General features: G+C 61.9%; 98 protein-coding genes, 1 tRNA gene and 3 pseudogenes (2 of these 102 only partly in view). 55 read left to right on the plus strand and 47 right to left on the minus strand.

Annotated elements, in window-relative coordinates; genetic code table 11:
- A protein-coding gene (locus HS122_05615; GenBank protein ID MBE7537872.1) for an XRE family transcriptional regulator crosses the window boundary here: on the minus strand, positions 1-55 show its beginning. It extends 332 nt beyond the left edge of the window; only the first 55 of its 387 coding nucleotides appear in the window; its start codon is at positions 53-55; its stop codon lies off the left edge, out of view.
- Positions 56-86: 31 nt separating this feature from the next.
- A complete protein-coding gene (locus tag HS122_05620) occupies positions 87-470 on the minus strand; it encodes a type II toxin-antitoxin system RelE/ParE family toxin (GenBank protein MBE7537873.1) in 384 nt (127 codons plus the stop codon).
- A gap of 451 nt (positions 471-921) precedes the next feature.
- On the opposite strand from HS122_05620, the gene HS122_05625 reads away from it, so the two are divergent.
- Together HS122_05625 and HS122_05630 are read left to right on the plus strand one after the other, a co-directional pair.
- Positions 922-1,359, plus strand: a complete 438-nt coding sequence (locus HS122_05625; protein ID MBE7537874.1) for a nucleotidyltransferase domain-containing protein — start codon at positions 922-924, stop codon at positions 1,357-1,359.
- A complete protein-coding gene (locus HS122_05630; protein ID MBE7537875.1) occupies positions 1,352-1,795 on the plus strand; it encodes a DUF86 domain-containing protein in 444 nt (147 codons plus the stop codon). Before HS122_05625 ends, HS122_05630 begins: the two co-directional genes overlap by 8 nt.
- On the opposite strand, the gene HS122_05635 is transcribed toward HS122_05630, so the two are convergent.
- The 4 genes from HS122_05635 to HS122_05650 all read right to left on the minus strand — a co-directional run bounded on the left by HS122_05635 (position 1,726) and on the right by HS122_05650 (position 6,632).
- Positions 1,726-3,762 (minus strand): von Willebrand factor type A domain-containing protein, encoded by a 2,037-nt coding sequence (locus HS122_05635; protein MBE7537876.1) that lies wholly within the window; start codon positions 3,760-3,762, stop codon positions 1,726-1,728. The genes HS122_05630 and HS122_05635 overlap by 70 nt on opposite strands.
- A 24-nt stretch (positions 3,763-3,786) precedes the next feature.
- Entirely contained in the window at positions 3,787-4,323 is a 537-nt protein-coding gene (locus HS122_05640) for a sigma-70 family RNA polymerase sigma factor (protein ID MBE7537877.1), read from the minus strand.
- Between the two features lie 63 nt (positions 4,324-4,386).
- On the minus strand, positions 4,387-5,862 hold the full coding sequence (locus HS122_05645) for a neutral/alkaline non-lysosomal ceramidase N-terminal domain-containing protein (GenBank protein MBE7537878.1): 1,476 nt from the start codon (positions 5,860-5,862) through the stop codon (positions 4,387-4,389).
- A gap of 29 nt (positions 5,863-5,891) precedes the next feature.
- Entirely contained in the window at positions 5,892-6,632 is a 741-nt protein-coding gene (locus tag HS122_05650) for an RDD family protein (protein MBE7537879.1), read from the minus strand.
- A gap of 179 nt (positions 6,633-6,811) precedes the next feature.
- On the opposite strand from HS122_05650, the gene HS122_05655 reads away from it, so the two are divergent.
- The 5 genes from HS122_05655 to HS122_05675 all read left to right on the plus strand — a co-directional run bounded on the left by HS122_05655 (position 6,812) and on the right by HS122_05675 (position 12,429).
- Positions 6,812-8,446, plus strand: a complete 1,635-nt coding sequence (locus HS122_05655; protein MBE7537880.1) for a peptide ABC transporter substrate-binding protein — start codon at positions 6,812-6,814, stop codon at positions 8,444-8,446.
- Positions 8,447-8,497: 51 nt separating this feature from the next.
- Positions 8,498-8,965: a hypothetical protein gene (locus HS122_05660; GenBank protein ID MBE7537881.1), complete on the plus strand. Its 468-nt coding sequence runs from the start codon at positions 8,498-8,500 to the stop codon at positions 8,963-8,965.
- Positions 8,966-9,007: 42 nt separating this feature from the next.
- A complete protein-coding gene (locus HS122_05665) occupies positions 9,008-10,501 on the plus strand; it encodes a circularly permuted type 2 ATP-grasp protein (GenBank protein MBE7537882.1) in 1,494 nt (497 codons plus the stop codon).
- A gap of 23 nt (positions 10,502-10,524) precedes the next feature.
- The gene (locus tag HS122_05670) at positions 10,525-11,511 is read left to right on the plus strand and encodes an alpha-E domain-containing protein (protein ID MBE7537883.1); all 987 of its coding nucleotides are present in this window, start codon (positions 10,525-10,527) and stop codon (positions 11,509-11,511) included.
- A 90-nt stretch (positions 11,512-11,601) separates the two neighbouring features.
- Complete coding sequence (locus tag HS122_05675; protein MBE7537884.1) at positions 11,602-12,429, plus strand: DNA-binding protein; 828 nt, start codon at positions 11,602-11,604, stop codon at positions 12,427-12,429.
- Positions 12,430-12,549: 120 nt separating this feature from the next.
- Here the strand turns inward: HS122_05675 and HS122_05680 are convergent, their stop codons facing one another.
- Positions 12,550-13,605 carry a DUF481 domain-containing protein gene (locus HS122_05680; protein ID MBE7537885.1) on the minus strand — a complete coding sequence of 352 codons (1,056 nt, stop codon included), beginning with the start codon at positions 13,603-13,605 and terminating at the stop codon, positions 12,550-12,552.
- Positions 13,606-13,883: 278 nt separating this feature from the next.
- Between HS122_05680 and HS122_05685 the strand changes: the two genes are divergently transcribed.
- Entirely contained in the window at positions 13,884-14,798 is a 915-nt protein-coding gene (locus tag HS122_05685; GenBank protein MBE7537886.1) for a class I SAM-dependent methyltransferase, read from the plus strand.
- 27 nt (positions 14,799-14,825) lie between these two features.
- Positions 14,826-15,596 (plus strand): sugar isomerase domain-containing protein, encoded by a 771-nt coding sequence (locus tag HS122_05690; protein ID MBE7537887.1) that lies wholly within the window; start codon positions 14,826-14,828, stop codon positions 15,594-15,596.
- A 10-nt stretch (positions 15,597-15,606) separates the two neighbouring features.
- On the opposite strand, the gene HS122_05695 is transcribed toward HS122_05690, so the two are convergent.
- The gene (locus HS122_05695; GenBank protein ID MBE7537888.1) at positions 15,607-17,055 is read right to left on the minus strand and encodes a TIGR03663 family protein; all 1,449 of its coding nucleotides are present in this window, start codon (positions 17,053-17,055) and stop codon (positions 15,607-15,609) included.
- 127 nt (positions 17,056-17,182) lie between these two features.
- Entirely contained in the window at positions 17,183-18,058 is an 876-nt protein-coding gene (locus tag HS122_05700) for a sugar phosphate isomerase/epimerase (protein MBE7537889.1), read from the minus strand.
- A 135-nt stretch (positions 18,059-18,193) separates the two neighbouring features.
- On the opposite strand from HS122_05700, the gene HS122_05705 reads away from it, so the two are divergent.
- On the plus strand, positions 18,194-18,523 hold the full coding sequence (locus HS122_05705) for a pyrimidine/purine nucleoside phosphorylase (GenBank protein ID MBE7537890.1): 330 nt from the start codon (positions 18,194-18,196) through the stop codon (positions 18,521-18,523).
- Positions 18,524-18,674: 151 nt separating this feature from the next.
- On the opposite strand, the gene HS122_05710 is transcribed toward HS122_05705, so the two are convergent.
- The 4 genes and pseudogenes from HS122_05710 to HS122_05725 all read right to left on the minus strand — a co-directional run bounded on the left by HS122_05710 (position 18,675) and on the right by HS122_05725 (position 22,154).
- Positions 18,675-19,199 carry a DUF2726 domain-containing protein gene (locus HS122_05710; GenBank protein ID MBE7537891.1) on the minus strand — a complete coding sequence of 175 codons (525 nt, stop codon included), beginning with the start codon at positions 19,197-19,199 and terminating at the stop codon, positions 18,675-18,677.
- A gap of 161 nt (positions 19,200-19,360) precedes the next feature.
- Positions 19,361-20,137, minus strand: a complete 777-nt coding sequence (locus HS122_05715) for a response regulator transcription factor (protein MBE7537892.1) — start codon at positions 20,135-20,137, stop codon at positions 19,361-19,363.
- An 84-nt stretch (positions 20,138-20,221) separates the two neighbouring features.
- Positions 20,222-21,116: pseudogene (locus tag HS122_05720) on the minus strand (ATP-binding protein).
- Positions 21,117-21,839: 723 nt separating this feature from the next.
- Positions 21,840-22,154 (minus strand): annotated as a pseudogene (locus tag HS122_05725) (transposase).
- A gap of 75 nt (positions 22,155-22,229) precedes the next feature.
- Here HS122_05725 and HS122_05730 point away from each other — a divergent pair.
- Positions 22,230-22,775, plus strand: coding sequence for a hypothetical protein (locus HS122_05730; protein ID MBE7537893.1), 546 nt, complete (start codon positions 22,230-22,232; stop codon positions 22,773-22,775).
- Positions 22,776-23,103: 328 nt separating this feature from the next.
- Here HS122_05730 and HS122_05735 read toward each other — a convergent pair whose 3' ends face one another.
- Entirely contained in the window at positions 23,104-23,394 is a 291-nt protein-coding gene (locus HS122_05735) for a hypothetical protein (GenBank protein MBE7537894.1), read from the minus strand.
- A gap of 227 nt (positions 23,395-23,621) precedes the next feature.
- On the opposite strand from HS122_05735, the gene HS122_05740 reads away from it, so the two are divergent.
- The 4 genes from HS122_05740 to HS122_05755 all read left to right on the plus strand — a co-directional run bounded on the left by HS122_05740 (position 23,622) and on the right by HS122_05755 (position 25,487).
- Positions 23,622-24,152 carry a Mu transposase C-terminal domain-containing protein gene (locus tag HS122_05740; GenBank protein MBE7537895.1) on the plus strand — a complete coding sequence of 177 codons (531 nt, stop codon included), beginning with the start codon at positions 23,622-23,624 and terminating at the stop codon, positions 24,150-24,152.
- On the plus strand, positions 24,133-24,393 hold the full coding sequence (locus HS122_05745; GenBank protein MBE7537896.1) for a hypothetical protein: 261 nt from the start codon (positions 24,133-24,135) through the stop codon (positions 24,391-24,393). The genes HS122_05740 and HS122_05745 overlap by 20 nt, the downstream gene beginning before the upstream one ends.
- Positions 24,394-24,512: 119 nt before the next feature.
- Entirely contained in the window at positions 24,513-24,992 is a 480-nt protein-coding gene (locus tag HS122_05750) for a hypothetical protein (GenBank protein ID MBE7537897.1), read from the plus strand.
- A 6-nt stretch (positions 24,993-24,998) separates the two neighbouring features.
- Positions 24,999-25,487 (plus strand): hypothetical protein, encoded by a 489-nt coding sequence (locus HS122_05755; GenBank protein ID MBE7537898.1) that lies wholly within the window; start codon positions 24,999-25,001, stop codon positions 25,485-25,487.
- Between the two features lie 81 nt (positions 25,488-25,568).
- On the opposite strand, the gene HS122_05760 is transcribed toward HS122_05755, so the two are convergent.
- A complete protein-coding gene (locus HS122_05760) occupies positions 25,569-26,915 on the minus strand; it encodes a hypothetical protein (GenBank protein MBE7537899.1) in 1,347 nt (448 codons plus the stop codon).
- Positions 26,916-27,050: 135 nt separating this feature from the next.
- Positions 27,051-27,494, minus strand: coding sequence for a DUF1343 domain-containing protein (locus HS122_05765; protein MBE7537900.1), 444 nt, complete (start codon positions 27,492-27,494; stop codon positions 27,051-27,053).
- A gap of 480 nt (positions 27,495-27,974) precedes the next feature.
- Between HS122_05765 and HS122_05770 the strand changes: the two genes are divergently transcribed.
- Complete coding sequence (locus tag HS122_05770; GenBank protein MBE7537901.1) at positions 27,975-28,616, plus strand: hypothetical protein; 642 nt, start codon at positions 27,975-27,977, stop codon at positions 28,614-28,616.
- Positions 28,617-28,831: 215 nt separating this feature from the next.
- Here HS122_05770 and HS122_05775 read toward each other — a convergent pair whose 3' ends face one another.
- From HS122_05775 to HS122_05800, 6 genes are all read right to left on the minus strand, one after another.
- Positions 28,832-29,287 carry a PIN domain-containing protein gene (locus HS122_05775; GenBank protein ID MBE7537902.1) on the minus strand — a complete coding sequence of 152 codons (456 nt, stop codon included), beginning with the start codon at positions 29,285-29,287 and terminating at the stop codon, positions 28,832-28,834.
- A complete protein-coding gene (locus tag HS122_05780) occupies positions 29,268-29,552 on the minus strand; it encodes a hypothetical protein (protein MBE7537903.1) in 285 nt (94 codons plus the stop codon). Before HS122_05780 ends, HS122_05775 begins: the two co-directional genes overlap by 20 nt.
- Positions 29,553-29,835: 283 nt before the next feature.
- Positions 29,836-31,506: a hypothetical protein gene (locus tag HS122_05785; GenBank protein MBE7537904.1), complete on the minus strand. Its 1,671-nt coding sequence runs from the start codon at positions 31,504-31,506 to the stop codon at positions 29,836-29,838.
- A 373-nt stretch (positions 31,507-31,879) separates the two neighbouring features.
- Complete coding sequence (locus tag HS122_05790) at positions 31,880-32,278, minus strand: type II toxin-antitoxin system VapC family toxin (GenBank protein ID MBE7537905.1); 399 nt, start codon at positions 32,276-32,278, stop codon at positions 31,880-31,882.
- Positions 32,279-32,500, minus strand: coding sequence for a hypothetical protein (locus tag HS122_05795; protein MBE7537906.1), 222 nt, complete (start codon positions 32,498-32,500; stop codon positions 32,279-32,281).
- A gap of 159 nt (positions 32,501-32,659) precedes the next feature.
- Positions 32,660-34,636 carry a hypothetical protein gene (locus tag HS122_05800; protein MBE7537907.1) on the minus strand — a complete coding sequence of 659 codons (1,977 nt, stop codon included), beginning with the start codon at positions 34,634-34,636 and terminating at the stop codon, positions 32,660-32,662.
- 178 nt (positions 34,637-34,814) lie between these two features.
- On the opposite strand from HS122_05800, the gene HS122_05805 reads away from it, so the two are divergent.
- Together HS122_05805 and HS122_05810 are read left to right on the plus strand one after the other, a co-directional pair.
- Complete coding sequence (locus HS122_05805; protein MBE7537908.1) at positions 34,815-36,233, plus strand: replication-associated recombination protein A; 1,419 nt, start codon at positions 34,815-34,817, stop codon at positions 36,231-36,233.
- A gap of 124 nt (positions 36,234-36,357) precedes the next feature.
- Positions 36,358-36,810: a hypothetical protein gene (locus HS122_05810; GenBank protein ID MBE7537909.1), complete on the plus strand. Its 453-nt coding sequence runs from the start codon at positions 36,358-36,360 to the stop codon at positions 36,808-36,810.
- Between the two features lie 57 nt (positions 36,811-36,867).
- On the opposite strand, the gene HS122_05815 is transcribed toward HS122_05810, so the two are convergent.
- Positions 36,868-37,743: a transglutaminase family protein gene (locus tag HS122_05815; GenBank protein MBE7537910.1), complete on the minus strand. Its 876-nt coding sequence runs from the start codon at positions 37,741-37,743 to the stop codon at positions 36,868-36,870.
- Between the two features lie 127 nt (positions 37,744-37,870).
- Between HS122_05815 and ribB the strand changes: the two genes are divergently transcribed.
- The 4 genes and pseudogenes from ribB to ftsY all read left to right on the plus strand — a co-directional run bounded on the left by ribB (position 37,871) and on the right by ftsY (position 41,021).
- Positions 37,871-38,977 (plus strand): 3,4-dihydroxy-2-butanone-4-phosphate synthase, encoded by a 1,107-nt coding sequence (gene ribB, locus HS122_05820; GenBank protein MBE7537911.1) that lies wholly within the window; start codon positions 37,871-37,873, stop codon positions 38,975-38,977.
- A 132-nt stretch (positions 38,978-39,109) separates the two neighbouring features.
- Positions 39,110-39,583, plus strand: a complete 474-nt coding sequence (gene ribH, locus HS122_05825) for a 6,7-dimethyl-8-ribityllumazine synthase (GenBank protein MBE7537912.1) — start codon at positions 39,110-39,112, stop codon at positions 39,581-39,583.
- A gap of 34 nt (positions 39,584-39,617) precedes the next feature.
- Positions 39,618-40,064: a transcription antitermination factor NusB gene (nusB, locus tag HS122_05830; GenBank protein ID MBE7537913.1), complete on the plus strand. Its 447-nt coding sequence runs from the start codon at positions 39,618-39,620 to the stop codon at positions 40,062-40,064.
- 38 nt (positions 40,065-40,102) lie between these two features.
- Positions 40,103-41,021, plus strand: a pseudogene (ftsY, locus tag HS122_05835) (signal recognition particle-docking protein FtsY).
- A gap of 77 nt (positions 41,022-41,098) precedes the next feature.
- On the opposite strand, the gene HS122_05840 reads toward ftsY, so the two are convergent.
- The gene (locus tag HS122_05840) at positions 41,099-41,917 is read right to left on the minus strand and encodes an MOSC domain-containing protein (GenBank protein MBE7537914.1); all 819 of its coding nucleotides are present in this window, start codon (positions 41,915-41,917) and stop codon (positions 41,099-41,101) included.
- Positions 41,918-42,102: 185 nt separating this feature from the next.
- Here HS122_05840 and HS122_05845 point away from each other — a divergent pair, with 185 nt between their 5' ends.
- A complete protein-coding gene (locus HS122_05845) occupies positions 42,103-42,333 on the plus strand; it encodes a hypothetical protein (protein MBE7537915.1) in 231 nt (76 codons plus the stop codon).
- 325 nt (positions 42,334-42,658) lie between these two features.
- Here the strand turns inward: HS122_05845 and HS122_05850 are convergent, their stop codons facing one another.
- The 3 genes from HS122_05850 to HS122_05860 all read right to left on the minus strand — a co-directional run bounded on the left by HS122_05850 (position 42,659) and on the right by HS122_05860 (position 45,836).
- The gene (locus HS122_05850) at positions 42,659-42,817 is read right to left on the minus strand and encodes a hypothetical protein (protein MBE7537916.1); all 159 of its coding nucleotides are present in this window, start codon (positions 42,815-42,817) and stop codon (positions 42,659-42,661) included.
- A gap of 312 nt (positions 42,818-43,129) precedes the next feature.
- Positions 43,130-44,299 (minus strand): ISAs1 family transposase, encoded by a 1,170-nt coding sequence (locus tag HS122_05855; GenBank protein MBE7537917.1) that lies wholly within the window; start codon positions 44,297-44,299, stop codon positions 43,130-43,132.
- A 484-nt stretch (positions 44,300-44,783) separates the two neighbouring features.
- Positions 44,784-45,836 carry a LacI family DNA-binding transcriptional regulator gene (locus tag HS122_05860; protein ID MBE7537918.1) on the minus strand — a complete coding sequence of 351 codons (1,053 nt, stop codon included), beginning with the start codon at positions 45,834-45,836 and terminating at the stop codon, positions 44,784-44,786.
- Between the two features lie 338 nt (positions 45,837-46,174).
- On the opposite strand from HS122_05860, the gene HS122_05865 reads away from it, so the two are divergent.
- From HS122_05865 to HS122_05880, 4 genes are all read left to right on the plus strand, one after another.
- On the plus strand, positions 46,175-49,111 hold the full coding sequence (locus HS122_05865) for a TonB-dependent receptor (GenBank protein ID MBE7537919.1): 2,937 nt from the start codon (positions 46,175-46,177) through the stop codon (positions 49,109-49,111).
- A 28-nt stretch (positions 49,112-49,139) separates the two neighbouring features.
- Positions 49,140-51,170 (plus strand): SUMF1/EgtB/PvdO family nonheme iron enzyme, encoded by a 2,031-nt coding sequence (locus tag HS122_05870; GenBank protein MBE7537920.1) that lies wholly within the window; start codon positions 49,140-49,142, stop codon positions 51,168-51,170.
- Positions 51,171-51,204: 34 nt separating this feature from the next.
- Positions 51,205-52,650 carry an FAD-dependent oxidoreductase gene (locus HS122_05875; protein ID MBE7537921.1) on the plus strand — a complete coding sequence of 482 codons (1,446 nt, stop codon included), beginning with the start codon at positions 51,205-51,207 and terminating at the stop codon, positions 52,648-52,650.
- Between the two features lie 469 nt (positions 52,651-53,119).
- Positions 53,120-54,670: a sodium/solute symporter gene (locus HS122_05880; protein ID MBE7537922.1), complete on the plus strand. Its 1,551-nt coding sequence runs from the start codon at positions 53,120-53,122 to the stop codon at positions 54,668-54,670.
- Positions 54,671-54,992: 322 nt separating this feature from the next.
- On the opposite strand, the gene HS122_05885 is transcribed toward HS122_05880, so the two are convergent.
- The 3 genes from HS122_05885 to HS122_05895 all read right to left on the minus strand — a co-directional run bounded on the left by HS122_05885 (position 54,993) and on the right by HS122_05895 (position 63,362).
- A complete protein-coding gene (locus tag HS122_05885) occupies positions 54,993-59,264 on the minus strand; it encodes a HEAT repeat domain-containing protein (GenBank protein MBE7537923.1) in 4,272 nt (1,423 codons plus the stop codon).
- A gap of 91 nt (positions 59,265-59,355) precedes the next feature.
- The gene (locus HS122_05890; protein ID MBE7537924.1) at positions 59,356-60,330 is read right to left on the minus strand and encodes a quinone oxidoreductase; all 975 of its coding nucleotides are present in this window, start codon (positions 60,328-60,330) and stop codon (positions 59,356-59,358) included.
- Positions 60,331-60,425: 95 nt separating this feature from the next.
- Positions 60,426-63,362, minus strand: coding sequence for a hypothetical protein (locus HS122_05895; protein ID MBE7537925.1), 2,937 nt, complete (start codon positions 63,360-63,362; stop codon positions 60,426-60,428).
- A 139-nt stretch (positions 63,363-63,501) separates the two neighbouring features.
- Between HS122_05895 and modB the strand changes: the two genes are divergently transcribed.
- Together modB and HS122_05905 are read left to right on the plus strand one after the other, a co-directional pair.
- Positions 63,502-64,203 (plus strand): molybdate ABC transporter permease subunit, encoded by a 702-nt coding sequence (gene modB / locus HS122_05900; protein ID MBE7537926.1) that lies wholly within the window; start codon positions 63,502-63,504, stop codon positions 64,201-64,203.
- Positions 64,200-64,955, plus strand: coding sequence for an ATP-binding cassette domain-containing protein (locus tag HS122_05905; protein MBE7537927.1), 756 nt, complete (start codon positions 64,200-64,202; stop codon positions 64,953-64,955). Before modB ends, HS122_05905 begins: the two co-directional genes overlap by 4 nt.
- A gap of 45 nt (positions 64,956-65,000) precedes the next feature.
- Here the strand turns inward: HS122_05905 and HS122_05910 are convergent, their stop codons facing one another.
- Positions 65,001-66,086: a ribonucleotide-diphosphate reductase subunit beta gene (locus HS122_05910; protein ID MBE7537928.1), complete on the minus strand. Its 1,086-nt coding sequence runs from the start codon at positions 66,084-66,086 to the stop codon at positions 65,001-65,003.
- A 167-nt stretch (positions 66,087-66,253) separates the two neighbouring features.
- On the opposite strand from HS122_05910, the gene corA reads away from it, so the two are divergent.
- The 4 genes from corA (at position 66,254) to HS122_05930 (ending at position 71,966) form a co-directional block, all read left to right on the plus strand.
- Positions 66,254-67,222: a magnesium/cobalt transporter CorA gene (corA, locus tag HS122_05915; protein ID MBE7537929.1), complete on the plus strand. Its 969-nt coding sequence runs from the start codon at positions 66,254-66,256 to the stop codon at positions 67,220-67,222.
- A gap of 8 nt (positions 67,223-67,230) precedes the next feature.
- Complete coding sequence (locus HS122_05920) at positions 67,231-68,202, plus strand: magnesium transporter CorA family protein (protein MBE7537930.1); 972 nt, start codon at positions 67,231-67,233, stop codon at positions 68,200-68,202.
- A gap of 99 nt (positions 68,203-68,301) precedes the next feature.
- Positions 68,302-69,291: a DUF4159 domain-containing protein gene (locus tag HS122_05925; protein ID MBE7537931.1), complete on the plus strand. Its 990-nt coding sequence runs from the start codon at positions 68,302-68,304 to the stop codon at positions 69,289-69,291.
- A 113-nt stretch (positions 69,292-69,404) separates the two neighbouring features.
- Positions 69,405-71,966, plus strand: a complete 2,562-nt coding sequence (locus HS122_05930; GenBank protein MBE7537932.1) for a TonB-dependent receptor — start codon at positions 69,405-69,407, stop codon at positions 71,964-71,966.
- Positions 71,967-71,982: 16 nt separating this feature from the next.
- Here the strand turns inward: HS122_05930 and HS122_05935 are convergent, their stop codons facing one another.
- Positions 71,983-73,056: a LacI family DNA-binding transcriptional regulator gene (locus tag HS122_05935; GenBank protein MBE7537933.1), complete on the minus strand. Its 1,074-nt coding sequence runs from the start codon at positions 73,054-73,056 to the stop codon at positions 71,983-71,985.
- A 168-nt stretch (positions 73,057-73,224) separates the two neighbouring features.
- Between HS122_05935 and HS122_05940 the strand changes: the two genes are divergently transcribed.
- The 3 genes from HS122_05940 to HS122_05950 all read left to right on the plus strand — a co-directional run bounded on the left by HS122_05940 (position 73,225) and on the right by HS122_05950 (position 77,445).
- Positions 73,225-75,126, plus strand: a complete 1,902-nt coding sequence (locus HS122_05940) for an ABC transporter ATP-binding protein (protein ID MBE7537934.1) — start codon at positions 73,225-73,227, stop codon at positions 75,124-75,126.
- A 3-nt stretch (positions 75,127-75,129) separates the two neighbouring features.
- The gene (locus tag HS122_05945) at positions 75,130-77,055 is read left to right on the plus strand and encodes an ABC transporter ATP-binding protein (protein MBE7537935.1); all 1,926 of its coding nucleotides are present in this window, start codon (positions 75,130-75,132) and stop codon (positions 77,053-77,055) included.
- A gap of 129 nt (positions 77,056-77,184) precedes the next feature.
- Positions 77,185-77,445 carry a hypothetical protein gene (locus tag HS122_05950; protein MBE7537936.1) on the plus strand — a complete coding sequence of 87 codons (261 nt, stop codon included), beginning with the start codon at positions 77,185-77,187 and terminating at the stop codon, positions 77,443-77,445.
- A gap of 88 nt (positions 77,446-77,533) precedes the next feature.
- On the opposite strand, the gene HS122_05955 is transcribed toward HS122_05950, so the two are convergent.
- A complete protein-coding gene (locus tag HS122_05955) occupies positions 77,534-78,118 on the minus strand; it encodes a hypothetical protein (GenBank protein ID MBE7537937.1) in 585 nt (194 codons plus the stop codon).
- A 274-nt stretch (positions 78,119-78,392) separates the two neighbouring features.
- Here HS122_05955 and HS122_05960 point away from each other — a divergent pair, with 274 nt between their 5' ends.
- A complete protein-coding gene (locus HS122_05960; protein MBE7537938.1) occupies positions 78,393-78,875 on the plus strand; it encodes a PTS sugar transporter subunit IIA in 483 nt (160 codons plus the stop codon).
- Between the two features lie 105 nt (positions 78,876-78,980).
- On the opposite strand, the gene HS122_05965 is transcribed toward HS122_05960, so the two are convergent.
- The 4 genes from HS122_05965 to HS122_05980 form a co-directional block, all read right to left on the minus strand.
- Positions 78,981-79,184, minus strand: a complete 204-nt coding sequence (locus HS122_05965) for a SlyX family protein (GenBank protein MBE7537939.1) — start codon at positions 79,182-79,184, stop codon at positions 78,981-78,983.
- Positions 79,165-79,779 carry a response regulator gene (locus tag HS122_05970; protein ID MBE7537940.1) on the minus strand — a complete coding sequence of 205 codons (615 nt, stop codon included), beginning with the start codon at positions 79,777-79,779 and terminating at the stop codon, positions 79,165-79,167. Before HS122_05970 ends, HS122_05965 begins: the two co-directional genes overlap by 20 nt.
- Before the next feature lie 96 nt (positions 79,780-79,875).
- Complete coding sequence (locus HS122_05975; protein MBE7537941.1) at positions 79,876-82,089, minus strand: thioredoxin domain-containing protein; 2,214 nt, start codon at positions 82,087-82,089, stop codon at positions 79,876-79,878.
- Positions 82,090-82,156: 67 nt separating this feature from the next.
- Complete coding sequence (locus tag HS122_05980; GenBank protein MBE7537942.1) at positions 82,157-83,206, minus strand: deoxyhypusine synthase family protein; 1,050 nt, start codon at positions 83,204-83,206, stop codon at positions 82,157-82,159.
- A gap of 131 nt (positions 83,207-83,337) precedes the next feature.
- On the opposite strand from HS122_05980, the gene HS122_05985 reads away from it, so the two are divergent.
- Positions 83,338-84,252, plus strand: coding sequence for an EamA family transporter (locus HS122_05985; GenBank protein ID MBE7537943.1), 915 nt, complete (start codon positions 83,338-83,340; stop codon positions 84,250-84,252).
- A gap of 23 nt (positions 84,253-84,275) precedes the next feature.
- On the opposite strand, the gene HS122_05990 is transcribed toward HS122_05985, so the two are convergent.
- The 4 genes from HS122_05990 to HS122_06005 form a co-directional block, all read right to left on the minus strand.
- Entirely contained in the window at positions 84,276-84,413 is a 138-nt protein-coding gene (locus tag HS122_05990) for a hypothetical protein (GenBank protein MBE7537944.1), read from the minus strand.
- Between the two features lie 486 nt (positions 84,414-84,899).
- Positions 84,900-84,987, minus strand: a tRNA-Ser gene (locus HS122_05995).
- Positions 84,988-85,091: 104 nt separating this feature from the next.
- Entirely contained in the window at positions 85,092-85,664 is a 573-nt protein-coding gene (locus HS122_06000) for a methyltransferase domain-containing protein (protein MBE7537945.1), read from the minus strand.
- Positions 85,665-85,666: 2 nt separating this feature from the next.
- Entirely contained in the window at positions 85,667-86,590 is a 924-nt protein-coding gene (locus HS122_06005; protein ID MBE7537946.1) for a methyltransferase domain-containing protein, read from the minus strand.
- Between the two features lie 91 nt (positions 86,591-86,681).
- Between HS122_06005 and HS122_06010 the strand changes: the two genes are divergently transcribed.
- The 3 genes from HS122_06010 to HS122_06020 all read left to right on the plus strand — a co-directional run bounded on the left by HS122_06010 (position 86,682) and on the right by HS122_06020 (position 93,320).
- Entirely contained in the window at positions 86,682-88,784 is a 2,103-nt protein-coding gene (locus HS122_06010; GenBank protein MBE7537947.1) for a tetratricopeptide repeat protein, read from the plus strand.
- A gap of 376 nt (positions 88,785-89,160) precedes the next feature.
- Positions 89,161-91,542, plus strand: coding sequence for a tetratricopeptide repeat protein (locus tag HS122_06015; GenBank protein ID MBE7537948.1), 2,382 nt, complete (start codon positions 89,161-89,163; stop codon positions 91,540-91,542).
- Between the two features lie 11 nt (positions 91,543-91,553).
- Positions 91,554-93,320, plus strand: a complete 1,767-nt coding sequence (locus tag HS122_06020; GenBank protein MBE7537949.1) for a tetratricopeptide repeat protein — start codon at positions 91,554-91,556, stop codon at positions 93,318-93,320.
- A 49-nt stretch (positions 93,321-93,369) separates the two neighbouring features.
- Here the strand turns inward: HS122_06020 and HS122_06025 are convergent, their stop codons facing one another.
- Positions 93,370-94,779: a glycosyl hydrolase gene (locus tag HS122_06025; GenBank protein ID MBE7537950.1), complete on the minus strand. Its 1,410-nt coding sequence runs from the start codon at positions 94,777-94,779 to the stop codon at positions 93,370-93,372.
- 226 nt (positions 94,780-95,005) lie between these two features.
- On the opposite strand from HS122_06025, the gene pdxH reads away from it, so the two are divergent.
- The 4 genes from pdxH to HS122_06045 all read left to right on the plus strand — a co-directional run bounded on the left by pdxH (position 95,006) and on the right by HS122_06045 (position 98,779).
- Positions 95,006-95,647, plus strand: a complete 642-nt coding sequence (gene pdxH / locus HS122_06030; GenBank protein MBE7537951.1) for a pyridoxamine 5'-phosphate oxidase — start codon at positions 95,006-95,008, stop codon at positions 95,645-95,647.
- Positions 95,644-97,344 (plus strand): PAS domain S-box protein, encoded by a 1,701-nt coding sequence (locus HS122_06035; protein MBE7537952.1) that lies wholly within the window; start codon positions 95,644-95,646, stop codon positions 97,342-97,344. The genes pdxH and HS122_06035 overlap by 4 nt, the downstream gene beginning before the upstream one ends.
- 15 nt (positions 97,345-97,359) lie before the next feature.
- The gene (locus HS122_06040) at positions 97,360-97,896 is read left to right on the plus strand and encodes a hypothetical protein (GenBank protein MBE7537953.1); all 537 of its coding nucleotides are present in this window, start codon (positions 97,360-97,362) and stop codon (positions 97,894-97,896) included.
- Positions 97,897-98,044: 148 nt separating this feature from the next.
- Positions 98,045-98,779 (plus strand): lipoate--protein ligase family protein, encoded by a 735-nt coding sequence (locus HS122_06045; GenBank protein MBE7537954.1) that lies wholly within the window; start codon positions 98,045-98,047, stop codon positions 98,777-98,779.
- Between the two features lie 63 nt (positions 98,780-98,842).
- On the opposite strand, the gene HS122_06050 is transcribed toward HS122_06045, so the two are convergent.
- Complete coding sequence (locus tag HS122_06050; protein ID MBE7537955.1) at positions 98,843-99,763, minus strand: cytochrome c; 921 nt, start codon at positions 99,761-99,763, stop codon at positions 98,843-98,845.
- 258 nt (positions 99,764-100,021) lie between these two features.
- Between HS122_06050 and HS122_06055 the strand changes: the two genes are divergently transcribed.
- Entirely contained in the window at positions 100,022-101,272 is a 1,251-nt protein-coding gene (locus HS122_06055) for a redoxin domain-containing protein (protein ID MBE7537956.1), read from the plus strand.
- Between the two features lie 60 nt (positions 101,273-101,332).
- On the opposite strand, the gene HS122_06060 is transcribed toward HS122_06055, so the two are convergent.
- Positions 101,333-102,124, minus strand: coding sequence for a polysaccharide deacetylase family protein (locus tag HS122_06060; protein MBE7537957.1), 792 nt, complete (start codon positions 102,122-102,124; stop codon positions 101,333-101,335).
- 28 nt (positions 102,125-102,152) lie between these two features.
- Positions 102,153-102,887, minus strand: coding sequence for a phosphatase PAP2 family protein (locus HS122_06065; protein MBE7537958.1), 735 nt, complete (start codon positions 102,885-102,887; stop codon positions 102,153-102,155).
- Between the two features lie 130 nt (positions 102,888-103,017).
- Here HS122_06065 and HS122_06070 point away from each other — a divergent pair, with 130 nt between their 5' ends.
- The 4 genes from HS122_06070 to HS122_06085 are packed head-to-tail and all read left to right on the plus strand — an operon-like array spanning position 103,018 to position 108,360.
- Entirely contained in the window at positions 103,018-103,809 is a 792-nt protein-coding gene (locus HS122_06070) for a 1-acyl-sn-glycerol-3-phosphate acyltransferase (protein MBE7537959.1), read from the plus strand.
- 29 nt (positions 103,810-103,838) lie between these two features.
- Complete coding sequence (locus HS122_06075) at positions 103,839-104,639, plus strand: glycosyltransferase family 2 protein (protein MBE7537960.1); 801 nt, start codon at positions 103,839-103,841, stop codon at positions 104,637-104,639.
- Positions 104,636-106,987: an MMPL family transporter gene (locus tag HS122_06080; protein MBE7537961.1), complete on the plus strand. Its 2,352-nt coding sequence runs from the start codon at positions 104,636-104,638 to the stop codon at positions 106,985-106,987. The genes HS122_06075 and HS122_06080 overlap by 4 nt, the downstream gene beginning before the upstream one ends.
- Complete coding sequence (locus HS122_06085) at positions 106,984-108,360, plus strand: acyl--CoA ligase (protein ID MBE7537962.1); 1,377 nt, start codon at positions 106,984-106,986, stop codon at positions 108,358-108,360. Before HS122_06080 ends, HS122_06085 begins: the two co-directional genes overlap by 4 nt.
- Positions 108,361-108,410: 50 nt before the next feature.
- Here HS122_06085 and HS122_06090 read toward each other — a convergent pair whose 3' ends face one another.
- Positions 108,411-109,328: a hypothetical protein gene (locus HS122_06090; protein MBE7537963.1), complete on the minus strand. Its 918-nt coding sequence runs from the start codon at positions 109,326-109,328 to the stop codon at positions 108,411-108,413.
- 123 nt (positions 109,329-109,451) lie between these two features.
- Between HS122_06090 and HS122_06095 the strand changes: the two genes are divergently transcribed.
- From HS122_06095 to HS122_06105, 3 genes are read left to right on the plus strand one after another with little or no spacing between them, the layout of a single operon-like run.
- Positions 109,452-110,150 carry a FadR family transcriptional regulator gene (locus tag HS122_06095; protein ID MBE7537964.1) on the plus strand — a complete coding sequence of 233 codons (699 nt, stop codon included), beginning with the start codon at positions 109,452-109,454 and terminating at the stop codon, positions 110,148-110,150.
- Entirely contained in the window at positions 110,137-111,558 is a 1,422-nt protein-coding gene (locus tag HS122_06100; GenBank protein ID MBE7537965.1) for an FAD-binding protein, read from the plus strand. The genes HS122_06095 and HS122_06100 overlap by 14 nt, the downstream gene beginning before the upstream one ends.
- The gene (locus HS122_06105; protein ID MBE7537966.1) at positions 111,512-112,897 is read left to right on the plus strand and encodes a 4Fe-4S dicluster domain-containing protein; all 1,386 of its coding nucleotides are present in this window, start codon (positions 111,512-111,514) and stop codon (positions 112,895-112,897) included. The genes HS122_06100 and HS122_06105 overlap by 47 nt, the downstream gene beginning before the upstream one ends.
- A gap of 533 nt (positions 112,898-113,430) precedes the next feature.
- On the opposite strand, the gene HS122_06110 is transcribed toward HS122_06105, so the two are convergent.
- The gene (locus tag HS122_06110) at positions 113,431-113,568 is read right to left on the minus strand and encodes a hypothetical protein (protein ID MBE7537967.1); all 138 of its coding nucleotides are present in this window, start codon (positions 113,566-113,568) and stop codon (positions 113,431-113,433) included.
- A gap of 192 nt (positions 113,569-113,760) precedes the next feature.
- Here HS122_06110 and HS122_06115 point away from each other — a divergent pair, with 192 nt between their 5' ends.
- Together HS122_06115 and HS122_06120 are read left to right on the plus strand one after the other, a co-directional pair.
- A complete protein-coding gene (locus HS122_06115) occupies positions 113,761-115,005 on the plus strand; it encodes an ATP-binding protein (GenBank protein MBE7537968.1) in 1,245 nt (414 codons plus the stop codon).
- Between the two features lie 34 nt (positions 115,006-115,039).
- On the plus strand, positions 115,040-115,343 hold the start of the coding sequence (locus HS122_06120) for a hypothetical protein (protein ID MBE7537969.1). 539 nt of this gene lie beyond the right edge of the window; only the first 304 of its 843 coding nucleotides appear in the window; it begins with the start codon at positions 115,040-115,042; the stop codon falls past the right edge of the window.

A 115,343-nucleotide genomic window follows, 5' to 3' on the forward strand; every position in this document is an offset into this window, starting at 1 on the left:
CGGCGTCCAAGATCTCTGTGGCGCTGCGAATTTTTGACTGCTTGGTCTTGTTCATATCCGTATCCTCATGTGGGCACCGTTTCGCCCTAACTTTCTGTGCCGAGGTAAGTGTGTGCCTCGGGGTTCGCCAAAAACTTCTTCTTCCTTTCAATCGCTCGTTCAATTTCGACCACAGGCACCTCAGCCTCTTTGGTGAAACCGGAGGAGAGGACAGCGGCCATCCCACCGTGAAAGAAGTGGAGAATCCGGTAGTTCACGTGACCGAGTTTGAACCGGAGTTCGTAGATGCCATCGCGAAGCAAGTCGGCATGGGGTCTCCGCAGTTCGTGGCCGCAATCTTCGAGGAGCCTGATGACATCGCGTCCTTTCACGTGTGCCTTTGCGTTGGATTTGGCTAGTTCACGTAGCCAGTCCAAGACGGGGACATCGTTCTTCTTCTCCTGATACAAAATTACTCGGGTCTTGGGCATCCTTTCTTCGCATTATCGGTATCACTTAAAACCGATAATCTGGCAACAGGGAATATCGTAAAAAGGCGATAGTCCTAAGTGGTCTTTGGCGGACAGGGACAGCTTTTTCCTGATTGAAACCTTGCACTTGGCCGCAAGGCGTCAGGCGATCCCGGAATAAAGTTAGGAAACATTTAGGGCCTGTGAGTCAGGGCTGGACGCAACCAGCTCTGAATCGCTATCGTTTCCCTGACGGTCGCCGCTTTTGTCATAGAAACCAAAATTATGGAGACCGCTATTTGGCCGAAGCCAGGGAATCCTCCCGGTTTCGGCCATTATCATTTTACGTTATCGTATGCAGGTAAACATGCTATGAACTTTGGACAGGCTCTAAACATGACGCTATGTCTAATGGAAATAATTTCATAAGTATAGATTCGACTGAATTATCCTAAGCGCTTAGCTTTTTCCCATGAACCATGCGGCTTTCAGTCGTAAAGGGGGACGGGCTCGATCGCTCGCCAAGACCATCGCGAACCGGGCGAAGGCAAAGGCTTATTGGCAAGCCGTGCGTAGCGGAAAGGTTTCGAGGCCTCGCCGATTGCGAGTTCCTCCAGATCCAGAGGCGATCGCTCGGGTCCTGTCTGACTACTGCCGGAAAAACGGCATCACCCGGCTGGAAGTTTTTGGTTCGGCGGCTCGAGGCGACGCGAAACGAGGCAGCGACGTCGATCTGATCGCGACATTCGACACGAACCCAGGCCTGCGATTTTTCACGATGGAGGACGAAATGGCCGCAATCCTTGGCGCGCCGGTGCACCTGCTGACACGGGAGTCGGTCGAAGCGATGTCCAATCCCTATCGGCGGACATCCATACTTACGGATGCCCGGGAGATATTCCGTGCCTAGGACGTCACCCAAGACTTCTGACGCCCACCTGCATGACATGCTTGAGGCGGCGCGCCTGATTCATGCCTACACAGCCGGTGTCTTGTTTGAGGATTTCTGGCACAACAGCGAAAAGCGGGATGCCGTTGCGCTCCGCATCTCTCTCCTCGGCGAGTCAGCCCACAGGATCGACAAGACGACGGAAGCCGCACTGCCCGGCATCCCTTTCAGGAGCATTCGCGGCATGCGCAATCGCATTGCCCACGACTACGGTGCCGTGGACTTCAAGATTGTCTGGGAGGTCACGCAGACGGAGATCAAGCCGCTGATTGCAGCGTTGGAAGCCTACTTCAAGAACAGACCCCCTCCCGAACCCCCGCGCAGAAATCACCGGACGATCCGACCCGCGCGCGACACAAGGTCCAGGAATTCCATCCGATATCCCTCGGGATCCTGAGCCGCCCCTCGCCGGGCCCATTCGTCCACGCTTGTGAATGTTGCGCCGCCCCGAAAGTCGGAGTCCTTCAAAATCATGCCAAAGGAGGCAACCGCCGCAGCAAACTGAAAATCGGGCGACGCCTGCTCAAACGTTCTCCCGTCATCCATCAAATGAAAGTCCAGCGTCCGGCCAGCCCCACCAGCCTGGGGATCCGCATACTTCACGCTCACGGTCAGCATTTCCCCTTGTGTAGCTGGATTCTGGATACGCTCAACAGGCTTGAAGTACCTCAATGTCGGCGTCGGGACGTCTCCCGCCGATGCCGCTCCCGGGGGAATGACCTCGTAAAGCGCGGTCAGACTGTACCCGGCGCCGATCTCACTGGTTGCGGGCGCGTCACTCTCGAATGCCCGATGCCCGGCCGCACTCCCCTCATAGCCGATCAGCCGATATTGTGCCACCTGGGCCGGATTGAACTCCACCCGGATTCTCACATCCCGCGCGATTGTCACCAATGCATCGCAAACCGGGTCGACGGCATGCCGCGCGATCTCGCGAGGCGATTCCACATAGCCGAAGGTCCCCCGTCCCTTGTCCGCAAGACGCTCAAGCGTGCCATCCCTGTACCCGCCCATGCCAAATCCCAGCGCGGTGAAAAACACGCCCTCGCGAGCATTTTCCTCGACGAGGCGAATCAGTTCCACCCCGACCGTTGCGCCAAATTCAAAGTCGCCGTCCGTGCACAGCACCACCCGCGTCAGACCCGGCCCCGCCTGATTCGCCCTCGCAAGCTCATAGGCGAGACGGATGTCCGTCGCACTCTGGGCGGAGCCGGCCGGCTCGAGCTTATCAATCGCAGCGAGGATCTCCCCGCGGCGCGCTGCGGGCGTAGCGGGCAGCACGAGTCCCGACTCACCGGCGTAAGTCACGATCGCGATGCGGTCGTCGTCACGCAGACGCTCCAGCAGCCGGCGCAGCGTTTCCTTCACGAGCGGAAGTTTGCCGGGGGCATTCATCGACCCGGACACATCGATGAGAAAAACAAGGCTCGCAGCCCCGCGTTCCCGCGCACTCACCTCGCGGCCTTTCAAGGCCACGCGCACGAGACGGTGCTCCGGCGCCCAGGGAGCCGAGGCCACCTCAAGACTTGCGGCAAAAGGGGGCGCATCCTTTGTCGATCCGACCTTTGGCGGTGGTGGGTAGGCGTACGGGAAGTAATTGAGAAACTCCTCGATGCGCACGGCACTGGGCGGCGGCAGGCTCCCACCGTCAACGATGCGGCGGACATCGGCATAGCTCCCGGTGTCGACCCTGGCTGGAATCGTTGACAACGGCCGGCTGCTCACTGATGCAAAACCACCTTCGGTCGCAAATGAACGGGGCTTCATCGCGAGATCGGCCGCGGTGCCGGCCTGAATCCTCACCGAAGGCAGCGCCACCCGCTTTGCCGCTTCCGGCATGACCAGACGCTGCGGCATTTCGGCAAATCGCAGGCCGGCTCCAACTTCCGCTGCCACAGACTCGTCCTTCGACTGGGCTTCCGCAGCTGCATCGACGTTCCTTTCCGGCGGAGCATACAAGACCGTCATCGGCGCCGGCTTCTGACGGAATCGCGAATCGCCGGGCGGATGCATGGCCACCATGACCGCGAATCCTGCGGCGGCAGCCGTGGCAAAAACGTAATAGAGAGCGGGAAAGCTCAGGAGTTTTCCACGTCGAGGGCCCTTTGCCCCATCGTCCTGTCCCCCATCATCCGAAACCATCCCCACACTCGAAAACTGCGGCGCGGCAGAAAAATCCTCGTCGGCCAGCGCCTGCGTCAGTTCGCCACCCATGGCCTGAATCTCAGCCACCACGGCCTGCAGGGCGGGATCCGCGCGCACGGCCTTCTCCACGACCGCCAGCTCCGCACCCTCCAATTCGCCGAGCGCGTAGGCCGTCAGCCGGGGATCGTCGGACGAGATCAACTCTTTGGGCTCATTCATGGTGCTTCTTCAGATTCACGGACATCATCTCGGAGCGGCGGCAAACTCCCTGCGCAAACGCGTGACCGCCGTATGGATCAGGAATCCGACATTGCCCATGGACAGCGCAGTGATGCGGCTGATTTGTTTGTAGCTGAATCCATTCTGGAACCTGAGTCTCAGCAGCTCCTGCTGGCGCGCAGGCAGGCGGTCGAGCAGCTTGAGCAGCATCATCCGGGTCTCCTCCTTCTCCATCACCTCGCCCGGCCGCGGATCAGGCGCGCGAAGCTGTTCGGTTTCACCTGCTTCAAAATGCTTCATGCGGCCTTCCTTGCGCAGGATGTCCAGCGCCCGATGCCGGCAGACCGTGAACAACCACTCCGCCTCATGGTCAGCCACCGCCGCCGGATCCTGCCCCATGAGCTTGACGAAAGTGTCCTGCACGACATCGCGCGCCCGGTCGGCATCACCCAGCAGACGCGTTGCATAACGAAGCAGCGACGCCTGATGACGCGCCACCGCGATCTCAACGAAAGTTCCTGGGTGTTCATCGGGACGAAGCGAAGTCATGCTGACCTTCAGGGTATGCTACGTTCGAAACCAATGCTTCTTAGGAAAATTCCCTCCAGCACCGAAGCGGCTGGTTCAGCCACCTCCGGTCCGCCGGATCAACTCATGAACTTTCGACACGACCGTTTCCTCTGCCGCCGGTGTGAAGCGTCCGGGTAGATTGAGTATCCGGGTGTTCGCGCTGCCGCCTTCGTACCCACCCTCCCTGATGACACGCCCGCTGCCAAGATAGCCAAACACATCGTTCGAATAGCCTGCGACCCACACCGCTGCTTCACCCGCGAGCTCACGTTTTAGACGAAGGGAGTAGTCGACCACGGCCTCACCACCGAGCGCCACCAGGGTCAGATCATTCCCAAATCGCACAATGTGGACCGGACAGGCAAGCGGTGCCGGATCCTCCTTCCGATCGTGCAGACCTCTCAGTCTGACTGCCCGCTGAATGACCTCGGGAGGGAATCTCTCAGGAGCAAACGCATCAAGGTCCGCCAGTGCCGGCGGCTGATACGCAAGCAAGGCCTGACCATAGGCCACGCGAAGGCTGCCGGCAACAGGACGCGCCCGTGTGGCAAGCGCCGCATGCACGGCATTCGCAAGCGTGCGCCCGTGATCCCTTGCGAGATCCACCGGCTTTCTCCCGGGGACGCTTCCATGGCGGGGATACGGATTCTGATCCCCTCCGCATCCGGCGACAAACAGCGCAGTCACTCCTGGATAGGCGGCTTCAATGTCGAGCTGCGCATAACCCGCATAGTCAGCACTCAGCATGCTCCCGCTCAGCGTGGTGTTGTGGCAGGCATATCCAAACACGATCGCGCGCACTTTTCCATCAGCGTCACTCACTCTCAGAACCGGCACATCATGATCAACCGGACCATCGGGATTCGGATTGTTGGAAATTGAGCCATCGGCCTCAAGGCGGCGGCGATTCATGGCAAAGGCTGCGCGCGCATGAAAATAGTCCAGGCGCGCCGGGAAAGGCGCGGCCAGGCTTTGACCCACAAGGTCCACGATGGCCTCGCGCAGGAACACCTGATACGCATTCACAGCCTCGACATCCTGAGGCCTTGCCATCTTTCGGAACACCGGTTCAAGGATCATTCGCTCCGGTTCGACCTCAGGACCACTGTGCGTGTGCGAGGCGTTCAGCAGGATCTCATGCGGCTTCAACCCGAACCGCCTCTCCACCTCCGCCTCCACGAAAACCCGGAGCGCATGAGGCACGCGGATGAGATCCATGGTCACCAGCACAACACGGCCGTGATGCCCGTCGTCGATTGCAAGCGCCTTCGCTCTGACGTCGAGTTCGACCCCCGAAGACGGCGCGGTGCGGGCCGCGTATCCCGCCAGCCAGATCGGACCAGGCGGCGTGATGACTCGTGAGGCCACGCCCGCCCGCCAGTGCCCGGCTGCTCCCTCGCCAGCGCTGATAGCGCCGTTTGCAACAGGCGCAAAAAGCACCACAAAGATCATGAACAGGACAAGCGTGCAGGTATCTCGACTCCGAACTTCCAACGGGAAAGGAAAACGGGTCGATGGAAGCGGTGACATTGACAGGGTGTGTTTCACCTTCGCGCACGTCAGCCGCGCTTCACGACACGGGTGTCACAGATGAAATCATGAAGCGCGCGCTTTTCATCGTCGAACGCCGCAATCAGGTATCCCACAAACAGGAGGAGGCTGCTGAGCATCCGTCCGAAATAGCGTCCGATGATCCGCCCCACGGAAAGCGGGGAGCCATCGGCTCGTTCAATGCGTATGCCCACCGCAAGCTTGCCGGGAGTGGCGGCATATCGCCTCAGGAAGAAGATGTCGTAGGCGATCCCGAGAAGGGTTGTCACCAGTAGCATGACCGCCATCATTTGAAAAATGAACACCACCGAGCCGGGATCAGCGGATTCCGGGTGATCCCGCAGCTCGGCGAGACGACGGAGGCCGTCGGGGAATAGCGTTGCCTGCACCAGACTCCCAACAAGCTGCCCTCCAATTCCCAGAATGATCCCATCGATAACAACCGCCACGAATCGAATCCAAAACCCGGCGTATTGCCGACCGGCGACCCCACATGCTCGAATGAATTCAGGGGTGCTCACCACGGTTGACGCCGTCCGCGATTCACCGGGCGATAGGTTTGCAGCCGCCGGCAGCGCCGGCGGAACTGCCAGGGATGGCGCCAGTTCACTGTAGCGCCTCCAGTCCGGCATGCCCTGCTTCCACACAAGCGTGTCGTCGCGCACCCGACCGTTTGCGATGAGCTGGAAAAACTCCTCGTCGCTGACAGGTCCCTGTCTGTCTCCGGAATTGGCGTAGTACCACGGCATGTCCCCAGAAAGACGCATCCTGGTTTCCGGGCAAATCCGAACTGCTCCTCCTTCTGCGCACGCCATTCCCAGGCGCACGCCATTCATCCGCACGGTTCCTAGGTCTTTTCGGATCGTTTCCTGATCTTTCCCCGACAGCATGGTGGCGGCATTTCTCCCACCCGCTCGACAAAGTTCACATGACACATCTTCGCATCACTCCGCCGATTCTGCTCTCCGCCATTGCAGCCTTCATGGTGCTCGCTGGATCCGGCTGCACAAAGCGGGAAACCCAGGTGGAGGCGGGCCTGCGCACCCACACCCTGCACAAGGCGATCAGCGCGGAACCGCGCGATCTGGATCCCCATATTCTTGTCGCCTACAATGACATGACGGTCTGCCTCGCCTTGTTCGAGGGGCTCGTCGCCGTCGACGAAACAACATCCCATCCCGTACCGGCCTGCGCGGAACGATGGCAGGCCTCGCCAGACGGCCGCACCTGGACATTTTTTCTCAACAAGGATTTGAAGTGGTCGGACGGCCACCCTTTGACCGCGGAAGACTTCGTCTACTCCTTCCGCCGCGCATTGTCCCCACGCCTCGGCTCCGAATATGCGTACGTCCTTTTTCCGATCGAGGGCGCCGAGGCTTTCAACGCCGGAAAGACCGCCGACTCCTCCGCTCTCGGCATTCGCGCGATCGACGCACACACACTCGAAATCAAACTGGCCGCACCGACACCCACGCTGCTGGCCATACTGGGGCTTCCGGTCAGTTTTCCAGTCCCGCGCCACGTCATCGATCGACTCGGCGGCAGCGACGACCGGGCGAATCGCTGGACGCGTCCGCAGAACATCGTGTCGAACGGTCCCTTTCGCGTGACCGAATGGACGCCAAACAAGCGCATTGTCACCGTGCGCAACCCGTACTTCCGCGACAACGCATCCACACAATTGTCCTCGGTGATTTTCTATCCCTACGAGAGCGCCACCGCCCAGGAGGTCGCCTTTCGCGCCGGACAGGTGCACCTGACCAGCGAGATTCCGATCTCGAAGATCGCCTCCTACAAGTCCGGCCCGGACGCCTCAGCCCTCCGCCTCGACCCATTCCTTGAAACGGGATTCTTCAGGTTCAACGTCGATCGCGGTCCCCTCAAGGACCAGCGCGTTCGATCCGCACTCGCCCGCGCGCTCGATCGCAATGCTTTGGTTGAACGTGTCGCTCTTGCCGGCCAGCAACCCGCGCACAGCCTGGTCCCGCCCGACACCGCGGGATACACGTCCACGGCGGGGATTCCCGACGATTTCGACGGCGCGCGCAGGCTTCTTGCGGAGGCGGGATATCCCGGTGGAAAGAACTTTCCGGCGCTCGAGATCATGTCGTTCACCAATGAACTCAACCAGCGGCTGATGGAGGCGATCCAGCAGATGTGGAAGCGCGAGCTCGGCATAGGCGTCACACTCGTTCTGAAGGAGCAGCGCGTGTGGCTCGACGACGAACGCGAGAGAAACTATGCGATCTCCTGCGCGCGATGGATCGGCGACTACGTCGATCCCAGCACGTTTCTGGACATGTTCATTTCCAACAGCGGCAACAACGCCACCGGATGGAGCAGCCCGGACTACGACCGCCTCGTGCGCGGTGCCGCCTCCGAAACCGATGCCGCGCGCCGTTATGCGATGCTCCAGGAAGCCGAGGCCATCCTGCTCCGGGAGGCCCCGATCGCACCGCTCTATCACGGAACCCGGCCCTACCTCATCCATCCAGCGGTGAAGGGCTGGGAGCCGGCGCTCCTCGGGTTTCACCGCTACCAGCGCGTCTCGCTCCAGCCATAAACAGCCACACCACACTTGCCGTCAGTTTCTCCCCCCCGGTAGTCTTGCCCCATGCTTCATCGCACGCTCTCGCTGGGTCTGGCGCTGTGCTGCCTGGGTGTCCCCCTGACTGCGCGGGCTGTCGAAATCGTCCGCGTGTGGCCGGGCTTCCGTCCTGCGGAATCCTTTGAGACCATCGGCGAATTCTTCGGACGCGGGGAGTACACCGGAGGCCGCATCGTTCTTCGAACGCAGCCGGAGCATCGGAGCGGCTACTACTTCCTCACTCGAATCCGCGAGGCGGATGCCATCACTGGCGCGATCATGCGCGTTCAGCTCATTTTTCCGGAAAGCCCCGTCGCGAAATCATACGCACGTTCCGTTGACATCCCGCCAGGCCGTTCAGTTCTCAATTTCGGAATCACCGGCACCGACTGGCCCGGCGACAAGGTCAAGCCCGTGGCCTGGCGCGTGACGCTGCAGCGATCGGATGGCACCGAGATCGTGTCGGAGCAGAGCTTCCTCTGGGCGCAACCCTGAGCGGCGGATTCCACTGTCGTCGCCCGCAACCCGCCCCACTCCATGCCCGACCTCTTCGACACCTACGAGCTCGGCCGCTTCTATGACGAAATGTTTGTAAGCCCGGGCAATCCGAGGGTCCACTACCAGCGCCTGTTCGACCGTTTTGCCCGGCTCGACGGCATGAGCAGCCTGCTCGAGCGCCAGCGCACGGCCACGCAGACATTCATCAATCGCGGAGTCACATTCACGGTCTATTCCAACACGGAGGGCACCGAGAAGATTTTCCCGTTCGACCTGATACCACGCATCGTGCCCGCCCCCGAGTGGGCAAAGCTGGAGGCGGGGCTCACGCAGCGCATGCAGGCGCTGAACCTCTTTCTGAACGACATCTACGGCGGGCAGCGCATCCTCAGGGAAGGCGTGATCCCTCCTGAGATGGTGGAAACGTCAAAGCACTTTCGCCGTGAAATGGTCGGGCTTCCTGTGCCCCGCGGACTTCACGTTCACATCAACGGGACGGATCTCATCCGCGACGAGAACGGCGAATACCGGGTGCTGGAGGACAACCTGCGCACGCCCTCGGGCGTGAGTTATGTCCTGGAGAATCGTCAGGTGATGAAGCGGGTGTTTCCCAACCTGATCCGCGATTATCGCGTGCGTCCGGTGGAAACCTACGCGAGCGATCTCCTTGCCCTGCTCACACACCTCGCTCCCACGCATGTCCCGGAGCCCACCGTGGTGCTGCTGACTCCCGGCGTCTACAACTCAGCCTATTTCGAGCACGCGTTCCTCGCGCGCCAAATGGGCATTGAAATCGTCGAGGGCAGCGACCTCGTGGTTGAAAACGACCGTGTCTACATGCGCCGTTGCAGCGGGCTGTCACCGGTTCACGTGATCTATCGGCGCCTCGACGACGATTTTCTCGATCCGACGGTCTTTCGGAGGGACTCGCTGCTCGGGGTGCCCGGACTCGTGAACGCCTGCCGCAAGGGCAATGTCGCGCTCTGCAACCCGATCGGCACCGGCGTGGCCGACGACAAGGCCATGTACCACTACGTGCCTCGCATGATCCGGTTCTACCTCGGCCAGGAGCCGATTCTCCACAATGTGGAGACGTTCCTTTCATCCGACAGCAGGGACCTCACCTACATTCTGGAGAACCTCCCCAGGCTTGTGGTGAAAAGCGTGAACGAGGCGGGAGGCTATGGCATGCTGGTCGGCCCCCACAGCACGCAGTCCCAGATCGAGGAATTCCGGGCGAAGATCGTTGCCAATCCGCGCAACTTCATCGCCCAGCCCACCATTGGATTGTCGCGCTGTCCAAGTGTCTGCGACACCTCAATCGAGGGACGTCACATCGATCTCCGACCGTATATTCTCAATGGCGACACCATCAGGATCATGCCAGGGGGACTCACACGCGTCGCCCTGCGCAAGGGTTCACTCGTCGTGAATTCCTCCCAGGGCGGCGGATCGAAGGACACCTGGGTGCTCGCCACGGACGACGAGGCGCATGCGCCGCACGCCGGCGCTCCGGAAAAAATGATCGTGTAGTCAGCCGCCCATCACACCGCCCCATGCTATCCCGAGTCGCCAATCTGATCTACTGGATGGCCCGCCAGCTCGAGCGGGCCGAAAACACCGCGCGCATCGTCGACGTCAATTCCCAGCTCGTCATCGACCTTCAATCGCGGCAGGCGGCGGACGATCCGAAATCCTGGGAGCCGCTGGTTTACGTCTCCGGAAACGAGGAGACGTTCTTCGAACTCTATGGCAAACGCGCGTCCGAGCGCAGCGTCGTCGAGTTCATGCTGTTCGACCGGCGCAATCCGTCCTCGATTCTGTCATGCGTCAGCCACGCACGGGAGAACGCCCGCTGCGTGCGGGACCTCCTGGCCGCCGAAGTATGGGAGACGCTCAACACCTTTTATCTGAAGCTGAAGGACGACGATTTCGCGCGCTACGCCCAGCTCGGTTCGGCCGAATACCTAAACCGCGTGAAGGGGCGCATCCATCTCTTCAACGGTGTCGCCGATTCCATGCTGCCTCGAAGCAACGCATGGTGGTTCCTTCAGCTCGGACGTCACCTTGAACGGGCGGACAATACGTCGCGCATTCTCGACGTGAAATACTTCATGCTCCTGCCGGAGGTCTCCGCCGTCGGCACCGCCCTCGACATGGTCCAGTGGGGATCCGTGCTGCGCTCATGCTCCGCCTTCGAGGCTTTTCGTCGCAGCCGCCGCGGGCAGCTGAGCCTTGAACGGGTCGTCGACTACCTGTTGCGGGACGAGCTGTTTCCCCGCAGCACTCTCTATTCCGCGCTGGCGGCGAGTCACGCGCTGTCGCAAATCGTGGAGGGCGCACCTCACCTGCAGGGCAACCGCGCGGAGATCTTGATCGCGGCCTTGATCAATGAACTCAGGCGGACCGACACCCAGCAGATCATCACTGGCGGACTGCATGAGTTTCTGGATACCATCCAGGTCCGACTCAACGAGGTGCATGAGGCGATACAGCGGACTTTCATCGACTATCCCATCGATCGCGCGGAAGTGGTTGCCTGACCGATGCCACCACCCTCTTGTTCCGGCCCTTGGTCAGACTGGTTCGATCTTCCCGGATCGCTGCAATTGGATGCTCACACCCTCGCCGAGATGCTCGATGGCGGCCAGGCCTTCCGCTGGTTTCCCGGCAGGGAGACGGGCCAGTGGATCGGTCAATGGGAGAACCACCTGGTCACGCTTCGCACCGCCTCAACGGGATCCCTGCAATGGCGCACGCCGCTGGTGTGCGGAACACCGCTGTGCACCCGGAGGCGGGTCGAATCCTATCTCGGCCTTGATCGCGACTGGGATGCCCTCGTGGATGCGCTGCCATGGCGGAGTGACCCACACCTTGACCGCTGCCTGCGCGCATTTCCACGGTTGCGGATCCTTCGCCAGCCGCTCGGTGAAACGCTGCTGGGCTTTCTCTGCAGCGCCACCAAACAGATTGTCCAGATCAAGCAGATGATGGCGCTGCTCGCCCAGAGGCACGGCGCCGAAATTATTCCTGGAATTTTCCGCCTGCCCTCCTGGCAGGAGCTGGCTGAAGTGCCGGAGGAGGATCTGCGCTCCTGCCTGCTCGGCTTCCGGGCGCGACATATTCATCGGACTGCGACGTTCCTCGCGCAGAACCCCGGATGGCTTGAGACGACGGAAAAAGCGGAATACCCGGTCGCCAGAGAACGCCTTTGCCAGCTTCCCGGCGTTGGCGAAAAGGTCGCGGACTGCGTGCTGCTGTTCGGGGCGGGCCGCCTCGAGGCGTTTCCCGTCGACGTCTGGATCCTGCGCACGCTCGAACGACGCTACGGACTCAAGGGGTGGAAGCCGGCGCAGGCCGCTCAGTTTGGGCGCATCCATTTTGGCAAATACGCAGGTGTCGCCCAGCAGTACCTGTTCGCCTGGGAGCGCCGGCAGAAAGGCTCGAAGGCGGTATTGTAGCATTTGCCCGGATACACGATCGCCGGACGTGCCGTAAAAAGAAGGCAGCGAGGATCATCTCCTCGCTGCCGGAATGTTTTTTGCGGAGCACCCTTTGTCAGATGCCCGATGTAAAACGGTCTACTTCCAGTTCAACACCAGACGCGTGAAGTAGCTGGTATCCAGCTTCTCCAGTCCGCGGGGAGGCTGGCTCGTGTAGTCGTTCAGTATGCCGAGGCGAAGCTTCCAGGCGGGATTGGCAAGCGGCAGCTCAAGGTAGCTCTCGTGGATAAGGCGGTAGTTTCCAAAATCCTTGAAGCTCGGAACGTAAGAAACCCGGTTCACCAGGAGCGAATTGTCCATCTGGAGGCGATGATTGAGGCCGAAGTCAAGGCCGGCGTCCTTGACGTCCTCCGTCAGCTGATCGCCGTAACCTTCATACCGGAACGACACACCCGCGCGACCCGTCAGCGTCTGCTTCGCCTCCTTGATGAAATCGTAGCCAAGACCCGCTGCGGCAACATTGTACAAGTCAATGTCCTTGATGCGGTCGAAACCGCCTTCGTCGCGAACATACCATGACTTGCGACCTGAGAAGTTGTTCTGGTAGTCAACGCCTGCCTTGAACTGATCCGAGGACTTCGTGCCATCGCTTATCTGACGGTCGTAGGCGGAATAGAATTGGAGCGTGTCCTGCGCTCCGGCAAGAATCGCGCGAAAGCTGAAGGCCGTTCCAGTCTGCTCCTTGTTGCCGGTCTTGCCCGTGATGTCAGCGGCTGCCTCATAGCTCCAGGCACGCTGCAGCGCGACAATCGCCGGATCGGTGGCGCCCGGTGCCCAGGTTGCGGCGACCTTGTCGACCGTCGTGTTGATTGTTCCGTCCTTGCCGGAAATCTGCACACCACCGTCAGCGGTTGGCGTCAGCTTGCCTTCCAGCACCGTGCCTGCGGTTAGGCGAACATTCAACGGCTCATCCGTCGAAACGGAGGCAACCTGCGCCTGCTTGACCTTGACCGTGCCCGCGTAGGCCGTGTCCAGTGTGATTTCCGTGCCATCGATCTTGACGACCTTGCCAAGAAGGCGCGCGCCGCTTTTCGTTTCCACAACATCGGCATGCAATGCCGGTGCGAACAGCGCAGCGACGCCGAAACCCACGCTGAGTGCGTATGATAAACAAGTTAGCTTGGTTCTATTCATGGAGAAAGTAGACGTTGAAGTGGCAAACTATTGCAGTCAAATACCGTTTGGATTGCCGCGGATTTTGCCAAAGAGTAGGAGCCGGTCGATGGTGACTGACCTGCGAGCTCGACAAGGGTTTCCCGCATTCGTTGCGTCTTTGCTGTCAAAATTATCAAGTGAAACTATCGGCGACCTCGGAAGCCTCCCTCGAATCAATGTCCATAGACTTCCGCAACATCTTGAATATGGGCGACCTGTAGGATGCGTTTAACATCAGCCACGGGAGCCCTGGCATCATGCGAAATTCAGCCACCTACTCACCTCTATTAATCGCCAATCGCTGGAAGGACTACGCCGTTCTGGATGCCGGTTACGGGATGAAGCAGGAGAAGTGGGGGAATTACACGCTCGTCCGTCCCGATCCGCAGGTGATCTGGCCGCAGCACGGACAATCCAGGGAGGCAAAATGGGAGCAATGGGACGGCTTTTATCATCGCAGCGACAAGGGGGGTGGGCGCTGGGAGTTTCGTCGTCAGCTTCCCGAAGATTGGACGATCGAATACGACCCGCTGGGCCTCAAATTCAGGATCCATCCCACATCCTTCAAACACACCGGCCTCTTCCCCGAACAGGCGGTGAACTGGGATTGGTTCTCATCGCGGATCAAGGCGGCCAGGGCCGCCGGGCGCGAGGTGTCCGTCCTCAACCTTTTTGGCTACACGGGTGCAGCCACGGCCGCCGCTGCCGCCGCAGGAGCAAGCGTCTGCCACGTGGATGCCGCGGATGGCATGGTGAAGTGGGCCCGCGAAAACGCCACCCTCAGCGGCCTCGCAAACGCACCCATCCGCTACATTGTTGACGATTGCCTCAAGTTCGTCCGTCGCGAACAGAAGCGCGGCAGGCTTTACGATGCCATCATCATGGATCCCCCAACGTACGGTCGTGGAGCCGGCGGCGAAATGTGGCGGCTCGAGGACAGCCTCTGGGAATTGCTGAGCGAATGCCGCGCCGTTTTGCAGCCAAAACCGCTGTTCTTGCTGATCAACGCGTACACCGCCCGCCTGTCTCCAACCGTGGTCCTCAATCTCCTCGCCGAACTCATGCAGGGCCGCGGTGGATCGCTCACAGGGGGCGAAGTGGGACTGCCCATACAAAAGGACGGCAAGGTGCTGCCCTGCGGAATTTATGGACGCTGGGAGGCAGACGCATAGAATCTCCGCGCCGCTTGCCTCGATATCATGTCCTACTCCGAACGCTATTTCAACGAGGTGATGCAACGCCTCGACGTCGCCAGGAAATCCAATGCAGCGGCCATCAGGCAAATCGCGCCAGCGATCGGCCAATCAATCGCGGCCGGCGGCGTGCTTCATGTCTTCGGAAGCGGACACAGCGAAGTCATCGCCCGTGAAATCATCGGACGCGCCGGAGGGCTGGCCTGCGTCAGCGGCATTCTCGATCCCACCGGCGGCTTCATCGAAAACCTGGTGGGCTATGGATCGTCGCTGATCGCACGCCACGACCGCCAGTACCAGCTGCTGCCGGGCGAAACGATCATTGTCATTTCCAACTCGGGAAAAAACGTGTCGCCGATCGAGGTCGCCCTCTACGCGAAGGAAAAGAAACTCAATGTCGTGGGCCTGCTCTCGCTTGCCATGTCCCGGGCCGCAGCCACCGTTCATCCGGGAGGACGGCGCCTGCACGAGATCGCAGACCACATTCTTGACAATGGCGGAGTGCCGGGAGACACGCTCATTGACGTTCGTCCGCGGCAATTCACCGGAACTGCATCGGATTCGGTGTCCAGCCCGGAGCCGCTTCTGTCAGGTCCCACGTCCACCGTGATCGGCGCCATGCTGCTCAATCTCCTCATGCTCGAAGTCATAGAGTGGTTGCAGAAGAACGGCCACACGCCTCCTCTGCTGCGGAGCCAGAATCTGCCGGGCGCGATCGAATACAACCGCACGGTCGGCAAGCCCTACCAGCACCGCCTCAGCCGTCAGCTCGCCTGATTCCGCGCGGCTACTCCTCAGCCACGAGCGTGACCAGGACAAATCCGGGTCGGAGTCCAAGGTACCCCTGGCGGTATTTTCCCTTCAAGCGGTGCCTCACTTCCTCGGCATAGTCCGCCGAGACAAAAATCAAGGACCCGTCGCAATTCTCCGGAATTGTCGTCCAATACCCAACCTCGGGGCGCCGGCGGAGGTACCAGGGAAGCGGCCAGTATTCCTCGCTGATGACCTTGACCGCTCCCGGCGGCGCGCGCTCCGCAAGCGCCGGCACCTTCTTCACGTCGGGTCCGCTGTGAACATAGGCGAGCGGATTGCGCTCGTCCGCCGGATATCGGAAAACGGCTCGAAACGTCTGCCGCCCCAGCAGTCCAAGACACACGAGAAAAACCAGTGCTCCCGGCACCCGAGCAGGCCGCCACGCCATGACGCCGGCCAGCAGCCAGGCCGCAAGCATCGCCATCGGCGGAATGAAGTGAATGACAATCCACGGCGTCTTGTACGGTGTCACCGAAAGTATCGCCGCAATGATCACCAGGTAAACGGCTGCTCCGCGCGCGAAGCGGTTCGCAGAGAAGAGCGCCGCCACGCCACCGGTCACCGCAAGTCCAAGGAAAAGCGTTTGATCCCAAACCTGGCCACCGCGCCGCTGCCACCAAAAAAGGTCAGCATAGTACCACCACGGCTTGTCATGTCCCGCGCGCTCCGAGGCAACGCGCGTCATCATTTCCGAATAGGTCGCAAGAGCATCCTTCAGCCCCGCGGCATGCGTGAAGAAGGAGGAATAGAAACACACGAACACCACTGCAAACGCCCCGGCTCCCCAAGCCAGCAGCGCCGCCGAGCGTGGCCCTGGCCTGCCTTCATCATCCGATCCACCCGCACCGCGTTTCCGCACCAAAAGCCAGGCCACGACCGCGGCAAACACGAAGAAAGGCGCACTCGCCTTGGTCGCCTGCATGAGACCGAGAAACGCCCCGGTGGCCACCGCCCATCCCGCCGCGCGCACGCGCACTGTCCGGCAGGCGCAGATCCACGCCGCGAGACTGAACGTGACGAGCAGCGTTTCCTGAATGAAATACCGGCTGTAATACACCGACGCCGGAGCCATGGCCACCATGGCCGCCGCCATCACCGCCGCCCATTTCCCCAGAGGCGACGCAACCGCAGCCAGCAGCATCACCCCGGCAATTCCAAACAGCGCCGGAGTGACACGGACCGTCGTCTCGGTCAAAGCCGCCAGCGTCGTTTCTCCAGTCACCCAGGCCGGAATCAGCGCCGCATAGTACAGCGTGGGGCCATGATGATCGTGTGGATCGAAACGATACTCCCCCGTCTCAAGCAGCCGCCCCAGCTTCACGGCCTGGTTCGCCTCATCGGCATGCATCGGCCGCGCATCGAGGTCGACGAGCCGCAGCCATGCCGCAATCACAACGACCGCAGCCATCGCGACCCATGCCATGCACGATCGTGTCGAAAAGGCCCCGGCGCTCATCTTGCAGTGAGCAGGATCCGCAATGAAAAACGCGTCGAGCGCAAATGTGCCCGACGCGTCGGTGCGTCCCTCCAGTCGTTTCCGGAGGAGCCGGCTATTTCAGAGGCAGATTCCTCAGGTATTCGATGCTCTTCGGCACATTGCTGAGCGGCGCCAGCGTCTCGTCCTCAATGAAGAAATGCTTGATGCCGAGATTGACCGCCACACCAAGAAGCTTTGGCCAGTCAATTTCCCCCTGGCCCACCGCCACATTGTCGGTCGGCGGCGCCTTGCCGAGTATCTTGCCGCGCTGCGCTCCCCTGCGCATGTCCTTGACGTGCAGCGCCACCCAGCGGGTCGGATATTTCTTCAGCAGGCTGACGGGATCCACACCGGAATGATAGACCCAGAAGACATCCATCTCGAAAAACACGAGCTTCGGATCAGTCGCGTTGATGAGCACGTCAAACACCCAGTCAGCCCCCGGCGTCTCTGATTTGCGGAACTCAAACCCATGCGGATGATAGCCGAACTTGAGCCCCGCTTTCTTGAACGCCGCGCCCCAGGCATTGAACTTCTCCGCGGCTAGGCGGGCAGCCGCATCATCAAAATCGTCCTTATGCGGAATCGACGGCACAATCCCGTAGGTCACGCCCAGCTCTTTCAGATCGCGAATCGTGCCATCGAGGTCCTTCTCAAGCAGCGGCATACCCACATGAGCAGCCACGGGCTTGAGTCCGCGTTCATCGAGCAGTTTCTTGTAATCCGCGGCGGAAAGGCCGACTGTACCCGCCAGTTCCACCTCCTTCAGTCCCCACGACTTCACCAGATCGAGCGGCGGTATCGCGCCCTCCTTTGCTGTCATGGCACGCAGGCTGTAGAGCTGAATTCCGACATTGTCCCTGACCACCTTCGCCGTGTTGGCGGAAAAGGCGGCCGATGTTAAAATGACAGAGGACACAAGAGTGGAGGTCAGGATTCGGAGTAACATGGTAAGGCGACTATCCTGCGACCAGCCGCGGCGGGCAAGCCCCGAGTCGCGCCAGGATTGCAAGCCCGGCGCTTGCGTCCGCTCCCAAGGCGTTCACGGCTTGCCTCGCCTCCGCAGGGCGTGCATGCCGTTTGAATGGCAAGTTCCCTTCCCACACAGCTCGCAAACGTCACCGCCCACACCAAGGCCAACATCTATTTCGACGGCAGGGTCGTCAGCCACACCCTCATCCTTGCCGACGGAGCAAAGAAGACGTTGGGGCTCATTTATCCCGGTTCCTATCACTTCGGAACCGGCGCTCCGGAGCGCATGGAGATTGTCGCCGGCAAATGCCGCGTGACCCTCGATGGACAGAAGGCCGAAACAGAGCATGCCGCGGGTGCCACCTTCCTGGTTCCTGGAAAGAGCGGATTCGCCATAAGCGTGGACAGCGGCATCTGCGAATACATCTGCTCGTTCCTCTGATTTTCCGTCGACAGCGGAACTGCTATTACAGGCAGAATCAGCCGCGAAACCAAGGCCGGCTCAGGCGATCGCATGGCCGGAAAGGCAATTTCCCTCACCTGACAATCACGATCCTTCCAGCAGACTTCGATTGGCGCCACTGATCATGCCATCATGAGTGGGCAGCGTATTTCGAGAGAAGCGCAGCCAGCCTGCGCCGCAGTTCCGCAGCATCATAGTCCGGCTGGGCTGTCACCGTGAGGAACGCCAGTCCATTTCTGGCAAAGGCGTTCTCGACAAAGTAGCCCTGCTTTGCCGGTCCCTCCCCGCGTCGGGAATCCTCCCGAAACGCGATTCCGGCCAGTGGGGAGAAGTTCTCCGCCCGCACAAGGAGGAAATCCACACTCTGAGCGCGCAGTCGATCCGCCGATTCCCGCCGTCGCGTGGCATCCAGCCCCCGCCGAGGAGCGAAGATGTCCGCAAGCCTGACCTTCACCAGCACACCCACACCTGCAGGAAGCTGCGCTGCAAGGATTCCAAGGAAATGCCGCTCCGCGGGCGACAGCACCGAACCAAACAGTTCGCAGTCGGCCGAGGATCCCTTCTCTCCCGAATCCGGGGTCGAACGCACCTTCATCAGTGCGAGAAAAAAAGTGGCGGCACCCACTGCGACAATGATGAGAATGAGAACCTTCATGCGAGGGGGTCCCATTGAGCAGATCCAGCCGGCAAATATCGAGCCTGCGGAAAGTCCGATGAGGACTCCGCACTTGTTCAATCTGCAGGTCCCAAATCACTTCGCGCAGCACTTCGCCACGCTTCCGGCCCGCAAATCTGCGCCTACCAGCGGACTGTCACTCAGGAGCCTGCCTCGCTCACCAGCAGGGTCGCATCCTTGCTCATTTCGCCAACCATCGACCGTCGTGTAGCCAACTGGCGCTTGCGCGATTCAATTTGCGCCTTCAGCACATCGAAACTGGGTCGCGCGGTGCGTCCATCGGGAAGGATTCGAACAACACCCAGTTCCAGCGCGCGACGAAAGAGCATGTCCCTCGTCTGCACTCCCAGTTTTCGCATCAAGCGCTTGCGGTGCGAGTGCACACTCGAAGGTTCGATGCCCAGCCGCTCGCTCGCGATCTTGTCGTCACACCCATCTCCAATAACCGACAGGACCATGCGCTCCGTATCGGTCATCTGCGAGTAAAGGAGGTGGAGCGCTCCATCGCTGCTCAGGAGCAGTTCGTGAAACGTCGGACTCAGGTAGCGGCGACCCTGCGCCATGTGGGCGATCGCCAGGGCAAACCGTTCAGGTGCATCATGAACCGTGTCGAAAACCGAGATTCTTCGGAATTCACGGAGGAGCGCGAGCATCTGCGCGTCCTTTCGCAATGTGACCAGCAACAACCCACGCACCGCCGACGACTGGGCCATCGTGTAGATCAACGGCAAACCATCACCGTCATCGAAACTGAGCCCGGCAATCACAAGATCATAGGCATGTCGCGTCAGGCAATCGCGCGCCGCCCCTGAGGAAAAAACCGTCTCCGTCCGCGCACCCGGATAGAACTCGAGCACCGCATCCGCAAGAAACCGCGCGTAGAGGCAATCCCACTTGATGATCAATACGCGTTCCATGCGCATCAGTTGTTGCCATTATATGGCAACAATCCAGCTATTTCTATGGCACTTTCTGATTCTCCCGCCCCAATTCAGGGCACCTCATGCCTGTAGGCAAATGCGGGGAGGGATACCAAGGACTGTGAGCGACTGAGCGAACATCATGGATTTCTGGCGGATAAGAAGTCGATAGAGGAGGGAAAGGACGCCGATGGCGGGAAGCGCCATCGGCGGCGTGGATGGATCAGGAGGGATTCTTCTGGGCGGCGGTCCTTCCGCGCGGTAGGATTTTCCTTCGATGACAACGGTGTGAGCGTGGTGGAGGAGGCGATCGAGGATGGCGGAGGTGATGCCGGCGTCGTTGTTGAAGATCGTGGGCCAGCTCTTGTAGGCCTTGTTGGTGGTGACGATGATCGAGCCTCGCTCGTAGCGCTGGCTGATGATTTGGAAGAGGAGGTCGGCGCCAGCCTTGTCGAGGGAAGATAGCCGACCTCGTCGAGAACGAGCAGTTTTGGTGCGACGTACTTCTTGAGTTCAAGGGCAAGCCTGTGCGCCGCACGGGCTGCGAGCAGCGAGTTGATGGCGTCGACGGCCGTGGTGAAGAGCACGGCATGTCCTGCCCGGCAGGCTGCGTAACCGAGTGCGGAAGCCAGGTGTGTCTTTCCCAGGCCGACGCCGCCGCAGAAGACCGCGTTGGTGTGTTCCTCGATGAAGCGCAGTTCGAAAAGATGGCGCACCTGCGCCTCGTTGATCTGCCGGGGCCAGTCCCACTGGAACTGATCGAGGTTTTCTTCACGGGGAAACGAGCTGCCTTGATCCGGCGAAGGAGTGCGTGCTGCTGGCGATCGTGCGCCTCGGCCTCGACGATTCTGCGCAGGAACTGGGCATGGGACCAGCGCTGCTTTGCGGCGTCGGCGGTCAGCTCCTCGTGATGACGGCTCAGGTGGGAGAGCTTCAGATACGGAAGCTGGGATTCAAAGGTCATGGCGTTGCTCATGGGTGTAGGGGTCAGATCGGGTGCGGGCAGTTCCAGTTCGAGCGCTCCGGGAGCGCGGGTCAGATGCAAGGGGCCGGGCTCGGGCAGTCGCCGTGCGCGCTGTTCGAGGAGATTCACGATGTAGTCGCTGGAGTAGGCTCCGAGTTGGTGGGCGCTCTCGATGGCGTGCGCGAGGGCTTCGGCGCCGTAGGCGGGATCAGTTCGACGATGCGATGAAGGTGATGGCCGGCATTCATGCGCCGCTCCACAAGCGCACGATGATACGGTCCGGCTGCGGGAGTCAGTTCGAGGAATCGAATCAGCAGCCGCTGCCGGGCGCCGGATTTCCTCTGTGCCTCCAGTTGCGCGCATGATCGGGTTCTCGGCGTCCAGCCTCCGGCCGAAACGGCGGACATGCTCCGCGACCAGGCTCGTGCCGGCGTACAGCCGCACCAGTTCGCTGGAAAGCTGCGCGGTCAGCAGCTCCCGCATGTCTTGGAGGAACCGAGTAGCGGTTGGTGTCGATCGTGACGCGGAAGCGCCAGGAGGCGCGCACGGTGCGTGTCTGGACCGCGGCGTAGGGCTGGGGCTGAGCGCAAGCAGGTGCACGCGCTCCTCCGCCAGCCGGTCGAGCGGGCGGACCTTCGTTTCACCGTGCTCGCGCACGTTGGCCACCGTGTCGAGCCACAGCTTCACGGCCGGATTGAGTTCGGCAAACCGTGTGATCGCGCGGCCCGAAAGGAAACTCTTCTTCACATACGCGACGGCGCTCTCGACGATGCCCTTGGACTGCGGATGACCCGGCCCGCAGGCCTTGATCCGAAAGCCGTGGTGCCGGGCAAAATCGAGGTACTGCGGGTTGTACACCGGCTCGGTCCCGGGCGCGTGCGAAAGAACGGCCGTCTTGCAGTTGTCGACCATCACCTCCTGCGGCACGCCACCGAGCAGTTCGAACGCGCGCTGGTGGGCGCCGAGGAACCACTCCTGTCCCGCGTCACGGAGTTTCCTGAAGACGGGAGTGGATTTGGTCAGGGTGGGAGCGACAGTGGTCTGAAGGATCGGGTTTGGAGCGTGGCGGGGGTTGGGGTGAAGAGAGTGGCGTAAGAGGGAGAGGAGGGATTAAGAGGTTGGGGAATGCAGCGGATCCACCCCACGGCGCTGAGTCCTGAGCAATACATCGAGACGGAGGCCCATCGGCAGGTGCGTGGTGAAGGATTGTGTCCGCGGTGTGGAAAGGGTCGGTTGCAACGGCATGGATTTTACAGTCGTGGCGTGACAGGGGTGGCGGGGCAGGAGCTGCGGGTGCTGGTGGCACGATTCATCTGCGCAGCGTGCAGGGGTACGGTGAGCTACCTGCCGGGATTCGCGTTGTCGTACCGGCTGGTGCAGGTTTCGACGTTTGAAGCGTTTCTCGAGGGGGAGTTCTGGCGAAGGGAAGTGCAGCGGTGGCTGTCGGTGCTGGAGGACTATCGTCGGCGGATGCTTGGCTACGCGACGGAGCTTTGGCGGCGGGTGGGATGCGGCTTGGGCCGTGCACCTCCGGCGAGCAGCAGGGCGATGTGGCCCTGGCTGAAAGCGGCGTGCGGTGGATTGACCTCCGCCGCACGCCGACTGGTGGCCGAGTTCAGGACAACCCTGTTTCGGCAGTACCAGTGCCATCAGCCAGCGGGGGTGTGGTGAACACCACGGTTGGCCCGGAGAGACCGGGTTCGAACGTGAAGGGAGTAGCAGCCCACACAACGAAAATATCGCGATCGTGAACCGGAGCGGTGAAACGCTTTCGGGGTATGAAAATCACTCCTTCGGAAGAGGAATCACGGGAAGCGAGGGCGCTGGCGCGCTTCGCCGCCGTTCAGGCGGTGATGCAGGCGGTCCGGAACGGACTGCCGTTGATGCAGGCGGCGCAACAGGCCGCGCAGCAGGCCTGGGACGGGCGGCTGTATTCGGCCGCGACGATCGAGGACTGGTACTACGACTACAGGCACGGCCAGTTTGCCGCGCTGCACAGTCAAAGGCGTTGTGACCGGGGAAAATCGAAGGCGATGGATTCGGCCGCGGTGGAGGCGTTGTGCAGACTGAGGCGGGAGCATCCGGGCCTGACACTCAAAGCCCTGGCGGAGGAGTTGGTGCGGCAGGGGATCCTGGAGCGCGGCAGTGTGAGCGAAAGCACGCTGCGGAGGCGGCTGGTGGAGGCGGGATTGGACCGGCGCAGCGTGCGGGCCGGTTCGGGTCTTAGCGGGGGGCCGACGAAGGCCTTCGAACTGCCGCTGCCGAATCTATTGTGGATGGCCGACTGCATGCACGGGCCGACGCTGAGGACCGGGGGGAATGCAGGGGCGCAGCGCACGTATTTGTTCGCGCTGCTCGACGACTGCTCGCGGCTGTGCGTGCACGGGCAGTTTTACGAGCACGAACGCCTGGAGGGTTTCCGGATGCGCTGCGGCGGGCGCTCCAGACCCGCAGGCTGCCGGAGAAACTCTACACGGACAATGGAGCGGCGTTCCGCAGCCAGCATCTGGCGGTCGTGTGTGGAACCTCGGCATCCGCCTGATCCACGCGAAGCCGTACCACAGCTGGTCGAAGGGCAAGATCGAGCGGTTCTTTTCCACGGTGCAGACCCAGTTCCTCCCGCCGCTGGTGTTCACGCCGGTGCACTCCATCGACGAATTGAACCGGCGGTTCTGGCAGTGGCTGGAGAGCGGGTACCATCAACACGTGCACTCGGCCCTGGCCGGCGAGGCACCGGCGCAGCGCTTCGCACGGCTGGGCACGGCGTTGAGGCTGCTGGATGCGAACGCGCCACTCGACCGCTTGTTCTTCATGCGGGTGGAGCGGCGGGTGCGCAAGGATGCGACCTTCTCGCTGGAAGCGGGCCTTTGGGAGGTGGCGGCGCATCTGCGCGGGCAGCTCATCACGGTGCGTTTCGATCCGGTGAGCCTGGCCCGGGTGGAGGTCTGGCTGGGCGAGCGGTTCATCGGGCTGGCGGTGCGCTGTGACAAGCACCGCAACGCGAAAATCCCCTTCGTGACCAACGACTATGAGCGCGAAACCCACTGAAGCCCCGGCGCTGGACCTGGCGCTCAAGACGCTGTGGGGTGCCAGCCGATGGCCGGGGATGGCCGACGGCGGGGTGGTCCTTGCCCACCCCGCCTGGCAGGAGGCGTACCGACGACTCGACCAACTGGCCGTTGTGCGCGCCAGCGGTGTCCTTCACGGGCCCAATGGCGTGGGGAAAAGCACCCTGTTGCACCGCTGGAGCGAACGGTTGAGCCCCGCAGTATCGCTTCGGTGCGGATGACGCAGCGGGCGACTCGCGGCCAGCACGACTCCGCCATCTGCTGGCGCGTCACACCGGTGAAACTCGGTGGCCGGGAGCGAAGTACCGCAAGGCGACAACGTCGGCCTGCTGAGCGAACTGTGGCAGGTGGGGCTCCGGTGCGGCCGGTGCTCGTCATCGAGGAGGCGCAGGATCTGTCCGTGGCCGCACTGGAGGAACTGCGCCTGCTCACCTGCGCCCGCGCACCTCGACGCGGTCCCGCCGTTCTCCCTGATCCTCTGCGGGACGAGGATCTGCTCGGTCGCCTGGAACTGAATGTGAACCGCGCCCTGGTGTCGCGGCTGGGCTTCTGCCTTCATCTGGCCCCCTGGCCCGCGGAGAGTTTTTCCGAGTACCTGCACGAGCGCCTGGCCGAGGTCGGCATCCACTCCAGCCCCTTTGAGCCGGCCGCCGAAACCCTGCTGCTGCAATCGGGACAGGGGCTGCCGCGCACGCTCAACGCCCTTTTGCAGCGCGCCATGGAGCAGGCAGCCCTGGCGAACCGGCGCGTTGTCACCACCGCGGATGTCCAGTTCGCCCTCGATGCGCTGCCGTGGCTGGCGCGAATCCGTCCGTCGTGAGGCACCATGCAACCGGCCGACCCCACGTCCGTCGTGCCTGCCCTGCTCGAGGAAATCCGCCGCCGCTTCTATGCCCAAGCCGAAGCGCGCACCTTCCATCGCGACCGGCGCATGCTGCTTTACGCGCTGAGCTGGCCGGCGACCTGGCTGGAGCACCGCGCGCTCACGTGTGCCTCGGCCCGCTACACCACGCTGATCACCGACCGCCTCGACGACATCGCCGCGCACGGTGATCCCGCCCGTTACGGCCCATACTTTCCGGCGTATCTGCTCAAATGCGTCCAGGATTGGTTCCAGCATCACGGCGACGAACTCGACGCTGAACTCAAACACATCCGAAACGCCCTCGATCAAATCCTCGCCTCACCCTCGCTCGCCCTGACGGTCCGGCGGGACGCCCACCACCTCGCATTGCTCGCGGCCGCTCATCGGCTGCTCCACACCCAGCGCAGCCAACGCCAGCCCGCCGCCGACCGCCAGCTGTCGCTGTTTTGATCTCCGCCGCGATCAACGTGGCGTCACACCGCGTCGCTTTTCCATCACGTCACGCTCCACCCGGAGCACCCGCAAACAGCTCTACTCCCGTGCCGCATTTATCACGAAAAAACGTTCCTGAAACACCGTGACGCGGAACACCACTCCTGACCTTGACCCAGTGTAAACTCGACGTGCAGCCACCGGCTGTAACCGAGCACCAGCACAAAGAAACTCAATGCGCGCACGGTGCCGTCCACCTCGACCGCGCCAGAAGCTGCCCCAGTCGACCTGGGCGCACTGGCCGGGCGCAAACTTCAGCGTCAGGAACGCCTCCGTGCGGGGTGGACGTATCCGGCGAATGTACTCCTTCACGATCGAGTAGCTGCCCTCGTAGCCCTGCTCTTGAGCCTGCACCAAACCTGCATCGCGCTCAGCGGATGCGCCTCGATCAGCCGTGCGATCGCCGCGCGGGTACGGATCGAGCTTGGGCAGCGGGGTCTTTGCGCGCCGCGACTGCGCTCGTACTTTCCGCGCTTGAGATTTGCCGTCCTGACAGTCTGCCAATGCAGCCCGAGTGCGGCCGCAATCTGCGTCATGTTCATTCCGGACGCCGCCGCGGCCTTGATCTGGCAGTAGTGTTCGTAGCCGATCACGACGCCACCTCCAATCCGAGCACCTGATACAACGGTGCCTCGTAGAGCGATCACACCTGCATCGATGAGCTGGCGGCGCTTCACCGATCGACTCCTCACCCAGGGAAAGCAGGCGCGCGAGTGTGCGGTCGGCGTAGTAGCTCAGCCCGTGTTCGTCACCGACGGTGACGAGCACAAAATGCAGCGCCCACGCTGGTGCCGTTGCCTTCATCAGGTAGTTTCCGCGGACCAGTCGATGGTCCACCCAGCTAAACTGGTGAGGCACGCGCCGCACCCGGTTGATTGCAATCAAGTGTTTTTCCATAGGCGGGCCGCGGGATGTCCTTGCCCAATACGGCCCGGCCCCCGAGTGCAGCCGGCGCGTCATTTGTGCGATGTCGTCTTGTAAGACACTTCCGGTGAGATGCGCGATAAGCCCCACCATCACAGGGGTTTGCCTCGCCATGATGTCTTGTAAGACAAGTTCCTCGTCTTGTGGCGCAATACGCGTTCGCAGCAGGTTGTGAATCCAGGCGGTCTTGCAAGACAACTTTCGCGCCTGCGCCGCCGCTTCCAATACCCCGGATGCGCCGCCTGCCACGCCCGCGCTCGCGCCGCATTCTCCGGTCCGCAAAAGTAGTCCGCGTTCTGCCGACGACTCAGCCATCGACGCTGACTGTCGGCCTTGCGCGCCCTGCGACACGGCACCTTGCAGCAGTACCGCTGGCGCGCGATTGCGCACATCCGGAACGAAGAACTCCCGCAATGGCGGCACTTGCACGATCCCTTCGCATGCATCGCCGACCAGTTTCACCACCTTCACCCCGCTCGACGATCCCACCCTCACTCACTATCCACCACCCATCCAGCAGGAAGAAAAACCACCCATTCGAAGAACCTCCACCCGCCTCCACCAAGCAAGAAAATCGCCCCAAGAAGACGTGGATTCCTACCCGCCACAAAACCATGACTTCTCTCTCGCCGCTGACACGATACAGGGCACGCCATTCTGATAACACGCCTCGATCGCATGCTTCATCGTCACGCCATACGTGTACGATCGCACGCCGATGTCCTGGAGATCGATCACCAGCGCATCCAATCCCTGGAGCTGGGCCTGGGTCGGACGCCGATTCTGCCCATAAAGCGAATAGACCGGAAGCTTCGTACCCGCATCGGCAGCGTCGCCGAACTCGGCACTCGCCAGTTCCGTGCCATGAAGCCCGTGCTCCGGAGCAAATAATGCGACGAGTTGGACGCCACGGGCTCGGCGAAGAACATCGATGGTCGTTTCGCCGCGCCGATTGACCCCCGCAGCGTGTGTCAACAAGCCGATTCGTTTTCCCTTCACTGGCGCAAAGTCCTCCGCTTCCAGCACATCCACGCCGAGCATCACGGGAAATGTCAGATCGACCCGCATGGCCGATGCTGCGGAAGGCATCTCAAGATTGCGCGCGCCGGCGGGCTCAGCGACGACTGGATTTCTCCGGCAACCGACGGCCCATGGAAACACGACCAACAGCAAGCAGACCCAGTACAGCAGCATCGCCCTGAAACCGCATGCCTTGATGAATGAATCTCGCAATCCGTTGCTGCCAGATAGGTTACACATTCGTAATGCAGTCCGACATTAGAAGTGAATCATAAGTTACTTGGACATAGTATTTTACGCGCCCTGCTTAGGATTCCATGCGTGCGTGTTCTGTCGCGAAAACTTACAGAACACAACCCACGTGGACCGTGGGAAATTTACTGATCGTTTTGTAGGTGTTTTTCTACCATTTGCCACATAGGTGTTTATATAAGCGTAAAAAAAATATTCAAAAATTCTAGGCCCGTGGCTCGCGTTGCGCTCAAAAGAGAGCCTTCCAGCATGAATCTGTCTTCACGCGGCGCGGTCGCACTTGTCCTGATCCTCTGCTTGCGCGGAATCAATCTTTTCGCCGGTCCGATGCAAGGACCTGCGATCAAGTACAGCATTTACGATCGTGACCCGGACACGGGCAACGGGCCGATCAAGTTCCTTTCAGCGGGCGAAAAGTACGCCTCTGATTTTAACCTCTTGGAAAAGGGCTTCGATCCCTTGACGATGAAAATCACGGCGGCCCGCGTCACGTTTGCATTCGCCGATGACAATGGGGATCAGGGCAAGGAATATGCCAGCGTCTGGCTCGGCGCAAGCCTCTGGATGAATAACACTGAAGTTGATGGAAATCATAATAATGCCCCAGCCAACTACGATTACTACTATGAGGAATGGAACATCTCCAATTCCGCGGATCTGGCTTTCCTTACTTCACTCAACTCAGGTATCCTCTACTACAGTGTTGAGAGCACGAACCCCAGCGGCAGAACAGCCGGCGACTTCTACCTCAAGATTGCGCAGCTCGAAATCAACACCGAGTGCATCGTGAAGGCAGCGGAAGGCGGATCCACCGCCCTGCTCATGTTCGCCTCGATTCTGGGAATGGGTTGGCTTCAAAAGCGGCTCCGGCGGGGCACAATCCCCATCTGACGAAACGGAATTTGGTTTCTACTCAGCCGGGTGCGCCTGACACCCGGCTTTTTTGCGTCAATCTTGAATCCCCCTCCGTTGGAGATGACATGCTTTGTCATGCCCAGGGCACGCCCACAGCTCCTCAGCGCCGGCATGCGCCCCTGCCAGTGCCTTCACTCCATGCATTCCGTGCAATCTGTGGTTCTCCGTTCTCCGCGATCCGACTTCCGTGGTCAGCCGCGGGTGCCGAGCAGTCGGAGCCGAAGTCCGTGACGTTCGTAGGCTAGAAAATCCCCATCGAGTGTGACGAAATCCAGGCCTCCCGAAATGGCGAAAGCGGCGAGGTAGGCGTCCATCCAGACCTTCGGCGAGGCGGTGTCGCGGACCGCAAACCGGCTCCAAAGGTCAGCAAGGCCGTCCGGTTCACCGGCGAAGCTCACTTGGGGAAGATCAAGAAGTTCCTCCCATTTCTGCCAGGCCGCGGCGTTTGAAATCAGCTTGGCGCCGTAGGCAGATTGCAGAGTCAGGGAGGAAAGCTGACGGAGAAACGACTGCTGGGTGGCGCGGCAAAAAACAACGGGGGCTCCGTTGTCTGCCGATTCGAAGGCAGCCTTCGCCACCCCATGATGCGGGTGGCTCCCAAAAGCCAGTGCGATCCAGACGGATGAATCAAAGAGTGAGGCCGGCACGTTTCAGGTCCTCGTCCCCAATGATTTTCTGCTCCAAAGCAATCAACTCTTGAGTCGTCAGCCTGGCTGCCGGGGCACCGGGTTCGCATTCGAAAAGAGGCAGCTTCACGCTCCTTTTCCCCAATTGCGCTGAAGTCTTTTCTTCCGTTGCCAAACCGCGACGCAACGCCGCAGCAGCCACATCCTTCAATTTTCGACGCTCATGCACGCTGCGAAGCTTCAATTCGTGAACGAGAGCATCAGGCAGATCGAAAGTCGTCTTCACAGAGCCAGCAAACCAGCAAACCATCTTGCCGTCAAGCTGGCTGAAACTGATACGATTTTCACCTCTTGCGAATCTCCATGCAATATGAATTCAGCAAAAACCACTGATTATCATGAGGATAAGCCACCCCTTAAAGATGCCTCCACCGGAAACCGGACGGCCGGTGGCAAATGGGCACCGGTAAATATCCAGTCCGATTGAACCCGAGCAGCCCCGATCCGTGAGCACTGCTCTGCTCAGGGACAGCTTATATCACGGCTCCCAAGGCACGCGTAGCATTCGCTCATGTCCGGGGCGTACCCGGCTGGCAGAAACAGGAGGATGTGATGGTGGTATCCGCCCTCGACCAGGCCGCTTGGAACTTCGCCCTGATCGCCTGGGCGTCATCGAACTTTCGCTGCAGGATGAGGGATTCGCTCAGCCCAAAGAGAGACCAGCCATTGTTGGGCAGGCGGGCCAGGTCTTCACGATACACTCCTGCCGCTTCGGCATACCGTTCATGGGCCATCAAGGCGGCCCCCAGTGAATGCCGGACGGGAATGAGCCAGCCCGGCGGCTCATCGTACTTGAGTTTGTCCTCCTCGGCTATGGCAGCGCGAAGCTGGGCGAAGCCCTCCTCGGTTCGCTTTTTGCCAATCAGGATTTCGCCTTCGAGCATCGGGGTGACGATGGCCAGAACCGCCTGACAGGTGTTGTTGCCCGCGGCGATCTGTTCGGCCGGGACAGCCCTGGCCGCCTCGAGATAGAGCGACTGTTCCTTGCGCGCGGAGGCGACATCGCCCTTGGCGGCGAACGCGATTCCACGCGCGGCGTGCTGAAAAGCATGGGTGAATTTCTGCGAGGCGGGGTGATCGGGCTCGGCGAGCACGTCGTCCCACAATCCGAAACGGACCATGACCTCGAGCGGCATCGCCAGCCCGGCCTCCGCCACGACTTCGAAATCGCGCAGGAAATCCGCAGGGAGATCGCGGACCATCTCGCGGATGTGCCTGAGAGCGAGCTTCCGCTGTCCGGACATCATGGCCGCATAGGCCAGCATGTGCTGATTGTGCGCCACATACATGGGCAGTAGCCCGGTCGCCGGTCCCACGATCCTGCGGTAGGCCTGATCGGCAGCCACTGCGCTGACATTGGAATCGATCGCCTCCTGCCACCGTCCGACGCGGATGTAGATGTGCGACGGCATATGGACATTGTGTGCGAGGCCCGGCTGGAGCGTTAGAAGGCGGTCCGACGCAGCAAGCGCGCGCTCCGGATGGTGCGACGCTTCATTCGCATGGATGTAGAGGTGGTTCGCGAACGGATGATTCAAGTCGAGCCTCAGCACGGCCTCGAGCGTGGCGAGAATTTCCTCGGTGCCAGGCTGCGGTTCGCCGGCGGGAGTCCATTGATCCCACGGGCGGAGGTTCATCATCGCCTCGGCGAAAAGCGCGCCGGCATCGGCATTGTCGGGAAACCGCTTCCAGACATCGCGCATCGCGCGGGCATAGGCTTCGTCAAGCGGTCTTCGGTCATCGGGTTGCGGATCGGCGTAGCGGGTGGCCAGCGCCTCGATCAACGCCTTTTCGAAAGGCGTCGCCCCGGCGGCATGCCGGCGGGCAAGCTGGATCGCCTTCCAAGCTTGTTCGGCTGCCGGAGGCGGCACCGCGGGAAAGTTGATGTGCGGACCATGGGCGAACGCGACGCCCCAGTGCGCCATGGCGCAGGTCTCATCCAGGCGGACCGCCTCTTCAAACGATCGTATGGCCGCTCCGTGATTGAAGCCGAAGACCAGGCGAAGCCCCTGGTCGAAGTAGCGCTGGGCTTGAAGCGAACGCGTCGTGACACGCAGCGTATGCGCGCCGAGACCGTCGATAAGCGGAATGGATCCGGCGGCCTGTACGCGATGCAGGAGTGTCGCCTGACACGAAATCGCCACGGCGAGCCAGGAAAGAGGGAGGAGACGGGTGCTCATGAGCTTGAAACTCCAGGCAGGGGGTTGGGGGGAACGAATGATGGCCGCAGAAGTTGCGTGGGTCAAGGTCAGCGAGACAGGGTCTCTCATGGGCAGCGCGTATTCACGAAGGGAAGTGGCAGGAGGAGACGGCGGAGACGGCGCGTTGGTCATGGTTTTCAGCCATGGCGGCGGCGAAGTCAGTGGTGGTTTGATGAGGTTTTCTGCGCCAGTGGATGAGGGAATCCCTCGCTAATTGCGCAGTACGAAAAACCGCCGCCCAATCAAAAAGGCGCTGGCAAATACAATTACAGCTTCCTCTCCCGGTCATTGGAAGCAGGAGACTGGACGGACAACTTGATGCCGACATCTCCATTCCTTCCAGCACAACTTGTCACCACACGGTCGCGACGAGGGATGCGTCGATGATGTTTGCGTCCTTGGTGATCAGAGGTACCGAATGCACCTTTGCCGTGGCGGTGATAATGCGATCGAACTGATCCCCGTGCGGGAGGGCAAGCGCTGGCGCCATGATGGCAATTTCGAGGCTGATGGGCAGCACTGTGACATGATCGAGAATTCTGCGAAGAACTGCAGCCGCTGAACCAGCCTTGAAAGCAATTTTTCCAGAATGGAAAAGCAGTCCGATCTCCTGGAGGGACACGTCCGAAACCGCCAGTTGCTCATACGGCGTCACCGCGATCGCCCTTGCCGCCTTCGCGCCCAGCCGGTCCTCATCGACGGCCGCCCATAGACATGCGTGCGTATCGAGAATGTATTTCAATCGAGCCACTTATGCGGATGGGCTCCAGCAATCGTTGGCAAGGGTCGGCCTGGTCAGGTCTCCCCTGAAAAGCATCCTGCCCCTGGCGGCGCCCAAAAGCGTCTTTCGCGTCCTTGACGCGGTGAACAGGAACTCACCCTCCCTGTCCTTCACCCGAACGGTGCCGCCCTTTCTCGCCTGCGCCTTGAATGCTGCAAAATCCCTGAGGAATGTGCGGGTGTTCGTCGTCATGCTGCATCGATGTATGACAATGTCAATGTTGTCAAGCGCAGCCCGCGGCTGGAATCGAACCGGCGCTGAATGGCCATGCGCGACACCAGGTCACGACGGAGCGTGCCCCTCCAATGAGCGTTTTTCAGTGTGATCGCATGATCCTCTTGGCCCGGGTCGTCAGCGGTCCGGCAGGCGCTCGAAAAAGCCGATCGAGAGTTTCACATCATCCCCTCCGACGCGCGTCCAGGAGTAGTGTGACTGAATCCGTTCACGCAGGGGGGCGAAGCGCGCATTGCCGAGCGCATTGTCCCTCACCACCCACACAATGTAGCGCACCTGGTACTTCAGCAGCCACGCCAGGGGATCCTCCATCGTGCCGGCATAGAAGGCCTTGATGTCGGCGAAGCGCTCGCGGATCTCCGGAAAATCGCCGCGCCAGGTGGTTTCATGCCAGGGCCAGCCAAGCAGGCTTTGCTTGCGGGCAAAAAGCGTCACCGCGGGAGAACTCGTGTTGGTCATCTCCAGCCCGCTTTCAATCGTCACCCCGTCGGGTCGCGCACCCAGGATCGCAATCAGATCGGCGATGACCGGATCCTTCTGCGTCCAGCCCGCGCCGCTCAGATTCCCCACCGAACGTCGCTCGGTGTTCAGGTAGCGCCTGCCCAGATCGATCGCAAACACACAGGTCGGCAGCAGCAGGAGCATTGTCCCGTACCGGCAGATGCGCGACGCCGCGCCCAGGTTCAGCGGCCCAACCGTCAGCACGATCCCGGCATAGGCCCACGGCCACCACTTCAGCGTGGTGTTGAAGCGGCTCCACGCGCCTCCGTAGAGGTCATCATTGTACAGCAGTTCAGTGACCAGCAGGATCAGCGTCCAGGTTACGAACAGATAGGTGGAGAACGCCCGGCGCTCCTTGTTCCACCAGGAAAGCACAAGGATTCCCGCGACGGGCCAGAAGATCATGAGCCAGCCAGGCAGAGGCGTGCGATCGACCGGCTCCACCAGGCGGATGGCCGCGTATTTCGCCGAAGTGCCGAGCGCAAATCCACGCAAATGCGGATAGACAAGCAGAGCCGCCGCCAGCGCCCCAAGCACTCCGGGAAGCAGGCAGCTCCGCTCGCGCCGGATCGTGCGATAGACAAACCATCCGCCGACAAGCAGGACTTGAAGCGGATAGATCCAGGTGTTCGACACGAGCGAAAGCGGAATCGTCGCCGCGAGCACGGCATGCAGCGCGCCGCGCCGGCGCGGCGCGTTGTCAGTTTCAAGAACCGCAATGATCAGGCAGGCCATCGCGAGCAGGAGATGTCCGGCGAGCGGCGGATGGTAATCACCGTGCGCGATCACGAAGCTCAAGGGCTCGAGCGGAAGATCGCGCGGCTGCACCCCTGGCGTGGACATCAGTGACGACACCCATTTACCGAGACCGTTGAGTTTTCCGTCGGTCATCGCCACGCCGAGAAATCGCACGCTCGAGCTGTAGTAGGCGCTGCCGTTCACGAGAAATCGCACGCAAAGCGCAGCTCCGCTTCCGCCAAGTACCAGGGCCGCAACCGGAATCCAGCGCGTGCCGCGCGAGGGGCACAGGCGCGCCACCGTCGCAGCCATTGCTCCGACGATCAGCGACACAAGCACGCAATACCCGAGCAGGTAGCTCTGCCCCGGCCCGATGCCGATCACGCGTCCCATCAGAGCCGCGCAATAGTGCTGAAACGAATAGTAGAAATCTGCGCGGTACGGCCAGAGCCAGCGATCCGGCGCGGGCAGGCGGCCGCCCAGCATGTAACCGTCGATGAACGCGAGATTGGGCATGCGCTCCGACTCGAAATCGATGTCCGGAAAGGAGTACCGCCACATCAGGCAGTAGAGGAATCCCACAGCGAACATCGCCTCCACGCCCAGGTGTTCGATGACCACCGCACGATGCCGCCAGATCAGCCACAGCGACAGCACCGTGGTGATCGGAAGGATCGGCGGCGACGCTCCCAGCGCAAAGAAATGCTCGATGAAGAAGAGCGCGAGGCATGGAAAAACAACGCCCGCCACCCGCCCGATCGCGTAGTTGCCGAGAAGTCGCCAGCCAATCAATCCCGCACCCAGGAGATTCACCCAGATCAAGCCGACGGTCAGCGTCAGAAAGATGAGTTTCATGGTGGCGCGGGTGGGCGGACCCGATGACCGGGGAGGAAGGGTAACAACGGCACAGCGCAGCCAGCCTGTAGTCTCCCATGGGGATTTCACGTCCGAATTGGCGTCCTGGAGGGGAAATCCCAAGGAATCGTTTGAGTTGCACGGCGGCAGGCTTCAGCTCTCTTGTCACGATCTCCGCATGCCCGACCCTTCGCAGCCCGATCTTTTCGCCGAGGACCCTCCGCCTCCAGCAGGCGCGCCCCCGACCGGATCCCCGCCGGCGGAGCACCAGCCGCTGGCGGCGCGCATGCGTCCTCGATCGATTTCCGAGATCGTCGGCCAGGATCATCTGACCCGGCCCGGGAGCCTCCTCCCGCGGCTGATTGCGACCGATCGCTTCGGGTCCCTCATTTTTTACGGGCCTCCCGGCTGCGGAAAAACCAGCTTCGCCGAGGCGATCGCACGCGAAACGCGCAGCCGTTTCATCCGCATCAACGCCGTCATGTCAAACGTCGCCGAGCTGCGCGAAATCCTCGCCACCGCCCGCCGGCACCCCGAGGCGCGCACGCTGCTCTTCATCGACGAGCTTCACCGGTTCAACAAGTCGCAGCAGGACCTCCTCCTCCCCGACGTCGAGAACGGATCCGTTCGCCTGATCGGAGCCACGACCCACAATCCCGGCTTTTACATCAACCCTCCCCTGCTCTCGCGCAGCCACCTCTTCCGGCTCGAGCCGCTCTCAACTGAAGCTGTCGTCCAGGTTCTGCGGCTGGCGCTGGCCGATACGGAGCGCGGACTCGGCGGGCAGCGCGTGACAGCGGGCGACGCGCTTCTCAACGATCTCGCGGTCCTGTGCGACGGCGATCTGCGCCGGGCGCTCAATGCTCTCGAGGTCATCGTCTCGGGGCTGCCCGCGGACTCCGCGCTCGCGGCCACCGACATCGAGGTCTTTGCGCGGGAGCGGCGCATCCGCTATGACGCCGACGAAGATGAGCACTACGACACCATTTCCGCCTTCATCAAGAGCTGTCGCGGCGGTGATCCCGACGCCGCCATGTACTGGCTCGCAAAAATGCTGGCCGGCGGCGAGGACCCGCGCTTCATCGCGCGGCGACTCGTGATCCTCGCGAGCGAGGATGTCGGCCTCGCGGATCCGCAGGCGCTGCCATTGACCGTCGCCGCCCACCACGCCTGCGATTTTGTCGGTCTGCCCGAGGCGGAACTCACGCTCGCGCATGCGACGCTCTACATCGCGTGCGCCCCGAAGAGCAATTCCGCCACGATCGCCCTCGGCAAGGCACGAAGCCTCCTCGAAAAGGAACCCGTGCAGGCGGTTCCCGTCGCCCTGCGCGACAAGAGCGGCCAGGCCAGCAAACGCGCCGGTCACGGCAGGGACTACCGGTACTCCCACGACTATCCGGAGGCCATCTCCGGACAGGACTACCTCGAGAAACCCGTCGACATCTACACGCCCAAACCCGTGGCCTGGGAGGCGAAGATCGCCGAACGCCTGGCACGCTGGAAGACGCTGAAATCCGAACTTGCAGCCAGCGCTCAATGCACCATCCCTTCCCAAGCCCGATCCCGCGCCAGCAAGTCCGACGACACCCAAATCTAAAACTGCGTCGGCGCTGGCGAACAAATTCATTGAGGCGTTCACCCCAGTACGATTCAAAAACCTTTACCCGAACTTCACGCTGCAACCCTTGAGCCGCGTCGATTAGTAGCTAGATTTCCCGAGCATGAAGCTTAGTTCCCAAGTATTGAAGACCCTGCTGATGACGGCATCCATGTCGATGGTCGTGCCGATCCTCGCGCAATCGGCCCCCTCTCCGAAAGCAAAGGTGAACAAGAAGAGCCCGGAGCTCCCGGAACCGGAGGTCAAACTCCCCGGCATCGTTGTCGCCCACGGCGACGGCTGGCTCAGCCTTTCGCTTGAAAACGGCACCTTCCGCCTCGGGCTCTACGACTCGAAGAAGCAGCCGGTCGACATGCCATACGCACGGGCAACCGCGCGCTGGAACTCCACGCTTCGCACCAGCGAACAGCGCCTCGTCCTGAATCCCGCCGGCGACGGCAAATCCCTGAAGGGCAACAAGCCGGTGAAGCCGCCCTATGTCTTCAAGGTCTATCTGACACTGATGAACGCCGACGAAACCGTCGGGGGATCGTACGTGATCGACTTCAGGGACTGATTGACCGGCTGCGGGAGGCGCGGCCCGACGGGAGGGAGGAGTCGGACTCCGTCGCGTTCACACGCGCTGCATGACGACCGCGACGCTGAGATTCTCGGTGTGGGTCCCCTTGAAGACTCCCCTCGTCGGCGAGCAATCGAGGTAGTCCCGCCCCATCGCCACCCTGACATGCCGCTCCTCCGCGACGCAGTTGTTCGTGGGGTCGAGCGGCCACCAGTATCCACCGGGCAGATACACCTCCACCCAGGCGTGGCTCTCGCTGGCGCCGATGAGCCTGGGCGATCCGTTTGTCTCCGAGGCCCTGCGCTGGGATTCGGTTTCAATGTAGCCGGTCACATAACGCGCCGGAATCTCGGCCGACCGCAGGATCGCGATCATCAACTGCGCGAAATCCTGGCAGACCCCCGCCCTGAGCTTCAGCAGCTCCACTGAGGTCGTGTCGACGCGCGTCGCGCCCGGCTGATACCGGAACGTCTCCTTGATCCAGGCATTGAGCCTGAGCAGCGCCGGTCCAAGGGGATCCCGCGCCTTCAACATTTCGTTCGCAAGCGCATTGATCTCCGCAGAAAGCGCGATCGCCGGAGAAGGCATGAGAAATTCAAAAAGGCCCAGTTTCTCGGCCCGGTAAATCTGCGCGGCCTCCGAAATGCTGACAGCCAGCGCATGGTCCGGCGGGGCGCAGGGCATCGTCTCCACGTCGCTGATACTCTCCAGGAGCAGCTCCTCATGGCGCTGGACGATCGAGAACGTCTCGACCTGGTTGCCAAAGTAATCCGCGTACGTGTGAATGTTGCACGCCGGCTGCGTTGAAAAACTCCGGGCATTCAGGCGCTGGTGCGCATCATTGGCCGGGGTCAGCCGCGCCTCCATGAACGATTCCGACGCCGCCCCCGCATAGCGGTAGCGCGTGCGATGGCTGATTCGAAAACGCATGGGTGCGGAGATCAAATCAGCCGCGTGTCCCCTGGCAAGATTGGGGTTCTCCGGGCCCGCTTGCCCGCCTGCGCCCGGCCGCCCGCAGCGGGTTGACACGATTTTGCGCGTTCATGATCCTCCGGCCATGAGTCTCACGGCCACGTCATCGTCCTTTGACAGCGTTGAATCCGCCATTCAGGACATCGCCCAGGGCAAGCTCGTGATCGTCACCGACGACGAGGACCGAGAGAACGAGGGCGACCTGATCATGGCGGCGTCCAAGGCCACGCCACAGACGGTCAACATGCTCATCCGCTACTGCAGCGGCATTGTCTGTGTTCCGATGCTCGAGCACCAGTTGAAGCGCCTCGGGCTCGGGCCGATGGTCGCACGGAACCGGGAATCGCACCGCACGGACTTCACCGTGAGCGTCGATGCCGCCGAGGGCATTTCGACCGGCATCAGCGCCTATGACCGCACGCAGACGATCCTGGTCCTCGCCGGTGAGCATTCGCGGCCGGAACAACTGGTGCAGCCCGGGCACGTTTTTCCGCTTCGTGCGCGGCCGGGCGGCGTGCTTGAGCGCGCGGGCCACACCGAGGCGGCCGTCGATCTTTCGATTCTCGCCGGGCTTCATCCCAGCGGCGTCCTGTGCGAACTCGTGAACGATGACGGCACCGTGCAGCGCCTGCCGGAACTGATCGAGTTCAAGCACCGCTTCGGTCTGAAGATGATCTCGATCGCGGCGCTCATCGAGCACCGCGCCCGACGCGACCAACTGGTCGAGCGCGTGGCCAGCAGCCCGTTCCAGTCATCGTACGGAGACTTCACCCTCCATGTTTTTCGCAGTCGCCTGGATGGCCGGCACCATCTGGCCTTTGTCATGGGTGCACCCGGTCCGGAGCCCACGCTGGTCCGAGTCCACAGCACAAACATCCTCAGCGATGTTTTCCAGGGCAGGGGCATGCACAGTCATCGCTCGCTTGAGTCCGCACTGGAGGCCGTGGCCAGGGCCGGCAAGGGAGTCATTCTCTACATGGAGCCGGCAAATGCGGGCGACCTCCTTGTCAAGCGGCTCGGCGCGAAACCTGACGAGCCGCACCCACCCATGAGCTTCCGCGACTACGGCATTGGCGCGCAGATCCTGGCGGCGATCGGATTGCGCCAAATCCGCCTGATGACAAACAATCCGCGAAAGGTGGTGGGGCTCGATGGATACGGCCTCGAGATTGTCGAGCAGATCCAAGTCTAGGCGCGACGCAGGACGCGCTGTTTGAAGGAGCAAGCTGCATGATCGGGCGACGGGCCCGTGCGAAGAGCCAGCACCTTGCATCCGGTTTGGTTTGCACCCCGCCGCACCAGCGTTCCCACTAAACGGTTCATGATGAGTCTCGATTCAGCTCCCGCATCCTCCGTGGACGCCTCCCGTCTCGCATTCGGGATCGCGGCCGCGCGCTTCAATCCGAGGCTGGTGGACGCCCTGCTTGAGCGCGCGCACGCCGAGCTGCTTCGCGCCGGAGTCCGGACGGCCCGGATTCGTGTCGAGCGCGTGCCGGGCTCGCACGAGGTTCCCTACGCCGCGCAGGCTCTCGCGCTGGCCAAAGGCGTCGACTGCGTCATCGCGCTGGGTGTTCTCATCGGCGGGGACACCAATCACCACGAACTGGTGGGGGAGAGTGTCTCCCACGCACTCCAGCAGGTCGCGCTGCAGACACGCGTGCCGGTGATCAACGGCGTCATTGTCGCCGACACCCTGCGGCAGGCGGAGGCGCGCACGATCGGAAAAATCAACCGCGGCGTGGAGTTCGCCCACGCCGCGCTGGAAATGGCCGCGCTCCGCCGACGCCTGTCCCGCTAAACCGGCCGGGACTCCCCTCGTTCTTTTCCTCTCAATGAGCAAAGCCCATTTCGCCCAACGCCGTGACGGCCGGACAGCCGCACTCCAGTACCTGTTCGCGTGGAGCATGAATCCTCCGCTGAACCTTGCCGAGGACCTCCGTGTTTTCTTCGAGGGAAAGGACAAGCCGCGCGAGCACTACGCCTTCGGGGAGGAATTGATCCATGGAACCATCCAGCATCTCGCGGAGATCGACGGCTACATCCGCTCGCTCGCGCACAACTGGGAGTTCGACCGCATAGCAAAGATCGACCTCACCATCCTGCGCCTCGCGATCTTCGAGATGAAGTTCCGCACCGACATCCCGCCCGTCGTCTCGATCAACGAGGCCATCGATCTCTCCAAGGAATTCTCCAACGCCGACGCCAAGCGCTTCATCAACGGCATCCTGGACCGGCTGAAGGGGCAGCTCGGACGCGACGCCCGCAAGGCCGGAGCCTGACAAGCCTCCCCGGCCCTCCCGCACCCTCAGCCGCCGCCATGCTCGGTCTCTTCAGGAAATTCAAGGAAGGTCTCTCGAAGACCGTCGCCTCGATCACGGAAAAAACCCGGGGGTTGTTCTCGGGACACAAGATCGACGCCTCGTCCCTGGACAATCTGGAGGAGGCTCTTTACACCGCCGACTTCGGAGTCGCCACCACCGAGGAAATCCTCTCGGAGATCAAGTCCGCGTACAAAAAGGACAAGGACCTTCGCGGGCAGGAGGCCGCGCGGATCGGAGCGACCGTTCTCGAGCGCGTGCTCGCCGGCAGCGAAGGCAGGCTTCAACGCGCCGCAACATCGCCGACCACGATCGTGATGATCGGCGTGAACGGTTCCGGAAAAACAACCACCTCCGCCAAGCTGGCGTGGAAACTGAAGCAGGAGGGGGGGACCGTCACGCTCGCGCCTGCGACACGTTCGAGCCGCCGCGGTTGAACAGCTCAGGACCTGGTCGCAGCGCCTCGACCTCGAGCTGGTCGCGAGCCACACGGGTGCCGATGCCGCCGCCGTCGCCTTCGACGCCTGGCAGGCCGCGCGCGCGCGCAATCGCGACTATCTCATCGTCGACACGGCAGGCCGTCTGCACACGAAGAGCAACCTCATGGAGGAGCTCGCAAAAATCCGGCGCGTCCTCCAGCGGCACGACCCCACGGCCCCCCACCACAGCTGGCTGGTGGTCGACGGCTCGCTGGGAAGCAATTCAATCGAGCAGGCGAAGGTTTTCCACAAGGCATTCGGCCTCACCGGCCTCGTTGTCACCAAACTCGACGGCACCAGCCGCGGCGGTGCCATCGTCGGCATCTGGCGCGAACTGAAGCTGCCCATTTATTTTCTCGGACTCGGCGAGCAGGCGGAGGATCTCCAGGTTTTCGAGATCGAAAGCTACGCCCGCGCGGTGTTTGGCATGGAACCCTGAGAATCGAGCGGCGACGGACAGGCTTCAGCCCCGGCAATCAGCCTGGAATGCGCCTCCTGCGCGCGCGCTGCGGGAAATTAAATCACGTTGAGCACATCACCGACGCGCAGTGTGCCGCCCTTGGTTTCGTGGATCAGGTTCTGCGCGAAGATCACCTGCGTCGAATCCCTTGGATTGCGACGAAAGGTCGCCAGCGTGGCCAGCGGCTCCCTGCCCCGTTCACCCGTGAGCTGATCGGTTGTTGTCATGATGCAGCGCACGCTGGGGCCGCCGGCACGAAAAACGATCTGCCCGATCTTGAATCTCGCCCAGCCATCCTCGGCAAAGGCGTCGCACCCGGAGACCACCAGGTTCGCACGAAAGCGGTCCATCGGCACCGGCTTCCCGCCCGCGGCGGTGATGCGGGCGTTGAGACTCGCAAGCGAAGCCTCGCTCAGAATCAGGAACGGAAACGCATCCGCAAACCCCACCAGGTCCCCTGCGCGCGCAACGCCTTCCCTGGACACCGGTCGGTTGAACGCCGGACCGATTCTCACCAGACCGCACGCCCGCTCCAGCACCTGCGACAGCCATGCCGCCGCCGTCGCGCCACAATCCTCCGCCTGCAGTCCCTCGCTGCGCCAGATGCTGACCGTGCGAACCGGCGCAGCGTCCTCCTTCAATGGCACGCGAATGCCGCCGTGGCCCTCCGCGGAAAGCGTCAGGTGCGTCGCATCGAGAGCTGTCGACACCCGTGCCATTTGCGGCAGCACGCGCTGCGTCAGGAACTTTCCATCGGAATCGACGACCAGAAACCGCCGGTCGCCCACCAGCCCCAAGGCGTCCACCGAAGCGGTTTGAACGGAAACACCGCGCAGTGACTTGACCGGATGGATGTGAAGCTCCTCCAGATGCATGAGAGGCAGGATCGTCCCGTCAGCCAATGCACGTACACACGCGCGGTCGAGCGATTTTCCAAGTTTCATGCCGCCACAATGAGCCACAGCATCAACGAGATGCACAAGCAGCGAAGAAAATTTTTTCCGCCTTCCGTAACTTTTCCGGAAGCGGCGTGTTATCTCGGCAACTCAATCAATAGCATATGAACGCTTCAAAGTTCTCACTGTTCCTCGTCGCGATCGCCCTTCTGGGCATCGGTTTCAATCTTGCAGGTGTCCTGCTCGGTTTCTTCTCGCCCCTGGCTTTCGGCGCCCTCGTCATCTCCCTGTCCCTGCTTGTCGCCGTGCGCGACTATTCGTCGCAGCGACCTGGCCTCGCGCTTGCAGACACGACTGTCCGCACTCCGCGCGCCCGCCTGCCGCTCGCCGCCTGATCATTGGCGTCTGGCCGCATGCGTCATTGCCTTGAGGCAACCGAGACAATCATCGACAGAAGCCGCGGCGACTAAGCGTGTCGCCGCGCTCACTGGGCTGGTCCTGAACCCTTCTTAAGCAGAGCATCAAATCGCTTCAATGCATCTTGTAGACCCCCGATCATTGCGCAGTCGATCTCGACGTAGCCCGCCTGATCGGTAATCACGAACCGAGGAATAGACAGACTCGCTGCCAAAACACTTGAGATGCACAAACGATTGAGCAACATGTGGCATATCGTGTCAAACCTGCGACGCGAGGGACGAGGCGATCCCCAGCGCGTATTCACGAAGGGAAGTGGCAGGAGGTGACGGTGGAGACGGCGCGTTGGTCATGGTTTTCAGCCATGGCGGCGATGAAGTCAGTGGTGGTTTGATGAGGTTTTCTGCGCCAGTGGATGAACAGGCTGTTTGCCCAGCGGTTGAAGATGGCGTGGATGCGCACGGCCCTGCGTGTGCGCAGGCGGCAGGTGTCGTCATGGCGTGAGACGTCGAGGCGTGCATGCAGTCCGTTCTCGATGCCCCAGTGCTGGATATTGGCCTTGAGCCAGTGGGCCGCAGGGCAGTTGGGCCAGTGGACGACTGGTGATCAGAGTCACCGTCTCGGATGGCTTGAGGGTGCGGTGCCGGTGGAGCCGGGCGGCTTGTGCAAGCAGGGGAAAACCGGCGGCTTCCCCGTCAAACTCGCGAGCGACAAGGGTGCGGGTGACCGGCTGGCCTTTCTCCATTGTGGTGCAGCGCACCGCCATCGGATCGTTCAGCGGGGAGAAAAAGGGGGGGAGGGATCGGGCACCGCCGCCTGCACCGTCGCGGCGAGCTGGGGCTGGTTGCCTTTGACGGTCATCAGGTAGTCGCCGCCGTGTTCGAGCACGATCTGGCGGGCGGTCTCCGCCTGGGTGTGCAGCGCATCGATGCTGACAAGCCGCCCGTCGAGTTCGAGCCTCGAGCACAGGGTGCGCACGGCGGGTATCTCATTGGTTTTTTCAGCCACCACCTCGGTGCCCAGGAAGTGAAGGCTGGGCACGGTGACCGCGGTGACCACATTGAGTCCGCCGCTGTGCCTGGGCACCTTGCCATCGAGCACGACGATCTGCCCACTGGGCGGTGCTCCCCGCACCTGCGACTGGTGCGCGAGCAGCACCGCCTCAATCTGCTCCTCGCTCACGCGGGCGAACATCCGGCTGAATGTCGGCTGACTGGGAGCCGGATAGCCGCTCCCGGAAATGCGCCTCACACCAAGCGCGCCGCGCTGGCGCGAGGAGAGCCGGCGTGCAAACGCCGCCAGATCCTTCTGTCCCCGGGGCGCTCCGGCAAGATAGGCGCACGCGGTCAGCCCCAGCAGCGCAAAGAGCGGATACCGGCCCACACGCTGCCGGTACTCAGGCACCGCACGAAAGTGCTCCGAGAGCGACTTGAGTGCCGCGGCCTTGAGCGTGCTGCGCACCGGCACCCTGGCCTCGACCGCCGCCAGCGAGGGCTTCAGGTGCTCGGCCTGAAGGCTGCGGCGCGCGTTTCTGACCAGTTCACACACAAAAAGCCGCTTGGGCCGGTTGTGGTTTTCGTAGTAGTCGCGCCGTGTGCGTCCGTGCCCCTTGGTAAGCCCCAGCTCCGTCCAACCCGAGGCCCGGTAGACGCTGCCTTGGAAACGCTCGGGATCCACAAAGGTCTCCACCACGAGCACCGGATGAGCGTAGCGCGCCTGCCAGTCCTCGCCAAGCCTTGCCAGTATCCGGCTGAGCACCACGGAACCCAGATTGGGCACGCTGCGTCCGGGCAATATCAGGAAGCGCACGTTGTTGGCCACCAGCGCCAGCCTCCTCCTTCTCTGCTCATCGCTCCATCCAATCCACTGCTCTCGCGCCCGCAGGTGCTGCGCGGCCGCCGCGAATATCAGCACCGCCACCCACTCACCCTGCGCATCGCTCACCGCGTAATGAATCTGCGCGCTGAGGCGATCCCCTACTGCCGTACATATTGTGAACCCAACATTGGCAGCACCGCACCGCTCTCATGATGTGCAACTCGATCTCTCGCCAGAAAAATTCAAATTGCTTCATCACGGAAACGAAGATGAAGACTGCGACACGCTGCGTGCTCGCCTGCATTCCCATGATTGTCTCTACTGGAGGGACTTTTGGAACAGGGAGCAAGTTCAGAGTGTGAGGGATTCCATTGCGAGACAGATTGACCGGGTCGGTTTTTTCTCTGGACGATGCTGTGGTTGCAGGTCGCGAAGTGAGGCGCGCCATGAGCAATCCTCCAGGTCAGCGCGATCCAGAATTGCGACATTTTGTCTTCGGTCCACGTATGCTTGATTTCTTCGCATGCTTTCTGGGCTGTAGCCTGGGTCCGCAAGCCCGGGTGTCGGATGGTGGCTTGCAGTCATCCCACAGCTGGTGCCGCATTCGCAATTAGAACTCCGATTTGTCTCCGGTGGATCTCCGGAGGTTGGTTTGCACGGGAAGAAGAATGTGCTCGGCCTTGCGCCCTGGATTGCACAGCCGGGCCATGAGCAGGCGGTTCACCTCCTTTCCGATACGGGACCGAGGGACACCTACGCAGGAGAGCGGTGGATCGTAAAACGCTGAAACTTCATGATCGCCAGCGCCAATGACGGCGATGTCGTCCGGGATGCGCAGCTTGGCTCGCTTGATGGCATGGTAGGCGCCGAGTGCCATGCGGTCGGTCACCGCGTAGAGGGCATCGATCCGCTTGCCGGTCGAGAGAAAACGGGACATGGCCTTGAATGCGCCGAGTTCGGTGAGTTCGTCGGCGGCGATGACATGAGCTGTTTCCCCTAGTAGAGCGGCGCTGTTAGCGACGAAGCTGTCGACGCGGATAAGAGTGGTCTGGGTCAACGGATCTCCGTGCAGCACCGCAAGGCGGGAGCGCTTCTTCCCACGGACAAACACCTCGGCCGCCAGGGCACCCGCCCGAGGGTCTTCGAGGACTGACGTATAACTCGGAATCGTACGGTTCACCATGATGACGGGGTAGGTCAGGTGTGTCCTGGCGAGGTACATGTCATCCTCAGGCGTGGTGTTCGCGATGATAGCGGCGTTGAAACGATCGCCCGTGAGCAGGCCCGGGAGGTCACGCAGCCTGCCTGGGGAGAACATCTCAATCATTAACGAAAATGCACCGGGCTCGTCATCTGCGACGGCGTGCCGCAGTGTATGCATGAACTGATTGGCTACATTGAAAGGTGAACCATAGCTTGTCACAAAGGCGACGATAGGACGGTCGCCGCCACCCACGCGGCGCAGGCGGCGTGCGCCGATATTGGGCAGATAGCCCAGCTTCGCGGCTACCGCGCGAACTTTCTCCACCGTAATCAGCGAGATGCGCCGTTTGACATGTCGGTTGCTCAGCACGGCGGATACCGAGCCAACCGATACGCCCGCCTCGTTTGCAACATTCTGCAGCGTGACATTGCCCGGCAGCTGACGTTTTCCGGACTTCATGAGCTGTTGCGAGAGGATTGGAAATCCACAGCGAGCATCGTTCCTCCGAATATTGTGCTCGCAGCGTGCAGCGTCCTCAAGCCCAAAGCCCGCGTCGCCTTGGACTGGACTGATATGCGGCGATCTGATGTTGACTGGGCCGAGATGGCTCTGCCCACGCAGAATGTTCGGGTGTTTTCAGAGAGAAGATTTTATGCGGAGAACACGAAGAAGAATCATTATTTCCGCGGCCATGACGAAACAATATTGACATATTCTCAAATTTGCACAAACGTTTGTGCAATTGAGCTCGACTGTGAGTTCAGTTGGTCCCACGATAACTCTACCTCCCCTACGTTATGAACTCCACCCCCATGCATCCGGTAGCGCGCCTGCGCCTCCTTCTCTTATTCGTTGTTTCCTTTGGCTCTCTCCTACTCGCGCTGCCCTCGGCCGTAGCCCAAGTCGTTGCGTACGGAACGATTTCCGGTGAAGTCCGACGCGAGGGAACCGGCGCATTTCTTGAAGGCGCCGAGGTCGACATTGTGGGCACAAACCTTCACACGCTCACATCACGCGCGGGCAAGTTTCAGCTGACTTCTGTTCCCTTAGGCCCGCAAGTCCTCCGGATCAGCTATTCGGGCCTTGATGAGGTGCGTGTGAAAGTAGATGCGAATGATCGAACACCGATAGTTGTTCGCATGGATTCGAAGGTCTATGACCTCGAAGCCATGACCATCACTACGGTCAAGGAGGGCAATGCCGCCTCGCTGGTGCGCCAGCGCACGGCCGCCAACATCCAGAATGTGGTTTCGATGGACGCTTTCGGCAACGTGGCCGACGGCAACATTGGCAACATGATTCAACGTCTGCCCGGCGTCGCGGCAAACAAGGAAGCGGGCGACATTGTCGGCGTTGGTGTGCGCGGACTGGCGCCCGAAACCGTTTCCGTATCGATGGACGGCATGCGTGTCGCCTCGGCTGTTGCGGGTTTCTCCCCACAGGGTCGCCGCGCTGCGCTGATCGACAAGATTCCCTCCGACTTCATCAAGGAGATCGTTCTGACCAAGGCCTCGACCCCCGACATGTGGGGCGATGCGCTCGGCGGTACCGTCGACCTCATAACGAAGTCTGCGTTCGACTTCAGCGAACGCGTCGTGACGTATCGCGCCGGCGCGACGCTCAACACCTACCGTCGCACCAATCGCTGGGGTCCGACCGGCGCATTGACCTATCTCGATACATGGGGTGCGCAGCGCAAGATTGGCATCTCATTCACGGGAAGCTACACGGAGACCATGAACAACCGCGACCGTGTGCAGACCAATCGGCCTTCCGCCACCGATGCCCGCAGCACTTCGGCCCGCACCCTTGATGATACCAATGAGCGTTTCCGCTGGGGACTTGGCGGCAAGGTCGAATACTGTGCGAGCGATACACTTAGGCTGCAGCTGGACGTCAATTACAGCCGCTTCGACTATGACCTCACACGGTTCGACTACCAGGCATCTTCCTTCAATAACAACATCGCGGACTACTCGGTGGTCAGCCGCGCCGCAATCGAGGCCGGTGCCACGCCGCGGACATCCTCCAAAGCGGTGGCCAGCATCGCCCCCAGCTTCACCAGCACTTACACCGAGATCCTGAATGCGAACTACTACGCGCAGGGTTTTATCGCACATCAGACGTTCGAGCAGCATCGTATCACAGGCTCGGTAACCAAGGAGTGGGATCGCGCAAAGCTCAAGGTCGCGGTGGTGCACAACCCTGCCTATATGACCAGCATACCGGAGTCCTTCACTGCCCGCCTCAACAACATCGGCGTGGGCGTGGACATGACCAATCGCGATCGTCCTGTATATCGCCAGTTGTTCGGTGTTTCAACCGCCTTTGGCACGGATTTCTCGAAGTATCTCGGCGAATATGCGGTCAACCCGGACCGGACCGACGACCAGGTTGACACCGTGGTTGCTGACCTCACTTATGAACTCCTGCGCGGCGATCGCTCGGTCACGCTCAAGGCGGGGGGCGCGCTACGCCGGCAGGATCACACGACGGCGACATGGCGGCAGACTTGGAACTACGTCGGCGCCGACGGGGTGCGCGGCTTGAATCCCGTCACCGGCATCAACGACGATCGCATCGCGCAGTTTGTCGAGTCCCGTCCTGGCTACGGATTGTTCAACGGGCTCTATGAGTCCCGTGACCGGATCAACTACTTCGCGGTGAGGGACTATTTCAAGGCCAACCCGATGCACTTCGTGAAGGTCCGCGACACGCGCCCTATTCCAGACGAAATTCAAGAGGATGTGGCGGCGGGATACATCATGGCCACTGTCAAAGCAGGAAAATTCACCCTGGTCGGCGGCGTGCGCCAAGAGAAGACGGACCTCGACACGCTGGCGCCATTTACCGATCCGACCAAACCCGATCAGAAGACCATCCGTGTTCGAGGCACCTACGACAAGCTATTCCCCAGCATTCATCTTCGGTTCGAGCCGATCCGCAGGCTTGTGCTGCGAGCCAGTTGGTCCACCGGCAGCACCCGTCCGGAGTACAGCTCAATCGTGCCAACCACTACGGTCACAAATCTGACCGGCGGCCTCGGAACGGTAAGGCAAGGTAATTCCGAACTGCGACCCAACTTCAGCGACAACTACGATCTCGGCGTCGAGTACTATTTTGAGCCCGCCAGCATCATTTCCGTCGGTGCATTCCGCAAAGATATCAAGGACTATATCGCCAGTTTCACGACCATCATCGGCACAGGCCCCGACAACGGATTCAACGGCAACTACGCCGGCTACGATCTCGTGACCTCGACCAATCTCGGCTCAGCCAAGATCGAGGGTTTTGAGTTCAACTATCAGCAGCAGCTTCGCATGCTGCCGGCGCCGTTCGACAGCCTCAGTGTGCTGGGCAACTACACGAGGCTCACGACGGAGGGGAGCTATGATTTCGGGGTGGCCCAGCTTGCGCTCTTCGTGCCCGAGACCGCCAACTTCGGCCTCGGCTACACTTGGCGCGGTTTCCAAGTACGCGGCGTATACACCTACAAGAGCGCTTTCGTTAACACGGTGAACAGCAATACGCCGGCGCTTTCGGTCTACGTCTCCAGCGATCCCACGTTCGATTTAAACATCCAGTATCAGTGGAAACCGACGGTGAACTTCTTCCTCGATTACGTGAATGTCTTCAACAAGTCGCCTTCATGGTATACTATTCATGGGGACCGGCGGCAGATGTCGGAAATCTATGGCGCACGCTTGAGCGTCGGCATCAGCGGACGTTTCTAAGCGGATCCCTCGCGATCCCACCGAAGTCATGATCACCAAACGTCTGTTCCTTGCTTTCGCGGTGATCGGATGCTCCACGGAACTCGCGAACGCAGCCGACTTTGTCAACTCTGTTGGCCAGCGCATGGTGCAGCTCATGCCCGGCACCTTCCTGATGGGCAGCCGGCAGGGAGATCGCGATGAGGAAACACTGCACTATGTGACGATCTCGCGGGAGTTTCACCTCGGCGCGACCGAGGTCACCAACCGCCAATACGAGGAGTTCGACCCCGCGCATCGCAAACTGCGCGGCAAGCTCGGCTTCTCCACGGCGGATGACGAGGCAGTGGTGTTTGTGAACTGGGTGGACGCAACTGCGTACTGCGCCTGGCTCGCAAAGAAAGAGGGTAAGTCCTACCGGCTGCCGACGGAGGCGGAGTGGGAATATGCGTGTCGTGCCGGAACCACCACCGAATTCAACACCGGCGCCGAGTTCCCAGTAGAACAGCAGAATAACCAAATACTGAGTTGGTATCCGGATCCCGCCCGCTCGGACGGTGAGCTTGAGAACGTGCGTTCGCTGCATGTGGGCCAGTATCCGGCGAATGCCTGGGGACTGCATGACATGCACGGCAATGTCGAGGAGTGGTGTTCCGACTGGTACGGGCCCTACATCGCAGGAGCGCAGAAGGATCCAGTCGGACTCAGCGACGGTGAATTCCGCGTCACGCGCGGCGGTGCCCACTCGATGGAGCTACCTTACCTGCGCTCCGCCAACCGTGCTGGCACCATCCCGCAAGATCGGACGTGGGTGATCGGATTTCGCCTAGCCATGGGACCGACGTCCGCCACGCCGCCGCTTCCGCCGATGGCACCTGAGCTATATGCGCAAAACGTTGATCAAAGGCACCGGACAATCATGCCGCGTTCGGTTGATACGGCAAAACCCTTGTTCCGCGGACCTCGCACCTACGTGAGAGTTACCCCGACGCCGCGTGGACCCTTCTTCAAGCACAATCATGTTCCCTCGCTGACCGAGCTTCCGAACGGTGATCTGCTGGCCATCTGGTATACCACGAATCGCGAAAAAACACGGGAACTGCACTATGTTGCGAGCCGCCTGCGGTACGGTGCGGCGGAATGGGAACCGGCTTCCGAGTCGTTTTTCTCACCACCCGACCGCAACGCCCATGCTGGCGTCGTCTGGTGGGACGGCGTGGATACGATCTGGCATTTCAACGGACTTAGCGTGGGCGGCACCTGGGGCAGCTTGGCACTCGTTGCCCGCACCTCGCGCGACAATGGCGTCACGTGGACCAAGTCGCACTTCATAAATGCCGAGCACGGCTCTCGGCGCATGCTTGTCGCTTCCGTCGTCCACACTAGGAGTGGTGCGATCGTTCTGAGCGCCGACGTTCCGGGCAGGAAGAAGCCTGCCGGCGATGGTGGCTGCGCGGTTTGGGTTAGCACCGACGGCGGCAAGACCTTCAATGACCCGGGTGCCGGCCGGCCCGACCCCGAGTTCGTGCCGGGCAAGACGGGCGCTTGGATTGCAGGCATCCATGCGCCGATCGCGGAAACTGCGGACGGAAGGGGCATCGTTTCATTCGGCCGTCGCGATCAGAACCCTGACAACCTGCTGCGTAGCGTCAGCTACGATCTGGGCAAGACTTGGGAATACAGTAGCAGTTTGATTGAGGCACTTGGCTCCGGCCAGCGACCAACGATCCTGCGGTTGCAGGACGGCAGCCTGTTTCTCGCCTCCTTCACCACGGGGATGGAACTGAACGACATTGCTGGCAAGACACGCATCGTGAAGGGGCTCTACGCTGCGCTTTCGTTCGACGATGGTGTCACATGGCCCTATCGCCGGCTCGTCACCGATGATCAGACGCCGCGTACGTTTGATGGCGGCGCTTGGACCGGCAAATTCGAGATGGGACCGGAGACCGCCGAGCCGAAAGGCTACATTGCCAGCATCCAAAGCCGAGACGGCACGATTCATCTCATCAGCAGTGCGCTGCACTACGAATTCAACGCAGCCTGGATTCGAGAGAAAATGCCCGCGGCCACTCCTTGATTTCATTTTTTCATCATTTCCGTCATCGTATTCCATGTCTGCTTCCAGTCCTACTTCTCATTCCGCTCCCAATTCTCGAGCGCGCGTCATCGTCGCGGGTGCCGGGCCGTCCGGCATCGTCGCTGCCATCGCCGCAGCGCGGGAAGGAGCGCAAACCACCCTGCTTGAGCAGAACGGCTTTGTCGGGGGCGTCGCCGGCATGGGTCTCGGCCTTCAGGGCTTCTACGACACCTCGGCCCGTCGCGTTATCGGTGGCATCCCTTGGGAATTCGTGCGCCGCATGATCGACCGCGGCCTGTGCGTGATCATGCGCAACGACGACGATCCCAAGGACCCTTTCTACCTCTCGCGCTATATCCGCTTCAATCCCGAGCTCTTCAAACGCACCGCCACGGAAATGCTGCTCGAAGCCGGCGTGAACATGGTTGTACGCAGCATGGTCACGAACATCGTTCGCGAGGGCAGTCGCGTCACTGGCGTGGTTGTGGAGAACAAGTCCGGTTCGTCGCAGCTCTCTGCCGACTGCCTTGTAGACTGCACCGGCGACGGGGACCTTGCAGCTCGGGCGGGTGCCCAACACGAGATAGGCAGTCGTGGCGACGGCGTGTTGCAGCCAATGACGATGCTTTTCTTCCTTTCGCATGTGAACGTGCCGCGGGCCGAGCAACACGGCGTGCTCAAACGGCAGCCTTGGAACGTCGTTGAGCCGAAGCGTCTAATCGGTAAGATCAACAGCTACCGGCTCAATCTCATGCCTTGGGTCGGACAGTTGTCTCAAGCTATTCCTGAGGTGCCTCGCATCACGGGCACAAATTTCCACGACTACGGCAATGGCATCTTCCACACTGGAAATTTCATCCATATCAGCCATTTAGATGGATCGAACGGCGACCAGCTCGCCAAGGCCGAGACAATTGGCCGCACTGTCGTGTGGCGTCTCGTCGAGTTCCTGCAGCGGAACGTACCGGGGTTCGAGAACGTCAACCTCGTGCAGATCGCTACACACGTTGGTGTGCGCGAGACGCGCCGTATTCATGGTCACTATTATCTGACCGTCGAAGACGCGCGGAAGGCGCGCCAGTTTGCGGACAACGTCGCGCAGTGCGGTAACCTCATGGACATCCATGACAATCACGCATCGGACTACGTGAGCCTAGCCTCTGGCACGCAAATCGATGGCGGGCTAAGTTTCGGCATGCCCTATCGCTGCCTCGTGCCCCAAGGGGTGGATGCGCTTCTTATGGCGGGACGTTGCGTATCGGGCAGCCGCGAGGCCCAATCATCCTTCCGCGTGATGGGCACCTGCATGGCCATGGGGCAGGCGGCTGGTACCGCGGCGGCGCTGACGGCCCTGGCAGGGACCGTGCCGCGCCTCATTGATCCGCAGGCGCTGCGCGCGCGCCTCGTCGAGGTGGATGCCATGGTTGACAGCCCCGGCATACCCGCATTCGCCGCAGCCGAAGATGCACGGATAAATTGAAGAATGTTGGCCACGGCTGAGATGAAAGACCGTCTATCACCCGCATGGCGCATTCACCGCCCAATGTCTCCCAGTCGGCGGGACCGGCGCTTGGACCGTGGCACCCTCGCCGCAAACGTCAATTTCGAGCGAATCCATGGAGTGGCGCGGAGTCCTCGCGCTTGGCAGCACTGATGGGTTTCTCCTTTTCGCTCCCGAAGAGCGCAAGAAGGCAGTCTCGATCATTGCCAAATTCGCCGCCGAAATGTCAGCTATCGAGAATGACTCTGATATCCGTCCGGAGGCCGCGATTGAATTGGGGCGCTCCGCGGCGCACTATCGCGCGGCTGCGAGAGCTTTTCCAGCGCTGGAAACTTGACTCTCCGCTCGTTGGATCTTGAGGCCTGTTTCGGCACCGAACCATAGCTCCCTTGATTTTCGCGGTCCCCGAAACAGTCCGCCCGACGGGATATTCTAAGAAACTTCCGGCATGCGCGCCATCGACCTTATCGTCATCTTCGGCTATTTCACCGCGATTCTTGGAGTGGGCCTCTGGTTTTCCCGGCAAAATAGCAGCACGGACCGCTATTTCCTAGGCAATCGCAATTTTCCTGGCTGGGCAGTAGGCCTGAGCTTCATCGGCTCGACCATCAGTTCGGTAACTTTCATCGCATACCCGGCAGATAGTTTCCGCACTGCTTGGGTGCGCCTCGCACCCTCGTTTGCGTATCCGCTCGTGGTGGCGGTCGCCGCCTTCCTGTTCATCCCGTTGTTTCGCTCGGGTTCTGCACGGTCGGCCTATCACTATCTATCCCTGCGATTTGGTCCGTCGATCGCGGCCTATGCGGCCATGATTTATCTCACGGCACAACTAGTGCGCGCCTCTGCGATCCTCTATCTGCTGTCGGTACTCCTGCACACACTCACATCGTACTCCGTGCCAGTTTGCATCCTGATTGCCGCAGGCACCACCGCATTTTACACAGTCAAGGGCGGTTTCGAAGCGGTAGTGTGGACAGACGTCACGCAGGTGATAGTTCTCATCGTTGGAGCCATCGCATGTATCGTGACGATTGCCTTGGCGCTGCCTGGCGGATTGGGTCAGGTCCTTCGGGAAGCGATGGCGGCTGGAAAGCTGTCGTTCGAGGATTTGAATCGGACGACGGGCCAGCTCGAGCCGCTCTCAAATGGCCTCTCTTTGAAAAACATAACTTTGCCGATGCTCGTGCTGGTGGGCATGTCGCAATTTGTCGCTGGCCAGCTCGATCAAGATACGGTGCAACGTTGGTGTTCCGCAAAGTCCACACGCGAAGCGCGAAAATCGATGTTTGTGCTTGGTTTCGGAGCGCTGCCTGTGTGGACGACCTTCATGTTCATTGGCACCTGCCTATGGGTCTATTTCCAACACTTTCCGTCCGCGGAATCGATGGAGATTTCCAGTGGATTGCGGAAGGCGGAGGACATCCTGCCGCACTTCATCATGACGGCTCTACCGCCCGGGTTGTGCGGTCTGGTAGTCTCTGCTGCACTAGCGGCCGCGATGGGATCGCTTAGCAGCAGTATCAACAGCGCAAGCATGGTGTGGGTGTGCGATATTTATCGTGCCCACTTGTATCGCGACGGCAACGATGCGCACTACGTGCGCATGGGACGCTGGGCTTCGATGTCCTTCGCGCTGATTATGGCATGCGGCGCTTGGGCGGTGGCGCGATGGAGTTCCCGGACGATCGTAGATCTTTCCTTCATGCTGCTATCACTCGTGGGTGGCGGTATTTCCGGCGCTTTTCTTTTTGGTCTTCTCACGCGCCGCGGTGACGCGCGTGCGGTGTTGTGCGGCGTGGTCGCCACAATGGCGTTCACCGGCTATTCCATCGTCTCGCAGTGGGGCTTGGTCGAAGAGATATTCCACCCCTATTACACGTCGATCCTGAGTAACGTGACGATGTTCGTAACCTGCTGGCTCGCCTCTTGCGTATTCCACACCCCAAACCGCCCGCTCACGAACCTCACTGTGTGGGATCGCACGCCAGCGAAAGACTAAGCCAACCCAACTTGCGCAACTGGAGGTCGAAAATGAGGTTTTTCGGGAGCATGTGATATCCAAGGTACTGATACATCGTGACCGCATCCTGAAACGTGCGAGTAGTGACGACCAACCCACTTCAAGAATTTCATCGTTTTGATAGTATTTCCGTGGTGCCGTCGCATCCGCGAAAGAGTCGCCTGTCATTTTGAGATTTGAGACAATTTCTAATTTTCACGGGTCTATTTCACTGCCGCTCGGGTCGACCTGCCCGCTACCCACTGAAAAGAACGAAGGACCAATCCAGAGCATCACTCGTCGTCCGATTGTGCCGGGCAGGCTATTGAAGGACAAAGCTTGCCGTCTCAGAACTCAGGCGAATTGCCGGAAGATCGAGGGGGTCGGTTTCCAGCACGAGGACGTTCACTCCCGGTCTGGCCACGACGCTCAATGTCTTGCCGAGATTCACCCGCCTGCCATTCAACCAGCCGCCAGCCGATTCGCCCGAGAGTGCAAAGGTCATATTGCCTCCCTGGGGTGAATCAAAACGCGTCGAAACGAAGAAACCACGGTTGTTTCCACGCGTGGGAAAGGCAGTCTCGAGTTCGTAGACGGGCAGCGTTCCATCCGCAAGAGACACGATCTGCACCCAGTCCTTGAGCGTGTAGTCGCCCTCCACGACCCGCTGGATGCCGAGGTGCTCGTTTGCCGCGCTAACCAGGTACGCTCTCCAAATTCGGGCGACGCCACCCTTGCCGGCGTCAAAGTCACCAGGCTTTCCGAGCGCTGACAGAAACGCGTAGATGTCCAGCCGCTCCTCCGGCAGAAGCGAATCCCTCCACCCCGCAGGCATGAGCGAACCGATGTTGGTGCGCCTGACAATCTGCGCCGTTGGGATGGAGAATTCCTCATTGGTCGCCGTGCGCAACAGCACCTCCGTCGCTGTCTCCCGTGCAATCATGCCCATCAGCTCCTGCCCATCGCGCTTGGTGATCGAGACGGCATGGTACCCTTCCTTCACCTTCGCGGCCGGAGCAAGCAACGATTCGACAACATAGTCCCCGGGGGCGCTCGCGCCAATGCTCGTGAGATCCGGTCCAATGTGCCCGCCCGCTCCTCCAATGGCATGGCAGGACATGCAGGCGAGATCCGGTCGCCGATAGAGCCGTTCGCCCCGATGGGGATCGCCCTTCGCTGCGGCCTCTCTCGCCAGCTCCTGAAAACGCTCGGGGGTCAGCGGCTCCGAGGACGCACTGAGGCCCGAGGCCCTGGCAAGCAAATCGGCCAGCTCCGGATAGCGGCCGCCCTCCCGCGATGGACGGAGACCCGCTTTCGCGACATCGACGGGAAGCGTCGCCGATGCCAGCAACGCCGGCAGAGCCTTTCCAACACCCTTGATGCCAAGCAGCGCACGCCACAACGCTTCGGACTGCGCCGGATCCCGAGTCTCCGCAAGCACGGTCACAATCCGCCCAGAAACCGATTTGAAATCAACGGTAGCGAGCGCCACAACCGCGTCACGACGGACATCAAGCGACGACTGCGGACCCGCCAGCGCCCGCAGCGCGGCAAGAGCCTCGTCGTCTCCTATTTCACGCAAGGCTGTCATCGCCGCATCGCGCTCGGATGAATCACCCTTTGCCGCCCGTTCCTGCAACGCGGCTGTTGCGGATCCCGCCTTCCACGCGCCGAGAACCCGTATCGCCGCCACGCGAATTTTTTCCGATGGAGACTGAATCATTGCCATGGCGGGCTCCGCCGACGTCGAGGGCATCAAGGACCGCAGGCGCGTCGCGCTGAGGAGGGCATCCATCCCGCGCAAAACCGCAGACTCAGGAAGTTTCGAATCAACGATGCGCGCGTAAAGCTTGTCCAACTCCGCCACGCCTCCCGCAGCTCCTATCAATTCAAACCAGGATCCGGAGCCATCCAGCGGAACAACTCCCCTTGAAATCAGATTGCCGAGGACCCTCGTCGCGTCCACCGGTTCGATCGCCTTCAGCGCAAACTCAAGCTGCGCCTCGCGCCCCTCGGATTTCCATTTCCCGCTCAGCACCGCATCCAGCCAGGGCTTCGACAGATCGTTGATCGACTGCCAGATCGCGTACTCGAGAAACTCATCCGTGGGCCTGTCGATCGCGGAAAGCACCAGTTCGGCCGCCCGGGCAGTGCCGCGCGTCCCGAGGGCTAGAACCGCTTCGAGCCGGACACGGGGATGTTCATCCGCCACACGGTTCGCAAGAATGCCGATGTCCATTCCCACAGGCAGCGCACGCACCGCCGCGCCGCGCACTCGCGAATCCCCGGATTCCGTCAGCTCCTTCACAAGAGCGGGGGGAATGCTGTCAAACACCTGGTAAATTCGCAGCGCGTGCAGCTTCGCGATGTCTGATTGCTGCGCCGCAGTCCACCGATCCAGCGCTGGCAGCACCTTCTCGGCGCCATGGTCACGCAGCAGTCGCGTCGCCTGGGCCTGTTCGTAGCCGCTGTTGGATGTCAGCCTGTTGAGCAGTTCCGCCACTGAAAGCCGGCCAAGATCGGCCTTCACAAGCGGTCTTGATCCCTTCGGCGCTATTCTCCAGATGCGCCCGTTTGACTTGTCGCGCCGGGGATCCCGGAAATCGACCTCGCCGTGCTGAATGATGGGATTGCTCCAGTCAGCCACATAGAGCGCACCATCCGGACCGATGCGCAGGTCGATCGGCCTGAAGGAATCTCCCGTTGCGCGCACGAAATCCGGCATTTCCTGGGTGACAAAACCCGCGCCGTTTTCCGAATATCTGAATCGGACCAGGCGATGGGCGCGGAAATCCGCCGTCACAAGATCACCCTGCCAGTCCGCGGGAAACAACGGGCTGCGCATGATCTCGGCGCCGCAAAACTTCGGGTATTGTCCGAGGCTGATCGACGGAGCCTGACGCCTTGCCGGAGCCAGCGTGCGAAATGTCACCCGAGGAAACGCCCAACTGACCCCCTGAAAGCCCGCTCCGTCCGTGACGAACGAATCGCCATAGTTGTCAAACGCGTGCCCCCACGGATTGATCCAGCCTCGATAGACAACCTCCATGCGCGCGTTGCGCGGATCAAAGCGGAACATGCCACCCGCCTTGAGCCGAACCACGCCGGTGGGTGTCTCCGCGTTGGTGCGGGTGTACACCGATTGATTCATGTAGAGGCGTCCATCCGCGCCCCACCGGAGCGTGTGCAGATTGTGATGAGTGTCCTCCGTGCCAAATCCGCTCAGGACCACCTGCCGCTCATCGGCCCGGCCATCGCCGTCGTTGTCTCGGAAATGTATCAGCTCGGTGCTCTGGGCGACATACGCGCCGCCATCACCGACCTCGATGCCAGTCGGAATGAGCAGGCCGCCGGCAAATTCCGTCGACTTGTCGGCACGCCCGGCGCCCTTCGAATCTTCAAGGATGATGATCTTGTCGTTCGTTGCCTGGCCCGGCTCGATCTGCGGATAGAGTTCCGAGGTGGCGATCCAAAGCCGGCCCTTCTCGTCAAAGTTCATCTGCACCGGCTTGTGCAGCATCGGGCTCTCCGCCCAGAGCGTCACGTCGAGGTCGCTGGCGACACTCAAATCCGGCAGAGGCTGCAGCGGGGCCTGCGGTATGGGCTTGGGTGGATTCGCGACGAGATCCGCGGAAACCACAGCACCCGGCCTGCGGAGTTGAGCAATGCGGGCTTCCTCCGCCGCGATGAGCGGACGAAACTGCTCGATCTCCACGGCGTTTCGGCCCTGCTCATGTTTTCTGAAACCGAAGATATAGACGTAGTTGGCGGGCCGCGATGCGTAGAAGAACCAGTCATTCTTGCGCAGGATCGACTGGCGCAGGGCACTCATCACCGGTGAATCCTCCCGCCACGCACCGCGGGCGCTGGATCCGAAAAGCGACTCCTCAATCATTCCCGCAAGCGTGTGATATCCGGCGTCCGTGGGATGGATTCCATTGAACGTGATCGGGCGTCCGGTCCGAAGGCGGGTTTGTTCCTGAAGCGGAACGAACCGGAGCTTCCGGGAAGCGCCAATCTCCGCGAGCACCTCGGAATAGGCGCTGATCTGACGATTGTGCGCCGCAGGGTCCGGCCAGGGCGTGCCGAGTGCCTCGTGCGAAATCGGAGCAAGCAGCACGATGCGAATCCCGGGTGACACGCGTTCAAGGGTGTCGATCAGACGGTTCATCTGTTCGCGAAAAGCCGGCAGTCCCTCCTCCCCCGAGAATGAACTCGCCATGCCATAGTCCAGAAACGCAACGGTCGGCTTTGCCTCTTCAATCTGCCGCACGAGCTGGCGCCAGCCCTCGTCGGGAGGCTCCCTTCCCGCCTGAATCAGGCTCAGGCTTGCGCGCGACCCACCTGCAGGCGTGTCGCCATTCCATCCCAAATTTCGAAATGTGACGGATCGATCCGGAAACTGGGTCGTCAGCATCAGCTCAATCCAGCCAGCCTCCTGTTCGCCCTCGATCAGACGGTCTCCTATGAAGACCACGCGGTCGCCGTCCCTGAGCTCAAAGGGTGCCTCCGCCGCCTGGCACACAGAGGCGAAAATCAAGCCGAGGATTGAGACGATTGCGACAGGAACGCTGCGAGCTCGAGAATAGGTCATGGTGGTGCCTCGCCAGCAAACGCGAGGTCCGCCAATGAAGCATCGGCGCTGTGTCGAACGCAACCACGGCCTCCGAAAAATTCCGCGTCCACTATTTCCCGGGCAGAAGCAGGACTTTCCCGGTCGTGACGCGTCCTTCCAAGGCGCGATGCGCATCCGCGGCTTTCGACAGTTGAAACGTCGCACCCACGCGCACCTTCAGCACCGACTGCTCCACCCATGCAAACAGATCGTTCGCCCGCGCTCGTGTCTCCTCGGCGGACAGCGTGTAATGGGCCAGCGTCGGTCGGGTCATGAACAGGGATCCCTTTCTCGACAGAAGCAAGGGCTCGAAGGCAGGCACGGGCCCGCTGGAATTGCCGAATGTCACAAACATGCCCCGCGGCCGGAGGCACGCCAGGCTTCCTTCAAAGGTGTCCCTGCCAACCGAATCATAAACAACGTCTACTCCATGTCCGGCGGTGAAGGCGCGGGAGGCCTCCACGAAACCCTCCTTCGTATAGATGCAGACGGCACCCGCCCCCGCCTGCCGGGCGAGTTCAGCCTTTTCCTCCGTGCCCACGGTGGCGATCACCCGTGCCCCGCGCAGCCGGGCGATCTGAATCAGAAGCAACCCAACTCCGCCGGCGCCCGCATGGATCAGCGCGGTGTCGCCCCGCTTCAACGGAAACGTGTCGCAGGCCAGGTAGTGCGCCGTCATTCCCTGAAGCATCAGCGCCGCGGCGGTTTCAAGTGCGACAGGTGGCGGCACAGGCACGGTGTGCGCGGCCGGCGACAACGCCTCCGCAGCATACGCTCCCTTGGCGCTGGCCGACGCCACGCGGTCTCCAACCCGGAATTCTGTCACACCGGCTCCGATGGCTGTCACGATTCCCGCCGCTTCCATCCCCGGAACAAAGGGCAGCTTCACCGGATAGAGCCCGCTGCGATGATAGGTGTCGATGAAGTTGACCCCCGCAGCCGCCACGGAAAAACGAATCTCACCGGCCGCGGGTGCAGGCACCGGCACGTCGTCGACGATCAACTTGTCCGGGCCGCCTGTTGCATGGATGCGAATTGAAAGCATGGCAGAGTCTGATCGGAACGCGCGACCGTCGGTTTCCTTCCGCAGCGCAATGACCGGTCGTTCAGGGCGCTGCGTATCAAGGATACAACGTCAAATCACGGCGTGGGCGGAATGATGACCGACGACGTGACATCGACCCCATTCCGCTCAAGCCGCCCCTGGTTCGCCTGGGCGGACATGAGGAATCCATCGGAGCGCTGCCCCGGGTTCATCTTGATTGCGGTCGCCCCGCCAATTTCTATGGCGCGGCCATTGGATTGAAGAAGGTTTCCGCCAGTGATGAGAATATTGGTCCCCACGGTGCCGGTCACCAGCTTTGGCGATGCATTGTCGTGGGCGTCGATGTCATACAGATTGAGCGGTCCGGCAATATTCACCCCCGGCGCGTACAATCCGACATTTCCCGACGAGCCAAAGAAACTGACGTTTCCAACTCGCACACCAGCGAACTGCCCCGTCGGGCTGATGATGTTCACCAGCGCGAGATCTGCAAAACCGTCGTAGGTGACGCCAGGTTTCAGCACCAGGACATTGCCCGTCGCCGCTCCAACGCTGTACACGCCGAAGTTCGTCGTGGAATCGGCGCCGGAGATGGTCACCGTGGCATGGCCCTTCATGTAGCTGACGGACGGCTGATTGTAGTTCACCGCCACCGCCGGACCCGAGGGATTCGTCAGCGTGACCGTAAGGACTCCGGCTCCGGAGAACTCCAGCTGCACGATGTCATCCGTCAGATCCACGTAGGAAATGCGTGCGATCTGGCCCGGATCCGCAGTGATTGATGCCGCCGCTCCCGTCAGGAGGAACTGGTCATAGACGTTCCCGGTCGCCGGGTGAACGATATCCGCAGTGTGCAGGATCGCGGTGCCGGCGGGACGCTGCGTCGGGGTCATGGACAGCGTGGCCGGATTCGTGACGACCGTGCTGCCATTGGACGTCACCGCCAGGGTGTAGCTGCCGACGTTCACAGGCTGCACGCCAGGGATCGAATACGATGAAGCCGTTGCGCCGGAAATCGGCACGCCGTTCAGCCTCCATTGATACGTGACCGCAAGCGCGCCAGGATTGTTGATGGTCGCTGTGAAAGAGGCGCCCGATCCCTGGATCACGGAAAGCGAACTGGGGTGCGTGGCGATGCTGACAGGCGTGACCGGGTTCACCGTGAGCGTCGCCGCTGAACTCGTCAGTGTGGAACCGTTGGACGTCACCGCGACCGTGTAGCTGCCGACATGCGATGGCTGCGCCGAGGGGATCGTGTAGGTTGACCCCGTGGCTCCGGATATCGGAGTGCCGTTGAAACTCCACTGGTAGGTGACCGTCAATCCGCTGGGGTTGTTGATGCCCACCGAAAAGGATGCGCTCGCCCCCTGGCTCACTGTCTGCGCTGCGGGCTGGGTTGCGATGCTCACCGGAGTCACCGGACCTCCGCCCCCGGAACCGATGCTGGTTTCGGTGGTCGGGAGGGTCTCAAACGTCAGCGTTGTGCCAGTGACAAGCGAAGGATTGATCGACGTTGCGGTCACCGTCACATCCGCAAGGGAGAAAGTGACGTCCGTCGCGGTCAGTCCGGGATTGCTGACGGTGGGCGTTGCGTCCGTGAAGAGCTCCGTGCTGACACTCGCGCCGAAGTCATCCTTGAATGCCACAGCCTCGATCGAGTGATCCGTACTGTTGAAGAACGAGGCCACAACGTCGTCGCTGTCATAGTCGGGAGAAACCATCACCAGGCTCATGTTGTTCTTGTATTTCTTCCACTTGATGTTGCTCAGCGTCAGATCCGACAAACCCGCATAGACCGGGCGGACTGTGTCGGCCGCTGTTCCCGACGCGAGTCCCAGCCAGATCCGGCTCCCTTCAAACTGGGGCGCGAGGACATTGATTGTGCCAAAGGAAATCTGCGTTTGCGCCTCAATCGCACCGCTGGAACTCATGACGCCAAGAACAGCGTCGATGGCAGGGTTGCTCGATCCCTGCACCGCCGTCATTGCACCCGTGAGAAGCACTCTCTCATTCGCCAATTCACCTCCCGCCGCGATCGACGCGATCCGGTCACCGCTGCCGCCGCTGATTCGTTTGCTCCAGATGACGGCACCCGCCGAAGTCACCTTTGCAACGATTGTCCCGGGGCTTGCAGTGCCGCCCAAGGCGGGCAGTTCGACTCCGGAGAAATAGAGATTCGTCGTGGTCGCCGACGGAAGCGCATAGAAAATGGCGTTGTTGGTGGAGCGTTTTGCCCACGACACCGCGCCCGTCGAGGTGAGCTTGATGATTGTGGTTTCATAGCCAATCGAAAACGTCATCAGATTCAACTGCATGCGCAGGACGTGCACCAGCAGCGAGCCGTCGGTCAGCGGCAGTCCATACACGACGGGGTTCGTGTTCTGTGCCGTTGTAGTAAAACCGGGCGCCGTCAGCGACCGGCCCCACGCGAGGCTGCCATCGTTGTTGAAGGCCAGCACTTCGACGGAGATGTCCAGATCGCGCACCACAAAAATACGGTTGACCGTCGAGCCCGGAATGACCGTCGTCCGCGCTGCTTCGGTTGTCATTTTTCTCTGGAATATGGGCGCGCCCCCGGCCTTCGCGTAAAGGCCAAACGTTGTTTCCGTCGGCGTGGTCTGCTTCGCGAAAAACTGACTGGCATCGGCGGCGGACAGGACGGTCACGCCCAGCTGCAGCGGCGACAGCCGGGTGACGGTGTTGCCCGCAGAATCAAATTCCAGCAGCCCGCCAATGGTCGTGTTGTTCTGCCCATTCACGTTGGGCATGGAGTAGTAACCCGCACGATTGTAGTGAGGCATGACCGTGCCACTGTCCCAGACGGCATAATTGCTGTCGCGCGCGGTGATGCGTTTCGGAAACGCGGCCGTGGTCGCCGCCGTATTGGGCGCCGCAGTGGCACCCGTGGGAAGCGGCAGTGCCGCACTTGCGGTCCCGGCTGCGCAGAGCCCCAGACCAAGACAGGCAAAACGAATTGCCACACTTCCAAGCAACCGGCTCCGCCCAAGAAATTTCGTTGGAGTAATCTTCATGGTAAAATGGATTGGCCACGATGCTTTATCAGGCATTCTGCGGCGAGTGTGAAATCATTCATCGGAAGCGATTGGCACGGTCGATGTTCGCCCGGAGAGCCCGGCGAAGCGGCGCTCGCGGAAAGGCACTGGCATGAACATGGATGATACACTTCGGGTGACTTTGTTCAGCCTCGGCGTCGCGGCACTGGGCACCCTGCTGATACTGCCTGGAGGAATCGCACTGGGATGGCTTCTTGCGCGCAAGCGCTGGCCGGGAAAGACGTTGGTGGAGACACTGGTCGCCCTTCCCCTGGTGATGCCGCCAGTCGCAACGGGACTGGTCCTTCTCAAGCTGCTCGGTCGCAGGGGCCCGATTGGCGAATTCCTGGACGCCATCGGTCTGGAAATTGTGTTCACCTGGAAGGCAGTCGTGATCGCCGCCGCGGTGATGGCCCTGCCCCTGCTCGTCAGAAACGCACGGGTCGCCTTCGAGGATGTGCCCGCCCGCTTTGAACAGGTCGCTCGAACCATGGGCGCCGGCCCCTGGCGCGTTTTCTTCACAATCTCCCTCCCCCTTGCCTCGCGGGGACTTTGCGCCGGGGGAGTCCTGGCATTCGCCCGTGCGCTGGGAGAGTTCGGGGCCACCGCCATGGTGGCGGGATTCATCCCTGGAAGGACGGTGACGCTCTCGCTGGGGATCTATCACCAGGTGCAAATGGGCCGTGACACCGATGCTTTCATCCTTCTCGCCATGTCCGCTTCACTGGCATTTTCAGCGGTGCTTCTCAGCGAACTGCTCATGCACAAGCGCCGCTCCACGCGCGAGAGAATCCAGTCATCGAAAGCCGCGTCTTCATGAGGCTCAAGTTCTCCTCGCTCAATTGGAACGCAGATGCGTTTTCACTCGACCTTTCACTGGAGGTTGAAGGTCGTGCAATCGGCCTCTTCGGCAATTCCGGAGCGGGCAAGACAACGTTGATCGAACTCATCGCCGGCGTGCGCCGCCCGGATGCCGGTTCAATCGCCCTCGATGGTGTCACGCTTTGCGACAAGATGGCCGGAATTTTCGTACCACCAGAATCGCGGGACGTGGGCTACGTGCCCCAGGATGGAGCGCTTTTCCCCCATCTCAACGTCCGCTCCAACCTCAACTATGGCGTTCGCAGCCGGGCACGCGGGGGGATCGCTGAAGCTGATGGAACGGAAAAACTTCCCATCACGCTTGAGTCCATTGTCGAACGGCTCGACATCGCCTCCCTTCTCGAGCGTGAGGTGACCCACCTTTCCGGCGGAGAGCGTCAGCGTGTCGCCCTCGCCCGCGCCCTGCTTGCCTCCCCCCGGCTGCTGCTGCTCGATGAACCGCTCAGCAGTCTCGACGCCGGGCACAAAGCCGCGGTCTTTCCACTGCTGAAACGCATACGCGATGAGTTCGGAGTGCCGCTGGTGTACGTGAGTCACGCACCCGAGGACTTCTTCGCACTCTGCGACCAGGTTGTCGTGCTGTCGGACGGCCGCTGCCGTTCCGTTGGCGCTCCAGGGGAAATCTTCTCCACGCGGCCGGCAATTGGCTACGAGCTGGTCCGGTCAACCGACCTCTGCAAGCTGAAGTGAGTCGCCGCGGGAACGCAGTCGCGTTCTCCCGCATCAGGCCGCCGCCTACAGATCGTCGTCGTGCGCCCCCTCAAGGGACGAGGCCTTCTGGTATTCGGTCACACGGCCCTCAAAGAAGTTCTGCTCCTTCTTGATGTCCATCATCTCCGCAAGCCAGGGCAGCGGGTTCTTCACGCCAGGTGAAAGCAGACCCAGGCCCACCCCTTCCAGCCGGCGGTCCGCGATGTAATCAATGTACTGCAGGAACTCGTCGACGGCGAGCCCCACCGCATTGACCGGCAGGCAGTCGCGGATGAACTCCTTCTCCAGCTGCACGGCCTCCGCCATCGTCGCGCGCAGCTCCTCCTTGAACTCCGGAGTCCAGATGTCGCGGTTCTCCTCGACAAGATCCATGAAGAGATTGCGGAAGACCTCGATGTGATTGCTCTCGTCGCGCAGCGTGTAGCGGAACATCTGGCCGATTCCCGGAAACTTGTTCTGCCGGTAGAGCGAAAGGATCATGCCGAACAGTCCGTAGAACTGGGTGCCCTCCATGCACTGCCCGAATACAAAGATGTTCCTGGCAAGCAGCCGCTTGTTCTCCAGAAGGGTGAGGTCGAGGTCGCGGCGCAGCTTCCGGGAAATGCGCGTCACGAACTCGTTCTTTTTCACAATGGTCTGAACATCCTCGAACATCGCCTCGCATTCATGGGGATTGATGCCAAGCGACGAAATCATGTAGAGCAGCGAGTCGGCGTGAATGTTCTCCTCGTGCGCGTGGCGCCCGAGCACCAGCTTCAGTTCCGGCGCCGTGACCAGCTCGCGCACGACGTGCTGGATGTTGTCGCCCACGATCCCCTCGGCCGCCGAGAAATAGCCGATGCCCATGCGGATGATCCAGCGCTCGATGTCCGAAACCATCTTCGCATCCCGCCACTGCTCGATGTCCTTGCCCATCGGGATGTCCTCCGGCTCCCAATGGTTCGCCTTCATCTTCCGGTAGAGGTCGTAGGCCCACTGGTACTTCAGGGGCAGGAGATTGAAGGTCATCGTGTCGCGGCCGTTGATGACGCGCTTGGCGGCGAAGGCCTCCTCGGCCTTGGCCTGATCGAGGACGAACGACTTGTTGCCAACAATGAAGGTCTTGTGCATCGGAAATGAGGCGGTTTTTCGACGTGAAGTTGAGGCACAGCCAAAACGGAATTCCCAGTCTTTTTCTCGCTTCACCCGCCGGATGATGAAGATTCTTCACCACCGGCCTGCGAGGCAGGCAGAAGGCTTGCCACCTTCAGTGAGCCGGGCAGCATCGCCCGCCGAGCATGATTCGATCCTTCGTTTTCAGCGACGGAAAGCTTGTGGGGCGCGACCTTGAGTCCGAAGCCCTTCGGCTGGTGCGGGCCGACAAGGGGCTCCTGCTGTGGGTTGACCTGGTCAACCCCACCGACGAGGAGGTCCATGAAATCCTCGAGGGCGTCTTCCAGTTCCATCCGCTTGCAATCGAGGACTGCCGGACGCCCAGTTCCCTGCCCAAGGCGGAGGACTATGACGACTACCTGTTCGTCGTGACCCACGCGGTCGACTTCACCCGCTCGGAAAAGTTCAACACCACGGAACTCAACCTGTTTCTCGGAAAGGACTTTCTGGTCACCTACCACGCCCCCTCGGTCAAATCCATCGAGACTGTCGTGGACCGCTGCGTCCGGACCACCGGCTCAGTCGCCCGCGGGCCGGACCGGCTGGCGCACCTCATCATCGATGCGCTGGTCGACAACTACCAGCCCACGACCGAGGAACTGCGGGCGGAGCTGGAGTCGATCGAGGAATCCGTCCTCAGCAGCTCGGATTCCGGCCTGACCACCCAGCTCATGGAGGTTCGCGGCGAAATCGCGCACCTCCGCCAGATCGTGAGACCGCAGCGCGACATGATCTCCCGGCTGGCCCGCGGCGAGTCCAAGATGATCCGTTCGGTGATGCTGCCGTATTTCAGGGACCTGCGCGACAACCTGATCCGCATCGATGAGACCGCGGCCTCGTTCGCCGACCAACTGCTGATTTCCTTCGACCTTTACCTTAACAAATCGTCCTTCCAGGCCAATGAAGGCATCAAGGCCCTTACGGCGCTGACGGCCGTCAGTCTGCCGGGCATCATCATTGGCACCTGGTACGGGATGAACTTTGAACACATGCCGGAACTGACCTCACCCTACGGCTACCCGGGGGTGACGGCGGCAACCGCCATCTGCACGTTCCTGATGTGGCGGTGGTGCAAACGAAAACGCTGGATCTAGCCTCCGCCATGGTCACCACGCTTGTCTACAGGGACAACAAGATCGTTGCGCAGGACCCGCCGGTCGAATCGCTCGGCACGCTGCGGTGCGAACCCGGCGTCCTGCTCTGGGTCGATCTTTCGGCGCCCACCCAGGAGGAAACGCGGCTGATTCTGGAATCGGCCTTCGCGATCCACCCGCTCGCCATTGAGGACTGCGTCATTGACACCCCGTTTCCGAAACTCGAGGAGTTCGACGACTACCTCTACCTGGTGATGCACGCGGTCGACTACACGCAGACCGAGGAGTTCACGACCACCGAGCTGAATTTCTTTCTCGGAAAGAATTTCCTCCTGACCTTCCACAAGCAGCCGTTGCGACCGGTCCAGGCCGCCCTGGAGCGATACCAGAAGAACCCATCGACCCTCGTCCGCGGGCCCGATCGTTTTGCGCACGTCATTCTCGACCTCATGGTCGAGGCGTACAAGCCCGCGATGGACGCACTGCACGAGGAGCTCGACAAGGTGGAGCGCGGCGTGCTCCAGGGCGCGCCGGCGGGCGAGCTCTTTCCGCTCGTCATTTCGCTGCGGAAGAAATTCTCCGCGCTGCGCCAGATCGTGCGCCCGCAGCGGGAGATCGTCAGCACGCTCTCGGACGGAAAACTCAAGTTGATCCGGAGCGTCATGGTCCCGTACCTCCGCGACCTGACCGAGGATCTCTCGCGCATCGAGTCGCAGGCCAACGCCTGGGCCGAGCAGCTCATCCTTTCATTCCGCGTCTATCTCAACCGCTCCAGCCACGAGGCCAACGAAGGGATCCGCGTGCTGAACGGCATCACCGCACTCACCATCCCCGTCCTGATTCTCAGCGGCTGGTACGGCATGAACTTCACGAACATGCGTGAACTGGGATGGAAACACGGCTACGCCGGAGCAACGGCACTGGTCCTCATAGGCACCATCGCGATGCTTCGTTTCATGCGAAAGCGAAAGTGGCTTTGAAGTCACGCGGGACGGGACGGAAAGAATGATGGAAACATGACGTGCGGCCTCTCCCGAAGGCGTTTGCGCTGGGGTGAAAACTCCGTCGACTATCGAGCCATGCGAATTCGCCGAACCCTGGATCCAGGACTCCGACGCCGCCTGCTGGCATTCGCGGCCGCAGCCTGTTTCCTTGCCATGGCATCGGCGCAGGGGCAGGGGCAGCCGCGCGTTGATTTTCCCCGGATGGGCGGGCCCTATCCCGGCGACCGGTCAGGCACGCGGATCTGGATTGAGGGAGGCGGATGGGTGGATGAAGCCACCGTCAGGACCGCGCGTGAAACAGCCTCGCACAGCACGGGCACGCCCGACTGGCGGAATCCGCGCGAGTTCAGCCGGGACGTCTTCACGTTTGCGCGGGCCATCTTTCGCTCCGAAAGGCGTGTGCCGCGGCGCGGACCCGTGTTCGGGTGGTTTGTCGACTATCCGGATGCGGATCTCAATCTGTCCTACCGCCTGCAGCAACTGACCTCGATGAAGGTGGATCCTGATGGACGGGTCCTGCATCTCACCGATCCCGATCTGCCCGACTATCCCCTGATCTACATGGTGCACACCGAGGACATGCTCCTGCAGGAGGAGGAGGTTTCGGCCCTGCGCAACTACCTGCAGGCGGGCGGGGTCCTGCTCGCATCGGACTACTGGGGCACGGACGCCTGGAACAATTTCTCCGCGGAGATGCGGCGCGTGCTTCCGGGAAAGGCCTGGGCGGACATTCCCATGGATCATCCCGTGTTCAAGTGCATCTACAGGATTTCGGGGCCGATGAACGAGCTTCAGATTCCCACGCTTCAGTACTGGGTGCGCAGTCACGACCCAGCGAACCCCAATTCACGCATCACGGTGGACCGCGGCGTCGGCTCGGAAAACGTCGCGGTCAAGGCGCTGCTCGACGACCGCGGGCGCATCATGGTCCTTTCCATCCACAACTCCGACATCAGCGACGGCTGGGAGCGCGAGGGGGAAAATGCGGACTACTTTCGTGAACTGTCTGAAAAACGGGCCTACCCCCTGGCGATCAACCTGATCTTCTACCTGATGACCCACTGAACCGCGGGGATTCAGAAACTAGCGGTGAAATTGGGCTTGGCATTGCCCGTTGATTGATATTTATCAATCAACACCCGTGCCATTCCAGGCCGGAATCAATCGGATCCTCCCCTATGAACCTCCCCTCCGCCCAATCGCTGCGTGTCCTGGCACGGCTGCTTGTCGTCACAGGATTTATTACTATCAACCTCCTTCGAGGCCAGATTCGATCCGGGCCGGTCACCGATGACGCCGACACGATTGAGCTCTCGCCATTTCAGGTCAGCACCACCTCCGACTCCGGCTATCGGGCCGGCAACTCCGTCTCGGCCACCCGGATCGACACGCCGATCAAGGACCTTCCCTTCTCAATCAGCGCATTCACCGAGCAGTTCATCGAGGACATCGGCGCCCATGAGCTTCTCGACGTTGTCAGTTTCGCCCCTGGAGTGACCAGCGGTGCGAAGGAGTTCACGCAAGGAACCAATCGCTTTTCGATTCGCGGCTTTGACGGCGATGTCACCCCGCAGCGCAACGGCTTCGTCGGCAACCGCTATGTCGATTCAGGCAACGTTCAGCGCGTCGAGGTCGTGAAGGGTCCGGCATCGCTGCTTTACGGACAGATCACGCCTGGAGGAACGGTCAACTACATCACCAAACGCGCGGAGAGAAGGAATTTCACCCGTGTGAAGGGTGAGATCGGCACGGATCACTTCTGGCGCGCCGACCTGGACATCAACCGCACGTTTGCGGACGGACGGGTCAGCGGACGCCTGATCGGCGCCTACGAGAACAGGCTCGCATGGGCTGATCCGAGTGGCGGCGACTCCCGGCTGATGGCAGGCAGCATCGAGCTGGCGCCGACCCGGTCGGTTTCATTGTTCGTGGAGTTCGAGAGCTACCGCCGTTACGAGACTCCGCTCATAAGCATGAAGCCCAATCTCGCGGTCGCCGGTTTCACCACCGCAAACGCCGCGAACTATCCGGTGCTGGCCGACCGGGCGCGTGCGCAGGCGTATGTGGACGTCGGCAACCTCAATCTCGGCTTTCTCAACTACGCGCCGCTGCCGAAGAACTTCAACTATGTCGGCCGGAATGACTATCGTCACTCCAGATTTGATTCCATCAACGCGGAGTTGAACGTGGAGTTCAGCCGGAACTGGCGCGCGCGGGCCAACTTTGGCTGGAATGACTTCAAGCTCAGCAACAAACTGACCGGCCTCGCCGAATTCACCGTCACTCCCGCCGCCGCCTACATTGCCACGGCCGGCAGGAGCCGGTTTACGTTCCGTGATGAACTCGAGAATGACCCCCGGTCGGTGCTTGCCGATCCCTCAAAAACCGCATCAGCGCTTCTGACGCGGCGCAAGCGCCTGGAGGAGTCAATGGGTGACTCCCACTCCTATCAGGTGGAGCTCGCTGGGCGCATCGATGCGGGCGCGGTGACCCTGAAGCCGCTTTTCGGCGCCTATCTCAGCAAGGTCGGCACGGGCAGTTTTCGCAGGGAAAGCACGGTTTCCCCACCGGCCGGCCTGGCCAATGCCCAGACCGCGCCCAACCAGCATTTTCAGCCATGGAACTACAACGATCGCTCCACCTGGATCAACACGGACGACTATGACGTAAATGCGATTCCCGGCATCAACTCATTCAACGACTCCGATGGCGAGGAAAGCGCGCTCTACGGCGTGGTGACGGCGAGCATGCTGGACGAGCGGCTGATCCTCATTGGCGGCGCACGGTACAACGAGACGTGGACAATCAACACCAACAAGCTGCCGACGACGACCACGCCTCCGGGTGAGGCGGTGAAGGGCAGCAAGTTTGAGGCGACAAAAACCACGCCGCAGTTTGGCGCGGGTTACAAGCTCCGCCGGGACCTGCTGCTCTTCGCCAGCTACTCCGAGTCGTTCTTCATCGAAGACCGCAGCCTCACGTCCTTCAACCCAGCCTACAATCCCGCACTTCCCTCCGGCCCCAGCAATCGCGTCACGATCACCGAGCCCGCGGTGCCGACGACCGGCAGGGGATATGAGTTCGGCGTGAAGACGGACTTCCTCAACGGACGCGTCTCCTCAACGATCTCGCTCTTCCACCTGGAACGGAAAAACCGCATCCTTCGTTTCCGTGAAACGGCCCCGGATGGAACGTTCCCGACCATAACGCGGCAGGGGACGGTTGATCGGAGCGAGGGTGTTGAAGTCGAGGTGACCTGGTCGCCTTTGGACAACTGGCAGGTGTTCGCGACGCTGAGCCTGATGGACGTCAAGACCATCAAGGGCACGTTCCCGTCGATCAACGTCTACTCAACTGATCCTGCGGTGCAGGCTGCCTATGTTGCGGCGTACAATGAGGCCAAGGCGCTTATTCTCAATGCCGTGCCTGAAGGATCCGCGGAGAATCTGGCGACACTCTGGACGCGCTACGATTTCAAGAATGGACCGCTGCAGAACTGGTGGGTGGCCGGAGGTTTTGTCCACACGGGCAGGAAAGCGCAGCGAACCGCGAATCCGACTCTCTTCATCGATGCGAGCACGATCTTCGATCTTACCGTCGGCTACAACTGGAAGGCCGACGGGCTCAACTGGTCGGGTGCCCTCGCCTGGAAAAACATTGCAGACAAGGAATACTTCAACGCCAACCAGTCGCGCGGGCAGCCCGGACGCGTGATCCTGAGCATCTCGACGAAGTTCTGATCATCATTCAGCGGGATCAGGACTTCGCGGAAACTGACGCGACGCTTCCAACCGGCCCGCTGGTCTCTCCCAGAAAGAGCGTGGAAGCCAGGGTCAGATCAAGATAGCTGCCTTCCTCGTTTTCCTGGGTGTCAAGCATCAGGCGGGCGGCTGACCGGCCGAGGGACTCGGCGTCGCAGCCCGCCGCCGTGAGTGTCGGGCTTTCCTCGTGCGCGAGCGAGGAATAGTCGGCGGCCGCGATGCTGACGTCGCCAGGCACCTCATATCCTTCGCGTTTGAACGTCATGACCGCACCGCGTGCCATCTGCTGGTTGTAGGTGATGAATGCGGTCGGGAAGTCCCTGCGCCTCCTGAACGGCAGGAGCAGGTACACCGCATCGACGCCCTCGGCGCGGTCGCCCTGCTTCTGCTGGATGTCGTAGCGTGCATTGGCCTTGAGTCCCGCCGCCTGAATGGCGTTGAGATAGGCCTGGTGGCGCGCCTCGTGACGACCGAGCCCTGCGTTGCCGCCGATCCATCCGATTCGCTGGTGGCCAAGCTCGACAAGGTGCCTGACCAATGAGGATATCGCCTGCGGCTCGTTTCCGAGCACGGAATGGCAGAGGCCCGGATGCCTTGCGGACACGGCGACGATGCGCGTGGAGAATTGACGGATCTGCTGGAGAAATCCCTCATTGACCTGGCCCAGGAGCGTCACGCCCTTGATCGAATGGCCGGCGGGAAAAAACTGGCGCAGGCGGGGCTCCGCAAGGGTGTCTTCGGAGCCGAGAAACACGGTTGCGTACCCTTTTTCGGCGAGCGCCGTGTGCAGGCCGTGGAGCACATGGCTGAAGTAGCTGCCCTGGGTGTGGAGATTGAGTCCGGAGCGCAGAACGAAACCCACCTGGCGGCGCGCCGTTTCGATCGGGGACTGATTCAGCTTCATTCCCTTCGGCGTGTAGCCAAGGTTGAACGCGTGATCCCAGATGCGCTGGTAGGTCTCCGGGCTGATGTTCTCACGCCGCCCATTGAGCACCATCGAAACGAGACCCTGGGAAACGCCGAGGTCCTTTGCCAGCTTGGTCTGTGAAATCCGGGTCGCGCGCCCCATCGGTTTTCATTTTTCACACGGTGATCGCAAACTCAATCAAGTATTCGAAGCCAAAGGATTTTTGAACCGGGGCCGGACGCCGCATCGTGTGGTCCCCCTGCGGACAAGCCCGGAGGCCGGAAAATTGTTCGTGCTCTTGGCCCGGCCGAACCTAGCGTGATCGCGCATATGCAGGATGCATCGCCTCCCGAAGCGCCATCGGATCAGCCCTCCAACTGGGCGCTGATACGCCGCTTGTGGGGACTCGCGTGGCGATACCGCGCCCGATGCTTCCAGGTTCTCTCCCTCCAGCTGGTTCTTCTGACGCTGGGACTGAGCGGACTGGGTCTGACGGGGCTCGGGATCGACTACATCCGCTATGTGATTGCGCGCGATCACCCGGCTGAGGGAGTGCCGGCGGCTGCGTTTCCCCACGCAAGATTCGGCCTGCAACTGTCGCAGTCGATGTCACCGCTCCTGGTGATTCTCATGGTTGCGGGATGCATTCTGGCCTTCGCGATGGTGCGCGCCTTCCTCAACTACACCTACACTGTCGCGATCAACCGCCTCGTGCAGCAGCGCCTGGTCGTCGATCTTCGATCCGAGATATACGACAAGCTTCAGCGACTGAGCTTCCGCTTCTTCGACGCCAACACCACCGGCTCGATCATCACGCGTGTCACGGGTGATGTCCAGAGTGTGCGCATGTTCGTGGACCAGGTGCTCATTCAGAGCCTGATCATGCTGATTTCACTCACCGTCTACATCGTCTACATGTCGAGCCTGCACGTGAGGCTCACACTCGCCTGTCTGGCGACGACGCCGATCCTGTGGCTGATGTCCATGTCCTTTTCGCGCAAGATCCAGCCCGCATACGCGAAGAATCGCACACTCGTCGAAAAAATGGTGCAAACCCTGGCGGAAAGCGTTCAGGGGATTCAGGTGACAAAGGGCTTCGGGCGGGAGGCGGAGGATCGCGCCCGTTTCGAGGCCGCAAACCAAGCGGTGCTGGAGCAGCAGCACAGCATCTTCTGGCGGGTGAGCCTGTTCTCCCCTGCGGTCGGATTGCTGACGCGCGTGAACATGATCGTCCTGCTGGGGTATGGCGGCTGGCTGGTGATCGACGGCCAGTTGCCGCTGGGCACCGGACTCATCGTCTTTGCCGGCCTGCTGGAGCAGTTCTCCGGCCAGGTGAACCAGGTGGCCAATGTCGTGAACAGCGTTCAGCAGTCGCTGATCGGCGCGCGCCGCGTGTTTGAGATACTGGATGCATCGGTTGATGTGACTGACCGGCCCGGCGCCATTGCACGGCCAAAGCTCGCGGGCGGGGTGCGGTTTGAGAACGTGACCTTCGCCTACAATGGCATAGAGCCCGTGCTGCGCGGTGTAAGCCTCGATGTGAAGGCCGGCCAGTGCGTGGCCATCCTGGGGGCGACGGGGGCCGGGAAGAGCGTGCTGATGAGCCTCATTCCGCGATTCTGGGATCCCAGTTCCGGCAGGGTCCTCATCGATGGAATCGACGTGCGCGATCTCCGCGTGGACGATTTGCGGCGCAACATCGGCCTGGTGTTCCAGGAAAGCTTCCTCTTCTCAAACACCATCGCGTCCAACATCGCCTTCGGACATCCCGGGGCGACGCAGGCGCAGATCGAAAAGGCGGCGCGCATTGCGGCGGCACATGAGTTCATCATGAATCTGCCGAATGGATACGAAACCGTCCTCGGCGAGAGCGGAAAGAGCCTCTCGGGAGGACAGCGGCAGAGGCTCGCCATCGCCCGTGCGGTGCTGCTCGAGCCGTCGATTCTGCTGCTCGACGATCCGACTGCAGCCATCGACAGCGAGACGGAGCACGAGATCTTTGAGGCGCTTGACCGCGCCATCGCCGGCCGTACCACGTTCATCGTCGCCCACCGGCTGAGCACCCTGAGGCGCGCGGATTTCATCATCGTGATGGAAAACGGCCGGATCGTGCAGCAGGGCACGCACGATGAGCTCATGCGTGTGTCCGGTCCTTACCGTCGCGTGGCAAACCTTCAGCTCCTGGATGGGCGCGAACTCCAGCAGCAAACCCTGGCACAGTCGAGGATCTGACCCATGCGACGCTCCAGCCTGAAGCCCGTCGACACGAGTCCGCAGTCACCGATTCAGCCGGGAAAGCCGCTGTCATTGATTCAGCGCGTGCGGGAAAGCGATGATGACGAGGATCAGTTCCGCCCGCTGGAGTGGAGCCTGATCCGCCGGCTCCTGCATTACACGCGGCCTGTGAAGCGGAAGATGGCGACGCTGGCGGTAATGACGATAATCCGCTCAGCGCAGCTTCCAGCGCTGCCATGGCTTGTGTCGGTGGCGATTGGAAGAATCGGACAGGGCTCGATAACACTGGCTGACTCGTCCGGCCTGGTGTCAGCCCTGGTGGCGTACGGGGTGCTGGCGCTGTCCACCGACTTCATATTTCACTTCCGCCAGCGTCTGGCGCTCGAGGTGGGCGAGACGGTTGTCAATGGCCTGCGCTCCGAGATTTTTTCGAAGGTGCAGCGTCAGCCGATGAGTTTCTTCAATCGCGTGAAGCTCGGGAGGATTCTCAGTCGTGTCACCAGTGACGTGGAATCCCTGCGCGTCGGTATTCAGGACGTGCTCTTCGTCTCGCTGATCCAGGTCGGACAGATGCTGTTCACCGCCGTGATCATGGCCTGGTGCGACTGGGTGCTGTTCCTGGTGGTTGTCGCCATGGCCCCGATACTGTGGTCCATCAACCGGCGGTTCCATCTCCGGCTGAGCCGGCTTTCCCGCGCGTCGCACGAGAGCTTCAGCCGAGTCACCGCAACGCTTGCGGAGTCGGTCAACGGCATCCGGGTGACGCAGGGTTTCGTGCGACAGGAGACGAACTCCGGGCTATTCAGGAATCTTCTTGCCGATCACTCCCGCTACAACATCGCGCTCGCGCAGACGTCGGCGCGGCTGATTCCGCTGCTTGAACTCAACAGCCAGTTCTTCATCGCGATACTGCTTCTTCTCGGGGGATGGCGGACATTCCATGGGTACATGGGAATCCAGGACCTCATCCAGTTTTTCTTCATGGCGAACTACTTTTTCTCGCCCATCCAGACGATTGGAACCCAGTTCAACCAGGCGCTGGTGGCGATGGCCGGGGCGGAGCGGGTCTTCCGGCTCGTGGATTCGCCGCCGGACTGGACGGATGCGGACGATGCCGTGCCTCTGGCTGATCCGCGGCGCGCCGCCGAAGCGGACGGGACGCATCCCGGTTCCGCGAAGGCATGGGGAGCGCGGGTCGAGTTCAGAAGCGTGATGTTCGGCTACACGCCTGAGCGGCGCGTGCTGCATGACATCAACTTCGTGGCCGAGCCCGGACAGACGATCGCGCTTGTGGGGCACACCGGAAGCGGCAAGAGCTCGATCATCAGCCTCGTCGCGAAATTCTACCTGCCCACGGCGGGGGAGGTCCTGATTGACGGCAGGGAGATTCGCACGCTGACGAGTCAGTCGCTGCATCACCAGATGGGCATGGTGCAGCAGCAGAACTTTCTGTTCAGCGGCACGGTGATCGACAACATCCGCCTTGCAAAGCCCGACGCGACGGACGAGGAGGTCAGGGCCGCGGCTGCGAGTCTCGACTGTCTGGACATCCTCGAGGCGCTTCCCCAGGGCCTGCACACGGAGGTGGGCGAGCGGGGTGCCGGACTTTCAGTCGGGCAGCGTCAACTGGTGTGCTTCACCCGCGCGTTTCTTGCGGATCCGCGGATCCTGATCCTTGACGAAGCCACCAGCTCAATCGACGCCGTCACGGAGGCGCGCCTGCAGAAGGCCCTCCTCGCGCTGCTCGTCGGACGCACGAGCTTCGTCGTGGCGCATCGCCTGAGCACCATTCGCAGTGCGGATCTGGTGCTCGTTCTTGATCAGGGCCGCATCATTGAAAGAGGTCGCCATCAGGACCTCATGGCGCAAAAGGGTCATTACGCGGCGCTGTACGAGCAGTTCGTGCGGGTTGACGACCCCTCCTGAGGCAAAGCGCCGCGGACGTCAACCCCCCGAAACGCTGACTTGCAAAACTTTTCTCCTCTGAAAACCGGCGAAACGCCGATGAGAAAGTCATTGCTTTCCCTCTGACCGGGTCTATTGCTCAAAACCGATATGGCTAAACGCAAACCCAACGCTGCCTTCCTGAAACCGGTTCAGCCCGATGACGCTCTCGCGGCGGTTGTCGGCTCGAAACCGTTGCCTCGCACAGAACTCACCAAAAAACTCTGGGACTATATCAAGAAAAATGGCCTCCAGGACAAAAAGGTGAGGACTCAAATCAATGCTGACGACAAACTCAAAGCCGTGTTCAACGGCAAGAAGTCCGTCAGCATGTTTGAAATGACGAAACTCGTCTCGGGACACCTGAAGTAAGCGACATCAAATTCGTTCTTTCCAAACCGCCCTTGGAGACTGGGGCGGTTTTTTTTGCGTCAGTGTCCGCAGGGAAAGCAGGGACAACTCAATCCGTCGTGCCGACAAATCTGACCTTCGGCCGGGAATTGATGCCCTCGATCTCGAGGAAGAAACTTCCAAACGTGCCGGGTTTGACCTTCACGAGACGAGGACGATGATCGGGAGGCGAGACATAGGTCCCGCTCACGACCTGCCACTTCTGGCCGTTGCCAAGCACAAGGACCGTGCCTTCACGCCAGCCCGCGAAGGTTCCGGTCAACTCAGTCTCAAGCGTCTCATACTCGATCGTGGTGCCCGGGGTCAGCTTGATTCTGCGAAGCCAGCTCTTGCCGGAAACCTCCGGTGAAGCTGGCGGGCGATGGCTCTCACTCCGTGACTGGGATGCGAGCGCCGCCGATTCACCGCCCACAGGCGCAGGACGGGCCTGTGATCTTTCGCGGCTCTCCGACTTGAAGGCCTGCACCAAGGCATCCAGACGTGATCGTTCTGCTGCCGTCAGCTTTTCGAGCCCGGCCGAGGTGAAGTCCTCCGGTGAAAGCCGGCTGCTAAACGAGTCCTTGGGAGCCGCGCCGAGCGAGGCGGTGGCCGCGATGCCGGCGACAAACAGGCGGACCTTCGTCAAGTTGTTCACAGGTCGATGATCGGACGAAAATTTTTCGGCCGAAAGCAGAAAAGCGACCGGGGCTTCACGGCTTCAGAGCCTGGGGATTGAAATGCATCGGCGCACATGCGCCCGCCCGTTTCACGATTCTTTTCCACCGGCAAATCCGACATGCACCTGAAGTTCCTGGCCGATGGCACGATTTTATTCCCCATCCGAAACTCCGCGCTTGCCAATGAAAATGACGGAAGGTCAATTGGTCCGACCGTTTTGCGCAAAACTCACCTTGTAGTACCTTAGCCGCATGGCCGGTCGACTCACATCCCTCCTGCATCCGTCGCGAATCTCCCTGAACATTCAGGCCTCAAAACGCACGGTTGCGATACACGAGGTGGCCCGTTTGCTGGAGGGCTTTCCGGCGGTCACGAATTTTCAGGGCTTCTACAACGAGCTGCTCGCCCGCGAGCGGCTCGATACCACGTATCTGGGCAATGAGATAGCCCTGCCACATGCCCGCACGGAACATGTGCAATCGATAGTGATGTCCGTCGGGCGGAGCGACAACGGGGTGCTCTTCGAGAACTGCAACCAGAACGTCAGGCTGCTTTTTGTCCTGGGTACTCCGAAGTCGAACCCCGGCGACTATCTCCTGGTTGTCAGCGCGCTGTGCCGGATGCTGAAGGAGCCGGGCAATCGCGAGGCGCTTATTCGCGCGGCCACGCCCGAGGATTTCATCGAGGCCATCCGGGCTGCCGAGTCACGCGTGCAGACCCCTGCGGGTGTTTGAATTGTCGGGTGTTTGCGGGCCCCTGCCTGGTGAAGACCGCTGCATGTTCGGCGCGGCCGCCGGCATTTGCGGATGACAGCTCGCTCGATCTCAATCGGCAGCGCCTCAATAGTGCGGTGGAGTTTCCCGCGCGGGGAAATTTTCGCCATCACTGACTGCAGACTGCAGCCGATCGCGCAACGATGACGATTCCCGACGAAGCCGATCAATCTCCTCGTGCAGCGCCAGCATGGCCTTGTCCTGGGCGGCGACGTGTTTCTCGAGCCAGGCGATGCGCTCCTCCAGGCGATCAACGCGTTCGGGTGACATTGGGTCCGGAATTCCCCCGGGCATTCCGGGTTTTCAGCTTCTGGAGTTCAGGGGCGATCACGCGCGCATAACAATCCGGGCAGACGGAGTGGCTGAACTCCGATCCGGTCCGCGCATTGATATAGGTCTCGATCTGCTGCCAGTAGTTGCTGTCATCGCGCACCTTCTTGCAGTAGGAACAGATCGGAAGGAAAGCCTCGAGTTGCCGCACCTGAGTGGTGAAACGCAGGATGCGCTCAGCCACCCGCAACCGCATCCACAATTCCGTCAGATTGATGGGTTTTGTGAGGAAGTCGTCGACGCCAGCCTCAGTCGCCTCCCGCTGGTTGATCTCATCGGCTGAGTGAGCCGTGAGCAGGATGAAGTAGGTGTATTCAACATTCGTCCGCGAGCGGATCCGCCGCACCAGTTGAAGGCCGTCCATCTGTGGCATCGTCCAGTCGCTGACCACGACCCGCGGTGGCTCCGGATCGCCGAGCAGGGGCAATGCCTCCTCACCGTGGGCTGCCTCCACGATCTCATGACCGAGTTTTTGCAGCGCTTGAACCAGGATTTTGCGGGACGTGGTGTCGTCCTCAACAGCGAGAACCTTCATTCTGTTCTTCCGGATTTTGCGGGCACATCGATCGCAGGCGAGCAAAACTCCGTAACTGCAAACCCTCCGTCCACCCCGCCTCGCCGCCGTCTTGCGTCAAGCGTCAAGCAGAGCAGCGAGTTCGTTGCCGCTGGTGACGGGCGCACGGCACGCAAAATTTTCGCAAACGTAGGCGGATGCGCGGCCATCCTGCGGCGCCATCCCGGCCATCCACGGCGCGCGCTCCGCCAGCCAGCGCTGCCCCTCTGCGCCATCCGCTGCGAGCACAATCATCGGTGGTCCAAGCGGACCCGGCAGCACGCCGGCGAGGGCTTGAAAGTCGGATGATCCAGGGGTGCCGGCGATGACGACATGACGTGGCGAAGCCAGAGCCCGCTCGACGGCAACCAGGAGACAGGGCAGCGCCTGAGGGTGCTGAGTCCAGCGCGCCTGGAAGGCATCAATCACCCGGAGAGCGCGATCGCGAAGTTCATCATTGTTCAGCGCACAGGCGAGTCGCAGCAAATTGCTGGCGGCGACGGAGCTGGCTGTCGGTTCCGCACCGTCATAGTCGTCCTTTATTCGAAGGACGAGATGCGGATCATCCCGAGGAGCCGAGAAATATCCACCGTGTGCGTCGTCCCAGAAAATCTCATCCTGAGTGCGCTGCAGTGCTTCGGCCCACTGCAGCCAGCGGATTTCGAAGCATGCCTCATACAAGTCGAGCAATCCGGAGATCAGGAAGGCGTAATCCTCCGCAAAGCCGTGGCTCGCGCTTCGGCGCTCCCGGAACGCACGGAACAGGACACACTCCGCAGGATCGTACAGGTTCGACTGGATGAAAGCCGCCGCCGAGCGTGCCGCATCGAGGTAGGGCGTGGGACTTTCGGAAGCGGTGCCGTTCAATGCGCGGGCGGCGGTGTTTCGTTCAAGGGCGACATGGGCGCGTGCGAATGCCGAGATGGCCAGACCGTTCCAAGCCGTGACAATCTTGTCGTCCAGATGCGGACGTGGGCGCCGTGCACGCTCGACACGCAACTTTTCCAGCACTGACCGCAGTCGCTGATCAAGCGTTTCCGGAGTGAATCCAAGGTTCTTCGCCGTGCTGGAAAGCGACTGCTGCTGTGCAAGAATGTTCTTCCCACCGAACTCGTGATGGGGATCGAGTGCAGGCGGAACGTTGCCAGAGGCTTCAACGCCGAAATGGGCTGTGAGCAGCGCGGCATCCTCAGCGCCCGCGACCGCATTCAACTGCCCGGAGGTCCAGACGTAGAAGGCTCCCTCGGCATGCTCTGGATTGTCTCTGGAGATCTGGCTGTCGGCGTCCTCGGCTGAAAAGAAGGCGCCACCTGCATGGCGAAGGTCGCGCAGGAGGTAGTCGAGGGCATCGCGGGCGAGCCAGCCGTACCGTTCGTCACCGGTCGCCTGGCGGGCCTCGAGGTAGTTGCCGGCGATCTGCGCCTGATCATGGAGCATTTTCTCAAAATGCGGCACGAACCAGCGTTCATCGACCGAGTAGCGATGAAATCCACCGCCGACGTGATCATGGATGCCGCCGCGCGCCATGCATTGCAGCGTGTGGGTTGCCATTCGCACCGCTTCGGAGCCCGTTTCCGAACGCGGACCCTGGACCGCCGCACAACGAAAAAGGAACGTGAGAACCGAGGCTCTGGGAAACTTCGGCGCACCGCCGAACCCCCCGTGCTCGGGATCAAAGTTCTCATAAAAATAACTGAAGGCGCGTTCAAAGGATTCCTGAGCTGTGGCGAGCAGATCCTTGCCGCCGGAGGCGGAACCTGCCGGCGGGCCGGCAGGAGCAGTGGCGGCATGCTCCTGAAGCAGGTCAATCGCCCGCACTCCTTCCGCGATGAATTTTCCGCGCGTGTCACTGTCGGCCCAGCCGTTTGCGACCGCTCGCAGGATCGTGGAAAATCCGGGGAGCCCCGCGCGATCTTCGGGAGGGAAATAAGTCCCGCCGAAAAACGGCTTCAGATCCGGGGTCAGCCATGCGCTGAGCGGCCAGCCGCCGCGCCCGGTGCGCGCCTGGACATAGGCCATGTACACGCGATCGACATCGGGCCGCTCCTCGCGATCCACCTTGATGGACACGAAGGATGCGTTCAGCAGGTCGGCCGTCCCCTGGCTTTCGAAGGACTCATGGGCCATCACATGACACCAGTGGCAGGTCGAATAGCCGATGCTCAGGAAGATGGGCTTGTTCTCCGAGCGCGCCCTCGCAAAGGCCTCATCGCCCCACTCCATCCAATCGACCGGATTTCCGGCATGCTGCCGCAGGTACGGGGACAGCGCAGTGGCGAGGCGGTTGGACACGGTGCAGAAGGGGCGGCTTTCGGGATGTCAGCGCCCCCAGGTGAATCGGCTCGGTTCCACGCCTGGGCTACTGGCCGAGGACCCAGGAGAAAATCAAGGGAGCCACAATCGTGGCGTCGCTCTCGATGATGTACTTCGGCGTTTTCGCACCGAGTTTTCCCCAGGTGATCTTTTCGTTGGGAACCGCGCCGGAGTAGCTGCCATAGCTGGTGGTGGAGTCGCTGATCTGAGCGAAGTACCCCCAGAGCGGCACACCGGTGCGCTGAAGATCCTGATGAAGCATCGGCACGACGCAGATTGGAAAATCGCCGGCAATGCCGCCGCCGATCTGGAAGAATCCGATCGAGCCTTCGCCGTTGCGAAGGGTTTTCGCTGTCTTCGTGTACCATTCCGCCAGCCAGGTCATGTACTCGATGCCCGTGCGCACCGTGTGCACGTTCTTTACGTCGCCGCTGATCACGTGACCGGCGTACATGTTTCCAAGTGTGGCGTCCTCCCAGCCGGGAACAATGATGGGCAGGTTCTTCTCCGACGCTGCGAGCAGCCACGAATTCTTCGGATCGATCTGGTAGCTCTTCCTCAGTTTGCCCGAGCGAAGGATCTTGTACATGAACTCATGCGGAAACCAGCGCTCGCCGGCGCGGTCGGCGGCGACCCATTCCTCAAGAACCACTTTTTCGATGCGACGCATCGCCTCCTGCTCCGGAATGCAGGTGTCGGTGACGCGATTCATGTGACGCTCGAGGAGGGCCTGCTCGTCCTCGGAGGTCAGGTGCCGGTAGTGCGGCACGCGCTCATAGTAGTCGTGCGCCACGAGATTGAAGACGTCCTCCTCGAGATTGGCGCCCGTGCAGACGATGGCGTGCACCTTGTCCCTGCGGATCATCTCGGCGAGCGAAATGCCAAGCTCGGCGGTGGACATCGCGCCTGCGAGGGTCACCAGCATCCTGCCGCCCGCCTTGAGGTGCGCCTCGTAGCCTTTCGCCGCATCAACCAGCGCGGCTGCGTTGAAATGGCGGTAATTCAGGGCGATGAATTTGGAGATGGGGCCCTTCGATCTGGCGAGGGCCGCGTTGATGTCCTCGGGTCGTTTCCTGGTGCTGCGTTTTGCCGTCATAAAGCGCCGCAGCCTTGGTTTGCGCGGGGGGATTCGCCACAAAAAACGCTCGGTTCCTCCCCGGGGATGCGGAATTGAAGCGCTTTTCGGCCAGGAGAATAGTCAACTGCTGTGAATAGACCCGAATCGACATGTTCGCGGCATTCCTCACGACGATCTTCTTTTCACTGTCCTCGATTTTTGCCAATCGAAGCATCCGGGTGGTCGGGGCGACCCATGCGAATCTGGGCCGCCTGATGGTCGCGGCGGCCGTGCTTGGGCTCTATGCACACACGCTCGGACACGGACTTGAAGGCAACGCCACACCCTGGCTCCTGATCAGCGGCGTCATCGGCATGGGACTCGGCGACATCGCGGCCTTTGGTGCGTTTCCGATCTTGGGCTCGCGGCTGACGGCACTCGTGACCCAGTGCCTGGCGGCCCCGATCGCCGCGGGCGTAGAGTACCTGTGGCTCGGCACGACGCTCACGGGGATTCAGGTTCTGTGGAGCACGGTGATTCTGGGCGGAGTTGGTTTTGCATTGATGCCGTCGCGGCGCAATCCCCCCCGGGTCAAGGTGAAGCCGATCGGTTTTCTCTGGGGCTTTTTTTCCGCAGCCGGGCAGGGAGTTGGCGCGGTTCTCAGCCGCAAGGCCAGTGAGGTCGCAAATTCCAGCGGGCAGACCCTTGATGGCATTACTGGAGCCTATCAGCGCATCCTCGGAGGACTTGTGATCGCCCTTCTCTTTTTTCTGATCCGGGCAGTCATCAAGAGGGCGTTTGGTGGAAAGAGTCAGGAACCGGCGCTGCCTCGATCAGTCGATCGGCCCTGGTATGCATTTCTCTGGATTCCCGCCAATGCGCTGTCCGGCGCGGTCATCGGAGTAAGTTGCTACCAGTGGGCGCTCTTCACGACCAGCAGCGGACTCGTTCTTCCCATTGTCGCAACAACGCCCCTGGTGATCATTCCGCTCTCGTATTGGATTGAGCGGGAAACGCCCACCCTTCGCTCGATCATCGGCGCCGCGATTGCGGTCACCGGTGCGGTGGCGCTCACGCAGGTGTAGGGCGGCTTCGCCAATTGGCGCGACTAGAAATCCGCGAACAAGCCTTCCGGGGAGGCGAACGGAATCCGGTAGGTGGAGAAATCGCGCGTGTCTGTGGCGGCCACCAACGGGCCGGTATCAACCAGCACGACGCGCTTTAAGGCGATTTCGGATGGTTTCATGCGTGCTTTCTGAACGATGCGGACGACGCACAACGCCGAACAGGTGTTCCAAGTCGGCGAACGGGCGCTCTGGCTTGCCGGTGGCACGGGCGAAGACATACATTGTTTCGCCCGACTTCACCTTGATGGTTTCGCCTCAGTCGGCGGCGGCACGCGCGGCACGGAAATTCCGCTGAAAGTCTGTCAGGGTTGTTTCCATGCCCAATCAGATTGTCTGACTGATAGCGGACGTCAAGCGGGAGCCAGTGGTCGGCAGGCGGGCGCGGACGGTTCACAAGCCGGCCGAGGACAGCCTCCGCGCGAGTCCGGAAGTTCTTGCGGAAGCGTTTGCCAACGATGCGCGCGCAGAGTTCAAACACGATTTTCGCGGAGGAATTCGTGAACTCCGAAATGAAACAAGGATTTTCCGACTCTATGATCCATTGGGCCGGTCGATGTCCAAATAGCTTGTCGGAAACCTTAACTCGCTCTTTTAGAGCGAGATAATGGCGGAGAGGGAGGGATTCGAACCCTCGGTAGGTTGCCCTACACACGCTTTCCAAGCGTGCGCATTAGACCACTCTGCCACCTCTCCTGGTGGCCCTCGCGCCCGCGTCAGGCGCTGAGGGGTTTGAGACGCTGCTCATCCGAGAATGTCCGGTCAACGGAAAACCTTTCCACCACATGCCGGCGGAAACCTCACTTTACCGCCTCCAGATTGAGGCTCATCAGCGTGCCGTGGGTCTTGTCGAGGTGCGGCAGATAAGCCTGCGAATAGTCGTCGACCTGCGCGTGCTCTGTCGTCCTCCAATCCCAGCGCCTCACCTCGCGAAATCCAACGGAAAGCAGCTCCCGCGTCAGAAGCGGTTCGTCAAAGACCATCCTGTGATAATCATACTCGTCGCGCTGCCCTCCCACGATCAATCCCACCAGGCCCGTCAACCCGTCCTTCAATCCCTGCTCATGGTAGAGCTTCGCGCAGGCGGCAAAATCGGGCACGGCGAGGCGCAGCACGCCCCCGCGCTCGAGCACTCGAAACCACTCCACCAGCACCGCACGATACTCTTTCCGCGAGAAATGCTCGAGCACGTGCGCGGCATAAATCAGTTCAACCGAATCGCTCGCAATCGAGGGAAGCCGTTCGACGCGCGAAACCAGATCGATGTGCGGCAAGGGGAGGATGTCGACATGGTAGAACCCAGGTATGTATTTCCGGCCGCACCCCAAATGCAGCTTCCTCGGCCCAACCCCCGGTGCAGGCGTGGCGGGCACACTCACACTTCCCCTTCCAGCCAGCTTCCCGGTCGCGAAAATCCAGCGGTTTCCGTCAACGCATCCGTCCTGGTCTTCACTCCGCAGGCCAGAAGGCGCCCGTTAAATCGTTGAAAGAGCTCGACGCGTTCCTGCGCATATCCCGCGTCCACCAACCAGCGGCCAAGGGCCTCGCCATTCGGCGCAAACCAGTTCCATCCCTTTTCCAGTGTACCCGAATAGCCGCAGAGGCCCGTCCCTTCTGCTTCGCCATTGTGCGCCTTCGTCTCGACCACCAGCCGGCCGCCCACCTTGAGATAGGCAAAACAGATCCGCAAAAACAAGACAGGGTCGGTCACGTGATAGATCACACCGCTGCAATAAATCACGTCGAAACGCTGTTTCCACTCCGGGCGGTCCGCATAGAGGCTGTCGGTGGTGATGTTCGCGGGTATGCCCAGGAGCTTGCAGAGCCCCGACGCCGACTCCGCCGACCGTCGATGTTCCTCCATCGCTTCCACGTCCGCGCCCAAACCGCGCAGCAGCAGCAAATCGCCGCCCGACCAGCAGCCAATGTCGAGAACACGTTTGCCCCGCAGGTCCGACGGGATGAATCCCCGTTCGATCGATTCAGTGCCAATCTCAACATGACGCGGCCCCATGGCACCGGTTCGCACGCATCCCCCGCCCCAATCGTAGTCGTGCCCCCAGACAAAAAAGTCGCGAAACGCCTGCGATGACGCCGCATGCCAGAAATTTGCCGGCGGCGAATCATCCGGAAAACGTTTCAGAAGTTCCTGATGAATCGCCCGACGCTGCTCCGACGAAGAGGGCAGAACCGACTCCAAGGCCTGCCGGACGCATCTTTCCGCCAATGCGCGCTCCACTTTGACCGCAGCGGAAGCAAAGGCATGGGCCGTTTCATATCGGGCGCGATCCAACGTCATGGTCGCAAGCGAGTGTCCGCAATTTCGCCCCAAAGCAAGCCTATCCAAAGACCATTTGCCATGTCGCCGTATCGCCCCAACGCTCGACAAAGTGACTCAGGCAGAAATCAACACCCGCTTGCAGCAGGCGATGGACCTGCACCAGCAGGGTCGCCTGCCGGAAGCCGAACGCGTGTACCGCGAGGTTCTGACGCACCAGCCCCGCAATGCGGCAGGCTTGCACCTTTTGGGCGTGCTGGCCCTGCAGGCTGGCAAACCGACCGACGCCGCGCGCTTGATTCGCTCCGCCCTGCAGATCGATCCCACCGAAGCCGCCGCATGGAGCAATTGCGGCGAAGCGCTGCGTGCACTCCATCAATACGCCGAGGCTGAAGCCTGCTACCGCGAGGCCGTGAGGCGCGCTCCAGACAATGCCTCATTTTGGAGCAACCTGAGCATCGCGCTTCACTACCTGGATCGTATGCCGGAAGCCGAGAGCGCCTTGCGACGCTCCCTCGCACTTCAGCCCCAGAACACCAAGGCCTGGTGCAATCTCGGCAATGTGCTGAGGGTTCAGATGCGTTTCGCCGAGGCCGGTGAAGCTCTGCGGCAGGCGCTCACACTGCAACCCGCCATGCCTGAGGCATGGAACAGCCTGGGAGCGTTGCTGCGCGATCAGAAACGCATCGAAGAAGCTGAACGCAGTTTCCGCAGGGCCATCGAAATCAATCCACGCTTTGCGGAGGCCTTCAGCAATCTGGGTTCCCTGCTCAAGGAGACGGGTCGTCTGAGCGAGGCGGAATCGATGTACCGGCAGTCGCTGGCACTGGCTCCCCACATCGCCGAAACGCACAGCGGGCTCGCTTCGACCCAGCGGGAGGCGGGACTGAACGATCTGGCATGCAAGGGTTATCAGGATGCCCTGCGGCTCAGCCCGCGCACGATTCGCTACCTGAGCAATCTGCTTTTCACGCAGGCCGCCAATGCCACCGCTCCCGACCCCGCGCATTTCGCCAACGCGCAGGCCTGGGGCAGGGCCTCCATGCGTCCTCCACTCTGCCAGGGACCGGTGGCCAGCGTCGTCAGCCGGCCCCTGCGCATCGGCTACCTCTCCGCCGATTTCAAGCACCACGCCATCGCGCGTTTCGTCGAATCGCTCTTCTCAGCCCACGATCGGAACCGCGTCCAGGTCTTCGCCTACTCCAACGTCAAACATCCCGACGCGACAACCGAAAGCATCCAGTCCCGCGTCGACCACTGGCACGTCGTTGCAGCCCTGACCGACGAGGCCGCCGCGCGGCTCATCCACAGTCATCAGCTCGATCTCCTCATCGACCTGAACGCGCATACGCGCGACTCGCGCATTGGCATTCTTGGGTACAAGCCCGCTCCGATACAGGCCACATACCTCGGCTATTTTGCAACGACGGGACTGCCTGCAGTCGATTACTGGATCACGGACTCCATCCTTCATCCGGAATCCACCAAGGAGCTCGCCGTCGAGCAACTGTGGCGCCTGCCCCGCTGCTGGATTGCCTATGGCCCGCCCTCGGATTCGCCCGAAGTCGGAATACCGGCGACGCCGGGCCTGACCTTCGGTTCATACAACCACCTCTCAAAGATTGGCGAGTCCACACTGGATCTCTGGAGTTCGGTGCTGCGCGCGGTCCCTGATTCCCGCCTCCTTCTGAAAACGCGACACCTCGGCGATCCTGGAATCCAGGAACGTGTGCGCGCCTCCTTCCGCTCCCGGGGCATCGACGCGGGCCGGCTCGATTTCGCCGGGCACACGCCGGGTCTTGGTGATCACCTGCGCGGGTATCACAACCTCGATATCGCGCTGGATCCGCATCCCTACAACGGAGGCACCACAACGTGCGACGCCCTCTGGATGGGCGTGCCTGTTCTCACCCTGACCGGCGCGACCATGCCCGCACGCATGTCGACGTCGATGCTGACCTCCGTCGGCCTGCCGGACTGGATCGCGGACTCACCCGCGGATTTTGTGTCGCGCGCCGTCGCTCACGCCACCGCATGGCAGGCGCTATCACCCCGGGAAAAACTCGATCGCCGCCGTGCCATCCGCGCGCAAGCTGCTGCGAGTCCGCTGTTCGATGCGCGCGATCTCGCCCGCGCCCTCGAAAGCGCCTTTGAAGGCATGCTTGGGAAGCGGGCATCCAGCGACGCCCGTGTGCAACCGGTCGGGGTTGGATGAAGAGCGCCAAACACTTGTCGGCACCCCTCGGCCGGAGGAACATGCATCCCCCCACCGCTGGACGGGCAGGCATCTCCCGTCCGCTATTTGTCAGCATCCTTCCGCTGGAGAAGCATGCATCCCCCCCTCCGCTGGAGGGGCATGCTTTGTCATGCCCAGGGTTCGCCCGTCGCGCCACAACGCCGGTGCCTATTCCCATCGACCCATTCCACCTATTCCTCTCCGCGTGCTCCGCGGCTCCGCGTGAAATTCTTCCGACGCTGTTTTGCGACGCACGTCCCCAGGGCACGACGGAGCGTGCCCCTCCAAGAGCGGGTGAAAGGCGGCGCTTGATCCTCCCAAGGCACCGACTTGCAGGCATTTCTTCACACGGGCAATGAACCTGGATCCCGCGCTTCAAAAGGCCGTCAATAACCACCGGGAGGGACGGCTCGACGCGGCGGAGGCGGGTTACCGCGACTGGTTGATCGGCCACGCGCACGACGCCTTCGTGCTGCATCAGCTCGGCATCATCTGCCTGCAAAGATCACGTCCCGAACAGGCGCTGCCCTTCCTCGAGTCGGCTGCGGCCGGCAATGCCACCAATGCCACGGTTTTCCAGCACTGGGGCGACGCCCTGAGCGGTCTGCAACGCCACGCTGAAGCCGAAAGGCTCTATCGTCGCGGTCTCACCATCGACGCCCGGCACCTCACCTTGCGGATCCATCTGGGAAACGCACTTCGAGCCCAGGGCCGACTGCCCGAAGCCGAAAATGCCTACCGCGAGGTGCTGTCCCACGACCCCGCACTCGCCCGCGCACACTGCAATCTCGGGCTGGTCCTGGCTGATCAGGGGAGATTCTCCGAGGCCTCCGCTTCGTTCCAGCAGGCCCTCGCCCGTGGAGACACCTCCTTGGAAACTGTCCTCGGCGCAGCCCAGGCTTTTCTCGAATCGGGCGGCTTCAGTCAGTGCGAGACGCTGCTGCACGGTGCACTCAAGCGCACCCCCCACGACGCACGCCTCCTCAGCGTGCTCGGCGAATCCCTGCGCCGCCGCCAGGCGTTGGATGAGGCTGAATCCGTTCTGAGACAGGCCGTCTCCAGCCAACCCGTCCCACTCGCCGCCTGGCACAATCTGGGCAAGCTTCTCATCGATCGCAGTCGTCCGCACGAGGCGGAACGGATTTTTCGCCAACTGCTCGCCGCTGCGCCGCAACACCCCGAAGTGCAGCTCGGCCTGGCCGTCTCGTTGATCGCGCAGCGCCAGCGCACCGAGGCCGAATCGATCCTTCGCGCGCTGACCAGCAGCCATCCCAGGCACGTCAAGGGCTGGGTTTGCCTCTCACGCACCCTGCTCACCCGGGCGCCGTCCGAGGCCCTTTCCTTTGCCAAACGCGCCATCGGACTTGCACCGGATGACAATGACGCCGCCGCCGTTCTGGCGGAGGCCCAAGCGCAAAACGGCGATGCCGAAAGCGCCCTCGTCGTGCAGCGAAGCATCCTGGCAAAACCCAATCCTGATCCACAGATGGTCAGCAGCCTGCTCGCCATGGCGGGCTACGCCGGATCGCTCACCGCGGGTGAATACCTCGCCATCGCACGACAATGGAGTGCGTCCCTTCCGCGCACCCGGCCCTCCACCCCGCTTCCCGTTCCGGATCGTGCGCGGCCTCTCAAGGTTGGCTATGTTTCCGCGGACTTTCGCGACCACGCCGTCGTCTCCTTCTTTGAGCCCATCCTCGAAGCGCATGCCCGGCAGTCCCTGGATGTCTCCGTCTACGCCAGCGTGCCGGCGCCGGATGCAGTGACCCAGCGTCTCAAATCACGGCTTCCATCCGATCGCTGGCACTTCATCCACTCCTTGTCCGACTCCGCCGCCGCGGAATTGATTCGCAGCCACCGGATCGATGTTCTCATCGACCTCGGCGGACACACACGCGGCAACCGCCTCGGAGCGCTAGCCCAGCGCGCCGCACCCGTGCAGGCCTGCTACCTTGGATACTATGCGACAACCGGACTCGCCGAAATGGACTACTGGATCGGTGATGAAACCATTCTGCCTCCATCGCTCGACTCCTGTTACCCGGAAAGGCTCTGGCGGCTCCCGCGATGCTGGCTGTCGTATCAGCCTCCCGCGAAATGTCCGGAGCCCGCGAGATGCGACGACGGTCACACGTTGACATTCGGGAGCTTCAACAACCGCCAGAAAATTTCCCCCCGCACACTGGATCTCTGGAGTCTGGTGCTGCGGGAAATCCCTGATTCGCGTCTCATCGTGAAAACCGCCGGGCTGGAGGAAGCCGGGCAGTGCGACCAACTGGCGGAGGCCTTCTCCAGCCGGGGAGTCGACCCCCGGCGCATCGTCCTCCGCGCACCCGCCCCGGACCGGCACACGCATCTTCAGCAATACCAGGAAGTCGACATCGCACTCGACACAACGCCATTCACCGGAGGAACCACGACGGCTGAAAGTCTGTGGATGGGCGTGCCGGTGCTGACCCTGCTGGGTGACACCATGCCGGGAAGGATGTCCGCCTCATTTCTACGCACGGTGGGATTGAATGACTGGATTGCGGAAACTGAGGACGCGTTTGTCCGCCTCGCCCGGATGCAGGTGGACCGCATGCGCTCCCGGGGAGTCGACGAACGCTCGCGCACCCGACATGCTCTGCGCTCCATGGTCGCTGCAAGTCCGCTCTGCGACGCAAACGAGCTCGCCCGTCTTCTTGCTGAAGCCTATGGCTCGATGCGTGACGCATTTTTCAGCAGAAATTCCTGACAGACGCCTCAATGACACCGTTTGAATCAAGTCTTAGGATTGCGATTCAGGAGCATCAGGCAGGGCGTCATGATGTGGCGTTCAAGCTCTATCGCGACCTCCTCTCCGCCTCGCCGGGAGATCCGCTCGCCAATGCGCAAATGGGCCTGCTGCTGCACCAGCACGGAGCCCACGCACAGGCGATCGAACATTTTGACACATCGTTGAAGGCGAACGAGGCGCAATCCGGTGTCTGGACGAATCGCGGCGAGGCCGCCCGTTCGCTGGACCGGCTTGCCGACGCCGAAGCCTGCTTCCGCCGCGCCCTGCAGTACAAGCCCGACTGCGCGATCACCCACAACAATCTCGGGCTTGTCCTCTATAGACGCGGCAGACTCAGCGAGGCGGAAGCCGCCTACCGGCAGTCGATCGCCATTTCTCCGGAAAGGGCCAAAACCTGGGCGAACCTCGCCAATGTGCTGCGCGACTGGATGCGGTTTGACGAATCGGAGGATGCCTTGCGCAAGGCGATCGAACTCGAGCCGGGCGAGAACATATCCCGCAGCAACCTGATTTTTCTCCTCGGTTACCGCTCGCAGGAGGCGCCCGGGGAAATTTATGCGGAGGCGCGCCAGTTCAGGGTGCCGGCCACCGCAGATCCCGCAGCTCCCGTCGCGCGCCCGCTGTCAGGCGGCCGCCGCCTGCGCATAGGCTACCTCTCGCCCGACTTCCGCGCACACTCCGTGGCGACCTTCATTGAGCCCGTCCTGGCCGGGCACGACACGCGCCGCGTCGAGGTGATCTGCTACGCAAATGTCGCCCGGCCCGATCCGGTGACGGACCGTTTGCGTTCACGCATGCCCGCGTGGCATTCGATCTACACCCTCAACGACACGGCGGCCACCACTCTGATTCGCAGCCACCAGCTTGACGTGCTTGTGGATCTGGCCGGCCACACCGCGGGAAATCGCCTCGGGATCTTTTCCCGGCGCGCTGCACCCGTTCAGGCATGCTACCTCGGTTTCTTTGCGACGACTGGACTGCGCGCCATGGACTACTGGATCACGGACAACGTCCTGCACCCGCCCGACTATCAGGACCTGTTCGTGGAGCAGCTCTGGCGCCTTCCCCGCTGCTGGCTGGCGTACCAGCCTCCGGCGGAGGCGCCGGAACCCGATGTCTCGACGACGGCTGACGCCGTTGTTTTCGGATCTTTCAATCAGATCCTGAAAGTCACGAACACCACGGTTGGGTTGTGGAGCACCGTGCTTCGCCGGATTCCAGGATCGAGGCTCGTGCTGAAGTCGTGGAGTCTGCGTGACAACGAATCCCGCGACCGCATCACGCGCCTCTTTGCCGAGCACCAAGTGGCGCCTGAAAGGATCGAAATGCTTCCCGCGTTCCCCAGTCGCGCGGAACACCTGGCTGCCTATCGCCGCATCGACATCGCCTTGGATACATTTCCTTACACCGGCGGCACCACCACCTGCGAGGCGCTTTGGATGGGCGTGCCCGTCGTCACGCTGGCGGGTGGCACCATGCCTGCCCGCATGTCGACATCGATTCTGACCGCAGCGGGCTTCCCCGCCTGGTGTGCGCAGTCGCCCGAGGAGTTCGCGGACATCGCAGTTCGCCTCGCCGCCGAGCGTCGCTCGCGCGATCACGATGCGTGCCTCGATTCTCGCCGGAAACTGCGCAACGCCGTGGCACACTCCAGCCTTTGTGACGGAACGGCCCTGGCACAAGGGTTGGAAGAGGCGTACACGCGCATGGTGGAGGAATGCCTCCAGCGCCAATAGCGGAAGGCGGCACCATTTCCTGCTGCCGGATCCAGGGATGCCAGCCGGTTCAAAAGAACGTGTAGTACTTGCCCTCCGCCAGCCGCTTGAGCAGCAGCGCCAGTTCCAACGCGTGGTAGTCGCCCCACATTGAAGACTCGCCGCACGGCACCTTCCGGCCCTTCGGAACGTAGTCCCAGCCATTCGGACGATGATAGACGCTGTGCAGCAGCAGTCCCTGATGCTTCGGATTCACCGACAGGTAGGGCTCGTCGAAAAGCGTGTCGGCCACGGTCAGACCGGCCTGCAGGTAGCGGCGACCGGCAGCCTTCTCGCCATTGCCGCCGAGCCAGAGGCCAAGGCGAATGAACCCCTGCGCCGCAATCGCCGCAGCTGAACTGTCGACGGGCTCGTGCTCATTGAAGGGATCAGCGGGACGAGCCGCAAAGTTGCCGAGCCGGTGGGTGTTCAACGCCGAACTGTCCCAGTAGGGCACGCCGTCACTCGCCGAGTAGCCGTCAATGTAGTAATCCGAGCTGGCGCGCGCGGTTTCCAGAAAGACATTCGTCACAGCCCGCCGGCCGCCCATCGCATCCAGCGAGGTGCCGGGAACGGTGTCGAGAAACTCAAGCTGTTCGGCAAAACCGCAGATGATCCACGCCGCGCCGCGCGTCCAGGTTGTGAACGGGGAATAACCCTGCTGGCTCGACGGACAGCGGTACTGGCCGTCGTTGCGGTTGAAGATGGACTCGTGCGCCACACGGCCCCGGATGTCATAGCTGTCCCTCCCCCGGCCAAAGAACACATTGAATCTCGCGGTAGTCGCCGCGTGCTCGATCGCCCGATGCAGCAGGTTGATCGGCTTGTCGCCCTCCCCCATCAGCGCATGCCCCAGTTGGTGGGCGACCACGAGCGATCGCATGGAGCGGATCGTATCGGCAAAAAGCGACTGCGGTCCGTTGAAGGAGTAGATGTAGCCGCTCGGGGCGACACCCGCGCCGCCAACCGGCGACCAGGGGGCCTTGTAGCTCGTGGGTACATGGCGTGCGGCCTGCACGGCGCCGGAAACCTTCAGGGCCAGCTCGCAGAAATTCAATTCGTCACGATTCTCGGGGATGCGACCTTCGAGCTGCAGTCGGCGCAGGTTCCCATAGGTCGAGACATTGTTGAATCCATGGTCGTGCACACCGACGTGGGATACATGGGACGCCATGAGCTTGACCGTCTTTTCCCGGCCCAGCTTGAGGAAACTCTCGTCGCCCGTGGCGTCGTACTGCAGAAACGCCATGCCGAACTGGAAGCCCTGCGTCCACTCCGTCCATCCGCGCGACGTGTATCCGCCCTTGACCGTGAAAACGGGCGTGCCCTTGGCGGGATCCCAGGTTGCATCGATCGACCGGATCTTTTTTCCGGCGAGGTCGAAGACGCGCGCGACCTTTCGCTGCAATGACCGGGGTGTAAGCTTCAGATTGATTTTCATGGGCGTGGGAGATTGAGCCACAACGCTGCAACCTGCCCTCGCGCGAAACAAGGTCGAAACCGCTTGAGGACGGATTAGTGCTGATTCCTGGCGGCTTTGTCGCGGTGGCTCCCTTTCCGCACCCGACCGGGAGAGCGCGGTTGCATGGGCTGCATGCCTGGGGGTTTTGCGGCGCCGGATCATTTTCTCCGTGCGCTCCCGTTGCGGTTCACTACGGTTTGCGGCGATGTCACTCGCCGATCTCAGAAGGGATTACAGTCTGGCCGGGCTGTCAGAACAGGATCTCGCCAAGGATCCCTTCCGACAATTTGACGCGTGGTTCCAGGAGGCTGAGGCGGCGCGCATTCCCGAGCCGAACGCCACCGTGCTGGCGACGTCGACCCGTGACGGCCGCCCTTCAACACGCACTGTCCTGCTCAAGGGAATCGACGGGCGGGGGTTCGTATTTTTCTCCAACTACGAGAGCCGCAAGGGCCGCGAGCTCGAGGCCAATCCATTTGCCTCGCTAACATTTCCCTGGATCGCGATGGAGCGACAGGTGATTGTCGAGGGCGCGATCGTCAGGGTGAGTCGGGAGGAGAGCGCCGCCTACTTCCATTCGCGTCCTCGGGCCAGTCAGCTCGGAGCCTGGGTTTCCCATCAGAGCAGCGTTGTTCCAAACAGGGAGACGTTGGAATCAAGCATGAAGGCGCTCGAGGAAAAGTACGCTGGTGCGGAAGTTCCCCTGCCGCCCTACTGGGGCGGATACCGCCTGCTGCCGGATTCGGTTGAATTCTGGCAGGGGCGCCGCAGCCGGCTGCACGACCGCCTGCGCTATCGCCGCGAAAAGGCGGGCGGGGACTGGATCGTCGAGCGGCTGTCACCATGAAGCTGCCCGCGAGCGAAAGCCAAGCGCTCCACGCAGAAAACAGGAATGACGCCGCCTCGCGGCGTTCAAGGCCGACGCCGGCATCCCCGCGCCGAAAACGCGCATCAGCCTCCTCCCGCCCAGCCGCCAGGCGCCCACCGCCCACGCTCCTGGCGACCGCGCTCCAGGCGCTGCCCGAAGGCGTGCTGATCGCTCCGGCACGCTGGCGCCGCTCCGGACTTCCGATCGCGTTCGCCAACGCGCGCATTTGCTCAATGACGGGATATTCCGAGGCGGAGCTGACGACGCGCACGCATGACTTCCTTCACGTCGACAAGGCCGAGCTCGTCCGGCAGCGCCGGTGGTTTCGCTCCGCACGCCCCGGAAGCACGTATTCAGCGGAGGGATACCTGACACGCCGCGACGGCTCCACGCTCTTTGCCGCATGGCTGCTGAGCCCCCTCTGCAACCGGCGTGGCCGGGTCACGCATGTCGTCGCAAGCTACCGGGACGTCACCGAAAAACGCCGCCTTGAGGAGGCGCTCGGACACGCGCAGCGCATCGACACCGTCAGCCGGCTCGCGGGGGGCGTCGCACACGACTTCAACAATCTGCTGTCGGTGATAAACGGCTATTCCGAGATCCTTGCGGATCGTTTCACCGACGACGAACACACCCGGAGGACCATCTCGGAGATTCATTCGGCGGGACAGAAAGCCGCAAAGCTCACGCGGCAGCTGCTCGCGTTCAGTCGGCGCCAGACTCTCGAGCCGCAGGTGATCAGCCTCAACGATGTCATCCAGGCGAACAGCGATCTTTTCGGACGGCTGCTGCGCCCGTATCACCAGCTCAATCTGTCGCTTTCACCTGACACCCGGAACGTGCGCGTGGATCCCACCGCCATCCAGCAGGTGCTGCTCAACCTGACGCTGAACGCCCGGGATGCGCTTTCGCCGGGAGGCCAGGTCACGATCAGCACGTCCAGAAGGCCCATGAAGACGGGTCTGACCACCAGGCGCGTCGACATTCCCCCCGGCCACTACACGCTGCTGTCCGTGAGCGACAGCGGGAACGGCATGGACGAGGAGGTCCAGGCGCATCTCTTCGAGCCGTTCTTCACGACCAAGCCCCAGGGTGAGGGCACGGGGCTCGGTCTTGCCCTGGTCTACGGTGTGGTGCAGCAGAACAAGGGGCACATAGCGGTCCACAGCGCGCCGGGAATCGGCACCACGTTCGACATCTATCTGCCGGAGGTCAATGAACCGGCGGGCCCGCGGCCGGCGGTGCTGTCGACACTTCCAACGACGGGCGGGAGGGAGTCGGTCCTGATCGTCGAAGGCGACAATGTGCTTAGAAAGATGATCGCGGGCATACTGACATCGGAGGGATATGTCGTCATCGACTCCGCAACAGCCAACGAAATCCTGCCCGTCGGCGCAGCGCGCGAGCCTGCCACTGAGCTCGTCATCCTGGACAGCCGGCTGCCCGGAGCCGAGGCGCTCGTGCGCCGGCTGGCGGCCGCAAATTCCGCGCTTCGCCTGCTGGCCACGGGTGATCACGATCCGCCGACTCCCCTGTCATGGGTTGACCAGACCGCGCAGGCCCACCTGGTCAAACCCTTTACGTTGAGCACGCTTCTGAAGGTGATCCGGGCGCTGCTTGACCGCGAGCTCGGCAGCGTGGCCGCGGTGCAGGTGGAAACGGAACCCTTTCTCTGATCGATCCCGCCTGTCATGCTCTACCTGATCCGACACGCGCATGCCGTCCCGGCATCGGAGGATCCGCTTCGCCCCCTCAGCCTCGCAGGCGTTCAGGAATGCGCATTGCTGGTGCGTTTTTTTGCCGAAAATCACCAGCTTCTTCCAACTCAGATCTGGCACAGCCCCCATGCACGCTCGCGCGAAACGGCAGACCGTCTCGCCGCAGGGTTGAATCAGGATTCCGCGCGCGTTGAGATCCCGGGGATTCTCGGCGATGATGATCCCAGGGTGCTCTTGGCACGCGTCAACGATCTGCCGCCCGGATCTGAAATCGCAGTGGTCGGACACGACCCCCACCTGACCCGCCTTGCGTCACTGCTGATCCGCGGCCGGTCGAAACCCGCGCTCATGGATCTCAAGAAGGGGTCGGTGCTTGCTCTTGAAAAGACTGAAACACGTCACAAGAAGTCGGGACAACCCCGCTGGATGGTCTGCTGGTACATGACACCAGGACTGTTGAAAGTCCCGCAAGGCGCAGCGACCCCGCCCAAGGCAAAACCGGCGGCCTGATCCCCTGTTTCAGCCCCGCTTCAGCCTTTGCAGGCGCTCACCCGCGGTCCGTCGCGAAGTGGAGGGCATGGTGCGCGAGCTTCTCCGATTGCAGCGCGGTCGCGAGCCGCAAAATCGCTTTGCGCCGCATGGGGCGGTTTCGTCTCGTATGAGTGTGCCGCCCTCATTCCACCTCCTGCCCTCCCGCCTCGGCGGCGCTGCGGAAAACATGGCGATCGATTTTCTCCTGCTCCAGCGATACCCGGACTCATCCCAGGCCCGCTTTCGACACTATGGCTGGCACCGTCCGGCCCGCACATTCGGTTACAGCCAGAAGTTCGCCTTCATCCGCGACCAACTCGCGTCAGATTCCGCTCCCACGGAAATCTGCCGGCGCTTCACAGGCGGCGGCCTCGTCGACCATCGCGAAGACTGGACCTACGCGCTGGTGATCCCCCGGGGACACCCCATCGAGGCGGGACGGGCCGTAGATTGCTACCGCGACGTGCACGAGGCGCTTGCAGCGGCGATGAGAGAACTCGGACAGCCCGCGGAAACCAAAAAGCCAGGCGAATCATCCGCCCCGTCCTCCGGGCAGGCAGCCGCCGGCGTCTGCTTCAGTCAGGCGGAATACCACGACGTCATTGTCCCCGGTTCCGGCGTCAAGATCGCCGGCGCAGCGCAAAAACGAAACAAACACGGCTTGATCCTCCAAGGCTCGATCTGGCGCCCGTCAGCAGGCAAGATCCGGAACTGGGAGGATTTCCTCGCCGGCTTCGTCGAAAGACTTGGGCGGTTGGTTCAGGCCGCGCCTGAGGAGACGCCATGGCCCGACTTCAACGACAATGAAGTCGAGCAGTTGACCGCGACCTACACCTCGGACGAATGGAATCAGCAGCGCTGATGTCCACAATGGAAGGCTCTGCGTTTCATCGCAGCGCTTTCCAGGTCCGCGTAATGCAGGCCGTTACTTTTTGGCGCTCAACACCGCCGGCACGCTCTTGATGTACTTGTAGAGCGCTGTCAGTTCGAGATCAGTCATCTGTCCGAACGCCGCAGGCATGACCGGACTCAAGGGATGCCCGTCGGGAAGGGTTCTCGACCGAAGCACATGCATGAAGTCGGCGGGGGATGCCTGTGCCATGAACAGACCTGGCGCCGGCGTGAGATTGGGGGCGAGCGGCCAGTCGGGCGGAGCTCCGGGGATTTTTCCCCCAGCCAGGTTGGTGCCATGGCATCCCGTGCAGCTTGCGCTGAGATACCTGCCGTACTCCGCGGTCGCCTCCGCCGCCACGGCCACCGGACGTTTGGCATCGTGGTCGATGCGGGCGGCGTCGATCTTCATTTCACCCAAGGCAATCAGCACCTTCATCAGCGGACCCGGTTTCACCGGACCACTCGCCCGATCGACCGCCGGTAGCGTCTTCAGAAATGCAATCAGTGCGCCAAGGTCCTCATCGCTGAGCACGCTGTATTCAAACGACGGCATCAGGAGGAGCGGGCGTCCATTGCCCGCGACGCCATGCCGGATGGCTCGCACGTAGTCCAAGTCGCCGAAATTGGTGGGAAGCCCGCCCTTGCCACGCGTCAGGTTGGGACCGGAAAGATGCCCAACCACCGAATCATTGATGACCACTGCGCCGGCGAAATCCTTGCCATGGCAGTCCGTGCAGCCGCGCGTGTTCGCCAGGTGACGCCCTCGCTCGACTGTTGCGGCATCATTGCGCACCACGACGGAGGGCACGGTCAGCGTGTAGGTGCGCGTGAGGCGCGTATGGGCGACAGTGAACGCAACAAGCACGGCCAAACCCGCCAATACAATCAATGCAGCAACTCCGAGGAGGAGGGTCCGGACAATTTTTCCGGAGGAGGAACGCGGGATTTTCATGGAAAAGAGAATCGCCACCACAGGCCACTGGATGGCCGATGGGAGCCCGCACGCTGCCTGGCATGACATTACCTTTCAATGATTTATTTCATTTGGCTGAATCCTGCGAAAAGCCGGTGGCATCCGGCGTGCCGTGAATTCAGACGAGCCTGGATGCCGCCTGGCGATGTCCGCACGCCTGCCGACACTTGCGCGATTGCTCCGATGCGCTCATGTTGGCCGCCTGCCCACGCCTTGCAAAACCCCTCCCGGAGCGCCATGAAGTTTCTCCTCCCCATCGTCACCGCCGCATCGGCTCTGATAGCCGCGCCACACGCACTCGCAGCCGCTGCCGACACACAGGCCATCACGCGCAACTGGATGCCGCCGGAGCTGGCCAGACTCGAGATCGGAGCGCCCGCTCCCGATTTCAACCTCCCCGGCATCGATGGCCGCAATCATTCACTGAAGGAGTTCGCAGGAGCGGACGTGCTCATGGTGCTCTTCACCTCCAATCACTGCCCGACATCACATGGCATCGAGCAGCGCCTGATGAAGCTCTGGAACGATTTTCGGCATCAGGGCTTCGCACTCGTGGCCATCAATCCCAACCATCCCGACGGACTGAGCCTCGATGAACTGGGCTACGGTGAATTTGGCGATTCATTCCCGGAGATGAAACCCTACGCGGAAAAGAATGGCTGGGATTTTCCCTACCTCTATGACGGCGACCGCCAGCTCACTGCACGCGCCTATGGATGCCTGGCAACTCCGCATGTCTTCATTTTCGACAAGGACCGGAAGCTCCGCTACCAGGGTCGCTTTGACGACTCGCGCTACTCCCAGGAGGAAACGGTGAAGTCCCCCGACGCGCGCAATGCCGTCGTCGCCCTGCTGGCGGGAAAAGAGGTGCCGGTTGCGGTCACCAAGCCGCACGGCTGCTCCACAAAGTGGCGCGAGCGAAAACCCGCGCATGCGGCCCACGAGCAGAACTGGAGGAGCCTGCCCGTGACACTCGCCGATATTGATGCCAACGGAGTCCGCGCGCTTCTTGCAGACGCAACCACGAACTTTCGTCTCGTGAATGTCTGGGCGACCTGGTGCGCGCCTTGCGTTGAGGAGTTTCCGGATCTGGTCCAGCTTGCGCGTCGCCTGGATCTGCGGGAATTCGAATTCCTGACAATCAGCCTTGACGACGAAAAATCGGCCGCTCGCGCAAAGCTTTTCCTGGAAAAGCAGGGAGCCGGCACATCGCAAAGGACAGCGAGATCCCTGAAGAAGGAGGGACGTCTCACCAACAACTATCGTTTTGCGGGGGCGAGCCAGGATTCCCTCGCTGCAGCCTTGGATCCTGAATGGCCAGGACCGGTTCCCCACACCGTGCTTGTCGCACCGGGCGGCAGGATTGTCTGGCGGCACAACGGACCGATCGAGCCGAAAGGCGCCCTGGCTGCGATTCTGGAAGCCATGACCCCGTACTATCAGCCGCCGCAAAGCACCAAGGCGCCCGGCGTGGCGACCGTTCCCTGAACGCCCGCCAGCGCCGCGCACTGGAATCCGCCGGTGCGCCTGATTCAAGCGCCTCGCGGCTCAGGAAGCGATCCGAGGCCTCAATTGCTGCGCCGACGGCAGTACGCAGCGGTATTGCTGCAGCTTCAACTGCCCCAGAATCTCCGTCACGGCTTTGACACGCACATCCGGATGCAAGCGCTCGCCCTCATGAACAAGGATGATCGCACCGGGTTTCACCCGAGACATGACGCGCCTTGCAACGGAAGCAGCCGAACGCGCCGTTGAATCCCAGCTTCGCAGCGACCAGTGGACGCAGGTGAGGCCGCGCTTCCGAAGCTCGCGGCCGAGAAGGAGGTTCTTGATTCCGACCGGCGCCCTGAACCAGAGCACCGGACCGCCACGATTGATCGTTGCCGCTGCATACGCCTCCAGAGCCTTGTCGAGCTCACGCGCCAGCCTGCGCGGACCGGCGAACCACAGTGTTCCCGACGGATGCGTGTGGGTGTGATGACCCACATCATGGCCGGCATCCAGAATCGAACGCACCAAGTCCGGATGCTGCGCGGCCTTTTCACCGACGAGGAAGAATGTGGCCCGGGCCTGATGCTCGGCGAGTACCGCCAGAATGCGCGGTGTGTCATGGGGGTCGGGGCCATCGTCAATTGTCAGCCAGACTTCGCGCTCACGCGTCTCGAACGAGGTGACAACGCGCAACAATCCCTGGGCACCCGGAACCAGGACCTGGTAGAGAACAAGCATGTCCGCGCCGAGGAAGAAAAACCATGCCAAGCCCGGCAGGCCCGCCGCGAGCCAGCACCAGGCCGCAGCTCCCTTGCCAGCTCCGTAGGAAAAGATAATCCAGCGTGCCATTCTTGCATCTTCCCTGGCAGCGGCCGCCCTATTCGCAATCGCGAAGCGGGCCGGAGCCAGGCGTCCAGCAGCCGTCCGCACCATGCCGCACGATCACGAACCTGCGCCACGCGGCCCGATGGAGCAGCGCGACCGCGATCCCCAGAGCAGCCCCGCCCACCGCATCCCACAGGACATGCTGCTTCGTTCCCATCGTGGAAACCGCAATCGCCAGGGCCCAGACGGCGTTCAGCCAGCGCATGACCATCGATGCATTCATTCGCTTCAGCATGTTTTCGAGCCAGAACGCGCTGAAGCATGCGAATGCGACGTGAAGGGATGGACAGGCGTTCCCCGAGGCATCCACGGTCTTGAGCACGCGCATCGGTCCCACCCAGTCAGCGCCGGGATCGATCGCCGGCACGATCGTCGGCCAGAAGAAAAAAAAGGCCAGCCCAACCGCGCTCAACACCACGGCGCCCGCTCCGTACACCGCCAGTTCACGTCTGTCCGTCAGCAGGAAAGGTGGAAGCGTCACGTAAACCCACAGCGAGACATAGGGAGCCATCCACCAGGGACTGAACGCGATCCAGCGGTCAACGAACGTGAGTGGCATCACCGTAACCGGAAACAAGGGATGGCGCAGGACGTGAAAGTACGCGGTGAAAAAGAGCGTGAAGCCAACCGTCGCACCCACGAGCTTGTAGGGCCACAGCCTCGAGAACCGCCCCAGGGCCGTTTCCCTGGACTGCTCGAAAGCTGGCGCTGGACGGGACTCCACCATTGGCGGCATGTTCACAGCAAGTCCCAGCCTTCCATTGCTCGCGAGTACAATGTGATGGCGCGCCCAATCATCGCATTCTTGCCGCACATTGCATTGTCGTTTCTCAATTCGTCAGTCATTGCAGAACACCATGATCTTCCGAACCGCCGCAATAGTTGCAGGATACTACTTCACCCTGCTGATGTTCGGTCTGTTTGGAGCGGTCATCACACTCGTTTCGCTGATCTCGGAGATATTCCCGTCCACGCCTCGCACGGAGCGCGCATTTCAGCGGTTGATCCACCGCCAGTTCGCCCTGTTCACCTGGTGGACCGGCATATCCGGTCTTTTCAAGGTCCGCCATCACGGCTTCGAGCACATTCCCAATGATCCGAAACGAGGCCTCGTGGTGGTCGCCAACCATCCGAGCCTCGTTGACATCACGGTTCTCCTGTCGCGCATCCCCGAGGCGCTCTGCGTCTTCAAACCCGCGATCCGGCGGAATCCCATTCTCGGCTCGGGAGCGCGTCGCGCGGGCTATCTGGCCAGCGATGGCGGACACGAGATCCTGCGGACCGCGGCTGAAAAGGTCGCCGCCGGCAACCGGCTGATCGTCTTCCCCGAGGGCACACGCACTCCCCCGGGCACCCACCTGCTTCCCTTCAAACCCGGATTCGTCATCGTCGCCCGCCGCGCGCAGGTCCCCATCCAGCTTGTCCGCATCACGCTCAGCAGACCGGTTCTCTCGAAGGATCACACCTGGTGGAAGGTTCAGCCACTGCCCGCGAGGGCGGACATCGTGGCCGGGCCGCTGATTTCCGTGGCGCCTGAGGCAGACACGGCAAGCGTTTGCGAGCAGATCGAACGTTGGTTCAGGTCCGGCCAGATGCCCGATCCCCGTGCTGGTGCCAGGCGTTCCGCGGAGGCCGCTTTCCAGCAATAGCGGCGGGCGCTCACAACCTTCGCTTCGGCATGCCCCCTGGCCCAACCCACCTGATCCTGCTGCCTTCCTACAATTCTGGAACCAGGCTGACAGCGGTGGTGCGCGAAGTCCTGCCGCTCGGCTGGCCCACGCTCGTGGTGATCGATGGAAGCACCGATGGCAGCGAGCGCGAGGTGCTGGCGTTGGCCGGCTTTCATGAAAACCTGTCGGTGATTTGCCGTCCAACCAATCAAGGCAAGGGAGCCGCCGTGCTCGAAGGAGCCCGCGTCGCGCTGGATCGCGGATTCACCCACGCTCTCGTCATGGATTCTGATGGCCAGCATCCGGCCGGGAGCATCGCCACCTTCATGGAGGTTTCCATGCGGAATCCCGAAGCTTTGATTGTCGGCGAGCCGATATTCCCCGACAACATCCCGCGGGAACGCCTGCACGGACGAAAACTCAGCAATGGCCTCGTCTGGGTGGAACTGCTCGGCCGGGGAATCAATGATGTCCTGTTCGGCTTCCGGGTGTATCCGCTGGCACCGCTCCTCGCGGCGCTGAAGGACCGCAGCGGCGGGCGTCGCTACGACTTCGAAACCGAAGCGGCCGTCCGGCTCGCCTGGGCCGGCATCATGCCGGTTAATGTGCGCGCCCCGGTGCGATACCTTTCCCGCGAGGAAGGCGGCATTTCCCATTTCCACTACGTCCGCGACAATGCTCGACTGCTGATCATGCACGTCAAACTGCTCGCCGAGCTTCTTCTGTTCCGCTGGCCCGCACTCCTGCGGCATCGTCGCGCATGGAAGGGTCACCCGGCATGGCCGCGTCTTCATCGCGAAGGCCCATGAAACTGCTCCGAGGAAAATGGGGGCCCGGAACAGCCCTGCTCGCTTTCTGCATTCTGTGCGGCGTGTGGCTGGCGCGGCTGGATTATCGCAGGAGCATCACGACCGACGTGCTGGACCTGGTTCCCGACTCGGGTGCCTCACAGTCACCGGAGCTTGCACTCGTGCGCTCCCTCGCCAGCCAGGCGGAGATCCGGACCATGCTTTTCGAAATCACGATGCCGGACGGCGGTGATGTGCCGGCGGATGCGGGAAGGGAATTCGCCGCGGCGTTGCTCAAGGATCCTGCGTTCGCCCAGGCATTTTCCATGGGCGACACCTCCTCCCGCGACGCACTGGGGAAGGAGCTGTTCGAGCAGCGCTTTTCATTGCTCCTGCCATTCTGGCTCGAAAGTCATCGGGCGGAATACAACGCACAAGGCCGGCCCGGAGGGAATTTTTCGGCATGGCTTGCGGAAAAAAGCGCAGCCGATCTGTCGCGATTTCTCGCCAAGCCGCAGGCCCTCGCATTCCAGGACCTGATTCCATCCGATCCCCTCCTCCTGCTGCCGGGCGCGATCGATCGCCTGCAGGACGGTCTGGCTTATGCGCAGTCCGAATCGTCGCCGTCCCACGCGCTCGTCTGGGCGCAACTGGCTGAATCGCCGTTGAGCGAGGCCGGCCAGGGACCTGCATTTGACGCCATTGCGCGGGCGACCGACGGGGTCCGGAAGCTGCGTCCGGGCCTGAAGGTCGCCTTCACCGGTGTCAACCGATTCGCAGCGGCGAGCCGCCGGGTGATCGAACGCGAGGTGACCCTTCTCAACACACTCTCCCTCGCCGCGGTCCTGATCGTCGCCTTCACCTTCATCCGTTCCCCGCTTCGCGGGTTGCACCTGATCCCCGTCGTCGCGCTCTCAATACTCGGGGCCTGGGTGGCGGTGACGCTGGCCTTCGCCCGCGTGCACATCCTCGTGTTCGTGGTCGGCTCGCTGCTGACCGGTGTGGCCATCGACTACGGTTTCTACCTCTACATGCAGCCCGCCGCGTATCCAGGCGAGGACTACTGGTCAAAGGTGCGCCGCCTGCTCAAGCCGCTGCTCGCGAGCTGCGTCACGACCGTGGCCGGTTTCGCGCTTCTGCTGCTTTCGGATTTCCCCTTCATCCGACAGCTCGGCGTGTTCGTCGGCGGCGGACTCTTGAGCGCGCTGGGCGTGGCGATCCTCTATTTCGCGATCGTGAAGAACCCATTCCTGGAATCTCGAAGCTTCGGCGGCGGCCAGGCCCTCGCACCGCGCACGCGCCGCCGGCTTCGGCATTTCGTCCTCGCGCTCTGGGTCGGCGCACTGCCCGGACTGGCCTTCCTGACCTGGCGCGATGACATCCGCGATCTTGATATTCCGTCCGATGCCTTGAAACGCGAGGATGCGCGCATCCGCGGGCTCTTCGGCGACAAGGACGGGGAGCGCATGGTGTACCTCACGCATGGCGACACGCTCACCGCCGCACGCGCGTCACTCGAAAAACTGCAGTCGTGGTTGAACGTTGCGAGCGCCGGACGGGCGCGTGCGGTCAGCCTCGGCGCCGTGGTGCCCACCGCCGCCGCCTTCGAACGCGCGCAGGACTTCATTCACAACGAAAAGGAATTCCCGGCGGAGTTGAAGTCGGCGCTGGCGAAGGAGGGATTCGAAGAGGAGGGCTTCAACGCATTCTTTGCGGACTATGCCAGAATCATGCAGTCGCCGCCCGAGTCGTCCTTTCTCCCCGCCTTCACCCACCTGCGCGAAAAACTGGTCGGGCCGCTTGGTCTGCTCGTCAATATGACCCCGACATCGAGTTGGTTCGTCACGCTGGTTGAACACGCCCCCTCAGCCGCTCCTCCCGAGGAGGCGTCAACAATCAGCACCGGTCAGCTTCAAACGCTGAATCGCGTCTTCGCCGACTACCGGGCCTCCACGCTTCGACTGAGCCTCATCGGCCTTGGCATCGTCGGTCTCGGCGTATTCCTGACGTACGGGTTCCGCGACGGGCTTCGCATCTTCGCGATTCCCTGCGGCGCCTGTCTCGGAGTCTTTGGTCTCTTCGGGTGGATCGGACACCCGCTCAATCTGTTTCACCTGCTCGGCGCCTTCCTGGGCGTGTGTCTCACGCACAACTATTCCATCTTTTCCGCAACGTCAGCCTACGAGCACAAGTCAGTCCCGGTTTCCGTGCGCGTCTCCGCGCTGACGACTGCTGCATCCTTCGGCGTACTTGCGATCAGCAGCATCCCCGTCGTGCGCGCATTGGGAACAACCGTCGCCAGCATGGTGATCACCGCGCTCGTGGTGATCGAACTCGAGCACCTCTCCGGCCTCGGCAAACGCGCATGAATCCGTCCCTTCCCGCCTGCTGGTTGGAAACAGTCCGTCTCCACGGACGAAAGGTCGCTCTGATCGAAGCCTCCACCGGAACGCGCTGCACGTTTCAGCAGTTGAACGACCGCGCGGATGCCTGGGCGCGGGATCACGGGGCATCAATTCCTCCCGGCCTGGAAGGTCGAAGTGTCGCTTTCTCCGTCCCCAACGGCATTCGCTGGTTTGAACTCATGCTGGGCCTGCTGAAACTCGGCGCAATTCCCGTGCCGCTCGATGCCGCGGAGCCGGTCGACAGTCAGAAAAACCTGGTGAAACTGCTGCGCTCGGTCGCGCGATGGGAAAACGATCGACTCGTCCCAGTGCAACACGGTAGTGGCGGCGCGAAACGGCACCGAACAACCCGGCCCTGCCTTATCAAGCTCACCTCCGGCTCAACCGGCAGCCCCCGCCCGCTTCTTTTCAGCCACGACGAAATGATCGCCGATGCGAGGCAGGTGATGTCGTCCATGGGCATCACTTCGGAAGACCGGAATCATGCGCTGATTCCGTTCGGCCATTCCTACGGTCTCGGCAACCTCACGCTCCCGCTCATGATCGCCGGCGTATCCGTCGTCTGCGGAACCTCGCCCTTTCCGCATGCGATCGCCGCCGACCTCAGGCAGTGGAAGTCGACCGTTTTCCCCGCGGTGCCCGCCATTCTCCGCGCCCTGGCCGGCGCCGACGGCATCCGCCTTGGCAGACTTCGCCTCATCATCTCGGCAGGCGCGCCGCTTCCCGTCGAAACCGCCGGGGCCTTTCGCCAGCGTTACGGTCGGAGCATTCACAGCTTCTATGGATCGAGCGAAACCGGAGGCATCAGCTTTGACAGGGATGGACGTGCAACGCTCGAAGGATCCGTTGGCACGGCCATGGACGGCGTTACCCTCACACGGCTTGGCACCGACCGCCTCCGAGTCAGCAGTCCCGCGGTTTTCACAGCCGGCAATCGAAGAAAGCACAACCGGCACGGGGCCTGGGTCATGGCGGATCGAGTCCGGATCGGCGCCGACCGCACCATCCGCCTGCTTGGCCGGCGCGGCACCACCGTGAAGATCGCGGGCCGCCGAGTGGAACTCGCCGAAATCGCCGCCGCCATCAAGCGTCTGCCCGGCGTCGATGACGCCTGGGTAGCGGTCGGAGGCACGGACGAACAGGTCATCGGGGCAGCCGTCGCTTCAGGCCGCTCGTCATCGGAACTTCGGGATGCATTGGGCCGAATCCTGTCCGCCTGGAAAATTCCCAGGAAGTGGCTCGTGCTGCCAGCCCTGCCTCAAACCGAACGCGGGAAGCCGGACTCCCGCGCACTCAATTCCGCGCTCTTCGGTCCGGCCAGTCCCCGCTCCAGCTGATCGGCAAAGCGGAAACGGGCCTCCGTCTCCACGCACACACGCCAACTCAGCTACCCAAGGATCGTGGCTTCGATCTCGACCGAAAGATCCGACCGGCAAATGTCCGCGCGCAGGTACGACACGGCGTCGCCCGCACGCAGGAGTTGCGCTTCCAACACGCGCCTCACATCCCGCAGCTCGTCCGCATTCCTCAAATAAACCTTGAACGCGCGCCTCCCGGTGCGCCGGGCGGATGCACCGGACAACGGCGTCCCGCATTCGGCGGCGATGGACTCCAGATTCTCCAGCGTATAGCGAAGCTGCTCCCGCGTGTTGCCAGGCGCCATGGTCTCATGTCCGCGGATCGCAGCCGTTCCAGAAATGAACACGTCCGACGTCCCGCCGTGCTCGACAACCGTCGCGCGTGCAAAGCTGGGGGAGCGCGGACCGTAGTGCTTCGGATAGTCGTAGGCCGGAACCTGCAGAGGATTCTCGAAATGCCGCGTCGGTGAACGGGAGGCGGCAAAAACAACAGTCAGCGACATCGAATCCGTGCCCACCGCCGAACCGGAGGGCAGCGTCTTCCGGAAACCCGCGCCAAGCCTGTCCTCGAAGGCGAGCGAGCGCCCGCGGCAGAAGACCCGGTAATTTTCCATCGAGCCATCACCCACGGCGTTGATGGCAGGAACGTAGTTCCAGATCCGCGCGATATGAAAGCCCTGGCTTGCGGCCAGGATCTGGTCGTAGACCGCCCTGGTTTCCCGTTCGAGCGTCTCCGACCGCACCCCCACCGAAGCCACTCCGAGCAGCCACGCCCCCGTTTCAAACAGCTCAAGCAATCCCCTGCGCCCCCGGCTCACGGCCGGTCCAAAGAGCCGTTCAACCCGATCTCCCGCCAGTGCCGGAACGCCAATCCTAAGCGCGTTCGCTTCGTTGCCCGTCAGCGAAATGCCAAACGGCACGGCGGATTCTTTGGTGAACGGTGACATGAATGCGTAAGAAATACTTGGGATCCGGAAACTGTCGCACAAGCCAAGGCAGGGATGCCAGCCCCCAATCGAATCCCCGTAGCAGGCTTGACTTCAGGCCAGTGGTCTGACCTCTTACCACTTGTGCTACCTGCCTTGAACAAACGCGTTCCGGTTGTCGCCGGCATCTGCGAGCGGCTCGTGCTGCAATACCGGGAGACCGAATGGCTGCCGGCCGAGCGCGATCTTTCCCAGCAACTGGGCGTGAGCCGCCCCGCGTTGCGGGAGGCGATCCAGCGACTCGAAATCCAGGGTCTGCTGGAGGTGAAGCATGGCATCGGCGTCCGGGTGGTGGACAATCCAAACGCGCCGGTTCGGGCGACGTTGCTGCGCACGCTGCCGGACTTTGAACAGCGGCTGCAGCAGTTTGCGGAAGCCCGCGTGCTGATTGAGCCGGAGCTCGCCCGCCGCGCCGCGGCGCACATCACAACCGAGGGAAGGCGGCGGCTCCGGTCGCTCATGACGCAGATGGATGATGCGGGCGCGCAGGTCGACAGCGCCGTGCGCGCGGACCTGGAGTTTCACCGCGGCATCGCCGATCTCGCCGGCAACCGCGTGCTCGCCCTCATGACCGGCTCGATGGCCGAGCTGGAGGAGGAAACGCGGCGCACCACACTCACACGGGTCGGGGTCGCCGTCGCCCGGGCCCAGCACCAGCGCATCGCGGACGCCATCGCATCGGGCGTCGCTCCCGCCGCGCACGCCGCCATGCTGGCGCACGTCCAGGCCGCGCAACGTGAATCCCAGCGCCCCTCTCCTCCCCGCCGCCATGCAGACACCTGACTTCATCCCCGCCCTTCGCACCGCACTGCCCGCGCTGACCATCCTGACCGCGCGGGAGGATCTCCTTCCGTATGGTTTCGACGGCACCGCGACACTGAAGGGCTCGCCGGCCTGCGTGGTGTTTCCAAGAAGCGCGCAGGACGTGTCGGCAATCATCAATTTTGCCCGCGGACGCCGCATCCCCGTCGTGACACGCGGCAGCGGCACCGGCCTCTCCGGCGGCAGCGTGCCCGTCGCGGACTGCATCGTGCTCTGCCTCGTGGAGATGAACCGTATCCTGGAACTGGATACGAAGAACCTCACGCTCCTCGCCGAGCCGGGAGTCGTCACCCAGCGCATTTTCGACACCGCGGACGCCGCGGGACTTTTCTATCCGCCGGACCCGGGGTCCATGAAGATCAGCACGATCGGCGGCAATGTCGCGGAGAACGCCGGGGGCCTGCGCGGCCTCAAGTATGGCGTCACGCGCAACTACGTGATGGGGCTCGAGGTCGTTCTGCCGGACGGGTCGATCGTCTGGCTGGGAAACAAGTGCGTCAAGGACGTCGCCGGCTACAACCTGCGCGACCTGTTCATCGGCAGCGAGGGCACGCTCGGCGTGGTGACGCGCGTGCTGCTGCGGCTACTGCCGAAACCGGCCGCCCGGCAGACGCTGCTTGCGACCTACGCGTCGATGGACGCCGCAGCCGAAACCGTCTCGGCAATCATCGAGGAGAAGATCATCCCGTGCACGCTGGAATTCCTCGACCAGCGCACGATCCGCTGCGTCGAGGCGTTTGCCTCCGTGGGGCTTCCCGTCGAGGCGCAGGCCCTGCTGCTCATCGAGACCGACGGTCATCCGGATGCGGTCGCCGATGAGGCGCGGCGCATCGAGGCAATCTGCTCGCGGCACGGCGCGATGGCCGTGCGGCGCGCGGCGACGGCGGAGGAGGCGACGAGCCTCGCCACCGCGCGGCGGAGCGCCTTCTCCGCGCTCGCCCGCATGCGGCCGACCACGATCCTTGAGGATGCCACGGTTCCACGCAGCGAACTCGCCGCCATGATCCGTTTCATCAGCGCGGTCGCCGAAAAGCACCGCGTCACCGTCGCGACCTTCGGACATTTCGGCGACGGCAATCTCCATCCGACATTTCTCACCGACGAACGCGACACCGACGAGATGCACCGCGTGGAACTGGCGATGAAGGAGATCTTCGACCACACGTTCTCCCTCGGAGGCACCATCACCGGCGAACATGGTGTCGGCCTGGCCAAGAAGGCTTTCCTTCCAAAACAACTGGGCGAGGCCAGCCTTGCGCTTCTGAAGGCGATCAAACGCACGCTCGATCCGGACGGGATCATGAATCCGGGCAAGATATTCGATGTCGCCGACACAAAAGCAGCGCCCGCCACCGGTCATGACGCCTGATCCGCAGTCGAAACTGGTCAAGCTGGACTACTCGGTCCTGCAGCAGTGCATCCACTGCGGCATGTGCCTGCCGACCTGTCCGACCTACAATGAAACCGGACGCGAGCGGAACTCCCCGCGCGGACGGATCTCGCTCATGCGGGCGATCGCCGACGGGGAGCTCGAGGTGACTCCCTCATTCGGCGAGGAGATGTCGTACTGCCTCGGGTGCCTGGCCTGCGTGACCGCCTGTCCTGCCGGTGTCGACTATGCGACGCTCATCGAAACCTCGCGCGCCGAGGTCGAGCGCACCGGTGTGCTGCGCAAACCCACCCGCAGCCTGACCCGCTGGTTCTTCTTTCGACTCGTCTTCACCCGCCCGCGTCTGCTTCGCGCAATTGGCCGCGTGCTCCGCGTCTGGCAGCGCAGTGGCGCGCAGGCCTGGTGCAGGCGCATGGGCCTGATGCGACTGCTCCCCGGGCGGCTGCGCGAACTCGAGCCGCAGGCGCCTGTCATGTGCGCGAAGTTTTCCAACGCCCTGATCAAACCGGTCGAGCGCCCCGCCTCCGGTGAGGTGCGGCATCGGGTGCTCGTCCTCACCGGGTGCGTGCAGGATCTGGCTTTTTCGGATGTGAACCGTGCGACCGTTGACGTGCTGCTTGAGAACGGCTGCGAGGTGCTGACGCCACCTGTGCAGTTCTGCTGCGGATCGCTGCAGATGCACAATGGCGACGACGATACGGCTCGCCTGCTCGCCCGACGCCAGCTCGACGAGACGGACCTCACGCAGATCGACGCCATCATCAGCAACGCGGGCGGCTGCGGCTCCCACCTCCGACACTACGGCAAAATGCTGAAGGACGAGCCGCAGTACGCGCAGCGCGCAGCCGAGTGGTCGCGCAAGCTGAGGGACATTCACGAATGGCTTGTCGAAATCAACTACCGCAAGCCCAAGGTCGCTCCGGTGTCATTCGCCGGCAGCCCGGCGACTCCCCTGACCTACCAGGAGTCGTGTCACCTCTGCCACGGACAGAAGATCACGCGCCAGCCCCGCGAAATCCTGAAGTCGATCCCCGGCATCGCCTACAAGGAATGCGCCGAGGTGTCCTGGTGCTGTGGAGGCGCGGGAATCTACAGCGTCACTCAGCCGAAAACCTCGTCCTGGCTGCAGGATCGGAAGCTCGGACATCTGCGCGCCACCGGCGCCACTGTGGTCGCGACAGCCAATCCAGGCTGTCACCTCCAGATCCAAAACGGCCTCAACAACAAGCCCGCCCCGGCCGGCAATTCCCCCCCACCCCGCATCATCCACCCCATCGTCCTCCTCGCGGAGGCCTACGCGGCCGAAAAGAAAAATTGAACCAACAACAGCTCTAATCGGCGCCGGTGCAAAGCCGCACTCCTCGCATTGCCTGACGGCGACACCAGGCAGTTGGAGGGTGCCTATGCGGGATATTTTCGGCTTCGCGTCGGGTCGCTGCGGTTTGTTTATCGATGCAATGACAAAAGGCTCGAAGTGTTTTACGTCGAACAGCGGAGACTGATTTACGATTTGCTCGCCGCCCATATCAGACAGCTTTTCGAAGAGGAATAAGCGCAATCCAATCCGGATCGAACTTCACCTCCTCTGTCGCCGTTTGGTGGAGCTGGCCGTTGCCCTTCGCTTGGCTCCTTTTCATTCAAACCCAGTCCCCTCGCCATCGGTGACACTTTTGCACTGCATCGTTACGGCTTGGCCCGCCATGCCCGCAGCCGTCGGGCAAGCAACACGCCCGAAGCATCCGGCAAGCTGAGACCGTTGGCCTGGGCAAACACGGCCACCGCATCGATTTCCTGCGCGGTCGTGGCGTGCACTTGCAGCAACTTCGCATCGACGAAGGGCGAGACGCGCTGCTACTGGATCTCCTGCTTCATCTCGCGCGGCACGAAGTCGGTCGTGTGCGTCTCGATCTGGAGTTGGAACCAAAGGCCCGGCAGATCCCCCGCGGCGAGGTCGATCAGGATGCTGGCGTCTTTGACCGTGATGCGCATGGGGTTCAGCCGACCACCTGCTCCATCTCGCGCCGCACACGGCCTATCGGCTCAACCAGCAGGGCGGGCGATGACGGGGCGCCGGTTGACCAACCGGCAATCGGACGCTGCTGTAACCGACAATTGGACGCTCTTATAACAGGCAATTAGACGCTTGCCTAACAGGCAATTGGACGCCTAGCTAACCGGCAAATGGACGCCAAGCCTCTTCCCCGCGTCTTGGAGACCTCCGTGCGCGACGCGCTGGCGGACACCCCGGTCGTCTGCCTGCTCGGGCCGCGCCAGTGCGGCAAGACCACCCTCGTCCGCGCCCTTGCGCCGCGCTACGGCTACGTGACCTTCGACGATGCCGATGCGCTCGCTCTGGCCCGCTCGGACCCCAACGGGTTTCTCACCGCGCTGCCGGAGCGCGTGATCCTCGACGAAATCCAGCGCGTGCCCGAGTTGCTGCGGGCGATCAAGCTCTCGGTGGACCGAGAGCGCCGGCCGGGCCGGTTCCTCCTCACCGGCTCCGCGAATCTGCTCCTTCTCCCCAAGCTCGGCGATTCGCTGGCGGGCCGCATGTCGATTCTGGAAATGCATCCGCTCACGGCGGCCGAGCAGGAATGTGAGCCCGGAGGCTTTCTCGCGGGATGGCTCGCCGGAAAACTCAAACCTGCCATTGCCGCCGCGCCGCAGCCTCCGGACCCGCTGACGCTCGCCGTGCGTGTCGTTCGGGGAGGTTTCCCCGAACTGCTCACCCGCACGCCGGCCCGCGGGCGGGCCTGGCACCGCGACTACGTGCGGGCGCTGCTGGAGCGCGACGTGCAGGACGTGGCCCGGGTGAAGGAGCCGCATGATCTCTCGCGGCTGCTTTCCCTGCTGGCTCTGCGCACCGGCGAACTGGTCAATATTTCCACGCTGAGCAACGAACTCGATCTGCGGCGCGACACCGTCGAAAACCACCTCGCCGCCTGCGAACGTCTCTACCTCGTGCGCCGGCTCCAGCCCTGGCACCGCCACGAGTCGAAGCGGTTGATCAAAACGCCCAAGCTGCACTTCATCGACAGCGGGCTCGCCGCGACTTTGGGCGATCTCACGGCCGAGGATTGGCACGACCGCCGGGATCGCTTCGGACACTTGCTGGAAACCTTCGTCCTGCAACAACTCGTCGCCCAGGCGAGCTGGACCGATCCGGACCTGCGTTTCTGGCACTACCGCGACAAGGATCAGGTCGAGGTCGACTGCGTCATCACCCGGGGACGGCGCACGTGGGGGGTGGAAGTGAAGGCCTCCGCCACGCCCACGCAGGCGGACATCTCCGGGCTGCGCCGCCTCGCGGCGCAATGTGGCGGCGACTTTGTCGGTGGCGTGTTGATTCACGCGGGCGCGCACACGGTCACGCTCGACGATCCGCGCTTTCTGGCCGTACCCTTGGCGAAACTTTGGCAAATGTAGCCACGCCGTTCGCATTCACCGATTCAACCCGCCCATGCCGGAACAACCCCGCTCCGAACGAAAGACGCAGAACCGCGTCGTCGCCTTGTTCACCGGCCCGGCCCGACCGGATTGCCTTGGCTACCACTACCTCGGCGAATGGAGCAAGCGGGAGAAAAACCGCGGCATCGAGGTCGAATTTCTGCGCGCGAATCTGAAGGCGCGCGGCTATTCCGAGGCGCACATTTCCGCGGCCCTGCACAAGCTGATGGCCGCCGCTGACGCCACCGGCATCACGCTCTACCAGGCCAATCTGCGCACCTACCAACTGCTGCGCTATGGCGTGTCGGTGCAGACTG

Source organism: Opitutaceae bacterium, from assembly GCA_015075305.1.
Lineage (GTDB): Bacteria > Verrucomicrobiota > Verrucomicrobiia > Opitutales > Opitutaceae > UBA6669.

What these genes read in the sequence shown, in the direction of transcription:
- HS122_06045 (MBE7537954.1), top strand. Translation starts at nt 98,045, where the DNA reads ATGAGTGTGCCGCCCTCATTCCACCTCCTGCCCTCCCGCCTCGGCGGC.
- HS122_05905 (MBE7537927.1), top strand. Translation starts at nt 64,200, where the DNA reads ATGAGGCTCAAGTTCTCCTCGCTCAATTGGAACGCAGATGCGTTTTCA.
- HS122_05675 (MBE7537884.1), top strand. Translation starts at nt 11,602, where the DNA reads ATGCTCGATGGCGGCCAGGCCTTCCGCTGGTTTCCCGGCAGGGAGACG.
- HS122_06080 (MBE7537961.1), top strand. Translation starts at nt 104,636, where the DNA reads ATGAAACTGCTCCGAGGAAAATGGGGGCCCGGAACAGCCCTGCTCGCT.
- HS122_06075 (MBE7537960.1), top strand. Translation starts at nt 103,839, where the DNA reads ATGCCCCCTGGCCCAACCCACCTGATCCTGCTGCCTTCCTACAATTCT.
- HS122_05770 (MBE7537901.1), top strand. Translation starts at nt 27,975, where the DNA reads ATGAATCTGTCTTCACGCGGCGCGGTCGCACTTGTCCTGATCCTCTGC.
- HS122_05715 (MBE7537892.1), bottom strand. Translation starts at nt 20,137, where the DNA reads ATGGAACGCGTATTGATCATCAAGTGGGATTGCCTCTACGCGCGGTTT.
- pdxH (MBE7537951.1), top strand. Translation starts at nt 95,006, where the DNA reads ATGTCACTCGCCGATCTCAGAAGGGATTACAGTCTGGCCGGGCTGTCA.
- ribB (MBE7537911.1), top strand. Translation starts at nt 37,871, where the DNA reads ATGAGTCTCACGGCCACGTCATCGTCCTTTGACAGCGTTGAATCCGCC.
- HS122_05880 (MBE7537922.1), top strand. Translation starts at nt 53,120, where the DNA reads ATGCGCGCCATCGACCTTATCGTCATCTTCGGCTATTTCACCGCGATT.
- HS122_06060 (MBE7537957.1), bottom strand. Translation starts at nt 102,124, where the DNA reads ATGGCACGCTGGATTATCTTTTCCTACGGAGCTGGCAAGGGAGCTGCG.
- HS122_05925 (MBE7537931.1), top strand. Translation starts at nt 68,302, where the DNA reads ATGCGAATTCGCCGAACCCTGGATCCAGGACTCCGACGCCGCCTGCTG.
- HS122_05985 (MBE7537943.1), top strand. Translation starts at nt 83,338, where the DNA reads ATGTTCGCGGCATTCCTCACGACGATCTTCTTTTCACTGTCCTCGATT.
- HS122_05885 (MBE7537923.1), bottom strand. Translation starts at nt 59,264, where the DNA reads ATGACCTATTCTCGAGCTCGCAGCGTTCCTGTCGCAATCGTCTCAATC.
- HS122_05920 (MBE7537930.1), top strand. Translation starts at nt 67,231, where the DNA reads ATGGTCACCACGCTTGTCTACAGGGACAACAAGATCGTTGCGCAGGAC.
- HS122_05895 (MBE7537925.1), bottom strand. Translation starts at nt 63,362, where the DNA reads ATGAAGATTACTCCAACGAAATTTCTTGGGCGGAGCCGGTTGCTTGGA.
- HS122_05910 (MBE7537928.1), bottom strand. Translation starts at nt 66,086, where the DNA reads ATGCACAAGACCTTCATTGTTGGCAACAAGTCGTTCGTCCTCGATCAG.
- nusB (MBE7537913.1), top strand. Translation starts at nt 39,618, where the DNA reads ATGAGCAAAGCCCATTTCGCCCAACGCCGTGACGGCCGGACAGCCGCA.
- HS122_05890 (MBE7537924.1), bottom strand. Translation starts at nt 60,330, where the DNA reads ATGCTTTCAATTCGCATCCATGCAACAGGCGGCCCGGACAAGTTGATC.
- HS122_05665 (MBE7537882.1), top strand. Translation starts at nt 9,008, where the DNA reads ATGCCCGACCTCTTCGACACCTACGAGCTCGGCCGCTTCTATGACGAA.
- HS122_05785 (MBE7537904.1), bottom strand. Translation starts at nt 31,506, where the DNA reads ATGAGCACCCGTCTCCTCCCTCTTTCCTGGCTCGCCGTGGCGATTTCG.
- HS122_05730 (MBE7537893.1), top strand. Translation starts at nt 22,230, where the DNA reads ATGCAGCGGATCCACCCCACGGCGCTGAGTCCTGAGCAATACATCGAG.
- HS122_05755 (MBE7537898.1), top strand. Translation starts at nt 24,999, where the DNA reads ATGCAACCGGCCGACCCCACGTCCGTCGTGCCTGCCCTGCTCGAGGAA.
- HS122_05650 (MBE7537879.1), bottom strand. Translation starts at nt 6,632, where the DNA reads ATGCCGTGGTACTACGCCAATTCCGGAGACAGACAGGGACCTGTCAGC.
- HS122_05805 (MBE7537908.1), top strand. Translation starts at nt 34,815, where the DNA reads ATGCCCGACCCTTCGCAGCCCGATCTTTTCGCCGAGGACCCTCCGCCT.
- HS122_06100 (MBE7537965.1), top strand. Translation starts at nt 110,137, where the DNA reads ATGCAGACACCTGACTTCATCCCCGCCCTTCGCACCGCACTGCCCGCG.
- HS122_05670 (MBE7537883.1), top strand. Translation starts at nt 10,525, where the DNA reads ATGCTATCCCGAGTCGCCAATCTGATCTACTGGATGGCCCGCCAGCTC.
- HS122_05635 (MBE7537876.1), bottom strand. Translation starts at nt 3,762, where the DNA reads ATGAATGAGCCCAAAGAGTTGATCTCGTCCGACGATCCCCGGCTGACG.
- HS122_05845 (MBE7537915.1), top strand. Translation starts at nt 42,103, where the DNA reads ATGAACGCTTCAAAGTTCTCACTGTTCCTCGTCGCGATCGCCCTTCTG.
- HS122_05685 (MBE7537886.1), top strand. Translation starts at nt 13,884, where the DNA reads ATGCGAAATTCAGCCACCTACTCACCTCTATTAATCGCCAATCGCTGG.
- ribH (MBE7537912.1), top strand. Translation starts at nt 39,110, where the DNA reads ATGAGTCTCGATTCAGCTCCCGCATCCTCCGTGGACGCCTCCCGTCTC.
- HS122_06005 (MBE7537946.1), bottom strand. Translation starts at nt 86,590, where the DNA reads ATGACGTTGGATCGCGCCCGATATGAAACGGCCCATGCCTTTGCTTCC.
- HS122_05695 (MBE7537888.1), bottom strand. Translation starts at nt 17,055, where the DNA reads ATGGCATGGGTCGCGATGGCTGCGGTCGTTGTGATTGCGGCATGGCTG.
- HS122_05620 (MBE7537873.1), bottom strand. Translation starts at nt 470, where the DNA reads ATGCCCAAGACCCGAGTAATTTTGTATCAGGAGAAGAAGAACGATGTC.
- HS122_05950 (MBE7537936.1), top strand. Translation starts at nt 77,185, where the DNA reads ATGGCTAAACGCAAACCCAACGCTGCCTTCCTGAAACCGGTTCAGCCC.
- HS122_05865 (MBE7537919.1), top strand. Translation starts at nt 46,175, where the DNA reads ATGAACTCCACCCCCATGCATCCGGTAGCGCGCCTGCGCCTCCTTCTC.
- HS122_05765 (MBE7537900.1), bottom strand. Translation starts at nt 27,494, where the DNA reads ATGCTCGGCGTGGATGTGCTGGAAGCGGAGGACTTTGCGCCAGTGAAG.
- HS122_05655 (MBE7537880.1), top strand. Translation starts at nt 6,812, where the DNA reads ATGACACATCTTCGCATCACTCCGCCGATTCTGCTCTCCGCCATTGCA.
- HS122_05810 (MBE7537909.1), top strand. Translation starts at nt 36,358, where the DNA reads ATGAAGCTTAGTTCCCAAGTATTGAAGACCCTGCTGATGACGGCATCC.
- HS122_05945 (MBE7537935.1), top strand. Translation starts at nt 75,130, where the DNA reads ATGCGACGCTCCAGCCTGAAGCCCGTCGACACGAGTCCGCAGTCACCG.
- HS122_05940 (MBE7537934.1), top strand. Translation starts at nt 73,225, where the DNA reads ATGCAGGATGCATCGCCTCCCGAAGCGCCATCGGATCAGCCCTCCAAC.
- HS122_05980 (MBE7537942.1), bottom strand. Translation starts at nt 83,206, where the DNA reads ATGACGGCAAAACGCAGCACCAGGAAACGACCCGAGGACATCAACGCG.
- HS122_06110 (MBE7537967.1), bottom strand. Translation starts at nt 113,568, where the DNA reads ATGCGCATCACGGTCAAAGACGCCAGCATCCTGATCGACCTCGCCGCG.
- HS122_06040 (MBE7537953.1), top strand. Translation starts at nt 97,360, where the DNA reads ATGCTCTACCTGATCCGACACGCGCATGCCGTCCCGGCATCGGAGGAT.
- HS122_06050 (MBE7537955.1), bottom strand. Translation starts at nt 99,763, where the DNA reads ATGAAAATCCCGCGTTCCTCCTCCGGAAAAATTGTCCGGACCCTCCTC.
- HS122_05965 (MBE7537939.1), bottom strand. Translation starts at nt 79,184, where the DNA reads ATGTCACCCGAACGCGTTGATCGCCTGGAGGAGCGCATCGCCTGGCTC.
- HS122_06035 (MBE7537952.1), top strand. Translation starts at nt 95,644, where the DNA reads ATGAAGCTGCCCGCGAGCGAAAGCCAAGCGCTCCACGCAGAAAACAGG.
- HS122_05745 (MBE7537896.1), top strand. Translation starts at nt 24,133, where the DNA reads ATGAGCGCGAAACCCACTGAAGCCCCGGCGCTGGACCTGGCGCTCAAG.
- HS122_06105 (MBE7537966.1), top strand. Translation starts at nt 111,512, where the DNA reads ATGTCGCCGACACAAAAGCAGCGCCCGCCACCGGTCATGACGCCTGAT.
- corA (MBE7537929.1), top strand. Translation starts at nt 66,254, where the DNA reads ATGATTCGATCCTTCGTTTTCAGCGACGGAAAGCTTGTGGGGCGCGAC.
- HS122_05700 (MBE7537889.1), bottom strand. Translation starts at nt 18,058, where the DNA reads ATGTTACTCCGAATCCTGACCTCCACTCTTGTGTCCTCTGTCATTTTA.
- HS122_05990 (MBE7537944.1), bottom strand. Translation starts at nt 84,413, where the DNA reads ATGAAACCATCCGAAATCGCCTTAAAGCGCGTCGTGCTGGTTGATACC.
- HS122_06025 (MBE7537950.1), bottom strand. Translation starts at nt 94,779, where the DNA reads ATGAAAATCAATCTGAAGCTTACACCCCGGTCATTGCAGCGAAAGGTC.
- HS122_05645 (MBE7537878.1), bottom strand. Translation starts at nt 5,862, where the DNA reads ATGTCACCGCTTCCATCGACCCGTTTTCCTTTCCCGTTGGAAGTTCGG.
- HS122_05680 (MBE7537885.1), bottom strand. Translation starts at nt 13,605, where the DNA reads ATGAATAGAACCAAGCTAACTTGTTTATCATACGCACTCAGCGTGGGT.
- HS122_05625 (MBE7537874.1), top strand. Translation starts at nt 922, where the DNA reads ATGAACCATGCGGCTTTCAGTCGTAAAGGGGGACGGGCTCGATCGCTC.
- modB (MBE7537926.1), top strand. Translation starts at nt 63,502, where the DNA reads ATGGATGATACACTTCGGGTGACTTTGTTCAGCCTCGGCGTCGCGGCA.
- HS122_05840 (MBE7537914.1), bottom strand. Translation starts at nt 41,917, where the DNA reads ATGCATCTGGAGGAGCTTCACATCCATCCGGTCAAGTCACTGCGCGGT.
- HS122_06085 (MBE7537962.1), top strand. Translation starts at nt 106,984, where the DNA reads ATGAATCCGTCCCTTCCCGCCTGCTGGTTGGAAACAGTCCGTCTCCAC.
- HS122_05710 (MBE7537891.1), bottom strand. Translation starts at nt 19,199, where the DNA reads ATGAAGGTTCTCATTCTCATCATTGTCGCAGTGGGTGCCGCCACTTTT.
- HS122_06020 (MBE7537949.1), top strand. Translation starts at nt 91,554, where the DNA reads ATGACACCGTTTGAATCAAGTCTTAGGATTGCGATTCAGGAGCATCAG.
- HS122_06065 (MBE7537958.1), bottom strand. Translation starts at nt 102,887, where the DNA reads ATGGTGGAGTCCCGTCCAGCGCCAGCTTTCGAGCAGTCCAGGGAAACG.
- HS122_05795 (MBE7537906.1), bottom strand. Translation starts at nt 32,500, where the DNA reads ATGACGACGAACACCCGCACATTCCTCAGGGATTTTGCAGCATTCAAG.
- HS122_05815 (MBE7537910.1), bottom strand. Translation starts at nt 37,743, where the DNA reads ATGCGTTTTCGAATCAGCCATCGCACGCGCTACCGCTATGCGGGGGCG.
- HS122_05935 (MBE7537933.1), bottom strand. Translation starts at nt 73,056, where the DNA reads ATGGGGCGCGCGACCCGGATTTCACAGACCAAGCTGGCAAAGGACCTC.
- HS122_06070 (MBE7537959.1), top strand. Translation starts at nt 103,018, where the DNA reads ATGATCTTCCGAACCGCCGCAATAGTTGCAGGATACTACTTCACCCTG.
- HS122_05930 (MBE7537932.1), top strand. Translation starts at nt 69,405, where the DNA reads ATGAACCTCCCCTCCGCCCAATCGCTGCGTGTCCTGGCACGGCTGCTT.
- HS122_05860 (MBE7537918.1), bottom strand. Translation starts at nt 45,836, where the DNA reads ATGAAGTCCGGAAAACGTCAGCTGCCGGGCAATGTCACGCTGCAGAAT.
- HS122_06055 (MBE7537956.1), top strand. Translation starts at nt 100,022, where the DNA reads ATGAAGTTTCTCCTCCCCATCGTCACCGCCGCATCGGCTCTGATAGCC.
- HS122_05705 (MBE7537890.1), top strand. Translation starts at nt 18,194, where the DNA reads ATGGCAAGTTCCCTTCCCACACAGCTCGCAAACGTCACCGCCCACACC.
- HS122_05690 (MBE7537887.1), top strand. Translation starts at nt 14,826, where the DNA reads ATGTCCTACTCCGAACGCTATTTCAACGAGGTGATGCAACGCCTCGAC.
- HS122_05800 (MBE7537907.1), bottom strand. Translation starts at nt 34,636, where the DNA reads ATGAAACTCATCTTTCTGACGCTGACCGTCGGCTTGATCTGGGTGAAT.
- HS122_05970 (MBE7537940.1), bottom strand. Translation starts at nt 79,779, where the DNA reads ATGAAGGTTCTCGCTGTTGAGGACGACACCACGTCCCGCAAAATCCTG.
- HS122_06115 (MBE7537968.1), top strand. Translation starts at nt 113,761, where the DNA reads ATGGACGCCAAGCCTCTTCCCCGCGTCTTGGAGACCTCCGTGCGCGAC.
- HS122_05960 (MBE7537938.1), top strand. Translation starts at nt 78,393, where the DNA reads ATGGCCGGTCGACTCACATCCCTCCTGCATCCGTCGCGAATCTCCCTG.
- HS122_05660 (MBE7537881.1), top strand. Translation starts at nt 8,498, where the DNA reads ATGCTTCATCGCACGCTCTCGCTGGGTCTGGCGCTGTGCTGCCTGGGT.
- HS122_05875 (MBE7537921.1), top strand. Translation starts at nt 51,205, where the DNA reads ATGTCTGCTTCCAGTCCTACTTCTCATTCCGCTCCCAATTCTCGAGCG.
- HS122_06015 (MBE7537948.1), top strand. Translation starts at nt 89,161, where the DNA reads ATGAACCTGGATCCCGCGCTTCAAAAGGCCGTCAATAACCACCGGGAG.
- HS122_05870 (MBE7537920.1), top strand. Translation starts at nt 49,140, where the DNA reads ATGATCACCAAACGTCTGTTCCTTGCTTTCGCGGTGATCGGATGCTCC.
- HS122_05735 (MBE7537894.1), bottom strand. Translation starts at nt 23,394, where the DNA reads ATGCAGTCGGCCATCCACAATAGATTCGGCAGCGGCAGTTCGAAGGCC.
- HS122_06090 (MBE7537963.1), bottom strand. Translation starts at nt 109,328, where the DNA reads ATGTCACCGTTCACCAAAGAATCCGCCGTGCCGTTTGGCATTTCGCTG.